Source organism: Aerolutibacter ruishenii (genome assembly GCF_007830115.1).
In the GTDB taxonomy this organism is placed as follows: Bacteria; Pseudomonadota; Gammaproteobacteria; order Xanthomonadales; family Xanthomonadaceae; genus Aerolutibacter; species Aerolutibacter ruishenii.
This window is the reverse complement of the sequence record NZ_VLKP01000003.1, coordinates 112,862-228,204: the sequence shown is the minus strand read 5'-3', so window position 1 is coordinate 228,204 and position 115,343 is coordinate 112,862. Positions and strand designations below refer to the sequence as shown.

Genomic DNA, 115,343 nt, shown 5'->3' with positions numbered 1-115,343 from the left:
CCATGCCGCCGTGTATCTGCAGCGCCTGGTGGGTGATCCACATCGCGGCCTCGGAAGCGGTCAGCTTGGCGATGGCCGCCTCGTTGCTGAAACGGGCGCCACCCTTCTCGAACTCGCCCTTCTGCCACGCCGCGCGAAGCGTCAGCAGCATGGCCGCATCGAGCTTGCACTTCATGTCGGCGATCTTGGCCTGGGTCATCTGGAACGTACCGATCGGCGCACCGAAGGCCTTGCGCTCCTTCACGTAAGCCAGGGTAGCTTCATAGGCGGCGCGGGCAATGCCCAGCGCCTGCGACGCGATACCGATGCGGCCGGCATCCAGCACGCTCATGGCAATCTTGAAACCCTCACCCTCGGCGCCCAGCACCTCGTTCGGCTGCACCACGTAATCGGTGAACTCGATCTCGCAGGTGGCCGAAGCGCGGATGCCCAGCTTGGGCTCGGTCTTGCCGCGGTGGAAGCCGGCGCGGTCGGTGTCGATCATGAACGCGGTGATGCCACGCGCGCCCTTGTCGGGATCGGTCATGGCGAACAGCACGATGTACTTGGCCACCGGGCCGGAGGTGATCCAGCTCTTCTTGCCGTTGACGATGAAGGTGCCGTCGGCCTGCCGGGTGGCCTTGCAGCGCATGGCCGTGGCGTCTGAGCCCGACTGCGGCTCGGTCAGCGCGAACGCGCCGATTTCACGACCCTCGGCAATCGCTCGCACGTAGAGCTGCTTCTGCTCCTCGGTGCCGAACTTCAGGATGCCGTTGCAGAACAGCGAATTGTTGACCGACACGATGGTCGAATGCGCCGCATCGGCGTGCGCGATCTCGATCATGGCCAGCACGTAGCTGATCGGATCCATGCCCGAACCGCCATACTCGGCCGGCACCTCGATGCCCATCAGGCCGTTCTCGCCCAGGGTACGGATATTGTCCAGCGGGAACTCGCCGGTCTGGTCGTGGTGCTCGGCACTCGGAGCAATCTTTTCCTGGGCGATACGGCGCGCCACGTCCTGGATCATCAACTGCTCTTCGGTAAAGCGGAAATCCACGAAAGCACCTCGACTGGCTGTGGGCGGCACGCGCCCGCGAATGGTTACAAGTGCAATTGTAGCTGGCACTGCCGTGGAACCCCAATGACCGAGATCATGCCGCTTGACCCCCGCCATCGCCCGGCCCACAATTATCGCTATATCGCGATAGATTGATTAAAGGTGCACGATGGATCTGGAAGGCTGGTCGTCCCGACTGAAGGTGTTCGCCGACGCCACCCGGGTGCGGCTGCTCGCACTGCTGGAACGCGAGGAACTGACCGTGGCGGAACTGTCCGCCATCACCCGGCTGGCCCAGCCACGTGTTTCCACCCACCTGGCCAAGCTCAAGGAAGCCGGGCTGGTGCGTGACCGGCGCGCCGGCGTTTCGGCGTATTACCGCTTTGATGACACCGCTCTTGATGCGGCGCAACGCGCGTTGTGGCAAACCCTGCGCGAAGGCAGCGACGACCCGCTGTTGCGCCAGGACGCCGATCGCGTGACCGAGGTGCTGGCCAGCCGCGCCGCGGACCAGAACTGGGCCGACTCGGTGGCCGGCGACATGGAGCGCCACTACTCGCCAGGGCGCACCTGGGAAGCGATGGCCCGCTCAGCCCTGCCACTGCTGGAACCGGGCGACGTGCTCGACATCGCCTCGGGCGACGGTGTGCTGGCCGAACTTCTTGCCCCCCACTCGCACCGCTACGTGTGCCTGGATTCCAGCACCAAGGTGGTGCTGGCCGCCTCCGAGCGCCTGCGCAAGCTGAAGAACGTGGAAGTGCGCGAGGGCAACATGCATGCCCTGCCCTTCGCCGACGAGCAGTTCGACCTGGTCGTGCTGATGCATGCGCTGACCTATGCCGAACATCCGGCGCAGGCCGTGCTGGAGGCCGCACGCGTGCTGCGGCCCGGCGGTCGCCTGCTGCTGACCAGCCTGGCCAAGCACGAACACCGCAACGCGGTGGAAGGGTTTGGCCATGTGAACCTGGGTTTCAGCGAGAAGGAGCTGAGCCGTTTCGCCAGTCGTGCCGGGTTCGACATCGTCTCGTGCGACACCGTCACGCGGGAACGTCGTCCGCCGCACTTCGAAGTCATCGCGCTCATCGCGCGCAAGCCGCTCGTTGCCCGCTGAGTGCCGCAGCCCATGAACACCCTCCCCTGGCTCAATCCCATCCGTGCCGAAACGCTGCAACAGCGCCTGCGTGAGCGCATCCTCGTCATCGACGGGGCGATGGGCACGATGATCCAGCAGCACCAGCTGCAGGAAGCCGATTACCGCGGCGAGCGTTTCGCGGAAGGCTATGACCGGTTGTGGTCGCCCAACGCGGGCCACGCCCATGGTGACGGTTGTGGCTGCGGCCACGACCAGCGTGGCAACAACGACCTGCTCAGCCTTACCCGCCCGGACATCGTCACCGGCATCCATCGCCAGTACCTCGACGCCGGCGCGGACCTGGTCGAGACCAATACGTTCAATTCCACCACCATCTCGCTGGCCGACTACGGCCTGCAACACCTGGCCCGCGAATTGAACGTGGAAGGCGCGCGCCTGGCCCGCGCCGCCTGCGACGAGGCCGAGGCCCGCGACCCGTCGCAGCCCCGCTTCGTGATCGGCGTGCTGGGGCCCACCAGCCGCACCGCCTCGCTGAGCCCGGACGTCAACCGCCCGGGATTCCGCGCCATCGGTTTCGATGAGCTGCGCGTGGCCTACCGCGAGGCCGCCGACGGTCTGATCGATGGCGGCGCCGACATCCTGATGGTGGAAACGGTGTTCGACACCCTCAATGCCAAGGCCGCGCTGTTCGCGATCGAAGAAGCCTTCGACGCCCGCGGCGCACGGCTGCCGGTGATGGTCTCCGGCACCATCACCGATGCGTCGGGACGCACGCTCTCCGGGCAGACGGCGGAAGCATTCTGGTACTCGCTGCGCCACGCGCAACCGCTTGCCATTGGCCTGAACTGCGCGCTCGGCGCCAAGGACCTGCGCGTGCACATCGACGTGCTGGCACGGGTCGCGGATGCGTACGTGAGCTGTCACCCCAATGCCGGCCTGCCCAATGCGTTTGGCGGCTATGACGAGACGCCCGACGACATGGCGGCCGTGCTGCGCAGCTTTGCCGAAGCGGGGCTGTTGAACCTGGTGGGCGGCTGTTGCGGCACCACCCCCGGGCACATCGCCGCGATTGCCGCTGCAGTCGCCGGCGTGACGCGCCGTGAGCTGCCCACCCTGGAGACGGCCGCGTGAGCCGGTGGGACGCCCCATCGACCGACACGCGCCACTGCCATCCAGCGGCCGCGCGCCGCTGCGCCATTGACCGGCGCGACGCTCCGCCCGCCACAGACGCAGGTCCCTGAGTCCATGCACACCCCCCCCCGCCAGACGCGCCTCAGTGGCCTGGAACCGCTGCAGATCACCCCGCAGAGCAACTTCGTCAATGTCGGCGAGCGCACCAACGTGACCGGCAGCGCTCAGTTCAAGAAGCTGATCCTGGACGGCCGTTTCGACGAAGCGGTGGTGGTTGCCCGGCAGCAGGTCGAGAATGGCGCGCAGGTCATCGACGTCAACATGGACGAAGGCCTGCTCGATTCCGAAAAGGCGATGGTGACCTACCTCAACCTGATCGCCGCCGAACCCGACATCGCGCGCGTGCCGGTGATGGTGGACAGCTCCAAATGGACCGTGATCGAGGCCGGGCTGAAGTGCCTGCAGGGCAAAGGCATCGTCAACTCCATCTCGATGAAGGAAGGCGAAGCGGAATTCCTGAGGCAGGCGCGGCTGGTACGCCGTTACGGCGCCGCGGTGGTGGTGATGGCCTTTGACGAAACCGGCCAGGCCGACACCGTGCAGCGCAAGGTCGAGATCTGCTCACGCGCCTACAAGCTGCTGACCGAGGAGATCGGCTTCCCGCCCGAAGACATCATCTTCGATCCCAACGTGTTCGCGATCGCCACCGGCATCGAGGAGCACAACAATTACGCGGTTGCCTTCATCGAGGCCTGCCGTGAGCTCAAGCGCCGGCACCCCTTCAGCCACATCTCCGGCGGTGTCTCCAACGTCTCGTTCTCGTTCCGCGGCAACGAGCCGGTGCGACAGGCGATCCACGTGGTGTTCCTGTACCACGCCATCAAGGCGGGCATGGACATGGGCATCGTCAACGCCGGCGCGCTGCCGCTGTACGACGACCTGGATCCGCTGCTGCGCGAACGCGTGGAAGACGTGGTGCTCAACCGGCGCGACGATGCCACCGAACGCCTGCTGGAGATTGCCGACCGCTACAAGGGCAGGAAGGGCGAGAAGAAGGTCGAGGACCTGGCCTGGCGCGAAAAGCCGGTGCGCGACCGCCTGAGCCACGCGCTGGTGCACGGCATCGACCAGTACATCGAAGGCGATACCGAAGAAGCCCGCGCACAGGCCAAGCGTCCGCTGGACGTGATCGAAGGCCCGTTGATGGACGGCATGAACGTGGTCGGCGACCTGTTCGGTGCCGGCAAGATGTTCCTGCCGCAGGTGGTGAAGTCAGCGCGGGTGATGAAGAAGGCGGTGGCCTACCTGCTGCCCTTCATCGAGGCCGAGAAGCTGCGTACCGGCGACGCCGGCAAGTCCAACGGCAAGATCGTGATGGCCACGGTCAAGGGCGACGTGCACGACATCGGCAAGAACATCGTCGGCGTGGTGCTGGCCTGCAACAACTTCGAGGTCATCGACCTGGGCGTCATGGTGCCTGCGCAGACCATCCTCGACACCGCGGTGAAAGAGAGCGCCGACCTGGTGGGCCTGTCCGGCCTGATCACGCCGTCCCTCGAGGAGATGAGCCACGTTGCCCGCGAAATGCAACGCCAGGGCCTGACCATGCCGCTGATGATCGGCGGCGCCACCACATCGCGCGCGCACACCGCATTGAAGATCGATCCGCACTACCAGTCCCCCACCGTGTGGGTGAAGGACGCTTCGCGTGCGGTGGGCGTGGCGCAATCGCTGATCAGCGTGGACCTGCGCGACTCATTCGTGGCGGCCAATGCCGCCGACTATGCCGACATCCGCCAACGGCACCGCAACCGCGGCGACGGCAAGCGGCTGGTCCCACTGGAGAAGGCGCGCGGACAGCGATTCCAAGGTGGCTGGGCCGACTACGAACCACCCGCACCCCGACAACCCGGCCTGCACGTGGTCGAGGACTGGCCGCTGGACGACCTGGTCGAACTGATCGACTGGACACCGTTCTTCCAGGCCTGGGAGCTGGCGGGTCGCTATCCCGCCATCCTCGATGACGAGATCGTTGGCGAGCAGGCGCGCGAACTGTTCCGCGACGCACGCGCCATGCTGGAGCGGATCGTCAGGGAGAAATGGCTGACCGCGAAAGCGGTGTTCGCGCTGTGGCCGGCGCAGTCGACGGGCGATGACGTCGTCGTCGATGTCGACGGCCGCCGGGAGATCCTCCACTTCCTGCGACAGCAGGCCGACAAGCCGGTCGAACGCCCCGACTTCTGCCTGGCCGATTTCATCGCGCCGCAGGACAGCGGCCGCCAGGACTGGATCGGCGCCTTCGCGGTGACCGCTGGCGTTGGCATCGAGCCGCACATCGCGCGCTTCGAGGCCGACCATGACGACTACAACGCCATCCTGCTCAAGGCGCTCGCCGATCGCCTGGCCGAAACCCTGGCCGAGCGCCTGCACCAGCGCGTGCGTACCGAATTCTGGGGCTATGCGCCGAAGGAGGCGCTGGATGCCGAAGCGCTGATCCACGAGCAGTACCGGGGCATCCGTCCTGCGCCCGGCTATCCGGCCTGTCCCGAGCACAGCGAGAAGGCCACGCTGTTCCGGCTGCTCGGCGCCGAGGACCGCATTGGCCTGCACCTGACCGAGAGCTTCGCCATGTACCCGGCCGCGGCGGTGTCGGGCTATTACTTCAGCCACCCGGGCAGCCAGTACTTCGTGGTCGGCCGGGTGTCGAAGGAACAGGCGGAGGACTACGCCAGGCGCAAGGGCGTGACGCTGGCACAGGCCGAACGGTGGCTTGCGTCGAACCTGGACTACGACCCGGAATGAGGTTCGCCTAGTCGGCCTCGGCCGCCGCCTCGCGGCCCTGCTGCCGGATCAACGCTTCCTCACGCGCGTTGTTGATGGCGTGACGCACGCCATCGACGTCCGCCACCCTGTCGTCAGCCACGAACTCGCCGGTCAGCTCGCTGTCCGGATGCAGCGCTCCGGCTTCGAACAGCGCCCACATTTCCTCGGCGTACCAGGTGTCCAGCAGTTCGGGCGCCCAGCGCCCCAGGCTGGCGGTGATGTTGTTGACGTCGCGCAACAGCATCGCCCGCGCGGCGTTGTTGCCCGCGGCGCTCACTACCTGCGGAAAGTCGATGATGACCGGGCCATCCGGTGCGACCAGCACGTTGTATTCGGACAGATCGCCGTGGATCAGCCCGACGCACAGCATCTTCACCACGTGGCGGACCAGGAACCGGTGGAAGCCGCGTGCCTGCTCGGGTGCCAGTTCCACTTCGCCCAGCCGCGGCGCCGAGTGGCCGTCCGCGTCGGTCACCAGTTCCATCACCAGTACGCCGTGGTAGTAGCCATACGGCTCGGGTACGCGCACGCCGGCGTCCCGCAGCTGGTAGAGCGCGTCGACTTCGGTGTTCTTCCAGGCGGTTTCCTGCTGCCTGCGCCCGTACTTGCTGGCCTTGCCGATCGCGCGGGCTTCGCGGCTGCCGCGCACCTTGCGGCCTTCCTGGTACTGGACCCGTTGCTGGAAGCTGCGCTGCGCCATGTCCTTGTAGACCTTGGCACATCGCACGTCGTCACCGGCACGCACCACGTACACGGCGGCCTCCTTGCCACTCTTGAGCGGGCGCATCACCTCGTCGATCACGCCGTCGTCAATCAAAGCCTGCAGGCCTGGGGGTGTCTTCATGGGTTCCTGAACGTGGAGCGGCGCCGATGCCGGTTTTGCGGATCGACAGGGCGCCTATCATTACACTTGCGGCCCAACACCACGAATCCCGTCATGTCACCCTCCACCCGCCTCGACAAACGCATCGCCGAACTGGTCCCGTGTTCCCGGGCGGAGGCCCAGCAGTACATCGAGGGCGGTTGGGTGCTGGTCGACGGCAAAGTCGTCGAGGAGCCACAGGCCCAGGTGGCGACGCAGAAGGTGGAATTGGCCGCGGGCGCCCACCTCGGGAAGATCGAGCCCGCCACGATGCTGCTGCACAAGCCCGCCGGGGTTGAGAGTGCGGACGCGGCGTCGCTGGTGACACCCGCGACGCACACCGGGGGCGATGATCCGGACATCCGCATGCTCAAGCGGCACTTCCACCGCCTGGTTCCGCTGATGCCGCTCGACGCCGAAGCCAGTGGCCTGCTGGTCCTCACCCAGGACGGCAGGGTCCGCCGCCGGCTGACCGAGGACCAGGCGCTCATCGAGCAGGAGTTCGTGGTGGAAGTTGCCGGCGACATCGCGCCGTACGGCATGGCCCGTCTCGCCAGCGGCCTCCACTACCTTGGCCGCGCCCTGCCGCCATGCAAGGTCAGCTGGCAGAACGAGACCCGGTTGCGATTCGCCATCAAGGCCGTGCAGCCCGGTCAATTGCGCCACATGTGCCGCGAAGTGGGACTCGATGCGGTGTCCATCCGGCGCCTGCGCATCGGTCGTATCCCGCTGGGCAGGATGCCCGTGGGCGAGTGGCGCTATCTACCGGTCGGCGAGCGGTTCTAGGGAACCACCTACAAGCCGCTCACCAGACCAGGTCGTCAGGCACCTGGAACTGCGGATCGCCATAAGGATCATCGGCAGCCGGCGCATCCGGGTCTACCTTCAGTGCCACGGCGGGCGCGAAGATCGCCTCGGCCTGCGCCAGCACCTCGGCCGTCACCAGCACGTAACGCCCTTCCAACTGCACCACGCCCAACTCGCCGGCATTGAGCGCCTTCAACTGCTCGGGCGTGACGTAGATGCGCTTGATCTTGCCGCCGTAAGGAAAGTGCCGGGCAATCTCCGCATCCGCTACGTTCAGGTCCTTGTCCTTGACGAATTCGGCAAGCTTGGCGCGCGCCTCCCGCTTGATGCGCGCTTCTTCCTGCTTGGCCTTCTCTGCGGCAATGCGCTCGTCCTTCTCGCGCTGGGCGCGGATGGCGTAGGCCTTGGCCAGGTCGATGTCCTCCCGGCTACGCGGCCGGCCCGGATTCTGGCCGCCCGGCTTCTGCGCACCGGGTTTGCGCGCGTCGCGCCGCGGTTCACCTTGCGGCCGCGCGCCGCTCCCCGTTTGGCTGGCGCGTCCGTGGCCGCCCTTGCCCTCGGCAACGCGGTGGTTTCCCGGACCGCCCGGCCGCCGGTTGCCCGCGGGGCCGCCGCCCCCGGGCTTGCCGGCACCCGGCTTGTCACTGCGCTCAGGCTTGGTCGGCGCCGGGAACCCCAGGCCGAGCAGTTGGTCGCGAAGGCTGTTGCTCATGCGTTCTCTCTTGCGTGCTGCATCCGGACGCCGCCCCAGCGCCGACCGGACAACCATCAATAATGCGGCGGAGGCGGCTCGCTGGCCGGGTCGCCCGTGAGCGGCGCATTGGACATCGCCAATCGTAGCTGCTTCAGCTCCTCCAGCATGCGATGCATCAGCAGCCCATTGCGTGCTTCCTCATCGCGGGCGGCTGCCAACGCATCGCTGAGTTCGTTCAGCGCGTGCTCCTGGAACGCCAACCGCGACTCAAGGTCCACCAGGCGCTGTTCCACGTCGGCGTTCATGCATCCACCTTGATCGAACGCCCACGCCCGATGCCGTAGTAGGCCAGGCCCATCGCCTCCAGCTCATCCGGGTGGTACAGATTGCGGCCGTCGAACACCACCTTGTCCCGCAGCGCGTCGCGCACGCGACCAAAATCCGGGCTGCGGAACTGCTTCCATTCGGTCACCACCACCAGCGCGTCCACGTCCACCAGCGCCTGGTAGGCCGAGTCGCACAGCAACAGGTCATCGCGATCGCCGAAGATGCGCTGTGCCTCGTCGTGCGCCTCCGGGTCGTAGGCGCGCACCTTGGCGCCCGCCTGCCACAGTTGTGGCAGCAGCGTGCGACTGGAGGCTTCGCGCATGTCGTCGGTATTGGGCTTGAACGCCAGGCCCCACACCGCCACCGTCTTGCCGCGCAGCGCGTCGGCGCTGCCGTAATGGCGCACCATCAATTCGAACAGGTGACCCTTCTGCCGGTCGTTGACCGCTTCCACCGACTCCAGCAATTCGGCGCTGTAGCCGTGCTGCTGTGCCGTGCGGGCCAGCGCCTGCACGTCCTTGGGGAAACAGGAACCGCCGTAGCCGGCGCCCGGGTAGATGAAATGCCAGCCGATGCGCGGGTCCGAACCGATGCCCTGGCGCACCATCTCCACATCCGCGCCCACGCGCTCGGCGATGTTGGCGATTTCGTTCATGAAGCTGATCTTGGTCGCCAGCATGGCGTTGGCCGCGTACTTGGTCAGTTCGGCCGAGCGCACGTCCATCACCACGATGCGTTCGTGGCTGCGGTTGAACGGCGCGTACAGGCGCTTGAGCTTCTCCACCGCGCCGGCGTCATCGGCGCCGATCACGATGCGGTCCGGACGCATGCAGTCATTGACCGCATCGCCCTCCTTCAGGAATTCCGGGTTCGAGACCACGTGGAACTCGAAGGACTCGCCGCGCGTGGCCAGTTCCGCCTTGATCGTGGCGCGCACCTTGTCGGCGGTGCCCACCGGGACCGTGGACTTGTCCACCACCACTACCGTCCTCTTCAGGTGCTGGCCAATGGTGCGGGCCACGGCCAGCACGTACTTCAGGTCCGCACTGCCGTCCTCGTCCGGCGGTGTGCCCACCGCGATGAACACCACGTCGCCATGGCCGATCGCCGCGCCCGCGTCGGTGGTGAAGCGCAGGCGCCCCGCCGCGTGGTTGCTCTTCACCATCGGCTCCAGCCCCGGCTCGAAGATCGGGACGATGCCGTTGTTCAGACCGTCGACCTTGGCCGCGTCAATATCCACGCAGACCACGTCGTGGCCCACATCGGCCAGACAGGTACCGGTGACCAGGCCCACATAACCGGTACCGAAAATGGTGACTCGCATTCCCTGGAATCCTTCAACACGGTGACGCTACTGCCTGTACGTCATCCGGCGACCGCTGCCCCGCAACGGTCGCCGGCGCGGCTTACTTCTTGTTCGGCGGCACCACGTCCTGCAGCTCGACCTCGAACACCAGCGTCGCATTCGGACCGATCGGGCCGCCCGGAGTACCGGTCTCGCCATAACCCAGCTTGGACGGGATCCAGAACTTGTACTTGCTGCCCACGGTCATGAGCTGCAGGCCCTCCTGCCAGCCGGGGACCACGCCCTGCAGCGGGAACACCACCGGCTCGCCGCGGTCGTAGGAGCTGTCGAAGGTCTTGCCGTCCAGCAGGGTGCCCTTGTAATGCACCTTAACCACGTCCGTGGCCTTCGGCTTGGCGCCGGTGCCCTCGGTGATGACCTGGTACTGCAGGCCCGACGCGGTGGTCTTCACGCCTTCCTTCTTGCCATTCTCGGCCAGGAACCTGGCGCCGGCTTCAGCGTTTTCCTTGGCCTTGGCCATCATCTCGGCGATGCGCTTGGCCTGGATCTTCTGGCCGAACGCTTCGCGGATGGTCTGCGCCTGCTTGTCGTCGACCAGTGCCTTGTCACCTGCCACGCCGGCCTTCAGGCCCTTGATCATGGCATCCAGGTCGTACTCACCCTTGGCCGGCTCCAGCGACTTGGCGATGTCAAGGCCGATCACGTAGCCCGACTGGGCCTTTTCGCCCTCCAGGCCAGGAATTCTGGTGCCTTCGGCGGCGGCCTCGGTGGACTTGTCCGCAGCGGCGGTATCTTCGGCCTTCTCGGCGGGCTTGTTGCAGGCAGCCAGGACCAGCGAGGCGACGGCCAGGACGGCGAAATGACGCACGGATTGCTTCATGGAACAGGACTCCATCGATAGGCGGCGACCACCGCGCCGACGGGGGCCGGTGCGGCGGGGGCACGAAACGTGCCGGTGGAATGTGTCGGGATGGGACTGAACGTGCCGTTACGGCACGATCGCCATCAGCTCGACGTCGAATTGCAACGTGGCATTGGGACCGATCGGGCCACCCGGAGTTCCACGTGCACCGTAGCCGAGCTCGGCCGGGACCCAGAACCGGAACTTGCTCCCCACCGGCATCATCGCGACACCCTCGGTCCAGCCCGCGATCACCTGGTTCAGCCCGAACTCGGCTTCCTGGCCACGATCGTACGAACTGTCGAAGACGGTACCGTCCAGCAGGGTGCCGTGGTAGTTCACGCGAACCTTGTCGGTAGCCTTCGGGCGGGCGCCCGAGCCCTGTCGCAGCACCATGTACTGCAGGCCCGACGGCGTCGTGAACACGCCCTTCTCAGCCTTGTTCCTGGCGAGGAACGCGGCACCTTCGGCCTTGTTCTTGTCGGCCTGCTCGCTGGCGCGCGCCTGCATCTTGGCCTGCATGCGCTGCGAGAACGCGTCGCGGATGGCATTGGCTTCGGCTTCCGGGAGCAGCGACGGGCCATTGGCCAACGCCGTGCGCACCGACTGCATCAGCACCGGGAGTTCGATCTCCTCCTTGATGCCGGCGAGCGAACGCCCCACGTCGGCACCTACCAGGTAACCCACCTTGTCCTTGGCCACGTCGGGAGCCTTGGTGCCCTCCGGCGCCTTGCCCATGCGCACGCCGATACGCTGCATCAGTGCGCCACCCACGACCTGCGCTTCCTTCTCGTCAAGCAGCGGCTTGCCGCCGTCGAAGGCGTTCCTGACCGCGCGCTCGAAAGCAGCGACATCAAGGTCCGGGCCGACGGGCGCGATCGAGGTCGCGACATCCCGGCCGATCATGTAGCTGACCTTTTCGCGGTCGTTGTTAAGCACGGTCTTGTCCTGGGCGATGGCCACGGCGCCGGTCAGCGTCGCAGCGGTGGTGATCAACACGGCCAGGCCGCGCGCGAAAGCATTCATTCCGAGACTGCTCCTGTCGGATACGCCGCAGGTGCGGCGCGAAGTTCCCATTGTCGCGGCCTGCGGCCCGGACGGCAATCACGGGGCCATGCACGCATTCATTCCGCCATTGCCTGGCACCTGGCACTCCATATCCCGTGCGGCCGACCACGGGTTGCACGGCCGCCCGATTCAGGGTGTGGCGGGACGCGGTGCCTTCATCGCCTGCTCGATGGCGTCGACGATGGCCTTGTCGTCAGGCTTCGTGCGACTGCCCCAACTGGCCACCAGGCGACCGTCACGGCCGATCAGGTACTTGTGGAAGTTCCATTTGGGGGCCTCGCCTGAAGCCGCGGCCAGTGCCTTGTAGAAAGGCGTGGCGCTTTCGCCGACCACGTGCACTTTCTCGAACATGGGGAACTTCACGCCGTAGGTCAGCGTACAGAACTGCTGGATTTCCTTCTCATCGGTGAACTCCTGCTCGCGGAAGTCACCCGACGGAAAACCCAGCACCGCAAAACCCTTGCCCTTGTACTTCGCGTGAAGCGCTTCCAGCGCCTCGAACTGGGGGGTGAAGCCGCACTTGCTGGCGGTATTGACCACCAGCAGCACCTGGCCACCGTAGGCCTGCTCCAGATTGACCGGGGTCTTGCCCGCCAACGGGCGGAAACTGTGGGCCAACAGGCCGGAGGCCGCCAGCGCTGCGCCAGCGACCAGCAGGGACGCGGCCGCCAAGGCCGCCAGAAGAGGGGTTCGGGACATGGGAGGGCAACCGGAGGGGCTGGGACCCAAGTATGACTTCAGTTGGGTTGGGGATGCTTGACGTGATGTATTTTGGTGTTATAGTTGCCTACAACACCGGTCTACTAACGAGCAGGACGTTCGCCATGAACAACGCGCTCCGCCACACCGCACTGACCCTCGCCACCGCCAGCACCCTGCTGGTGCTGGTCGCCTTGCCCGCCGCACCGACCCCCGCCCAGACGGCCCCGTCCCTCCGGGCTGCGTCGTCCGCCGCGGCCGGCACCCTCCCCCCCACGGCCTCCTTGGGCCTGTCCGCTGCGGACAGCGCTTCAGAGGCTCCGACACGCGTGATCAGGAAGAGTGCGCGCCACCGCCGGCAGACGTTGGTCATGCCCTTTTTCTCATTCGCAAAGCGGGGTTGACCATGACCGCAATCCAATGGAGCGATGGCGCTCCCATCTACCGCCAGTTGAAGGAGCGTGTCATCGCCATGATGCTCGATGGCATCCTCAAGCCCGGCGACGCCCTGCCCTCCGTCCGGCAGGTCGCCGCCGAGTACCAACTGAATCCCATCACCGTCTCGCGCGCCTACCAGGAACTGGCGGACGAGGCTCTCGTAGAAAAGCGCAGGGGACTGGGCATGTACGTCACAGAAGAAGCTGCAAGGAAGTTGCTGGTGAATGAACGTGAACGCTTCCTCCGCGAGGAGTGGCCGCTGGTGCTGGAACGCATCCAGCGCCTGGGCCTGTCCATGGAGGAACTGATGGGGCCGAAGGCCATCGGAGGCACGGCATGAACACCATGGCCAATGTCGCCACCGGCCCCGTGGTCACCGCCCGCAACCTGCGCAAGGCCTACAAGAACAAGGTGGCGCTGGACAACACCTCGTTCTCCATCCCCGCCGGGCGCATCATCGGCTTGATCGGCCCCAACGGCGCCGGCAAGACCACCGCGCTGAAGGCCATCCTCGGCCTGATCCCGTTCGAGGGCGAGCTGAGCGTGCTGGGCCGCGACCCGCGCACCCAGCGCGACGACCTGATGCGCGACGTGTGCTTCATCGCCGACGTGGCGGTGCTGCCGCGCTGGATCCGGGTCAAGGAGGCCATCGAGTTCGTGGCCGGCGTGCACCCGCGCTTTGACCGCGCCAGGTGCGAGCGCTTCCTCGAGCACACCCAGCTCAAGCCCAACCTGCGCGTGCGCGAGATGTCCAAGGGCATGATCGTGCAGCTGCACCTGGCGCTGGTGATGGCCATCGACGCCAAGCTGCTGGTGCTGGACGAGCCGACCCTGGGCCTGGACATCCTCTACCGCAAGCAGTTCTACCAGCGCCTGCTGGAGGACTACTTCGACGAGGAGAAGACGATCATCGTCACCACGCACCAGGTGGAGGAGATCGAACACATCCTCACCGACGTGATGTTCATCCGCGACGGCAGGATGGTCCTGGACACGGACATGGAATCGCTGGGCGACCGCTTCATCGAAGTACTGGTGGACACCGCCCACCTCGACGCCGCCCGCGCGCTCAAGCCGATCGACGAGCGCTCGCTGCCGTTCGGCAAGACCGTGATGCTGTTCGACGGCGTGCCCGCCGCGCAGCTGGAACCGTTCGGTGAAACCCGCACGCCGGGCCTGGCCGACCTGTTCGTCGCCACCATGAAGGGGACCTACGCATGAACACCGTTGCCGAGACCCATGTGCGCGCCCCCGTGGCCGCGCCGCACGCCACCCACAAGCTGAAACTGCTGCTCAAGCGCGAGTTCTGGGAGCACAAGGGCGGTTTTCTCTGGGCGCCGCTGGTGGCCGGTGGCATCTTCCTGCTGCTGAGCCTGATGGGCGCCGGCGTGGGCGAGGCCTTCCTGCGCAAGGCACCCGACCATGCCCGCGTCAACGTCGAAGGTGGCAGCTTCCGCATCAATGGCCTGGACCTGTCGCAGCTGACCGACAAGCTGGGACCGGAGGAACTGCGCGAGGTAGGCGGCGTCATCGACGCCAGCCTGTACATGGCCGCCAGCTGGCCGCTGATCGTGCTCGCGTTCGTGGTGTTCTTCTACTGCCTGAGCTGCCTGTACGACGATCGCAAGGACCGCAGCGTGCTGTTCTGGAAGTCGCTGCCAGTGTCGGACCGCGACACCGTGCTGTCGAAGGTGGTCAGCGCCGTGGTCATGGCGCCTGCACTCGCCATCCTGGCCGGCATCGTCACCATGCTCGGCTCGCTGGTGCTGTACAGCGGCCTGGTGCTGCTGCACGGTGGCAACCCGCTGACCCTGCTGTGGGGCCCCGCCAGCCCGTTGAAGGTCGCCGGCAACATGATCGCCTCGCTGCCGGTGTACGCCCTGTGGGCCATGCCGACCGTCGGCTGGTTGATGCTCTGCTCGGCCTGGGCGCGCAGCAAGGCGTTCCTGTGGGCGGTGATGATCCCGGTGTTCGCGGGCATCTTCGTCACCTGGTTCGACATGATGAAGTTCTTCAACCTCGAGGCGACCTGGTTCTGGAAGAACATCGTGGCCCGCATGCTGCTCATGCGTGGCCCCGGGCACCTGGTTTGATGCCGCCCGCATCGGCCCCATCGAAGGTCCGCAGGCGGTGCATACGCTGGTGAGCTTGCAGACGACCTACTCCACCCTGGCCTCTCCCTCGCTGTGGATTGGCGTGGTAGCCGGCGCCCTGATGCTGGTCGGCGCGATCCGGCTGCGCCGGTGGCGTGACGAGGGCTGAGCCCTCGTCACCACTCCTCCTTCGCACAAGGATTTACTCCATGAACTCCATGCGCACTGCGACCCTCGTCCTGCTGGCCTGCATGCCTTTGCTGGGTGCCTGCGACAGGACGCCCGCCCCGTCCTCGACGCCGGCCGCCGGCACCGACGCTCCCGCGACAGCCTTGGGCAAGCTCGTCGATGAGGCCACGCAGGAAGCGCGGGCCAAACTGGCCAACGAGCCCATCAGCCTGTCCGACAACAACAAATCGCTGCCGAAGGCCGAAATCGCCCCCAACGGCGACCTGCTGATCGAAGGCAAGGCCGTGCCCGTCAACGACGTACAGCGTGCATTGTTGCTGGATCATCGGAAGAACGTCGTCGCCATTGCCGAAGCGGGCATGGCCGTCGGCGTACGCGGGGCGGACCTGGGCATGAAGGCGGCCGGCGAAGCGCTGAAGGGCATCTTCAACGGCAATGCCGACGAGATCGAACAGCGCATCGAAGCCGAAGCGGAGAAGATCAAGGCCGACGCCGTGGTGATCTGCGACCGCTTGCCGGCGATGCTGGATTCGCAGGAGAAGCTCGCAGCCGCCCTGCCCGAGTTCAAGCCCTACGCCACGATGACCCGTGAGGACATCGACGAGTGCCGCAACGAGACGGCGGGTACCTCTGCGACTCCACCGACACCGCCGGCGCCGCCCGCTCCACCGGCTCCACCTGAAGGCTGAGCCTTCCGCAAACGACGCCCAGGCGCGTCACGCGACCGCATCCGGGCGGCGTCGTCAGACTGGCGACGCCGTTTTCGTTCAACCGCCCGAAACCCCCTCGCGGATGCCGCCCCTGGTCAGTGCCACCGGGTCCAGCAACCCCCTCAGCTCGGCTTCGGACAACCCCGAGGATTCGACCGCGACGGCCAGCACCGGACGCCCTTCCTTGTAGGCCTGCTTGGCAATGGCGGCCGCCTTCTCGTAGCCGATGATCGGGTTGAGCGCGGTGACCAGGATCGGATTGCGATCCAACGCCTCGCGCACGCGGCCCTCGCGAACCCGCAAACCGGCAATGCTGCGGTCGGCGAGCAAGCGCATGGCATTGGCCAGCAGGTGGATGGCCTCCAGCAGGTTGGCGCCGATCAGCGGCAGCATCACGTTCAACTGGAAGTTGCCGCTTTGGCCGGCCACGGTGATGGCAGTGTGGTGGCCCATCACCTGCGCGCAGACCATGGCCAGCGCCTCAGGCACCACCGGATTGACCTTGCCCGGCATGATCGAACTGCCTGGTTGCAATGCGGGCAACTCGAGCTCGCCCAGTCCGGCCAAAGGACCGGAATTCATCCAGCGCAGGTCGTTGGCGACCTTCATCAGCGCCACCGCCAGTGCATTGAGCTGGCCGGAAAGCTCCACCAGGTCATCCTGCGCGGCGATGCCCTCGAAGCGATTGGCTGCCGACTCGAAGCGGGTGCCGGTCAGCGCGGTCAGCGCCTTCGCCATGGCGTTGCCAAAGCGCGGGTGGGCGTTGATCCCCGTGCCGATGGCGGTGCCACCAATCGGCAGGCGCCGCACGCGCTTGAGCGTGTCATCCAGCCGGGCCTGTGCCGACTCCAGTTGCGCGACCCAGGTGCCGAACTCCTGGCCAAAGGTGAGCGGCATGGCGTCCATCAGGTGGGTGCGGCCGGTCTTGGTCACCTTGGACAGGCTCCGTGCACGCCCGGCAATGGTGCGCCGAAGATGCTTCAGCGCCGGCAGCAGGGCCTCGCCCGCCGCCAACCGCGCGGAGACCCGGATCGCCGTAGGCACCACGTCATTGGAGCTCTGTCCGAGGTTCACGTGATCGTTGGGGTGTACCTTCGCCTTGCCCAGCTGGGACGCCAGCGTGGCAATGACCTCGTTGGCATTCATGTTGCTGGACGTGCCGGAACCCGTCTGGAACACATCCACCGGGAAGTGCGCGTCGTACGCACCGCCGGCAACCTCCAGCGCTGCCTTGCGTATCGACGCCGCCATGCCCTTGCGCAGCAGCCCCAAACCGCCGTTGACGTCCGCGGCAGCAGCCTTGACCAGCCCCAGGGCGCGGATGAAGTCCCGTGGCATTGGCCGCCCCGAGATCGGAAAATTCTCGACCGCCCGCTGCGTCTGCGCGCCCCAGAGCGCGCCGTCGGGCACCTTCAACTCACCCATGCTGTCGTGCTCGATGCGGAATTTCGCCTGCTTGGGCATGGCAATGCTCCTGGCCGGTTCATCGGATGACCCGAGGATACCGCTGGTGCCGGCTCGGATTCGTGTAGCCGCGGGACGACCCACCAGGCGGCTCTACGCCAAACCGCCCCCTTCCCGGCCCCACCCGGCGCGCCCCGACCAGGGAGGAGCCCCGCATCGCCGCGCAACCCTGCGGCCTACCCGCGTCCGCGGCCGGGCGCCGACCGGGCGCCAGACCTGTAGAATTACGGCCCCGCTTCGCCAACCCGCCCTCATGACCGCCGCCAACGTCGTCGAAACCCAGTTGCTCGCCCTGTCCCCGCTCGATGGCCGCTACGCTGGCAAGGTCGACGCGCTGCGCCCGATCTTCTCCGAATACGGCCTGATCCAGGCCCGCGTGAAGGTCGAGGTCGAGTGGCTGCTGGCGCTGGCCAACGAGCCGGGCATCGTGGAGCTCAAGCCGTTCTCGGCTGCCGCCGTCGCCCGCCTGCGCGCCCTGGCCGACGAGCTGTCGGTCCGCGACGCCGCCCGGGTCAAGGAAATCGAGCGCACCACCAACCACGACGTCAAGGCCGTCGAGTACCTGATCAAGGAAAAGCTCAAGGACGACGCCGAGCTTGCCCCGGCGCTGGAGTTCGTGCACTTCGCCTGCACCTCCGAGGACATCAACAATCTCAGCTACTCGCTGATGCTCCACGCCGCCCGCCAGCAGGTCATGCTGCCTGCGCTGGACGGCGTGATCTTCAAGTTGCGCACCATGGCCCACGAGTACGCCGGCCTGCCGATGCTCTCGCGCACCCACGGCCAGACCGCCTCGCCGACCACCGTGGGCAAGGAACTGGCCAACGTCATTGCCCGCCTGCAGCGCCAGCGCGAGGTGCTGGGCGCCCTGCCGATGCCGGGCAAGATCAACGGCGCGGTGGGCAACTACAACGCGCACTCGGTCTCGTACCCGGACGTGGACTGGGCGAAGTTCTCGCAGGCGTTCGTGACCTCGCTGGGCCTGACCTGGCAGCCGTACACCACCCAGATCGAGCCGCACGACGGCATCGCCGAGCTGTGCGACGCGCAGAAGCGCATCGACACCATCCTGCTCGACCTGTGCCGCGACATGTGGGGCTACATCTCGGTCGGCTACTTCAAGCAGGCCGTGAAGGCCGGCGAAGTGGGCAGCTCCGCGATGCCGCACAAGGTCAACCCGATCGACTTCGAGAATGCGGAGGGCAACTTCGGCATCGCCAACGCGCTGCTGGAGCACTTCGCCGCCAAGCTGCCGATCAGCCGCTGGCAGCGCGACCTGACCGACTCCACCGTGCTGCGCGCGCTGGGTACCGCCTTCGGCCACGCGCTGATCGGTTTCGAAGCGCTGGGCCGCGGCCTGGGCAAGGTGTCGGCCAACCCGGAGCGCCTGGCCGCCGATCTCGACGCCTCGTGGGAAGTGCTGGCCGAGGCCGTGCAGACCGTGATGCGCCGCCACGGGCTGCCACAACCGTATGAGCAACTGAAGGCCCTGACCCGCGGCCACGGCATCGACAAGCAGGCCATGCGCGAGTTCATCGCCGGCCTCGAGCTGCCGGCCGAGGCCAGGCAGCGCCTGCTCGACATGACGCCAGGCAGCTACATCGGCATCGCCGAACGCATGGCCAGGGACATCTGATCGCCCAAGCCGGAGATCCCCATGGCCAACCGCAAGACCGCAGACAAGACCAGGCGCAAGGCTCCTGCCGACGCCCTGCCCTTCGAGGTCGAAGCATCCGGCAACGGCCCGCTGGGCATGCCCCCCGAGGCCTTCCTGCGCGACTACTGGCAAAAGCGTCCGTTGCTGGTCCGCAACGCCTTCCCCGGCTTCATCTCGCCCATCCAGCCTGAAGACCTGGCCGGCCTGGCCTGCGAGGAAATGGCCCTGTCGCGCATCGTCATGCACGACCGCGCGCACGACCGCTGGAGCGTGCGCACCGGCCCGTTCGACGAAGCCATGTTCCCCGACATGCCGCATCAGGACTGGACCCTGCTGGTGCAGGACATGGACAAGTGGGACGTGGACATCCGCGAACTGCTGGAGGATTTCCGCTTCCTGCCGCGCTGGCGCATCGACGACATCATGGTGTCCTTCGCCGCACCCGGTGGTTCAGTCGGCGCGCACGTGGACCAGTACGACGTGTTCCTGCTGCAGGCCCACGGCCACCGCCGCTGGCAGATCGACGCCTCGGTGGCGATGGGCCGCGCCGCGCCCTCCCTGGCGTTCCGTCCCGATGTCGAGTTGAAGCTGCTGCAGCGCTTCCACGCCACCCACGACTGGGTGCTCGGTCCCGGCGACATGCTGTACCTGCCGCCCAACGTGCCGCACAACGGCGTGGCCGAAGACGCCTGCCTCACCTTCTCGGTGGGCATGCGCGCCCCCGCCGCCGCCGAGCTGCTGGGCGACTTCGTCGACACCCTGGCCGCGGATGCCGACGAATCGCTGCGCTACCACGACCCCGACCTGAAACCGGCCAAGGATCCGTATGAGATCGATACGGACGCGATGGCGCGTGCGGTCGAAGCCCTCAACATGCTGCGCATGAACGACCCCGAGCGGCTGGGCGACTGGTTCGGCCGCTTCATGACCATCTACCGCGCCGCCGGCGAGGTCATGCCGAACGGCGAAGACCGTTCGCGCATCGAGATCGAGTGGGACCTGCAGCAGGGCGCAAGGCTGCTGCGTCATCCGTGGACCCGCGTGGCATGGCGCAAGGCAGCCCGGGGCGCGACCCTGTTCGTCAGCGGCCAGGACTACCCGCTGCCGCTGGCCGACGCCCGAGTGCTGGCCAACAATGCCATCATCGACGGGCACGACTACCAGGCACTGTCCGAACACGGCCGCGACCTGCTGTTCGCACTGCTCTTGGCCGGCCACTACCAGATCCAGATCGCCGAAGACGAGGACTGACATGACCCAAGCCGAGTTCCAGGTTGCCCCCATCACGTACGACACCGGCCTGGCCGAGCTGCGCGCGGTGCGCGAACCGGTCTTCGTCACCGAGCAGGGCGTGCCGCTGGAACTGGAATGGGACGAGCTGGACCCGACCTGCCACCACGTCATTGCCCGCGACACCGACGGCCACCCCATCGGCACCGGCCGCCTGACGCCCGAGCGACGGATCGGCCGCATGGCGGTACTGCCGGCATGGCGCGGCAAAGGCGTCGGCGACGCGCTGCTGGCGGCGTTGCTGGATGAGGCACGCAAGCTGGGCTGGCGCGAGATCACACTGCACGCCCAGGTATCGGCGATCAACTTCTACGCCCGCCACGGATTCCTGCCATACGGTCCGCGCTACGACGAAGCCGGCATCGAACACCAGTCCATGCGCCTGCTGCTGGACCATGCCAACCCGGTGGAAACCCGAGACCAGGCCTTGGCCGCCATGTTGGGCGTGGTCAGCGGCACGCGTCGGCAACTGGTGATCTACAGCCGGGACCTCGACCCCGGCCTGCTGGATCATCCCGACCTGGTTGACACCCTGAAGCAGTTGGCCACCCGGCGCGGCGAGATCCGGATCCTGCTGCAGGACCCGACCGCCCCCCAGCGCGCCCATGCCCCTCTGCTGGCGCTGGCGCAACGTTTGCCCAGCGCCTTCCAGTTCCGCGCCATCGATGAACCCTGCGACCAGTCCTACGCCGCCGCGTATGCCGCCAATGACGCCGGCGGCTGGTACTTCCGTACGCTTGGCCACCGGTTCGACGGCGAGACCCGTTTGAATGACCGGGCCCGGGCCAGGCAGCTGGAGGCCATGTTCGAGCCCGTATGGGAGCGTGCGCGCCCGTGCAGCGAGTTCCGCGCGCTTGGCATCTGAATGGTTTGACCTAAGTGTTAGCCGCGTGGCCTGCCGCAAGGGCTATAATTCGCGGATTGTTACCTGAATAGCGCCCGCGGGCCCCGCGGGACTCCCTGCCTCCCCCCAAAGAGATTCGCGATCACCATCGTGGACAGCCTCCTGAAGCAGTTCTCCCAGTCGTCCCAGCTCGGCGCGAACGCCGCCTACATCGAAGACCTGTACGAGCAGTACCTGGTCGATCCCGACAGCGTCGGGCCCAAGTGGAAAACCTATTTCGACGGCTTCAAGGGCCGCGAGGCGGGCGACATGCCCCACTCGGCCGCGATCGAAAGCATTGTCGAGGCCGGCAAGCGCGCCGCCAAGGGCCAGGTCACGGTCGCCGCGGGCGCCGGTGACGAGCGCGAGCGCCAGGTCGGCCGCCTGATCACCGCCTACCGTTCGCGCGGCCACCTGGGCGCCGACATCGACCCGCTGGGCCTGATGCAGAAGCCCGATGCCCCGGACCTGGGCCTGGCCTTCCACCGCCTGTCCGAGAGCGACCTCAAGGCCGAGTTCAGCACCGGCGGCGTGGGCGGCAACGACCGCATGAAGCTGGGCGACCTGCTCGCCCTGCTCAAGGCCACCTATACCGGCCCGATCGGCGCGGAGTTCATGCATATCGCCGACGCCGAGCAGCGTCGCTGGATCTACGAGCGCCTGGAGAAGGCCGGCGGCAAGTACGGCCGCACCGCCGACGACAAGAAACGCATCCTCGAGCGCCTCACCGCCGCCGATGGCCTGGAACGCTATCTGGGCACCAAGTACGTCGGCCAGAAGCGTTTCTCGCTGGAAGGCGGCGATGCGCTGGTGCCGCTGATGGACACCACCATCCGCCGCGCAGGCGCGCAGGGCGCCAAGGATGTGGTCATCGGCATGGCCCACCGCGGCCGCCTGAACCTGCTGGTCAACACGCTCGGCAAGCCGCCGCGCCACCTGTTCGACGAGTTCGAAGGCAAGTTCGAGCACGTGCACAGCGACCTCGCCCACCAGGGCGACGTGAAATACCACATGGGCTTCTCCGCCGACGTCGCCACCCCGGGCGGCCCGGTGCACCTGGCGCTGGCCTTCAATCCGTCGCACCTCGAGATCGTCGACCCGGTGGTCGTCGGTTCGGTGCGCTCCCGCCAGACCCGCCGCGGCGACAAGGGCCGCGAACAGGTGATCCCGGTGCTGATCCACGGCGACGCCGCGTTCGCCGGCCAGGGCGTGGTGATGGAGCTGTTCCAGATGTCGCAGGCCCGCGGTTTCGCGGTCGGCGGCACGCTGCACATCGTCATCAACAACCAGGTGGGCTTCACCACCAGTGCCGTGCAGGACGCCCGCTCCACCCTGTACTGCACCGACGTGGCCAAGATGGTCGGCGCCCCGGTGCTGCACGTGAACGGCGACGATCCGGAAGCGGTGGTGTTCTGCGCCGAGCTGGCGCTGGACTACCGCAGCCGCTTCGGCCGCGACGTGGTCATCGACCTGGTCTGCTACCGCCGCCACGGCCACAACGAGGCCGACGAGCCGGCGGCGACCCAGCCGGTGATGTACCAGGTCATCCGCAAGCACAAGACACCGCGCGAGCTGTACGCCGCCAAGCTGGTCGAGGAAGGCACGCTGACCGCCGACGCCGCGCAGGCGCTGGTCGACGGCTACCGCCAGAAGCTGGACGACGGCGTGGTCACCACCGAGGTGGTGGAGGTCAAGCCGGACGAGTTCACCATCGACTGGTCAACGTACCTGACCGGCAAGCTGTCCGACCCGGTGGACACCACCTTTGACGGCAAGAAGCTGGTCAAGCTGGCCACCGAGATCAACGCCGTGCCGGACAGCGTCAAGCTGCACCCGCGCGTGGCCAAGATCTACGAGGACCGCCGCAAGATGACCGCCGGCGAGCTGCCGGGCGACTGGGGCTTCGCCGAGAACCTGGCGTACGCCACGCTGGTGGACGAAGGCTACAAGCTGCGCCTGGTCGGCCAGGACTGCGGCCGCGGCACGTTCTTCCACCGCCACGCCATCCAGCACGAGCAGACCAGCGACGAATACATCCTGCCGCTGCGCCGCCTGGTCAAGAACCCCGTCGACGTCACCATCATCGACTCGCTGCTGAGCGAGGAAGCGGTGATGGCGTTCGAGTACGGCTACTCCACCGCCGATCCGATGACCCTGGACATCTGGGAAGCGCAGTTCGGCGACTTCGCCAACGGCGCGCAGGTGGTCGTGGACCAGTTCCTGTCGTCGGGCGAGGCCAAGTGGGGCCGCCTGAGCGGCTTGGCGCTGTTCCTGCCGCACGGTTACGAAGGCCAGGGCCCGGAGCACAGCTCCGCGCGCCTGGAGCGTTACCTGCAGCTGTGCGCGCTCGACAACATGATCGTGTGCACGCCCACCACCCCGGCGCAGGCGTACCACATGATCCGCCGGCAGATGCGCATGACCACCCGCAAGCCGCTGGTGGTGATGACGCCCAAGTCGCTGCTGCGCCACAAGCTGGCCGTGTCCTCGCTGGACGAGCTGGCCAAGGGCGAGTTCCAGCAGCTGATCCCGGACACCGCGGCCAACGCCAAGAAGGTCAAGCGCGTGGTGGTCTGCGGCGGCAAGGTGTACTACGACCTGCTGGAAGAGCAGCAGGAGCAGGGCCTGGACAACGTGGCACTGGTCCGCGTGGAGCAGTTGTACCCGTTCCCGCGCAAGCAGCTGGCCGCCGAGCTCAAGCGCTTCCCTGCCGCCACCGACGTGGTCTGGTGCCAGGAAGAGCCGCAGAACCAGGGCGCGTGGTACCAGGTCCGCCACCACCTCAACGCCTGCCTGGCGCCGAAGCAGTCGCTGCATTACGCCGGCCGTGCCCGCTCGCCGTCGCCGGCGGCCGGCCACTTCGCCGACCACGTGCGCGAGCAGACGCAACTGGTCAACGACGCACTGGTCAACTCGTTGCACGGCGAAGCCGGCGACGAATGATCGTCAACGAATCCACCCTTTTCACTTTTTAGCAAGCCAGGATGCCCGCCCCATGAGCACCGAGATCAAAGTTCCGGTCCTGCCCGAGTCCGTCTCCGACGCCACCATCGCCACGTGGCACAAGAAGGTGGGCGATGCCGTCAAGCGTGACGAGAACATCGTCGACCTCGAGACCGACAAGGTCGTGCTGGAAGTGCCGTCGCCGGTCGACGGCGTGATCAAGGAAATCAAGTTCGAAGAAGGCGCCACCGTGCTCAGCCAGCAGCTGATCGCGATCGTCGAGGAAGGCGCTGCCGCTGCTGCGGCTCCGGCCGCACAGCCGGCTGCCGGCGCGCAGGAAGTGCAGCCGAAGGCCGAGGCCGCCAAGATTGCGGCCGCCGCGCCGGCGTCGACCACGCCGGCCCCGGTCAGCTCCGGCGCCGCCCTGCCCCCGGGCGCGCGCTTCGAGGCCATCACCAGCGGCGTTGACGCGTCGCAGGTGCCGGGCACCGGTCGCCGCGGCATGGTGACCAAGGAAGATATCGTCAACTACGCCAAATCCGGCGGCGTTGGCGCGGCCGGCGGCGCGCGTCCTGAAGAGCGCGTGCCGATGACCCGCATGCGCGCGCGCATCGCCGAGCGCCTGATGCAGTCCAAGGAATCCATCGCCATGCTGACCTCGTTCAACGAGGTCAACCTGGCCAAGGTCATGGAGATGCGCAAGGAACTGCAGGACGACTTCGTCAAGGCCCACGGCATCAAGCTCGGCTTCATGAGCTTCTTCGCCAAGGCCGCCGCCAACGCGCTGCAGAAGTACCCGGTGGTCAACGCCTCGGTCGACGGCAACGACATCGTGTACCACGGCTACGCCGACATCTCGATCGCCGTGTCCACCGACAAGGGCCTGGTGACCCCGGTGCTGCGCAACGTCGAGCGCATGGGCTTCGCCGACGTCGAGAAGCAGATCGGCGAATACGCCAAGAAGGCGCGTGACGGCAAGATCGGCCTGGAAGACCTGCAGGGCGGCACCTTCACCATCACCAACGGCGGCACCTTCGGTTCGCTGATGTCCACGCCGATCGTCAATCCGCCGCAGTCGGCCATTCTCGGCATGCATGCCATCAAGGAGCGTCCGATCGCCGAGAACGGCCAGGTCGTGATCGCGCCGATGATGTACATCGCGCTGTCCTACGACCACCGCATCATCGACGGCAAGGACGCGGTGCTGTTCCTGGTGGACATCAAGAACCAGCTGGAAAACCCGCACCGCATGCTGCTCGGCATGTAATCGCACTGGGGCGGGAACCGGCGACGGTTCCCGCCCGTGTTTTGGACACAGGGCCACGCCCTGCCCCCGCCAACAGCTTCAAGGACGCGCCCCGGCGCGCACGGCTGAACACCAGAGATCCCCATGAGCGAACAACAGAATTTCGACGTCGTCGTCATTGGCGGCGGTCCCGCCGGCTATCACGCCGCTATCCGCGCCGCCCAGCTGGGCCTGAAGACCGCATGTATTGATGCGGCGCTCGGCAAGGACGGCAAGCCTGCCCTTGGTGGCACGTGCCTGCGCGTGGGCTGCATTCCGTCGAAGGCGCTGCTCGACAGCTCGCGCCAGTTCTGGAACATGGGCCACCTGTTCGACCAGCACGGCATCAGCTTCGAGAAACCGGCGATCGACGTGAAGAAGATGGTCGCCCGCAAGGACGGCATCGTGAAGCAGTTCACCGGCGGCATCGCGGCGCTGTTCAAGGCCAACAAGGTGTCGGCGTTCTACGGCTTCGGCCAGCTGCAGCCGGGCAATGTGGTCAAGGTCAAGCAGCACGACGGTTCCGAGGTCGAGCTCAAGGGCACCAACGTCGTCATCGCTGCGGGTTCCGACTCCATCGAACTGCCGTTCGCCAAGTTCGACGGCGAGTGCATCGTCGACAACGTGGGTGGCCTGGACTTCGAAGCCGTGCCGGAGCGCCTGGGCGTGATCGGCGCCGGCGTGATCGGCCTGGAGCTGGGCAGCGTGTGGAACCGCCTGGGCGCCAAGGTCACGATTCTCGAGGCGCTGCCGGGCTTCCTGTCCGCCGCCGATGCCGAGGTCGCCAAGGTGTCCGCCCGCGAGTTCAAGAAGCAGGGCCTGGACATCAAGCTCGGCGCCAAGGTGTCCAAGGCCGAGATCGTGTCCGCGAAGAGCGGGGGCAAGGGCAAGAAGAAGGAAGTCGAGCTCACCTACACCGACGCCTCGGGCGAGCAGACCATCACCGTCGACAAGCTGCTGGTGGCCGTCGGCCGCCGCGCCGCGACCAAGGGCCTGCTGGCCGAAGGCACCGGCGTGCGCATCAACGAGCGCGGCCAGATCGAGGTGGACGAGCACTGCCACACCGGCGTCGATGGCGTGTGGGCGGTCGGTGACTGCGTGCGCGGCCCGATGCTGGCGCACAAGGGCTTCGAGGAAGGCATCGCGGTGGCCGAGCTGATCGCCGGCCTGCCGGGCCACGTCAACTTCGACACCATCCCGTGGGTGATCTACACCGAGCCGGAAATCGCCTGGGTCGGCAAGACCGAGGAGCAGCTGAAGGCCGAAGGCGTGCCGTACAAGGCCGGCAGCTTCCCGTTCGCCGCCGTGGGCCGCGCCGTGGCCATGGCCGAGCCGGCGGGCTTCGTCAAGGTCATCGCGCACGCCGAGACCGACCGCGTGCTGGGCATGCATCTGGTGGGCGCCAACGTGTCCGAGCTGGTGCACGAGGGCGTGCTGACCATGGAGTTCAGCGGGTCGGCTGACGATCTGGCGCGTATCTGCCATGCGCATCCGTCGCTGTCTGAGGCGGTGCATGATGCGGCGATGGCGGTGCACAAGCGGGCCATCCACAAGGCCAACTGATTGCTTTGGGCGTGACGGGGCTTGCGGCGGGCCATGGGGCTCGCTCTTCGGGCCTCGGTGCTTCCTGCACCGAAGCCCGCGCGCGCCATCCATGGCGCGCTTGACGCGAGCCCCATGGCCCACCGCAAGCCTTCAGGCCGACGCGGTTGGTTGAGTTTCAAAGCAATGTCACGGACGGCGCGCCCTTGGGTGCGCCGTTCTGTTTTCGGCAATGAGGTCACGACACGATGAAATCCGTAGCGGTGTATTGCGGCTCCAATGCCGGCGCGCGACCGATCTATACCGAGCGCGCGATCGCACTTGGACAGCAGTTGGCGCGTGACCAGATCACGCTGGTTTTTGGCGGCGGCAACGTGGGCCTGATGGGCACCGTGGCCGATGCGGCGCTCGAGGCCGGTGGCGAGGTGATCGGCGTCATCCCTGAGCAGCTGATGGGCTGGGAAGTCGCGCACAAGGGGCTCACCCGGCTGGAAGTCGTGGCCAACATGCATGAGCGCAAGATGCGCATGTTCGACCTCTCCGATGGCTTCATCGCGCTGCCCGGTGGCTTCGGCACGATGGACGAGATGTTCGAGATGCTGACGTGGCGCCAGCTCGGCATCGGCGACAAGCCGTGCGCGTTTCTCGACGTGGATGGCTTCTATGCGCCTATCGTCGCGATGATGGATCGCATGGTCGAGGAGCGTTTCCTGCACGCCGACCAGCGCCGCGATCTCTGGCACGGCGAGGACATCGCGGCCATGCTGGACTGGATGCGCAACTACCAGCCCGCACGGGCCGACAAATGGCTGGACGAGAAGCGTCGCAAGGACCTGCGCTGAACACGCATCCAGCCGACGTCTGTCACGCCAGTTGACTGGCGCTGTCACGCGCTGGCGAACCACACACCTTGGTCGGATGCGTGATCGCCCCCGCGGGGTCACAATAGCCACCGGGCCCGCACATTCACGGACGCACGCATGACCCTCCCCAGCCGCTTCGCCGCCTTCCGCATCCACAACGACGACGCGGGCTACCGCAGCGGCGTCGAACAGATTGCACTCGACGACCTCGCGCCGGGCGAAGTGGTCATCAAGACGGCCCACTCGTCCATCAACTTCAAGGATGCGCTCGCCGGCACGGGCCAGGGCAAGATCCTGCGCCGTTTTCCCCTGGTGGGCGGTATCGACGTCGCGGGCCACGTGGTGGCCTCGAGCGACCCGGCTTTCAAGGAAGGCGATGCAGTGCTCACCACCGGCTGCGGCCTGAGCGAAACCCGCGATGGCGGCTACGGCGAATATGCGCGACTGGAAGCGCGCTGGGCCGTGCACCTGCCGCAAGGGCTCAGCCTGCGTGAGAGCATGATCCTGGGCACCGCCGGTTTCACCGCCGCACTGGCGTTGCTGCGCATGGTGGAAAACCGCCAGAAGCCGGATCTCGGCCCATTGGCCGTCACGGGCGCCACCGGCGGTGTCGGCTCGCTGGCAGTGGACATCTTCAGCCGCGCCGGCTTCGAGGTGCATGCCATCAGTGGCAAGTCGGCGCATGCTGACTACCTCAAAGCCATCGGCGCCAGCCAGGTCCTGGGCCGCGACGCGCTCGCCACCACGCGACCGATGGAGTCGGCGCGCTTCGGCGGCGGCCTGGACAACGTGGGCGGGCCGATGCTCGCCAGCCTGCTCGCGCAGACCGCACCCTACGGCAACGTCGCCAGCGCCGGCCTGGCCGCCACCGCCGACCTGCCCACCACGGTGATGCCCTTCATCATCCGCGGCGTCTCGCTGCTCGGCGTGGCATCGGCAGGCACGGCGCGCGACCTCCGGGACGCGGTGTGGCAACATCTGGCCTCCGACTGGAAGCCACGTCACCTGGAACGCATCTGCACGCGCGAAGTGGCCATGCAGGACCTCCCCAGCGTATTCCCGACGATGCTGGCCGGGGGCTCCTTCGGCCGTACCTTGGTCACGTTCTGACATACGCCTGTTCAGCAAGGCTTGCGGTGATTTCGCGCGCGGCTACAATCGGCGCAACAAGGGGGAGCTGATGGCGCGTATCCTGATCGTCGATGATTCACCGGTGCAGCTGATGGGGATCCGCCGCATCGTGGAAAAACTCGGACACGAACCCATCACCGCCGAAGACGGCGCAGCGGGCGTGGAAGTCGCCAAACGCGAGTTGCCCGACCTGATCCTGATGGACGTGGTGATGCCCAACCTCAATGGGTTCCAAGCCACACGCTCCATCTGCCGCGACGAGACTACCCGGCATATCCCGGTGGTGCTGGTCACCACCAAGGACCAGGACACCGACCGCGTGTGGGGCATGCGCCAAGGGGCCAAGGCCTACATCACCAAGCCCTTCAGCGAAAATGACCTGTCCTCTCTGATCGCCGAACTGCTGCCGCAGTAATGCGGAAGGGGGCGCATCGCGCCCAGCCGGTACGGCGGTCCTCAGTCCCGCCGCCAATCGTCCCCGAATGCATCGCGAAGGGTGGCATAGGCCGCCTGTTGCGCGTCGGTATGCGCCTTCGGCGCCAGCACCTCCAGTTCCACGATCTGGTCGCCGGCAGGATGCCGGCCTGCGGCATCGCCGGGCAGCCCGCGGCCACGCAAGCGGAGCTTGCGCCCTGCTTCGGATCCGGCAGGGATCTTCAGGTCGACGTAGCCACCCAGCGTGGGCACGCTCAACGTGGCGCCCAGCGCCGCCTCCCATGGTGCGATCGGCAGGATGTGGATGACATTGCGACCGTCCACCTCGAACTGCGGATGGGCGGCGTATTCGATCTCCAGCAGCAGGTCTCCATGGACCCCTTGCCCCCCAAGGCGGATTACCTGTCCGGGCCGGACACCCTTCGGCACCCGGACATCCAGCGTCTTGCCATTCACCGAGATACGCACGCTGCTGCCCAGGTACACGGCCTCCAGCGAGACCGCCAGCTTGGCCCGGGTGTCGCCACGCGGCGGCGCTCCGCGCGCAGCGCCCGGCCCTTGGCCGAAGCCGCCCGCGCGCCCCCGCCCGAACAGGCTTTCGAAGAAATCACTGAAGCCGCCACCCGCGCCACCACCGGCGAAGATCTCATCGAAGTCCGGGCCTCCCGAGCCGCCACCAAACCCACCGGGCGGCGGCTGGATATCATCCCCCGGGCGATACCCGCGTGCACGCAACTGGTCGTAGGCCTGCCGCTTCTGCGGATCACGCAGGGCCTCGTACGCCTCGTTGACCGCCTTGAACCTGTCCTCGGCGTCGGGTTCCTTGCTCACGTCCGGGTGGTACTTCCGCGCCAGGCGACGGTAGGCGGTCTTGATCTCCGCCTCGCCCGCGCTGGGTTCCACGCCCAGGGTCTGGTAGTAGTCCTTGAACTGCATTAAGTGCTCCGCTTCTGCTGATGCCGGCCACCCACCGTCCAACGGCCGGAGTGTCCTGCACTCTTGGCGGCTGGCGCGTCAAATTCAAGTGATCGACCTCGCGCCCAGAGCAGAGGATACTCCCACCGTCGAACCCCCACCCACAGGAGCATTCCATGACCATCCAGGTCGGTGACCACTTGCCGGAAATCCCCTTGCAACGAATCAACGAAGGCGTCGAGATCGCCGACACCGCGACCCTGTTCAACGGTCGGCGCGTGGTGCTCTTCGCGGTGCCGGGGGCGTTCACGCCCACCTGCTCGGAACGGCACCTGCCGGGTTTCGTCGAGAACTTCGACGCCTTCCGCCGCCGCGGCATTGAAGTCTATTGCATGGCGGTCAACGACGCCTTCGTGATGCAGGCGTGGGGCAAGAGCCAGAACGTGCCCGATGGCCTGACCCTGCTGGCCGACGGCAACGGCGAGTTTACCCGTGCACTGGGCCTGCAACTGGACGCCACGGGCTATGGCATGGGCATCCGCTCCAAGCGATTCGCCCTGTACGCCGACGACGGCGTGGTGCGCCAGCTGCACGTGGAGGCGCCGGGTGAGTTCCGCGTCTCCTCGGCCGAGTACGTACTGGAACACCTGCCCGCCTGACATGCCCCCGCGCCGCCCTGCGCGGCGACCATGGAATGCAGAAGCCCCGGCTTTTACCGGGGCTTCTGCATTTCACCGCAGTCGTGCGCGGACCGGCGCGCCCGGTCCATGCTTCATGTGGCCGGGGGCGCTTCGTCGCCTCCGATCGCGCCTTCATTGGCGCCAGCAGCATCGTCAACATCGCCGCCATCGTCATCATCCAGCGAGGCATCCAGGCGTTCGATCGCCTGCAGCGTCTCGCCCGCGGCCAGCCGCATCAGGGTCACGCCCTGGGTGTTGCGGCCCACCTGCGAAATCTCGGCTGCACGGGTGCGTACCAGGGTGCCGCCGTCTGAAATGAGCAGTACGTCGTGCTGCTCGCTGAGCTGTATCGCACCGACCAGCGCGCCATTGCGCTCGGTGGTCTTCAGCGCGATCACGCCCTGGATGCCACGGCCCTTGCGCGGATACTCCTGCAGCGGCGTGCGCTTGCCGTAACCGTGCTCGGACGCGGTGAGGATGTCGCCCTCGCCATTGACCACGATCAGGCTGACCACCCTGGCACCGGCCGTGGCGTCGTCACCCTCGCCTTCGCCTTCGGCCAGGCGCATGCCGCGCACGCCGGTAGCGGTACGGCCCATGGCGCGCACCTCGTCCTCGTTGAAGCGCACGGCCTTGCCGTTGCTGGCAAACAGCATGACGTCGCGGTTGCCATCGGTCAGTTCGGCGTTGACCAGCGCATCGCCCTCGTCGAGGTTGATGGCGATCTTGCCGCGCGCCAGCCTGAACGCGAACTCGGTCAAGGGCGTCTTCTTCACCGTGCCGTTGCGGGTGGCGAAGAAGACGTACTTGCCTTCCTCGTACTCGCGCACGGGCACCACGGCCTGCACCTTCTCGCCTTCCTCCAGCGCGATCCAGTTGATGATCGGGCGGCCACGGGCATTCGGCCCCGCGTCGGGCAACTGGTGCACCGGCAGCCAGAACACGCGGCCAGCGCTGGTGAAGGTCAGCAGCGTGTCGTGCGTGTTGACCAGCCACAGCTGGTCGATGAAATCCTCGTCCTTGGTCGCCGCGGCGTTGCGGCCCCGGCCGCCGCGCTTCTGCGCGCGGTAGGCGGTCACCGGCTGGCGCTTGGCGTAGCCGGCATGCGACAGCGTCACGACCACGTCTTCCGGCGCGATCAGGTCGAGGATGTCGAGGTCTTCCTCGCTCTGGCGGATCTCGCTGCGGCGCGCGTCGCCAAATTCTTCCTTGACGTTGCGCAGCTCGGTGCGGATCACCTCGAGCAGCACGTTCGGATCCTCGAGGATCTCGATCAGGCCACGGATGGTCTCCAGCAGCTGCCTGTACTCGTCGGTGAGCTTGTCCTGTTCCAGCCCGGTCAGGCGGTGCAGGCGCATTTCCAGGATCTGCTGCGCCTGCGTTTCGGTCAGCTGGTAACGGCCATCGACCAGCCCCACGCCCTGCGGCAGGTCCTCGGGGCGGGATGCCTCAGCGCCCGTGGCGGCCAGCAGCGCGCCCACCAGGCCAGGCTCCCACGTGCGCGCCAGCATACGTTCGCGCGCCTCGTTGGGGTTGGCCGAGGTCTTGATCAACTCGATCATCTCGTCGATGTTGGCGAGCGCGACCGTCAGGCCTTCCAGGATGTGCGCACGCTGGCGGGCCTTGCGCAGTTCGAAGATGGTGCGGCGGGTCACCACCTCGCGGCGGTGGCGCACGAAGATCTCGAGGAATTCCTTGAGGTTCAGCAGCTTCGGGCGGCCATCGACGATGGCCACCATGTTGATGCCGAACACCGACTCCATCTGGGTCTGCTGGTAGAGGTTGTTGAGCACGACCTCCGCGGACTCGCCGCGCTTGACCTCGATGTAGATGCGCATGCCGTCCTTGTCGGACTCGTCGCGCAGCTCGCTGATGCCTTCGAGCTTCTTTTCCTTGACCAGCTCGGCGATCTTCTCGATCAGCCGGGCCTTGTTGACCTGGTACGGAATCTCGGTGACGACGATGGCTTCGCGGCCGTTGTCGGCCACCTCGATCTCGGCCTTGGCGCGCATGCGCACGCGGCCGCGACCGGTGCGGTACCCCGCGATGATGCCCGCGGTGCCGTTGATGATGCCCGCGGTCGGGAAGTCCGGACCCGGGATGTATTCCATCAGCCCGTCGACGTCGATCAGCGGGTTGTCGATCAGCGCGATGGTCGCGTCGATCACTTCCGACAGGTTGTGCGGCGGGATGTTGGTGGCCATGCCCACCGCGATGCCGGCCGAACCGTTGACCAGCAGGTTCGGGATCCGGGTCGGCATGACCGTCGGCTCCAGTTCCTTCTCGTCGTAGTTGGGCTGGAAATCGACCGTTTCCTTGTCGATGTCGGCCATCAGCTCGTGGCTGAGGCGCGACATGCGCGCTTCGGTGTAACGCATGGCCGCGGCGGAGTCGCCGTCGATCGAGCCGAAGTTACCCTGGCCGTCCACCAGCATGTAGCGCAGCGAGAACGGCTGCGCCATGCGCACCAGCGTGTCGTACACCGCGGTGTCGCCGTGCGGGTGGTACTTGCCGATGACGTCACCGACGATACGCGCCGACTTGTAGTAGGGCTTGTTGCTGTGCGCGCCGAGCTCGTTCATCGCGTACAGCACGCGACGGTGCACCGGCTTGAGGCCGTCCCGGGCGTCGGGGAGTGCGCGTCCCACGATCACGCTCATGGCGTAATCGAGGTAGCTGCGGCGCATCTCGTCTTCGAGGTTGACCGGGATGATTTCCTTGGCGAGTTCGGCCATCAGGGTTCCGTGTTCTGCGGTGATCGGAGCCGCTGTCTACGCCGCCGCGCGGGCGCGTCCGGCAGGCCGGATCGCGTCGCTCCGGCAGCCGTTCCAGGGCATGCGAAAAGGACATTCAATCCTATCACATCACGCCCTCTGATTGACGCTGTTTTTCCACGCAGAAACAGCGACTTACGGCTCATCCGGAGCGAATCATCCCCACTCCGGCGCAAAGCCGGCGGATCAACCGCCGAACGTGGCCTTCATCGACGCCACGGAGGGCCGCTCGACCACACCCTTTTCAGTCACGATGGCGTCGATGAGTTCCGCGGGCGTGACATCGAACACCGGGTTCCACGCGGTGATGCCCGGGGCAGCGGTGCGCACCCCGCCGATGGCGAACATTTCGCCCGGATCCCGCTCCTCGATGTGGATGGCATCGCCGGATGCAGTGGCCATGTCGACCGTGGACGAGGGCGCGACCACCATGAACTTGACCCCGTGGTGGCGTGCGGCGATGGCCAGCGAATACGTGCCGATCTTGTTGGCGGTATCGCCATTGGCGCAGATCCGGTCGGCGCCGACGATCACCCAGTCCACCGCCCCGGTTTTCATCAGGTGCGCGGCCGCGGCATCTGCAACCAGCGTGGGCGCGATGCCGTCCTGCTGCAGTTCCCAAGCGGTCAGGCGCGCGCCCTGCAGCCACGGGCGCGTTTCGCCCGCGTACACCTTGGCGATGCGGCCCTGCGCCACGCCGGCACGGATCACGCCCAGTGCAGTGCCGAAGCCCGCGGTGGCCAGCGAGCCGGTGTTGCAATGGGTCATGACGTCGCTGCCCGGCGCGATCAACCCTGCGCCCAGTTCGCCCATGCGGCGGTTGGCCGCGAGGTCCTCGTCGGCGATGGCCTGTGCTTCGCGCGCGAGCACTTCACGCCAGTCCGCGCCTGCGTTGGCCAACGACCTGCGCATGCGCGCCAATGCCCACGCCAGGTTCACCGCCGTGGGGCGTGCCGCATTGAGCTGCTGGATCGCGGGCTCCAGTTTCGCGACGGCCTCGGCGCCGTTGGCCGCTTCGACATCACGGGCCGCCAGCACGACGCCCCACCCGGCCGCAATGCCGATGGCAGGCGCGCCACGCACGGTCAGGGAGTGGATGGCCTCGGCGACCGCCGCACTGTCGGTGCAGGTTACGTATTCGACCACGAACGGCAGCTTGCGCTGGTCCAGCAGCTCAAGCGCGGAGCCGGTCCAGCGGATCGGGCGAATGCGGTCGTAACGGTCGTAGTCGAGGCGGGTGTCGTTCATCCGCCAATTCTAACGCGGCCGCCGCGGCACGGCGCCGGAGGGCCTCAATCGCTGCGGCCCAACTCCGAGTCCTGGGCACTGCGGCGACCGATTTCAAAATCGGCGCGGCACCCTTCCTCCACCCAGATGCCGTTTCGATCGAAGCGCCAGTTGTGGCCTTCAACGCAATTGGTCCGCGAGAGTTGCCGGGCCATGCGCACGCCACCCCGCGTGCTGATCGGGCAGTGTTCCCGACGCCCGTCGATGGACTCGCAACGCACCAGCTTGGTGTCGTCACGCCGGGGCGCTTCTTCCGCGGTGACAAGCCGGAAATCGGCACGGCACCCGCCGCTTACCCAGACGCCGCGCGCGTCAACACCCCAGGTCTGGTTGCGCAGGCAATGACCGCGCGAGAGTTGGCGGACGAACTCGATGTGGGCGCCTTCGGCGGAGGTGGAGCAATGCTTCCAGCGCCCATTCTTGGATTCGCAGCGCAGCGTGCGATCGCGGCTACCCGGCGCCGCGCCGCCATCGTCGCCGGCTCCGTAGCCGTATGCGAACGCCGCGCGGCACCCGTCCGAGACCCACACGCCGTCGCGGCTGACTCCCCAGCTACGACCACGTTCGCAATCGGCGCGCGACAGTTGCTTCACCAGGCGCACCCCGCCACTCACGTCGACGGGGCATTCACGGAGTCGCCCATCGCGCGATTCGCACCGGACGGTACCCGTATCCGGGGCACCGCCGTATTGCGCTGCGGCGCCGGGCACGACGGCCAGCGCGAACAGTCCCAGCAGGACACCGGCGACGTTGCTGCAGTGCATCAGCGAACCCCCTGCGATTGCGTCTGTACCACTCCACTCTACCGCGACTACGTGAATGCAGGCATGCGGCATTCTCTTTCCGCGACAGCCATCATCCCGCGTTCATGTGGAGGCTTGGCATCAGGCGCGGAAGAAGTCGAAGGCCAGCACGTCGGCGATGCGCGGCGTCTGCTGCAGGGCCATCATCAGCCGGTCCACGCCAAGCGCTACGCCCGCGCAATCAGGCAAGGCGTGGAGCGATGCCAGCAGGCGCTCGTCACGCGGCGGCACGGCCTGGCCACGGGCCTGGCGCACGGCGGCGTCCCGCTGGAAACGGGCGGCCTGCTCCACCGGGTCGGCGAGTTCGTGGTAGCCGTTGGCCAGTTCCAGCGGGCCCAGGTACAGCTCGAAACGCTCGGCCACGGGGTGATTGCCGGTGGCGGGGTTGCCGGGTCGAATCCGCGCCAGGGCACATTGGCTGGCCGGGTAGTCGACGACCGCCAGCATCGTGTCAGGCGCGAAGGCCGGTTGCAGGCAGTGGGTCATCAGCAGGTCGAGCCAGTCGTCGCGGGTCAGGCCGGTCGGGTCGATGGCCACGTCGCCCAGCGCCGCCTGCAGTTCGGCGTCCGCGGCGGTCATCGGGTCCAGACCCAACCGCTCCAAGTAAAGGTCGCGATAGGTGGTCTGGACGAGATTGGCCCGGCGACCGACCAGGGCCAGCGCCGCGTTCACGAGGTCGGCCACTTCTTCGACCAGCCGGAGGTGATCCCAGCCCACCCGGTACCACTCCAGCATGGTGAACTCGGGGTTGTGGCGACCACCCGCTTCGCCATCGCGGAATACCCGGCCCAATTCGTAGCAGTCACCGAAACCCGCCGCCAGCAGCCGCTTGAGCGGATACTCCGGCGACGTGCGCAACCAGCGGGTGCGCGGACCGCCCTCGGTCCGGCCACTGAACTGCAGCGGGAAGGAGGCGATGTTCGGCTCGGTGTTGCCGGCCATCGACATCACCGGCGTCTCCACCTCGACCACCCCGCGTTCGGCCAGGAAGTCGCGCAGGGCGGCGTTCACCGCCGCTCGAAGCCGCAGGGCCTCGAAACCGGCTGAAGGTTGCCAGTCACTCACGGTGCGAGGCCATGCTCGGCGAGGAACTGCAGCAGGCGGGCTTCGTCCCAGACTTCCACGCCCAGTTCCTGCGCCTTGTCCAGCTTGGAGCCGGCGGCCTCGCCGGCCACCACGAACGAGGTCTTCTTCGACACGCTGCCGGCCACCTTGGCGCCCAGCGCCTCCAGCCGGGCCTTGGCGTCGTCGCGGGTCAGCGCGGCCAGGGTGCCGGTCAGCACCGCGGTCTGCCCTTCCAGCACGCTTGCACCACCGGCGACGGCCTCGGGCGTGATGGCGCGCAGCTCCTGCCTCGCCGCATCGGCGGCGGACAGCAGCGCGGCGTGGCGGTCATCGGCGAGCCAGTCGGCCAGCGCCTTGGCGGTATCCGCCGGCAGCCCGGCGCTGACGAAGTGGTGCTGGGGTGCGTCCAGCAGTGCCGCCGCGTCGGTGAACGCCGAGGCCAGCTGCTCCGCACGAACCTTGGTGATCTTCGGAATCTCCAGATCCACCAGCAGCGTGGCGAATTCGAGTCCGCCATGCAGCTTGGGCGATGGCGCATGCTGGTCGCGCAGTGTCACGCCGCCGGCCAGCAGTTCGTCGATCACGCGCTGGTTGCCGGGCTGGTCGAGGAAGTGGCCGATGGCGCGTGCCACCTCGCCGCCGATATCCGGCACGCGCTTGAAGAGCGGCCACGGCAGGCGGCGGATCAGCGCCAGGTCACCGAACCACTGCGCCAGCGCCTTGGCGGTGCTCTCGCCCACGTGCTCGATGCCCAGCGCGAACAGGAAGCGCTCCAGGGTGGTATCGCGGCTGTGGTCGATGGCGGCAATGAGGTTTTCGGCCCACTTGCTGGCGACCTTGCCGGCCTTGACCGTTTCCGGTGTGGTGCCGTCGCGTTCGTCCCCCAAGGGGACTTGCTTCGCGGCGTCGGCGCGATGCTTCATTTCCAGCAGGTCGTCCAGCGTCAGCCGGTAGAGATCGGCGACGGAGGTGACGTAGCCGAGGTCGCCGAGATCCTCGATGAAGCGCTCGCCCAGGCCTTCGATGTCCATGGCACGGCGCGAGGCAAAGTGGCGGATGGCCTCGTTGCGCTGCGCCGGGCACGACAGTTCACCGGAGCAGCGCCAGACCGCCTCGCCTTCTTCGCGCACGATCTCCGAGCCGCACACCGGGCACTGCGTGGGCATCTGCCACACCGGTGCGTCGGCGGCGCGGTCTTCTGGCACCACGCGCACGATTTCCGGGATCACATCGCCAGCCCGGCGCACGATGACGGTATCGCCCACACGCACGTCCAGGCGTGCGATCTGGTCGGCGTTGTGCAGGGTCGCGTTGGTGACCACCACGCCAGCCACCTGCACCGGCTCCAGGCGCGCGACCGGCGTCGCGGCGCCCGTTCGGCCGATCTGGATATCGATGCCGACCAGTCGGGTCTGCTGCTCCTGCGCGGGGAACTTGTGCGCGATGGCCCAGCGTGGCGCGCGGGAGACAAAGCCCATTTCGCGCTGGCCTTCGTAGTCGTCCAGCTTGTAGACCACGCCGTCGATCTCGAACGGCAGGCCGTCGCGCTTGCCGCCCATCGCGCGGTAATAGCCCAGCAGGCCCTCGGCACCGGTCACCACGCCGCTTTCGGCGCTGACCGGAAATCCCCACGACTTGAGCTGCGCCAGTGTTTGCGAGTGGGTTGACGGGAGGTCCGCGCCTTCCACGCCACCCACGCCGTAGGCATAGAACGCCAGCGGGCGCTGCGCGGTGATGCGCGGGTCCAACTGGCGCAGCGAACCCGCCGCACCGTTGCGTGGATTGGCGAGCACCTTGCCGCCGCCCTTGAGCGCGCGCTCGTTGTACGCGCGGAACGCGGCCAATGGCATGTAGACCTCGCCGCGCACCTCGAGCACATCGGGCCAGCCCTCGCCACGCAGGTGCAGCGGGATGGCCTTGACCGTGCGCAGGTTGGCGGTCACGTCCTCGCCGGTGGCACCGTCGCCGCGGGTGGCGCCCCGTACGAAGCGGCCGTGTTCGTAGCGCAGGCTGATGGCGAGGCCGTCGAGCTTGGGCTCCACCGAGAAGCGCGGCGCATGGCGGTCCAGGCGCTCCTCGATTCGGCTGACGAAGTCATGCACCTCCTCGTCGCTGAAAGCGTTGCCCAGCGAGAGCATAGGAATGGCGTGGCGCACCTCGGCGAATGCACCCGCCGGCGCGATGCCGACGCGCTGGGTAGGCGAATCCGGCGAGCTGAGCTCGGGATGGTCGGCTTCCAGCGACTCCAGCTCGCGCAACAGCCGATCGTACTCCGCGTCCGCGATGGACGGATCGTCGAGCACGTAATAGCGATAGTTGGCATCCTCGAGCCGCTTGCGAAGCTCGGCGATGCGGACAGCGATGTCGCTCATCGGGTTGGCGGACGGTGTGGGCTTACCAGCGCCCCGACCTGGTCAACGGCGGCGCTTCGCGCTGGCGGTCATACGCGCGCAACTCGTCGCGCACATGGGCAATACGCTGCCGACCCAAGGCGTTGCGCTGGTCGTCCAGCACCACGCCGTCCAGCAGTTCGGCCATGCGCTGCACGGTCGGCAGCATGGTTTCCCAGGCCTCCAGCGCGGGAACGGGTGCCGGGAGGGTCAGGAAGAACGCCACGGCCGGCGTTTCGAGCGACTGGATCGCACTCATGTCAAAGCTGCCGGGGGGCTTGATGTTGGCCATGCTGAAAACGGGCCCCTGCTCGGGACGGCGCTCCACCAGGCGGTGGAACACGCCCATGTAACCGTAGACCAGGCCTGCCTTCTCGGCGGCGACGACGATGTCCGGCCCATTCAGGGTCTGCCCCGACCGCGCCGCCAGATAGACCGTGACGATCTTTTCGTAAGCTTCGCTGGCACGCTTGCCCAGCTCCGTGGTTGGTACGCCGCCGCTCTCCAGCGTGCGATCGAAGAGGTCGAGCTCGACCTGGGTGGCCACCTCGCCGCCGCGCGTTTCGCCTTCGGCCAGACCGGCTTCGATCTGCTCGCCCAGCGTTGGCTCCAGGCGCCCGCCTTCGGCCTCGGTCGACGCGGCATTGCGCGGCACGCGCTTGCCCTGCCCCGGCTTGCGCGGGCGACCAAACCAGAAGATGGCGGCGATCAGGATCAGGCCTGCAACCAGGATGCCCATCCGCAGCAAGGTCATGTCCGACATCAGCAACTCCGTTTTCTTTCAGGCGGAATAGTACGGCAACGTCAGGAACTCAGGCCACGCCTGCCAGGCGCGTGGCCTCGGCCAGGTCGACCGACACCAGGCGGCTCACGCCCGGCTCGCGCATGGTCACGCCAGAAAGCTGGTGCGCCGCTTCCATCGTCGCCTTGTTGTGGGTGACGAAGAGGAACTGCACCTGCTCGCTCATCTCGCTGACCATCTGCGCCAGGCGACCGACGTTGGCCTCGTCCAGCGGCGCGTCCACCTCGTCCAGCAGGCAGAACGGCGCCGGGTTGAGGCGGAAGATGGCGAACACCAGCGCCACCGCGGTCATCGCCTTCTCACCGCCGGACAGCAGGGAGATGTTGGACACGCGCTTGCCCGGTGGGCGCGCCATGATGGCCACGCCGGTGTCGAGCAGGTCCTCGCCGGTGAGCTCCAGATAGGCGTGGCCACCGCCGAACAGGCGCGGATACAGCTCCTGCACACCGCTGTTGACCCGGTCGAAGGTGTCCTTGAAGCGGCCGCGGGTTTCGCGGTCGATCTTGCGGATGGCCTCTTCCAGCGTCTCCAGCGCGGTGGTCAGGTCGGTGTGCTGCGAATCCAGGTAGTCCTTGCGCTGCGCGGCCTCGGCATGCTCCTGGATGGCGGCCAGGTTGACCGGTTCCAGGCGGCGCAGCTTGCCGTCCAGCTCGCCGACGCTGCGCCCCCAGGTCTCGGCGTCCATGTCGTCGGTCAGGGTGTTGACCAGGTCATCGAGGATGAAGCCGGCCTCGGTGATGGCGGCCACCAGCGTTTCGGCCTTGAGGATGAGCGCCTGCTGGTCGAGGCGGCGCTGGCCGATGGCCTCGCGCTGCTGCAGGGCCTGCTCGTCGCGCTGCTGGCGGGTCTGCTCGAAGCGGCGCAGGTCGTGGTCGACGCCATCGAGCGTGGTGCGGGCCTGGGTGAGCTCCTGCTCCGCCGACACGCGGCGCTCCAGCGCCACCTGGCGCTGCTCTTCCAGCTCCTGCACCGGCGAGTCGCCATCGGCCAACTGGGTGACGAGTTCCTCCAGGCGGCTGTCGAGCTGGCCGCGCTGGCCGCCCATGCGGTCCAGCGCCTGTGCCAGGCCGACGATCTGGGCACGCTGGGATTCCAGCGTCAGCGCCAGCGCATGAGCGGTATCGCGCGACTCGCGGGCCATCGCACGGGCCTGGTCGCGGGCTTCGGTAAAGTTGCGACGCTCGGCTTCCAGCGCCTGGCGGGCATCTTCCAGCTCGCCCATGCGCATGACCGCCTCTTCCTGGCGCATGCGGGCTTCGCGGGCCTGTTCGCGGCCGCTTTCCAGGGACTCCGCCAACTGCGCCAGTTCGGTTTCGATCTTGTCGATGCGGTTGCGGGCGGTGTCCAGTCGACCCTGCTGGCTCTGCAACTGCCCGGCCAGCTCGGACACGCTCCGGTGCGCCATGTACAGCGTGCGCTGCGCGTCCTCGCGCTGTTGCTCGGTGGCCAGCATGCGGTCGCGCAGCTGGGTCAGCGTGGCTTCGAGCGTGCGCTCACGCTCCTGCAGCGTCTCGATCTCGCTGCGCAGCGACTGGATCTCGCGCTCGCGCAGCAACGCGCCCTGCTTGGCCGCGCCGGAGCGCAGCACGCGCACCCAGCCCGCGCCCAGGCGCTCGCCGTTGCGGGTGATGACGGACTCGCCATCGCCCAAGCCGGGCAGCAGCGCACGCGCGGCATGCAGGTCCTCGGCCGCGTGCAATTTGGCGAGGATACGGCGGATGGCGATGGGGCCACGCACCTTGGAAGCCAGCGACGTCGGCGCGAAGTCCACGGCATCGTTATGCGGGTCGACCAGCGCGAGGCGGCCTTCGCCCAACTCGCCGATGGCGTCGACCAGCGTCTCGGGCGACTCGACCAGCACGCCTTCGATCAGCTGACCGAGAGCGCCTTCGACAGCGTTTTCCCAACCCGGCTCGACCTGCAGTTTCTCGCCCACACGCATGGCGGAATCGAGGCCACGCGCCTTCAACCAGGTCAGTGCGGCGCCTTGCTCCTGGCCCAATGCGGCGTGCTGCAGCGTCTCCAGCGAGGACAGGCGGCCACGCGCGGCCTGTGCGTTCTTGCGCACCTCGGCGAGCTCGGATTGCGTCGCGCGCTGCTGCTCCTGCATGTCGGAGACGGTGCGCTTGCGGGTCTCCAGTTCGTCGCTGAGGCTGTCCAGCGACGCCTTCTTGAGTTCGTGCTCCTCGGTGAGTCCTTCGAACGCCTCCATCAGCGCCGTGACATCCAGGCCGAGGCGCTCGCTGGCCAGCGATTCGCGGCGACGGTCTGCGTCCAGCACCTGGCGATCCAGGTGTTCGATGCGCGTGCGCTCGACATCGGCGGCGCGGGCCGCTTCGGACTGTGAACGAGTGTGCTGGTCCCAGCGCTGTTGCCAGTCGTGCAGGCGGGTCTCGGCCTCGCGCAGGGCTTCCTGGCGGGCCTCGTCCTCGGCCTGCAACTGCTCCAGCCGCGGCTCGTCCTGTTCGATGGCGTTGCGCAGCACGTCCAGGCGCGACTGGTCGCTGCCCATATGCGCGGCAATTTCGGACAGCTGGCTCTGCGCCTCGTCGCGGGCGCGCTGCAATCGCTGCGAAAGTTCGCGTTGGTGCTGGATCTGCTGTTCGATGCGCGCCAGCGCGCCGCTGACCTCGTAGCTGGCGGCCTGCGCCTTGTTCAGCTGCTCGGCGGCTTCCTCGCGCTTGACGCGTCCGGTTTCGATCTCGCGTTCGGCCTCGCGCTGTTCGGCGATCAACTGCTGCAGGCGGGTTTCCTGCTGGTTGAGCTTCTCGCGCGCGGCCTGCAGCTTCTGGTCCAGGCCGCGGTGTTCCAGCGCCTTCCACTCCGCATCCTTGACCTTGCGCTCGGCCTGGATGGCCTGGTACTGCTCGGCCTGCCGCGCCTGCCGCTTGAGGTGCTCGAGCTGCTTGCCAACCTCCTCGCGCAGGTCGTTGAGGCGATCGAGGTTCTCCCTGGTGTGGCGGATGCGGGTCTCGGTTTCCTTGCGGCGTTCCTTGTACTTGGAGATGCCCGCGGCCTCCTCCAGGTACACGCGCAGGTCCTCCGGCCGGGCCTCGATGATCTGGCTGATCATGCCCTGCTCGATGATCGAGTAGCTGCGCGGGCCTAGACCGGTGCCGAGGAACAGGTCGGTGATGTCGCGGCGGCGACACTTGGCGCCATTGAGATAGTAGCTGCTCTGCCCGTCGCGGCTGACCGTGCGCTTCACCGAGATCTCGTTGAACGCGGCGTACTCGCCGGTAATGGTGTGGTCGGTGTTGTCGAAGATCAGCTCGACCATCGCCTGCGACACCGGCTTGCGCGCCGAGGAGCCGGCGAAGATCACGTCGGTCAGCGAATCGCCACGCAGGCGGCTGGCCGAGCTTTCGCCCATCACCCAGCGCACGGCGTCGATGATGTTGGACTTGCCGCAGCCGTTGGGACCGACCACGCCGGTCATGTTTGTGGGCAGGTGCAGCGTCGTGGGATCGACGAAGGACTTGAAACCGGACAGCTTGATGGTGGAAAGACGCATGCGTCGAGGAGGCCTCTGGCGCAGCGCGGAGGCGCTGCCGTTGGTGTCGAAACTGGGGCAAGACCACTCTGCAAGTCATTGATTTACTTGCATTCGCATTTGCGAATCGCGCAGCCTCACAGGTGAGTATAGCGGCGCTTCGCAGCGGCGCACCAAGCCATGCGAGCGCCGCCCCAACTGCGCTGGGCAGTGCTATCCTCCCGCCCATGCCGCGGTGGACTGGTGCCGCGGGCAAGCACCACCAAACGGACTTTGGTTGATATCGCCATGGATTGGATCGATTCGGCGCACGACGCCGTTGCTGCCTTGGGCAAGCTGCTTTCGCAGGATGCCCGCCTGATTGAACTCGACTGCGCCCTCCCCGGCGTCTTCGTGCCCGAGCGGTTCGAAGGCCGCGAGGCCGTCTGCGAGGGGTTCCGCTTCGAGGTCGATTGCCTCTCACCGAGCGCCTTCGTGCCATTGCCCCCCCTGCTGGGCCAGCCCGCCGCCCTGCGCTTGCGCCGGGCGGACGGGGGACAGCGCGTGTGGCATGGCCTGTGCACGCATGCCGCAGAGCTGGGTAGCGATGGTGGATTGGCTCGCTATCGACTGACTCTGGAGCCCTGGACCGCGCTGTTGCGGCTGCGCACCAACGCGCTGATCTTCCAGGACAAGGATGTGCTGGGGGTGCTGACGCAGGTGTTCGCCCAATATCCGCAAGCCGCGTGGCGCTCGGAAGTCACCCAGCCGATGCAGCAGCGCGCCATCACCACCCAGTACCGGGAAAGTGACTGGGAATTTGTCACGCGGTTGTTGGCGGAGAATGGCCTGGCGTGGCGGTTTGACCATGATGAAGGTCTCGACGGCACGGCCACCGGCAGGAGTCACAGCGCGACTCCCGCAGGCCACACGCTGGTGGTGTTCGACCGGGACGCCGAGGCGCCCACCGCGCAACCGGGCACAGCGCGATTCCACCGGATCAACGCAACAGAGACGCTGGACGCCATTAGCCACTTTGGCGAGCAGCGCTCGCTCGCGCCCGACGCCGTGGCGATGGCGAGCTGGGATGCCGCGCAGGTGGAGGCTGTTTCCGCAACCGGTGAAGTCCGTGACAGCGCCGTCGGCACAGCAAGCCGCGAAGTCTACGTGGCCGACCGTGCGGGTCGATTCGCCGGGCGCGCGGAGGCCGAACAGGCGAGCACCTTGCAGCTCGATGGGCTCCGTTTGCCGCAATCGATGCAATTCGGCGCAGGCAGCGAGCGCGGACTGGCCCACGGGAAGGCTTTCACCCTGCTTCAGCATCCTGAGCACTCGGGACAACAATTCGTGCCCCTGGCCGTGGAACACAGCGGGGCCAACAATCTCGGCAGCGGCATCGTCGCACTGCTTGGCGTGTCAGCGCTGGAACGGGGCAGTTATCGCAACCGCTTCATTGCGGTTGCGAAGGGAATACCGATTGTCCCGGTGGCGAAAGCAAGACCGCTGGCAAGTGGGGCGCAAACGGCACGGGTCGTCGGCTTGCCGGATGCAGTGGTGACTTCGTCGCGCGACCATCAGGTGCGCATCCAGTTCCCGTGGCAGCGTGGCGCCCAGCCCCATCGGGGCGGCCTGACGGACACGGGCGACAACGGCGACGGTCATGCGCCCGGCGACCACACCGGCGGTACCTGGGTGCGCGTGGCCGAGTGGCTGGCTGGCCCCAACTGGGGCAGCCACGCCCTGCCCCGCATCGGCAGCGAGGTGCTGGTCGAGTTCCTGCATGCCGACATCGACCAGCCCGTGGTCACGGGTCAACTGTTCAATGGCGATGTCGCTCCGCCGTACGCGGCGGGCATTGATTCGTCAGCCAACCACATCGGCACACTGAGTGGCCTGCACACGCAATCGCTGGACGCAAGCGGCACCCAGCAGTGGTTGATGGATGACGCGCCCGGCCAGTTGCGCCAGCGACTGCATACCACGCTGGCCGATAGCCGGGTGGAGCTGGGCTACCTAGTCCAACATGGCAATGCGCACCGCGGTGGATTACGGGGCCAAGGGTTTGATGTGGCGACGCTGGGCTGGGGCAACCTGCGGGGTGGCCAAGGGGTACTGCTGTCGACCACGGCACGGGGTAACGCCGCTTCCACACAACTGGACACCGCAGAAGCGGTCAGCCAGCTGCGCGGAGCTGAGCAGACGGCACAGGCGCTGAGCGAGGCGTTGGGTCAACACAACGTGCCGGTATTGCAGGCCAATGAGCCGCAAAGTGCACTCATCGAAGTCGTGGACGCGCCGAACGCGGATTCTGCGTCCGGCGAGCAAGCCGACACTTCACCCAATCCGTTCAGTACCGCCGCACTTCTGACCGAAGGCCCTGACAGCCTGGCTTTCGCTACACCCAAGAGCGCACTGGCCTACGCCGGCAGCCACCTGCACCTGACCGCGCAGGACGACACGCACCTGGCAGCCGGCCATACCTTCGCCGGCGTCAGCGGCGGCCACGTCGCACTGTTTGCACAAAAAGGGCCCATTCGCACGATTGCGGCCAATGATCCGGTCAGCGTGCAGGCGCACGCTGGCACGCTGGAACTGCTGGCGGATCAAAGCGTCACGGTCACTGCCACCGACGAGCGCATCGACGTGTTGGCGAAGGAGAAGATCGTTCTGCAGGCGGGGCAGACCGCGATCACGCTGGAGGGTGGCGACATCACCTTCGCGTGCCCGGGGGATTTCACGGTCAAGGCCAGTGAGAATCCGTTTCTCGGGGGCGATAGCGTTGCCGCAGACCTGATTGGATTGCCGCGGAGTCGCAACAAAATGCAATCACACCTCACTTTGAAACGCAACTACTGCGACGGCGAACCCACTGAGAATGCTGAGTACCTGGTTGCATTTTCTGACGGTAGTAAGCGCCAAGGAAAATTAAACAAGAAGGGAATCGCTGAGCTTGACGATGTTCCTTCGGGCCCCGTCAACGTGCAGTTCGGTGAAGACGCCAGAGCGTACAAGCCACACCGCTCCGAAGACACAGAACAATTGGACAATCCCTTGAAGGGCCGGCGCATCGACGCCGAAACGGCGATCGCCCTGTTCGCAGCCGCACAGGCGATTGAGGAGTTGAACAAGTGATTGGTGGATCGCAACCAAGGAAGGAAAGCGATGAGTAACGAGGCATTGGACTGGTTCTTTGGCCTGATTGAAGGGGACTTCAACGACGATCCAAGTGTCGCTCAAATCATCATCGGCACAGTGATCGGCTGCATTCCCGTGATCGGCCAGATCATGGATGTGCGCGACATCTGCGCCAACTTGAAGAAGTTGCACAAGGATCCCGAGGACACGTTGCTATGGGTTGGCTTGGTAGTGACCCTGATTGGCCTTGTTCCAGGTGCCGGCGATCTGGTGAAGGGTGTTTTTCGGTTTGTTCTGAAGTTCCTGAGAAAGGGCGGAGACGAGGCGGTTGGCGCGATACGCAGCATCCTTGCCTTCCTCCGCGGCCGCGGCTACGGGGATCCGGTGAAGTACCTGAAGACCTTGCCCTGGCAGCGGTTCTCAAATGAATGTTCGTCATTATTCAGAAGAATCATGTTCGGCCTCCTTGAAGGAATTGAGCTGGTACGTACTGGCTGGCTGACCAGAAAACTCCTCGGTACGCACGTCAAGGATCTCGCGATCGTGCAGGCACAGATCCGCATGCTCCAGCGCATGGGCGAGGTCAAGATTCCCGAGGCCATGCAGCGCCTCAAGCAGGGCGTTGACGACCTCCTCAAGCGCGTCGAAAAGGAAAATATTGCAGGGCACAGCAACGACACTGTGCACCTTCCCCACAGCAGCAAGCCGCTACTACGCCAAGAGTATGAATTGGCGGTCAAACGTATTGACCAAGATGCTGCCAAAATGCGCAAGGCCGGAAAGAGCGAAGCCAAGATCGCCGAGATGGCAACCGCCCGCCGCCGCAAGATCGGCCTGGACTTCAAGGAGCGCACCGATCCCGACCTTAGGGAGGTGATTTACGGCCGAAATAAGGATAAATACGGCGATGAGCTCGGCCCCTACTATCAGCAAAGCTCGGACGGAAATGGTTGGTTCTACAGAAGAAAAAATCCAGTAACTAAGCAATACGAGCGCGTGCAAGTGGACGACGCAACGGCGATCCGCAACGCCACACAGGCCGGCGGCGATGACTTCCCGTGGGACAAGGTGCTCGAGTACAGCGAGGCAATAAAAGCAAAGAACTGGAAACGAAAAGAGGAGTTGCTGGAAGCCATAAAGCGTTTGATGAGCTTGCAAGGAAAACTAGCTCAAGCAAGGAAGGCAGGTGATGTACAGTTAACCCGTGCGATTGAAGCAGAAATCGCAAGAACCCGAAGGATATGAGGCGCAACATGTGGCTTGAAAATTGCCTCCGGGCTAAACCTGTAATTGACTTCAACCCTGATACCGGCGAGTACCGAATTGTTGGCAAAGACGAGCTGCCGGACGGAACCGCGCTTGTCGACATTTCCGAAAAACTATACGGGGACTATCTCGACGAATCAGACGAGATGCATCTCAAGTATGGGAAAGGAAGCAGTTGCGGCAACAAGCGATTTTTCGTGTATTGGTCGAGCGACCGCACTCGCTTCTACTTCCAGGACAGTGACGGCACCCGTATTGAGATCGACGGCAAGCGCTACGCAGAACTGAAAGATGCCGCTGACGTATCGGGACACGCCATTGCCGGCCGTATGCAGTTCAGCATCTACGAGGCAGATGGCCAATTGATCTACCGTCACATTTACGATCAAACGCCCTACCTGACCGCTTACATGATGGATTTCAGCTTTCCCGCCCCGGAACTCGCCGACTGGGACTTCTTCGTCGCCTTGAAGGGCAGTTTCGACTATATGCGCGAAAACGCCCACGAGCACCAGGAATCTTCGACTAAGGAGCGTGTTGAACGGGCAGCCGCCGGGCAGCCGGTCCCTCAATCCGGCTGGTGGTTCACCCCAGCCAAGCAAAGCAGTCGCTGTTACTTCAAACAGGGGGATACTCTCCCTGAAATCGAAGGCAGCAGCTACGGTGCGACGTTCTGGCAATGGTCACCGGACCAGTCAGATCCCCACCTCTAAGCCGTGTCGTTACGCCCAGTGCGAACTCGCCGAGCAGGCCGCCGGCGGCGCCTTCACCCACGCTGGTCGTGTTATACCGTGACGCCGAGGCCGCTGTCGCTCGGCCGGCGTGCGCTTCACATTACGTAACGCTTGGGTCCGCGACTAGTCTTTAGCCAAAGTTGCAGGCGGCACCTTGGCCACAATCGCCAATGCATGAATATCGGTGGCCATCAGGTCACCTACCGCCGCATACACCGCCCGGTGCCGCGCGATCGGGCCCATGCCCTGGAACGCGTCACTGACCACTTCCACCCGGAAGTGCCCTCGCCCATCACGGGCACCTTCGTGCCCCGCATGCAGATGGCTCTCGTCCTCCACCACCAGCGAGACAGGGTGCAACGCCGCCTCGATCGCTGCGCGGATCGCCGCCACCCGTTCCTCGCGTGGTAGCGGACCACGGTTCATGGCATCACCTTGCGGAACGGACGCACATCCACCCGGGTATAGACACCGGCAGCCACGTACGGGTCGGCGTCCGCCCAGGCACGGGCCGCGTCCAGCGATTCAAATTCAGCCACGATCAGGCTGCCGCTGAAACCGGCCGGGCCCGGATCTTCGGCGTCGATGGCCGGGCATGGGCCTGCCAGCAGCAGACGACCGGCGTCGCGCAATTCGGTCAAGCGGGCCACATGGTCCGGGCGGGCGGCCAGTCGCCGCGTCAGCACATCCTCGCCGTCATAACCTTCGATCACGTACCACATGCGGCCCAGCTCCTTATAAGTAACGACCTGCCATCACAGGCCCAGCCTGAATTGTAGTCAGTACGCGGCACAGCTCATGACTGGACAGTCCCACCCCCAACCCCGTACCCTTGGCATCAATCGCCTGAGGCCGTCAGGCGGCGATGCCCGCGGCTCCGGCGCCTGCCCCCGCGGTTTCCCGTGCCCCACCACGGTTCGCCCCGTTCCCGGCCCATGCCCAGCGCCTCCCTGACTGCTGCCCGCCAAGACCTGGCGCGCGAGCCAGGCCCGTTGGGGCCTATGGCAAAGACGTTCAGCTGTCCGTAGCACCTTTGAAGGTGGCCGACCGGTCGCCCGTTCCGACGCATTGGCAGTGCCGCAGGCCCGAGGGGGCCGGCTCTTGATGACCAACGAAAACGCGCCAGAAGCGACCGACGCCCCCGGGCAGGACGCTCAGACGCCCCCATCGGTGCCCGCCGCGGCATCCCAGGCGACCGCCCCCCAGCAGCAGGAAATGCCGCTGGCGGTGGTGCATGGGCAGCCGGTGCTGCAGATCCCGCAGGACCTGTACATCCCGCCGGACGCGCTGGAAGTCATCCTGGAGGCCTTCGAGGGTCCGCTGGACCTGCTGCTGTACCTGATCCGCCGGCAGAACCTGGACATCCTCGACATCCCGGTGGCGGACATCACCCGCCAGTACGTCGACTACATCCAGGCCATGCACGAGATGCGCTTCGAGCTGGCCGCCGACTATCTGGTCATGGCCGCCATGCTGGCCGAGATCAAGTCGCGGATGCTGCTGCCGCGCGCCACCACCGAGGAGGGCGAGGAGGATGATCCGCGCGCCGAGCTGGTCCGCCGCCTGCAGGAGTACGAGCGCTTCAAGAAGGCCGCCGAGGACATCGATGCCCTGCCCCGCCAGGACCGCGACACCACCCCGGCGCAGGCCTTCGTGCCGGACCGCGCGGCAGTCAAGCTGCCGCCGCCGGTGGACCTGAAGGAGATGTTGCTCGCCCTGCACGACGTGCTCAAGCGCGCCGAGCTGTTCACCCAGCACGCGATCAAGCGCGATGCGCTCAGTGTGCGGCAGCGCATGGCCGAGCTGCTGGAGCGGCTGGGCGATGGCGCCTTCCACCGCTTCGAGTCGCTGTTCACCGCCGAGGAAGGCAAGCTCGGGGTGGTAGTGACCTTCCTGGGCATGCTGACGCTGGCCAAGGAGCAGATGGTGGAGATCGTGCAGGAAGCCCCGCTGCAACCGATCTACGTGAAGTCGCTGGTGATCGGCCAGGACGCACCGGACGCGCTGGAACTGTCCAGCGAGTTCGATGACGAGCCCGCCGCCAACGATCCGGACAACTGAGTCGGGCACCCGCCCACCCCGCCCCATAGCAAACGAGCGAATGGACCAACACCTCATCACCCGCATCGTGGAAGCCGCCCTACTGGCCGGCAACCAGCCGCTGTCGCTGGCGCAGTTGCAGGCGCTGTTCCCCGAGGACCAGCCGCCGCCGAGTGGCGCCGTGGCGCAGGCAATCCAGACGCTGCAGGACGCCTGTGCCGAGCGCGGCGTGGAGCTGGTCGAGCTGGCGTCGGGTTTCCGCTACCAGGTCAAGGTCGACGTGCACCCATGGGTGGCGCGGCTGTGGACCGAGCGCAAGACCAAGTACACACGTGCCACGCTGGAGACATTGGCGCTGATCGCCTACCGCCAGCCGATCACCCGCGGCGAGATCGAGCAGATCCGCGGCGTGGCGGTCAGCAGCAACATCATCCAGGCGCTGGAAGAGCGTGAGTGGATCCGCGTGGTGGGCCACCGTGACGTGCCGGGCCGCCCGGCGCTGTTCGGCACCACCAGGGGCTTCCTCGACTATTTCGGGCTGAAGCGGCTGGACGAGCTGCCGCCATTGTCGGAAATCAAGGACATCGGCGAATTGGAGCCGCAGTTGGCACTGGGCGATGCGCCGCTGCCAGCGGGCGGTATCGGCAATGCGGACGATGCGCCGAATGACGAAGATGGCGGCGATAACAATACTGGCGTGCCGATCGATGACGTCGCTGCCAGCGCTAACCAAGAAAACACCGCCCCCATGGGCACCCCCGAAGCCGCGCCGGGCGAGCGCGCGGCGGACGAGAACGATCACGAGCAAGACAACGCCGTCGCGACGACGACCGTTCCCGAAGTAGAGGCCGCCTCCCACGAGGACGCGCCGGAGCAAGAGAACCATGACTGAAGAGAAGAGCCGCAAGCTCACGCTCAAGCGCGGCACCGAAACCGCCGCCGAAGCCACCGCACCCAAGCTGGAAGAGCGCCTGCACAAGGTGCTGGCGCAGGCCGGACTCGGTTCGCGCCGCGCCCTGGAACAGCGCATCGCCGACGGCCTGGTCAAGGTCAATGGCGAGACCGCGCAGGTAGGCCAGAGCATCACCAGCGGTGACAAGATCGAGATCGACGGGCGCCAGTTCGTCGCCAGCGCGCTGACCGACCCGTCGCGCGTGCTGATGTACAACAAGCCCGAAGGCGAAGTGACCACGCGTGAAGACCCCGAGGGTCGCCCCACCGTGTTCGAAGCCCTGCCCGCGCTGAAGGGCGCGCGCTGGATCGCCATCGGCCGCCTGGACATCAACACCACCGGCCTGCTGCTGCTCACCACCGACGGTGAGCTGGCCAACGCGCTGATGCACCCGTCGTTCGAAGTCGAACGCGAGTACGTCTGTCGCGTGCGTGCACCGGAAGGCCAGGACACCGTGCCGGAGAACATCGTCGACCGCCTGCGCCGCGGCGTTGCGCTGGACGACGGCCCGGCCAAGTTCGACGAGATCGAGGCCATCGGCGGCACCGATTCGCACGACTGGTTCCGCGTGGTCGTCAAGGAAGGCCGCAACCGCGAAGTGCGCCGCCTGTGGGAGTCGCAAGGCTGCCAGGTGAGCCGCCTCAAGCGCATCCGCTACGGCGAGGTAACCCTGCCGCAGCCGCTGCTGCGCGGCCAGTCGCAGGAGCTGCCAGCCGACCGCGTCGAGGCGCTGCGCACCAAGCTCGGCCTGGAAGACGGCACGCCTTCGGCGCTGACGCTGCAGCCGGTGATCGGCCAGCGCAAGGCGGCCAAGTCCACCATCCACCTGGGCGGCGAGCGCACGCACGGTTACGTGGGCGGCCACAACACCGCCGATGAAGGCCGCGAGCTGCGCCGTTTCGACCACGTGCGCGACGACCGTCGCGGCCGTGGCGGCAAGAAGCCGCACGGCGGCCTGACGGTCAGCGGCGAAATGGCGGCCAAGGCCTCGCAGAAGCCGTTCAAGCAGCGCAAGGAAAAGGGTCCCAAGTTGCCGGAAGGCAGCCCGGCCGCGTTCCGCACCTGGTACGTACCCGAGGGCGTGGACACCGGCCCGACCGGCCACCGCAACCCGGAGCAGCGCGGCCCGAAGAAGCCGTGGGGCGACAAGGGTGGCAAGCCCGGCGGGGCTCGTAGCGGTGGCCCGGGTGGCCGCAGCGGGGGTCCGGGCGGGCGTGCCGGCACGGGTGGCCGCGTCGGTGCTGGCGGCGGTTACGGTCGTGGCGAGAGCCAAGGCGACTTTGGTGGCGGTTTCGGCGGCGAGCGCCGCGGTCCGGGTGGCGGCCAAGGCAAGCCGCAGCGCGCGGCCAAGCCGTACGGCCATCCCGGCAACGCGCCGTCGTTCCCGTCCGACCACGCCAATCCGGGCGGCTTCAATCCGTACGGTGACCGCCCGCGCGGCAACCGTCCGGGCGGTGGCAAGCCCGGTGGCCGGCCGGCTGGCAATCGTCCCGGCGGCGGCCCTCGTCCGGGAGGCCCGCGCGGCGGCGGCCGTCCAGGTGGTGGTGGCCGTCCAGGTGGCGGTCGCACCGGCGGCGGTCACGGCCAGCGCGGATGATGCAAGCCACGAAGGGCGCCGCAAGGTGCCCTTCGTACTTTCCGGCAGTCAGTGCCGCGTCATCGACATGATGCGTGGATGCACCAGCCGCTCGAAGTCGTTCCAGCCCATCCGCACCAGTTCGTGGTGGTTGCCGGCGTTGAAGGCGATGTCCTGTCCGCGCGACAGGCTGTCGGCGGCGTAGACCTCCATGCCGTAGAGGTTGCCGAAGGGAGGCATGGCCCCGACTTCGCATTCGGGGAAGCGGTCGTTGAACTCGTTCTCGCCGGCCAGACTGGCGCTGCGTGCGCCGGTGGCCTGTCGCAAGGCTTCCAGGCTGACCCATTCGTTGGCCGGAATCACGGCCATCGCGAGGCGTCCATCGAGCTTCACCACCACCGTCTTGGCCATGTCACGGCCGGTCAGGTGCGCGCGTCGCGCCGTGTCCAGCGCGGTGATGGCGTGGTCGTGCGGCACGGTGTCGAAGTGAACGTCGTGTGATCGCAGGAATTGTTCCAGGCGTTGGGTGGTCATGGCGGGATCCTCCACACGGGGGAGCGGTGGCTGTGGCGGTGATTGCAGTCTAGTCCCGCGCGCGACGCCTGCCTGCGCCGTATGTCGGCCGACGCGGGTGGCCTGCAAGGGCCGCCATCGCGTTCACGCACCGCGAACATGTCCCACCACGGCAGCGGTGTAGGATCAGGCCATCCGGCGACGACGGGGCATGACCACCGGCGGATCGCGGACCAACGCAGCACCTCTCCCGGAGCGCACCGCCATGGGCGAACACGTGTACAAGTCGGTTGAACTGACCGGTTCCTCGCGCACCAGCAGCGACGAAGCCATCCGCAACGCCATCGAACGTGCGTCCAAGACCATCCGCGACATCCGCTGGTTCCACGTGACCGATGTCCGCGGCCATGTGGAAGACGGCAAGGTCGCCCATTGGCAGGTGACGTTGAAGGTAGGCTTCACGCTCGAGGAATGAGCCGGCGATTGTCGGTCCGGATCGTCGGCGTGGAATGACTCAGCGCAGTTCGAACGCATCCCCATCCAGCATGGCGGGGAAGCGCTCGCGGTGCGCCCGAAGTTCCGCAGCCTGCAGGGTGGTGGTCACGACCATCTCCTCGTCCGTGCATTCGCTGACCGGGTGGCCGAGGAAGTCGATCACCGCGCTGTCGCCGCTGTAGTGCAGGCCATTGCCGTCGGTACCGACGCGGTTGACGCCCACCACGTAGCACAGGTTCTCGATCGCGCGTGCGCGCAACAGCGTCTTCCACGGGTAATTGCGCGCCGACGGCCAGTTGGCCACGTACAGCGCCAGGTCGTAATCGAGCTGGCCGGGGCGCTCCACGTCATGGCGGTTGCGCGAGAACACCGGGAAACGCAGGTCGTAGCAGACCAGCGGACAGATGCGCCAGCCCTTCCAATCCAGTGTCAGCCGCTCGCGGCCGGCGGCGTAACGCTCGTGCTCCCGCGCATAACGGAACAGATGACGCTTGTCGTAAGTGTGCAACGCGCCCTCGGGCGTGGCGAACAGCATGCGGTTGAACACGCCCTCCTCGGCGCGCAGTTGCACGCTACCGGTCACCGCGGCGCCCAGTTTCCCCGCCTGTTCGCGGATCCATGCCACGGTCGGGCCGTCCATGCCCTCGGCGTTGCCGATGGCGTCGTTGCTGAAACCACTGGTGAAGGTCTCCGGCAGCACCACCAGGTCGGTCGTGCCGTGCAGCGGCGCGATCAGGTGGCCGTAGTACTCGCGGTTGGCCGCGGGATCGTGCCAGCGGGTATCGCCCTGGACGATGGAGACGCGCAGGTCCTGCATGGGAAAGTCCTCTGCAACAGGCGGCGCCCGGCGCCGGCGCGCCAGGCCATGGTGCGATTATCGCGGTTTGTCAGAGGGCCTGCAGGCGCGCGATGGCGGCATCCAGGGTGCCTTCGTTCTTGGCAAAACACAGCCTCACCAGGCGTTGTCCCTTCGGCGGCGCCGCATGGAACGGCGACAGCGGGATGGCGGCGACGCCCTTCTCCACGGTCAGCCAGCGACAGAATTCGACATCGTCCAGGTCGCTGACCGCTGAATAGTCCACCAGCTGGAAATACCCGCCCGGGACCGGCAGCGGCTTCAGCCTGGTGGTCAGCAGTTGCTCGCGGAAACGGTCACGCTTTTCCTGATAGAACGCCCCCAGCGTTTCGTAGTGCTCCGGTTCGGCCTCGATCATCTCGGCGAACGCGGCCTGCGCCGGGGTGAAGGTACAGAAGGTGTTGTACTGGTGCACCTTGCGCAACTCGGCGGACAACGCGGCCGGCGCAATGCAGTAGCCCACCTTCCAGCCAGTGCAGTGGTAGGTCTTGCCGAAACTGGACACGACGAACGCGCGCTCGCGCAGTTCTGGGTAACGCAGCACGGATTCGTGGCGCGCGCCATCGAACACGATGTGTTCGTACACCTCGTCCGAGAGCAGATAGATGCCGGTGTCGCGCAACAGCGCGGTCAACTGGACGATGTCGTCGGCGCTGAACATCGCACCGGACGGGTTGTGCGGACTGTTGATCATCAGCAGCCGGGTCTTCGGCGTGACCGCGGCGCGGATCGCCGCCCAGTCCGGGGCGAAGGTCACGGGATCCAGTGCCACGTGCACCGCGACGCCTCCCGCCAGGTCGATCGCCGGCTCGTAGCAGTCGTAGCACGGGTCCAGCACGATCACTTCGTCCCCGGCGCGCACCACCGCGGCGATGGCATCGAAGATCGCCTCGCTGGCGCCCGAGACCACGGTGACCTCCGCATCGACGTGCGGCCGGTAACCGTAACAACGCTCGGTCTTGTCGGCGATGGCCTGGCGCAGCACCGGCAGGCCGGTCATCGGCGCGTACTGGTTCTTGCCTTCGCGCATGGCCCGGGCCAGCGCTTCCACCAGGCGTGCCGGCACATCGAAGTCCGGGAATCCCTGCCCCAGGTTCACGGCACCGTGCTCCATCGCCAGCTGCGACATGACGGTGAAGATGGTGGTGCCCACCTTGGGCAGCTTGGTCTCGGGGGGGCGGGGGGCGGTCATCGCGCGGGCGGGGTCCAAGGATGCAAAGAGAAGAGCGAAGTGTACGGAAAGCCGACGCGTAAATTCCACCCATCAATCCGAATGAAGCGATAGATAACCTGTGCACGCTTCGTGCCGACCGTGGCGCCGGGTCCGCATCCAGCCCCCATGACCGACCGCTGCGCGGCCAGGAACGCCGACGAACGGCCCGCCCGACACCCCAGTTTCACGCCACACTCACATGATGCGCGAAGTCCAGATCGTCGACGCCGGCGAACTCGCGGCTGCCTACGCCCAGGCGGACTATGCCGTGCGCCTGGATGGCGACACCTTCCGGCTCAAGGTCGGCAGCGCTGCCGGCGACGTGGAAGCCTACTGGCCAGCGATGCACTATGCCTTCATCACCGCCTGGAACCCGGCCTCGCGTCCCACTTCCGATGCGGCCAACCAGCGAGCGGACTCGTCGCTGGTGGCGCAACTCAAGGCCATCGGCGCACCACATCAACCGGCGTGGGCCGAGGACACCAGCGGCGACTGGCGCGAATCCGGTTGGCTGGTGGCAGGGCTGGAACCCCACATGCTGGACGCCCTGGCCCACGAGTTCGGCCAGGCCGGCGTGCTGCACTGGGACCAGGGCCGGCCTGTGCGGCTCAAGATGTACCTGTCCCGCCCGCCCCACGTCCCCCCTGCCGCGCACATCGACTGGGTAGAATGACGGGATCGCGGCCCGACGGCCGCCCAATTCCCGCCAATGACGCCTCCCGACCGACCTGTCCCGCCGCTGCTCGAAGCCCGCGGCCTGCGCTTCGCGCGCAATGACGAGCCCGTATTCGGGCCCCTCGATTTTTCAGTCAACGCTGGCGAAGCGCTGCTGGTGCAGGGCGGCAATGGCGCCGGCAAAACCACCCTGTTGCGGGTGCTGGCGGGACTGCTGCGTGCGGACGAAGGCGAGATCGACATCGATGGTGAGCGTGCCAAGGCCTCGCGCCGCGCCCGCGCCATTGCCTACCTCAGCCACCTGCCGGGTCTGAAGGCCGACCTGAGCGCGATGGAGAACCTCGACTTCCTGGGTGGCCTGCAGGGCCGTCGCCGTACCCAGTCGCCAGAAAATGCGCTGGCCGTAGTCGGCCTGGCTGGCTACGAGGACGCCCTCGCACGCCAGTTGTCGGCCGGGCAGAAGAAGCGCCTGTCACTGGCCCGCATGTGGCTTTCGCCCGCGCCGCTGTGGCTGATGGACGAGCCCTACGCCAACCTCGACCTGCAGGGCATCGAACTGGTCAACCGCATGGTGCAGGCGCACCTGCGCGAAGGCGGCGCCGCGCTGGTCACCACCCACGGCGCTTATGCCGCGCCGCCGGTGCGCACCCGCCTGCTCACCCTGGAGCGCCAGCGCACGGAGGGCTACCGATGAGCCCCGTCCACCACGCCCCCGGCCTGGCCTCGTCGGCCAAGGCCCTGATGGCCCGCGACCTGCGCCTGCTGTGGCGCCGCCGTGGCGATGCGTTCCAGCCGGCGTTGTTCGCGCTGCTGGTGGTGGTGCTGTTCGCGCTTGGTCTGGGTGGCGAGCCGCAGGCCTTGTCGAAAGTCGCCGCCGCCGTACTGTGGCTGGCCGTGCTGCTGGCCGGCCTGCTGGCGCTGGACACCCTGTTCCGCGGTGATGCCGAGGACGGCTCGCTGGAGCAGTGGATGCTGGCCCCGGTCCCGCTGGCGTGGCTGGTGGGCGTGCGCACGTTCATGCACTGGGCCACGACCGCGCTGCCGCTGCTGGTCGCCGCCCCGTTCCTGGGTGAGCTGCTGCACCTGCCGCGCGAACAATTGGGCGTGCTGATGGCGTCGCTGGCGCTGGGCACGCCTTTGCTGAGCCTGCTCGGCGCCGTGGTGGCCGCACTGACGGTCGGCATGCGGCGCTCTGGTATCCTAGTCGCGCTGCTGGCGCTGCCGCTGTACGTGCCGATTCTGGTGTTCGGCGCGGGTGCGGTGGCAGCGTCGGCACAGGGTCTGGACCCCATCGGCGCGCTGTTGATGCTGGCCGCCGGCCTGGTCGTCACGGCCCTGCTGGCGCCCTTGGCCGCCGCCACGGCCATCCGGATCGCGCTCAATTGAGGTGCATCAACGCTCCGCCCGCTGACTGGGCGACAATGGCCCCACACAACCGGCGCACCGCGCCTGCGCGGAGCGCGACCTGAACGCATGAATCCGATCGTCCTCTGGTTCCACAAACTCGGTTCGCCCCCCTACTTCGACCGCTTTGCCGCGCGCTGGGCGCCGTGGGGTTATGGCCTCGGGTTGCTGGTCATGGCGGTGGGCATGTACGGCGCGCTGTTCCAGGTGCCCTCTGATTACCAGCAGGGCGACAGCTTCCGCATCCTGTACATCCACGTGCCCAGCGCGTGGATGAGCATGGCGGTGTTCGGCCTGATGGCGGTGTATGCGGTCATCGCGCTCGTCTGGCGTATCAAGCTGGCCGAAATCCTGGCCATGGCCTGCGCCCCCATCGGCGCGGCCTTCACCCTGATCACCCTGGCCACCGGCTCGATCTGGGGCAAGCCGATGTGGGGCACGTGGTGGGACTGGGACCCGCGCCTGACCACCGAGCTGATCCTGCTGTTCCTGTACCTGGGCGTGATCGGCCTGTACAACGCCATCGACGACCGCCGTGCCGCCGCACGCGCCGCCGGCTTCCTTGCCATCGTCGGCGTGGTGCTGCTGCCGATCATCCGCTACTCGGTGGTGTGGTGGAACTCGCTGCACCAGGGCCAGACCATCCGCGTGTTTGGTGAGTCGGCCATGGACCCGTCGATGATGCCGCCGCTGTGGTGGATGATCGTCGGCACCAATCTGTGGTTCATCGGCGCCCTGCTCGCCCGCGCCCGTGCCGACAACCTGCGCCGCGAGGCCGGCAAGTCATGGGTCGCGGACCTGGCCGGTGTCGGCCCCGACAGCCGGAAGCGCGCCCGATGAGCTACCAGAACTACGTCATCGCCTCCTTCGCGGTCTTCGTGGTCGTGCTCGGGTGGGACTATGTCGCCACCCGCATGCAGATCCGCCGCGAGATCAACAACGCCCGCCAGCGCGCCAAGCGCGAGGTGGCCCGCACGCCGTCCGATGAGTTGACCCGATGAACCCGATCCGTCGCCGACGCCTGCTGTGGATCCTTGCCCTGGTGGTGGCGGCCGGCCTGGCCGCGACCCTGGTGGCAATGGCCCTGCAGCGCAACGTCGCCTACCTCTACACCCCCAGCGAAGTGAAGGCCGGCGAGGCCGGCAAGCACGCACGATTCCGCCTCGGCGGCATGGTGGCCAAGGACTCGTTCAAGCGTGCCGAAGGCTCCATGGAAGCGCACTTCGACGTGACCGACGGCGACAACATCCTGCCCGTGGTCTACACCGGCATCCTCCCCGACCTGTTCCGCGAGAACCAGGCGGTGGTGGCTACCGGGCGCATGGACGGCAACCGCTTCGTCGCCGAGAACGTGCTGGCCAAGCACGACGAGAACTACATGCCCAAGGAAGTCGCCGACAAGATGGGCCAGGCACACAAGAAGCACAACGTGGCCGAACCGGCCGCCGATGCCGCGGCCAGCCCCGGAACCGCGAATTGAGACAGCCGCCTCCCCACATCGCGGGCCGCCCTCCACTGATGCGCCGCATGCGCCGGAGCACGAACGATGCTGCCTGAACTTGGCCAGATCACCCTGATCCTGGCGTTGCTGGTCTCGGTACTGCAGGCCACCCTGCCGCTGGTGGGTGCGCAACGCGGCATCGCGCCGTGGATGGCGGTGGCGCGACCGGCCGTCTACGCACAACTGCTGCTGGTGGGCCTGGCCTTTGCCGTGCTGACCTGGGCCTTCGTGGTGCAGGATTTCTCGGTGGCCTACGTGGCCAAGAACAGCAACTCACTGTTGCCGATGATGTACCGCTACTCGGCGGTGTGGGGTTCGCACGAGGGCTCGCTGCTGCTGTGGGCGCTGGTGCTTGCGTTGTGGACCGCTGCGGTGGCGTTCTGGTCCAAGCGCCTGCCCGATGACGTGATGGCCCGCGTGCTGGCGGTGATGGGCTGGGTCAGCGTGGGCTTTCTCGCCTTCCTGATCTTCACCAGCAACCCGTTCGAGCGCCTGCTTCCGGCCGCCGCCGAAGGTCGCGACCTCAATCCGCTGCTGCAGGACCCCGGCCTGATCATCCATCCGCCGATGCTGTATGCCGGTTACGTGGGCTTCTCGGTGCCGTTCGCGTTCGCCATCGCCGCGCTGCTGGACGGCCGCGTGGATGCACGCTGGCTGCGCTGGACACGGCCGTGGACCAACGTGGCGTGGGGTTTCCTGACCTTGGGCATCGCCCTGGGCAGCTGGTGGGCGTATTACGAACTGGGCTGGGGCGGCTGGTGGTTCTGGGACCCGGTGGAGAACGCCAGCTTCATGCCGTGGCTGGCGGGCGCCGCGCTGATCCACTCGCAGGCCGTCACCGAAAAACGTGGCAGCTTCCGCGGCTGGACCCTGCTGCTGGCCATCGCCACGTTCTCGCTGTCGCTGCTGGGCACGTTCCTGGTGCGCTCGGGCGTGCTGACCAGCGTGCACGCGTTCGCCGCCGATCCGTCGCGCGGTCTGTTCATCCTGATCTTCCTCGGCATCATCGTCGGTGGCTCGCTGCTGCTTTACGCCCTGCGCGCGCCAGGCGGCGACGATGAGGGCAAGCCGTTCGAAGCCTGCTCACGCGAGACGTTGCTGCTGGCCAACAACCTGCTGCTGACCACCGCCTGCGCCATGGTGCTGCTGGGCACGCTGTACCCACTGCTGGCCGACGCGCTGGAGATGGGCAAGATCTCGGTCGGTCCGCCGTACTTCGCGCTGATGTTCATGCTGCTGATGGCACCGCTGGTGTTGCTGCTGCCGTTTGGGCCCATCACCCGCTGGCAGCGCGACCAGCCTTCCAGGCCGCTGGCCATGCTGGCACCGTGGGCCGTCCTGGCAGTGGTCGCCGGCCTCGCCGCGTACTTCATGGCACCGCAAGGGGCCTGGAAAGTGGCGCTGGGCGTGACCGGCGCGATATGGGTGGCCGCCGGCACCGCACGCTTCGTGTGGACACGCCTGCAGTCCAATGGCAAGCGGTTCACCGCCGAGATGATGGGCATGATCCTGGCCCACACTGGTGTCGCGGTGTTCCTGGTCGGCGCATTGCTGGTGGAAGGCCTCAACCAGCAGCGCGAAGTGGCCGTAGCCCCGGGCAAATCGGTGGAAGTGGCCGGTTATGAGTTCCGCCTCGATGGCGTGGCGCACAGCCAAGGCCCCAACTACGAGGCCGACCGCGGCACCGTCACCGTGCTGCGCGACGACCGCGTGGTTACCGTGCTGCACCCGGAAAAGCGTGCCTACGCCAGCGGCGGCCAGGTCATGACCGAAGCGGCCATCCGCCCCGGCATCACCCAGGACCTGTACGTGGCCCTCGGCGAACCGCTCGGCGGTGGCGCGTGGGCTGTGCGGGTCCACATCAAGCCGTTCGTGCGCTGGATCTGGTTCGGTGCGCTGCTGATGATGCTGGGCGGTTTCGTCACTGCGGCCGACAAGCGGTTCCGCCGCGTCGGCACGGAACGTGTGCGGCCGCCGTTGCCGGCAACCGACACGCCGCCCATGCCCGCAGCCGCCATCGCGACCCAGGCTTCGGCCGCGCCTACTCCCGGCAATGCCACGCCTGCGCACACGTCTTCCGCTGCGGAGCCAGCACGATGAGTTCCTCGCCCTCCCCCAAGCGCGGCGCGATGCGCTGGCTGCCGCTGGCCTTCGTCGCGTTGTTGGGCGTGCTGCTCGGCGTGGGCGTGCTGCTCAGCCGAAACCCCAACCGTGAGGCACTGCCGTCTCCGCTGATCGGCAAGGCGGCGCCGGCGTTCTCGCTGCCGGTACTGCACGAACCCTCGCGCATGGTGACCTCGCAGGAGCTGCGCGGCGCGCCATACCTGCTCAACGTGTGGGGCAGCTGGTGCCCGGCGTGCCGTGACGAACACCCGGTGCTGACCCGCTTCGCCGAAACCAAGCGCGTGCGCGTGTTGGGCTACAACTGGAAGGACGAGCCCGCCGACGCGCTGCGCTGGCTGGACGAATTCGGCAACCCCTACTGGCTGGTGCTGGCCGACTACGAAGGCAAGGTCGCCATCGACTGGGGCATCTATGGCGCGCCGGAAACTTTCCTCGTGGACGCCAACGGCATGATCCGCTGGAAGTACGTGGGGCCGCTGACGGATGACGTGATCCAGAAGCAGCTGCTGCCGGTGCTGCAGGACGTGGAAACCACTCCCACCGGGGTGTCGCTATGACCACGGGGATCGTGTTCCGGCCATGCATGCCGGCATCGAAGGCTACGACTGCATCCGGCCGGTGCGCGCCGGACGTTGCTGCGAAGTCGCGGCGCAACGTGCTGCCCGTGCTCGCACTCGCTGCCCTGCTGCTTTCTGCCTTGCTCGCGCCGAATCCGGCGCGAGCGCAGGTCGCCGCCGACCCCGCGCCCATCCAGTTCAACGGCGAGGCCGAAGAAGCGCGTTTCCACGCGCTGGTGAGCGAACTGCGCTGCGTGATGTGCCAGAACCAGTCACTGGCCGACTCCAACGCACAGATCGCGGTGGACCTGCGCCACGAAGTGCTGTCGCTGATGCGCCGGGGCAAGTCCAACGCCGAGATCAAGGACTTCCTGGTCGCACGTTACGGTGAGTTCGTGCTGTACCGCCCGCAGGTGGAATCCAAGACCTGGCTGCTGTGGTTTGGCCCGGCGGTGGTGCTGCTGGCGGGTGGTCTGGTGGTGGCGGGCATCGTGCGCCGCCGTTCCACGCAGCAGCGCACCAAGGCACAACCCGGTGACCCGACCCGCAGTACCCCGGCCAATACCCCCGAAGACGATCAGGAGTGGTGATGAGCGCATTCGTGGTCGCCAGCCTGGCGCTGGTACTGATGGTGTTGGCGTACGTGCTGCGCCCGGTGTTTAAGGCACACCGGCTGACTGGCGTGGCGATGCTCGCCTCAGCCCTGGTAATGACGGGCGCGCTGTATTTCGCCGTCGGCACGCCGCGCGCATTGGACCAGGCTCAACGCCGCACCCCGCAGACGCTGGACGAGGCCATCACCCAGTTGGAGGCCAAGCTGGCCGACGACCCGAGCGAGATCGACGGCTGGCGCCTGCTGGCCCGCGCCTATACCGCACAAGGCCGCCATACCGACGCGCGCGACGCCCTCGCTCGCGCCGTGACCGTGGCGCCAGACGAAGCGGACCTGCTGACCGACGCCGCCGAAGCGCGTGCCAATGCCGACAAGGACCACCGCTTCGACGACAAGGCGGTGCAGATGCTGCGCCACGCCCTTGGGAAACAGCCCATGCACCAGCGCGCCCGCTGGTTCCTCGGCATCGCCCAGCGCCAAGCCGGCCGGGCCGCCGACGCGGCGAAGACGTGGGAACCGCTGTTGGCCATCGTGGAGCCAAACGTGGCCGCCACCCTGCGCCCACAGATCAACGCGGCCCGCGTCGAGGCCGGGCTACCTGAACTCGCCGCGCCGGCACCCGTCGCCGCCAGCGGCAAGGGCATCACGGTGAAAGTGGAACTGGCCGACGCCCTGCGCGCGAAGTTGCCCGCCGGCGCCACCCTGTTCGTCGTGGCCCGCGAGCCAGGCGGCCCGCCGATCCCGGTCGCCGCCGAGAAAGTGTCCGCGGCGCAACTGCCCCTGGAACTGCGCCTGGACGATGCCGACAGCCTGATGCCGACGAAAAAGCTGTCCGACCTGGCCAATGCCGAGATCAGTGCACGCCTGTCGATCACCGGCATTGCCACGCCACAGGCCGGCGACCTGGAAGCCGCCCCCGTGCAAACCACCACCGATGCCAAGGCGCCGGTGGTGCTGAAGATCGACCGCGTGCGTCCCTGATGCAAAGGGGCGCCTTGCCGTTGACCATTGCCCTTGATCCATAAGGTGGGAGCTGCCAGCGAGCGCGACGCTTCCCAGCTTCGTGGTGTTCTTTCGGCCGTAAGCGGCAGTGTCTGCGACAATCGCAGATCGCCCCCGCCCACCGAACCGCCCAGAGTTCACGGAATGACCGAATTCATCCCACCCGGGACCCGCTACATCGACCTGCCCTCGCCGTTCCCGATGCGCCGCGGTGGCGCGTTGCACGGGGCCAGGATGGCCTTTGAAACCTGGGGCACGCTCAACGCCGCGCGCGACAACGCCATCCTGATCGTCACCGGTCTGTCGCCCGACGCGCACGCCGCCGCCAATGAGGCCAATCCCGCGGCCGGCTGGTGGGAGGCCATGGTCGGCCCCGGCAAAGCCATCGACACTGACCGCTGGCACGTCATCTGCGTCAATTCGCTGGGCAGTTGCAAAGGTTCCACCGGCCCCGCGTCCGTCGATCCGGCCACCGGGCAGCCGTACCGCCTGGGTTTCCCCGAGCTGTCGGTGGAAGATGGCGCGAACGCTGCCGCGCACGTGGTCCGCGCGCTGGGCATCCACCGCCTGGCCTGCGTCATCGGCAACTCGATGGGCGGGATGACCGCGCTGGCGCTGCTGGCCATGCACCCGGGCATCGCCCGCAGCCATATCAACATCTCAGGCGCGGCGCGCGCGCTGCCGTTCTCCATTGCCATCCGCTCGTTGCAACGCGAGGCCATCCGGCTGGACCCCAACTGGAACGGAGGCGACTACACCGAAGAGCGCTACCCCGAGTCGGGCATGCGCATGGCGCGCAAGCTGGGGGTGATCACCTACCGTTCCGCGCTGGAGTGGGATGGGCGTTTTGGCCGGGTGCGCCTTGACTCCGACCGTGCCGACGATGAGCCGTTCGGCCTGGAATTCGAAGTGGAGAGCTACCTGGAGGGCCACGCCCGCCGCTTCGTGCGGCGCTTCGACCCCAACTCCTACCTGTACCTGAGCCGGTCGATGGACTGGTTCGACATGGGCGACTTCTGCCCAGGCGGCTGCGGTCGCGGGGAAGGCCCGTCCAGTGACGACGACGCCCGCGCCGCGCTGGCCTGCATAAAACTGGAAAAGGCGCTGGCCATCGGCGTGCACACCGACATCCTGTTCCCGCTGCAGCAGCAGGAGGAAATTGCCGAAGGCCTGCGCGCCGGCGGCACCGACGCACGCTTCCTGCCGCTACCGTCGCCGCAGGGGCATGACGCGTTCCTGGTTGATTTCGAGCGGTTCTCGCCGGCCGTGGGCGGGTTCCTGGCCGATATCTGAGCGGCGCGGCGCGGTGCGATGCGGCACTGCACATAACGGCCGGCAATGAGCAGGTTACACTTCGCCATATGCACGCGACCGCCAACGCCCTACCCAACCTGGACTTCCCCGGCCACGACAAGCTGGTCGCCATCCTGGACGCCGCTGTCATCACGGGCGATGAGCACGCGGTGACCGCCGCGTTGCGCAGCGCCCTGTGCAGCATGATCCGCGACCACGAGGTGCAACTGCCAGCGTGCGTGCACGAGCCCATTGACGACCACTACGCCCGCCGGGAGTTGTACCGCAGCCCCGTGCACGGCTACAGCGTGGTGGCCATGACCTGGGGCCCCGGCCAAGGCACTCCGGTGCACGACCACTGCGGGCTGTGGTGTGTGGAAGGCGTGTGGGACGGCGAGCTGGAAATCACCCAGTACGAGTTGCTGGAATCCGACGGCGATCGCTTCCGCTTCCGCGCCACCGGCGGAATGCAAGCCGGCCCAGGCAGCGCCGGCAGCCTGATCCCGCCGCACGAGTACCACACCATCCGCAATACCAGCGGTGACAACGTGGCCATCTCCCTGCACATCTACAAGGCGCCGATGGAAAGCTGCTCGATGTTCCTGCCACAGGGCGGCGAATGGTTCACTCGCGCCAGCAAGGCGCTCAAGACCGACGAAGTGCACTGACACCGCAGACGGAGGCCACGGCCTCCGCTATACTGCTCGCCCGCGCCGGAGTGGCGGAATCGGTAGACGCAGCGGACTCAAAATCCGCCGCCCTTAAAAGCGTGTGGGTTCGAGTCCCACCTCCGGCACCAGATTGAAGAAAAAGCCAGGCCTTTGGGCTTGGCTTTTTTGCTGGCGCATCAAGCCTCCTCTTTTTTCGACGACGGGTGCGGTGATGGATTGCGGTCGCTCATGCAACAGGCGGCCGTCGTAGCCGATACCTTCGTTTGCAACCCTGCCTACCAAGGACGCGGGCCCGGGCCATATGCGTGTAAAATCGTGCGTTTTCAGCAAGACCCGCCCGTGCACAACGCCCTTCGGGGCCCTGCGCCGGCACTCCACCGCCTGCTTGCCCGCCTGGGCGAGGTCGAGGCCGCCCCCGCCGCTCCCTCCTTGACCGCCCAGCTTAGCCAGTGGCTGGAGTGGACCCACGCGGTGGCGCTGTCCTCCGCGTTGGATGCCCGGCCAGCAGCGCCCACCGCCGATGCCACCGCAACCCTGTCCTTTGACGGCAGTGAATGCGCGCGCGTGCGCGCCGCGCTGGTGACGGTCATCGTGGGTGATCGCGCGTTTGCCAGCCCACAGGACGCTGCCGCGCCAAGCGCCGCCGGCAACACGGACACCCCATCGCCCGACGCCACCTTCTTTCGCCAGCGCCACGCCGCCCTGCAGCAGGTGATGGACGCCGACATCAGCCACCTGCGCGGCCGCCTGCGCGGCCTGCTGACCCAGCAGGCGCCGGAGCTGGCGCAACTGGCCGCCATGGACGCCGTCATGGAGCGCGCGCTGGGCCGCCAGGAGCGCGCCCTGCTGTCCACGCTGCCCGAATGGCTATGCCGGCACTTCGACCGTCTTCACCTGGCCGCGGCTGCCGCGCCAGACGCCATCTCTCCTTCGGCCCGCTGGCTCGACGTGTTCCGCCAGGACATGCAAAGCCTGCTGCTGGCCGAGCTGGACCTCCGACTGCAACCCAGCGAGGGCCTTGTTGCGGCCCTGCGCTCCACCGTGACTGCCTGACATGCCCAAGCACCTGCTCTACCCCGCCATTTTCCTCGTTGGTCTGGCCGTTGTCGGCTGGATCGGCGCGGGCTACCTCGGCACCAACCTGCTGGCGCTGGCGGTGGTCCTGCTGATTACCGCCTGTTACGTGACCGGTGCGCTGGAACTGCGTCGCTACCGGCAGGCGACCGGCACCCTGGCGCGCGCGGTGGAGATCGCCGCGCAGCCGGTCGCCGAGCTGGGCGCATGGCTGGGCCAGTTGCATCCGTCCCTGCGTGACGCCGTGCGCCAGCGCGTGGATGGCGGGCGCTCGCCGTTGCCGGCGCCGGCACTGACGCCGTACCTGGTCGGGCTGCTGGTACTGCTGGGCATGCTGGGCACGCTGCTGGGCATGATGACCACGCTGCGCGGCACCGGGCTGGCGCTGGAAAGCGCCTCGGACCTTGCAGCCCTGCGCGCGTCGATCGCCGCACCGGTAAAGGGCCTGGCGTTCGCCTTCGGCACCTCGATCGCGGGCGTGGCCGCGTCGGCCATGCTCGGGTTGCTGGCCGCGTTGTCCCGCCGTGAGCGGGTGGACGCGGCGCAGGCGCTGGATACGGCGATTGCGACCACGCTGCGGCCGTACTCGCAGCCACACCAGCGCGAAGAGATGTTCAAGCTGCTGCAGCGCCAGGCGGACACCCTGCCGACGCTGGTGGCGCAACTGCAGGCCACGCTGTCGGGGATGGAGCAGCAGTCCCTTGCGGCGAACGAACGCCAGCTGGCGCAGCAGGCCGCGTTCCACGAGCGCACCGAGGCCGTGCACACGCGATTGGCCGCCTCGGTGAAGCAATCACTGCTGGAGGGCGCATCCGAAAGCGCGCGCGCCACCGGCACGGCGTTGCAGCCGGTGATGGAAGCCACGATGAGCGCCATTGCGCGCAACGCCGCCACGCTGCATGAGAACGCGATGCAGGCGGTACAGCAGCAGGTCGCCGGGCTGGCGTCGGAGTTCCAGGCCACCACGGCCACCGTCGCGGGGTTGTGGACCGACTCGCTCGCCGAGCAGCGCCAGGCCAACGCGACACTTCTGCACGATCTGCGCGGCACGCTGGAGCACTTCAACGATAGCTTCGAGCAGCGATCGTCGGGCGTGGTGGACGCCGTGTCGGCGCGCTTCGATGCAGCCACCACCGCCGCAACGACGGCGTGGGACGAAGCGGCGGTGCGTCAAACCACCGCATGGACCGAAGCCGCGACGCGTAACGAAGCGGCGTGGTCCGAAGCGGCCACACGCCACGAGGCTGCATCGACCGAAGCAGCGGCACGCCAGGAGGCGGCGTGGGCGGATGCCGTGACCCGCCAGACCGCGGCCAGCACCGAAATGGCCACACGCAACCAGGCCGCACTGGAAGCTGCTGCCAGCACCTTCGAGGCACATGCCGCCGCACTGGTGCAGGCCGTGCAGCAGTCGCATATCGAACTGCACGCCGCCCTCGACGCCAACGCGCAGGCACGCATGGTCGCCTGGGCGGAGTCCTTCGATGCGATGACCCGACCGCTGGTCGCACGCTGGGAGTCTGCCGGCGAGCGCGCAGCCAGTCGCCAGCAGGACCTGTGCGACACGCTGGCCCGCACCGCCGATGCCATCACCGCGCAGACCCAGGCGCACGCCCGCGACACCATCGCCGAGATCTCGCGCCTGGTGCAGGCCGCCTCCGAGGCGCCCAAGGCCGCCGCCGAGGTCATCGCCGAGTTGCGCCAGAGGCTGTCCGACAGCATGGCCCGCGACACCGCCGTGCTGGAGGAGCGCGGCCGCCTGCTGGCCACGGTCGACACCCTGCTCAACGCGGTCAACCATGCCTCCACCGAGCAACGCGCCGCGGTCGATGCGCTGATCTCCACCAGCGCGGACCTGCTGGACCGCGTGGGCAACCGCTTCGCCGCGCACGTCGAAGCCGAAACCGGCAAGCTCGACGCCGCCGCTACCCGCATCGCCGCCGGCGCCATCGAAGTGGCCAGCCTGGGCGATGCGTTCGGCGCGGCGGTGCAGCGCTTCGGCGAGTCCAACGACCAACTGGTCACGCGCCTGCAGGCCATCGAGGCCGCGCTGGACCGGTCGCTGTCGCGCAGCGACGAGCAACTGGCGTACTACGTGGCGCAGGCGCGCGAGGTCATCGACCTGAGCATGCTGGCACAGAAGCAGATCATCGGCGAATTGCAGCACCTGTCCGAGCAGCGCGCCGGGGCGGAAACGGCATGAGCGTGGAGCACGACGGCGACGTCGAAGCCACCACCGCGGTCTGGGCTGCTTTCGGTGACCTGATGTCGGTGCTGCTGGGCGTGTTCGCGTTGATACTGGTCGGCGTGATCGCCGTGCAGATGCGTCTTTCGCACCAGCTGGACGAGGAGGTCCGCAAGCGCGAGCAGGCAGGCAGGCAGATGCGCACGCTGGAACAGATGTTGGCCGTGCCGCTGGCGCAGGGCCGGGTGACATTGGTGGATGGCCGCATCGGCATCCGCGGAAACGTACTGTTCGCGCTCAACTCCGACCGGTTGCAGCCGGAGGGCCACGAGTTGTTGAAGTCGCTGGCCGGCCCGTTGGCCGAGTACCTGCGCGCGCGCGACGAGATCCTGATGGTCAGCGGTTTCACCGACAACCGGCTGGTGAGCGACAGCAATCGCCAGTTCGCCGACAACTGGGAGCTGTCGGCGCAACGCGCGCTGACCGTGACCCGTACGCTGATAGACGCGGGCGTGCCGTCGTCGTCGGTGTTTGCCGCGGCGTTCGGCGCACAGCAACCGGTCAGCTCCAACGCCAGCGAGGAAGGCCGCGCGCGCAACCGGCGCGTGGAGATCGCGCCGGTGCCCAAGCCGGCGAAGCACGATGCGACAGGTCATGAGCGGTAGCAGCGCGAACATGCGCTCGAAGCTGGAGGCATGGCGGGCGCAAGGTGCCGACCGCCTTGCTCCACTGCGATTCCAGCACATCGAAGCGCTGGACCGGCGGGCTGCGGCACAAAGCGGCACCGTACGCGCCGTCCTCGACCAGCGCTTGGCCGAACTGGTCGCTGCGTATGCGCAGGACCTTGAGCGTGGGCCTGTGATGACGGAGGCAGCAACCGGTTTCGCTTTGGAGGATGTCGCACGGCGCGACCGGCGGGACTCATCTGGTCCACTTGTCGCACTGGTCAGCGCCCTGACCCGCGGCTCACCTGCGAACATTGCTGCCGGGCACTCGTCACTTGCGCCGGCTGGAGCCCCAGGCCTCTCCGTCATCGACGAAATCCGGCAGGCTTGTACCAAGGTCCGCAACCAGAGCCAGCTACGCCAGGCCCTGATTCCGTCGCCGGCCGACGCGGGTCCACTCAACTCCGCCAGTCTGGTCCACCGCGCGCTCACCCGGATGCAGGAGCTGTCGCCGGTGTACCTGGAACATTTCATCGCCCATGTGGACGCCCTGTCCGCACTGCAGTCATCCTGCGCCAGCGCTTTGCGACCCGTTGAAAATGCGGCACGCCCCACCGGCCCGGCCAAGCGCACACGCGCCAAGGCACGCAAGCGGACGCCTTGAGGCATCACCCGCCCCTGGGACTTCCCCCTGCACAGGATCAGGAAACCCTTCGTCGAACACACATGAAGAAGGCCCAGTCCGCGGAATCGAAGTTCCGGGTGGCTGAGCCTTCCAGTCGGAGCTGTTGCATCAAAAAGTGAATTTCAATGCTTGTTCTCCGGCAAAACCAACGCTACTCGCAACGCTGTTAGCCGGATGTAAATAAACAGGCACCGTTCGTCGGCCGCTGCGCTAGCATGCGCACATGTGCCTGATTGCCGTCGCCTGGCGTGTCCATCCCCGTTACCCGTTGGCGCTGATCGCCAACCGCGACGAAGCGCATGCGCGCCCCACTTCCGCGGCCGGAACCCATGCGGACCTGCCGGGCGTGTTCGGCGGCCGCGATCAGTTGCAGGGCGGTAGCTGGCTGATGGTCTCGTCCCAGGGCCGTCTGGCGGCCGTGACCAATGTGCGCCAGGGTCTCGCCGTCGAGACTGCACCGCGTTCGCGCGGCGGGCTGGTCACCGGTTTCCTGCAGGATGCCACCCCTGCCCCGGAATGGTGCGCCGCGCTGGCGGACGTTGCCCCGGAGTACGGCCGTTTCAATCTGTTGGCCTACGATGGGCCGACACTCGCCTTCGCCACCAACCATCCGGTTTTCGCAACGCAGGCCATCGCACCGGGCGTGCACGCCATGTCCAATGGCGCGCTCGATGCCACGTGGCCAAAGGGCAGCCACGCCACCGGCGCGCTGGCCGCATGGTTGACCGAGGATGCGGCCGCCACCCGGGACGTCGACGACGCGGCATCGCTGGAGCCTCTGTTCAGCGCGCTGGCCGACACCACGCCTGCTCCGGACGAGGCGCTGCCCGATACCGGCGTGGGTCTGGAACTCGAGCGGGCGTTGTCCCCACCCTTCATACGCAACTCGCGGTATGGCACACGTTGCAGCACCGTGGTGCTGGTGGAACGAGGCCGTCTGCTGTTCGTGGAACGCCGCTTCGGACCCGAGGGAAACCCGATTGGGCAAACGGTACAGGTCGTGCCCGTCCGCGGGCCGAACGATTGATCAATCGCGCGTCGGAACCCGGCGCCCGGTGCGGCCGCATTCGGCAAGCTGAATGATCGGACCGGCCTGCGATCCACATTGCCACGGCTTTCACACCGCCGGCGGCAAGGTGCACGCGACGCACCAACGCGTACCAGGAGAACGCTCGATGAACATGACCAAGACCTTGTTTGCGATGGCCTTCGTGCTGGTCCTGGGTGCCTGCAACCAGGACCAGGCCAACACCTCCGCCACGGAAGCCGCCGAATCCGCTTCGGAAGCGCAGGAGGCGGCCAACAATGCCGCCGCCACGGGCGACGCCGCTGCAACCGCGGCTGCGCAGGCCGCGGCTGACGCGGCAGCTGCCGCCGCCGACGCTTCGGCCACCACGGCCGAGGCGGTGTCGGGCGACGAATTGACCCGCCGTGACGACCTGGCCGACTCGGCCGAGAAGGTCGCCGACGCAGCCGAACAGGCCCAGGATGCCGCCGAAGAGGCCGCGGCCGCCGCCGACGCCAAGAACAACACCGACGGCAAATGATTCACGGGTAGTTTCAACCGCCGGCATGCGCTTCCGGACACTCCTCGTCCCGCTCCGGGAGTCGCATGGCCGGCGATCCTGCCTGATAAACAAACGCAGGCGGTCTCAGTCGGTCGCACTCCACGGCCACCACCCCCGGCCGCGATGCGCGTAGCGGTCCGCGGCGCGTTCAAACGGATTGCGCACGCTCACGCCGCCACACACCAGGTACACCGGCAGGAAAAGCGGCCCCAGCACCATGTACTGGTACACGTGCGCGCGCTCATGGTCAGCCAGCATGATGTGCGGTTCATCGCCATGACCCGCGCGGTGCGCGTACGTCACGCACGGCGAGTCCAGTGTATCGCCGGTGTGCAGGATCACATTGCCCAGGGTCAGCGCGCCGCCCGGACCCCACGGCCAGCGATGGAACACCACGGCCAGGTCCTGCGGGCGAAGGTGCACGTGCGCGCCGAAGGCCATGCCGATACCCCCGGCCACCAACCCCAGCACGGTGTTGGGTGACGCCCACGCCATGCCGAGTACCCGCCCGGCGCGCTGCAGCCAAGGGCTCAGGCGCCCTCCTCCGGCATCAGCAGCCACAGGATCAGGTACACCAGGATGCCGGGGAATGCCGCCGACGCGATCGAGATGATCACGAAAATGGCGCGCAGCAGCGTGCTGTTCCAGCCGAAGCGCTGGGCGATGCCGCCCATGACGCCGGCGATCATGCGGTCGTTGCGGGAGCGGGTGAACGGACGTGAAGGTGTGCTCATGGCGTCGTCCCTTGTGGCCCTGGCAGTGAGCATAGCGCGGGCACGCTGCGCCGGCATGTGACGGTCAGCGCGACCGCGCCGCCAGCCAGTCGTGGATCGCCTGGGGCACTTCCCGCTGCGCGCGGCTGGAGACGTAGATGCCGATGTGGCCGCCACGGAACGACAGCTCGCTGTAATCGTCGCTGCCCACCAGCCCGCCCAGCGCCTTCGACGCATCCGGCGGCACCAGGTGGTCCTGTTCCGCGAAGATATTCAGCACCGGCATGTCCACGTGGATCAGGTCCACCGGGTGGCCGCCGATGTCGATGCCGCCCTTGACGAAGCCATTGGCCTGGTAGAACTGCTTGATGAACTGGCGGAACGCTTCGCCGGCCTGGTCGGGCGAGTCGAATATCCACTTTTCCATGCGCAGGAAGTCTTCCAGTGCCTGCTTGTCGTCGAGGATGTCGACCAGGCCCACGTACTTCTGCACGAACAGCCGCCACGGCTTGAGCTGCAGGTAGGTGAAATTCATCATGTCCGCCGGCACGTTGCCCACCGTGTCCACGAACAGGTCCACGTCCAGGCTGCGCGTCCAGTTGGACAGCATGTTGTCCTCGGTGTGGAAATCCACCGGGGTGACCATGGTGATGAGGTTGCGCACCTTGCGCGGGTTGAGCGCGCTGTAACACAGCGAGAACGCGCCACCCTGGCAGATGCCGAGCAGGTTGATGGCGTCCTGGTGGTAGGCACTGCGCAGGTGGTCGACGGCACCGCCGATCCAGCGCTGGATGTAATCCTCCAACTCGAGGTAGCGGTCGGAGCGGTCGGGGTAGCCCCAGTCGAGGATGTATACGTCTTCGCCGCGCTCCAGCAGGCCGCGCACGATGGACTTGCCGACCTGCAGGTCGACCATGTACGGCCGATTCACCAGCGCATACACCATCAACAACGGCACCTTGGCGGTGGGCGCGCGTTCGCCGATGAAGCGGTACAGCACCACCTTGCCATCGCGCCACACTTCCTCGCGGCGGGTGGCGCCGTAGTCAACGTCGTCCACCTGGGTCAGCGTGCCCAGGCCCGCGCCGAGCTTGTGCTGCAGCTTGATGGCCTCCTCGGCCAATGCCTGCGGAGTGAAGCCGATCGGGCCGAAGCTGTCGAAGGCGTTCATCTCAGCGGGCTCCCTTGGTGGCCTTGCTCAGCGACTTGGTCGCGACGGCACGACTGACCGTCGGCTTGCCCGCACTGGCCTTCGCGGCGCGCGTGGCTTTGGCGGACTTCGCACTGCGGGCGGCGACCGCCCGACTGCGGCCGGTGGTGGCTGCGGCCTTCGCCGGTTTGGCAGTTTTTGCAGGCGTTACGCTCTTCGTTGCCCCTGCGCGCCGCGTCTTGGTTGTGCCCGCCCCGGCAGCAACCACCCGGCTCTTGGAAGCCTTGGTTGCGGCAGCCGGCCGCTTGCGAGTCGCGGACGCACTTTCCGTTGCCCTGTTCGCGGCTCGCGGCTCCACCTGCGCCGCGGCCCTGCGCCGCAGCGTGCCGATCGCGTCGGAGAACGCGCTACCCTGCACCGGTGTCGGCCGCGCGATCGGCGTTGCCGACATGGCCTGCACCAGGTCACGCAGGCGACGCACTTCACGCTCCAGTTGCACGATCTTGCGATGCGCGGCATCCACTTCGGTGCGGCCGGGCACGCCCAGCAACGCACTGGCGCGTTCGATCTCGTCCTGCACATGGCTGCGCACGCGCATCTGTGCGTTGGCCAGGTGTCCGTAGGCATCACGGAATCGCTGCGAGAGCGCCAACTCGGCGTACGCATCCTCGGCCGCATCGATCCACAGGTCGAACAGCGCGCGCGCCGAGGTCAACTGGCGCCCGGGCTCGCTGCGCTCGGCCAGCAATTGCTCGAAACGGTCGAATGCGGACTGGGACGACTCAGCCAGCAACGTGTTGAACACCTGGCTGGCAGCCTGGTACTCGTCCTGCGCCTTGGCCGCGTCCTGCCAGCGCTCCTGGTGCTCGCGGGCGAATCCGAAGGTGGGGGCATCCATCCAGCGGCCGCGATCGCGCTGCAGCATGTCCAGGTACGGGCGCACCTGCTCGATCCACGCCTCGAAATCGTGCTGGCCGGGACCACGCACGTGCTTGAACACATCGGCGAAGGGGTTGGAACCGTTGCCACCCAGCATCTGCTTCCATGCCCGGGCGATTTCACCGGCGTCTGCGTTCTGGCCCGCGAACTGCGCCGCCAACTGCTGCATCTGGCCGAACCAGCCTTGTGCCTGCGCATTGAAGCGACCAACCGCGTCGTTGGCCTGCGCCGGCCCGCCCTGGGCCAGCTGTGACCACCAGCGCACCGCCTCGTCCCAGCCGGGGACCGCGTTGGCAGGCTTGGCGCCGGCGCCACGCATCATGTCGCCCCACGCGCTCCAGTACTGCTTGGCGATGGCATCGAACTCGTCCGAACCAAAGCCGCCCATCGTGCCGAAACCCTGCTTGGCCATCGTGCCCTCCCGCGTTTGTCCTGATCATAGCAACGGAATTGTTGCGGTGCGCCAACGGCGCTATGTTCAGGGTTTGGGAATGCGCAGGGTCTTGCTGATCATCAACGAGCCGGACAGCGCGAACATCAGCACCAGCGGATGGAACTGCCACGGCCCGAGCCTGACCATCCCGAACCACAGGTCCTCGCCGATCGCCCCCTGCCATGCGGCCACGGCGAGCACGATGACCAGCACCAGGCTGGTCGGTATCGGTGTGCCTTCGAAATACTTGACCTTGCCCTCGTCGCCGGAAAGCTGCTCGGCGGTGACGTTGTAGCGCGCGAGGCGGCTCACGCCGCAACCGACGAAGTAACTCAGCACTACCCAGTCCCAGCCGCCCTGCAGGCCGCAGGCGTAACCCAGCGCGGCCGGCGCCACGCCGAACGAGATCACGTCCGCCAGCGAGTCCAGTTCGCGGCCCAGGGTGGAGGCGGACTTGCGCCAGCGCGCGATGCGGCCATCCAGCGCGTCGAAGACGAAAGCCAGCGGTATCAGCGCCATGCCGATCATCAGGTCGCGTACCACGCCCTCCTGCAGGAAGCGCATGGCGGCGAAGATGGCACCGGTGCCGCAGAAGGCATTGGCGAGGGTGAACCAGTCCGCGAGGTGGAACTCGCGGAGCATGGAGAAATGGCGGCGCGACATGGCGACTCCTGTCGTCGGCAGGTCAGGTGGTGACCCTCATCCCATCAGCGTGCCAAAGACAACGTGAACAGGGCAAGCACGGCGTTGCGGCGCAGGTCACTCCGCCGGCATGGCGAGGTGGCGCGCCTCCAGCGCATTCCCGGCGCCACGAGGCACGGTGGCGATCACCGCATCGGCGGGCAGCGGGCCGTTGCCGTCCAGGTGTGCCTGCACGCGATCCAGCGCGGCATACACGTATGGCAGCAGCGGCACGTAGCGGGCGGCATAGTCCGGCAGGCCGAGGAAGCCATCGAAGTGCTGGGCATTACGCACCTGCCAGAAGCGCACATCGCGCCCGGAGGCCTTCGCCCCCGCGACGTACGGCACGCTGGTGAACGCCATCGGGATCAACCCGTCGCTGGTGCCATGGACCACGACCACCGGCAGGCCGGCGCGCGGCATCCCCGCGCGGGTCTGGGCCACGCCCTGGCGCAGCTTGGCGGCCCGCGCGTCGTTCGCATCGGTCCACAGTGCTCGCAGGCACTGCAGGTCGGTCATCGGATTGGAGCCGGCCGGCGGGATGGCCTGCACGCCCGCTCCCGGAGGAATACCGCTGGCGTCGCTCCACCATGCGGCGCGCTCGACGGTGGTGGCGGCGCGAGGCTTGCCGGTGGCGTCCACGGCGGCGAAAGTGTAGCCGCACGGCGACGGCCCCAGCGCGGCACGCGTGTAGGCCGACGCGTACGTAGCCGCCACCGAGCGCCACAGGTCAAACCCGGCCGACAATGCACCTGCGCGCAGCGCCTCATCGGTCCAGCCTGCATCGTGCAGCCGCTGGTAGGCCGAAGCGGCCTGCGCGGTGGTGTCCGCACCCTCCACCAAGCCGGCCTTCTGCAACGTGGCGCACTGCGCGGCCCACAACGGGGCGACCTGCGCCGTCATCGGCGGCTGCGGCAACGGCGCCAGCGACGGGTGCAACAGCGCGCACGGCATCAGCAGCGCGGCCTCGGTGGTGTAGTCGTACAGGGCACGGCTGCCGTGGCCTTCCACCAGCACGTTAGGCTCGCCAGCGACTACGGCATCCAACCAGTCGCCCTCCAGTTCGGCCGCACGCAGCACTGCGCCGCCACCGTTGGAGATGCCCACCGCAATGACGCGGGTGTTGTCGAAGGTGAACGGTGCCGCCTGCGGGAACGCGGTGCCGAGCGACTGCAGCGCGAACTGCGCCGCCTGCTTCACGTGGCGGCCCCAGTCGGCCTCGGGGTTGTCGCCGGAGTGGGCGTGCTTGAACGCGACGCCGCGTGCGCCCGCGGGGGCTCCCGGCGCGAACGCCAGTCCATCGGCAACGGTACCGACCGTACCATCCAGGCGAACTCCCTGCCCGCTGTCCAGGTCGAAATAGTCGGTGCCCGCGCCCTTGTCGGTGTGCGCCACAGCGCACCCCTTGGGCAGGCCCCATGCACCCGCGACGGCAATAGCGCCGTACACCCCGCGTGAACCCGAGGCAGCGGTCACCACGACGCAGCGGCGCTCGAGGTCGAAGGCATCCGGCACCTGCACCAGCACGCGATGCGGCTGGTTCGCGCCCGGCACGGTGGCGAAAGTGCTGAATTCACGACCCGGTACCGCGACTGTGCTGCCGTACAGGTTGCCGTAGCCGCCGCCCGGTGCCATGTCGGCGATGCCACGCCAGTTGGCCCACAGTGCACGACGGCGCAGTTCGGCCGGGGTGGGTGCCGCGGCGTCGGCGAAGGCCGGCGGCGTCATTGCACGCAGGCCGTCAAGGCCGAGGCCGGCGGTCAGCAGGTCGTCATGGCCACGATGCTCGGTAATGCGCGTGGAACCAAACACGTCACGGTCTCCCGAAGTACGCGTGGAACCCGGGGTGCTGCAGCCGGCCATCGCCAGTGCGCCGCAGGCCAGGAGGAGGTGGAGCGTGCTGGCGCCCGTTCGGCGCAGGATCGGTGGCATGGTCATGCGCAGAGCGTAGCAACCGCCATCGTGCGCTTCATCGTACTTTGGTACCACCTCGCCGCAATGAAAAATTCGATGCGGGCTTGCTAGGCTAGTCAGGAAGCCTGAGCCTGCCATGCCCTCACTCCTCATCGCCGACGACCACCCGCTGTTCCGAGCCGCCCTGCGCCAGGCGGCCATCGATGCCGTGCCGGATACCAACGTAGCCGAGACTGACAGCCTGGATGGCGTACTGGCGGCGCTGGAGGCCGATCCGGGCATCGACCTGGTGCTGCTGGACCTGCACATGCCCGGCAACCACGGGCTGGCAGGGCTCGCCGCCGTGCGCGCGCAACACCCGGAGGTGGCGGTGGTGGTGGTGTCGGCCAACGACGATCCGCGCGTGGTAAGGCGTGCGCTGGACCACGGAGCGGCCGGCTACCTGCCCAAGAGTTCTGGACTTGAAGAACTGCGCGATGCAGTGCGCGCGGTACTGGCCTGCGAGCAATGGCTGCCCGCGTCGCTGCGCGCGGCCGTGGCGCGCACCCAGAGTTCCAGCAGCGACACCAACCTCGCCTCGCGGCTGGCCAGCCTCTCGCCGCAGCAGTTCCGCGTGCTGACTTACGTGGCTCAGGGACTGTTGAACAAGCAGATCGCCGACCGCCTGGACGTGCAGGAGCGGACGGTGAAGGCACACCTGTCCGCCATCTTCGAGCGCCTGGGGGTACGAAACCGTACCCAGGCCGGGGTGATCCTGCGCGAGCTGGAGCTCAGCGACCCGTCGCGGCAGGTCGCGGGCTGAGGCGCATCAGGCCGGCTGCAGTTCGCGCGAGGCCAGCAGGCGATCCAGCACGGACTTCAAGGCAAGCGGCTTGAGCGGCTTGCGCAGCAGGGTGAATCCAGCGTCCTGCACGTCGCGGCGCACCGCCTCGCTGGCATCGGCGCTCAGGATCACCGTTGGCCGCGCGCCGAAGCGTTGCGCCAACCGGTCCACCACCGCGGTACCGGTGTCGCCATCATCGAGGTGGTAGTCGAACAGCCATAGCGCCACAGGCCCACCCATCAATGCGGCGGCCGCCTGTTCGCCATCGCCGGCGGTAACGACATCGCAGCCCCATGTCCGCAGCAGGTGCGCGAGGGCGTCCAGTGCGACGGCATCGTTGTCGAGCACCAGCACGCGCGTGCCGGCCAAGCCGGTGCGTTGCACCTGTGCAGGTGCCACCACCCGCGGGCGGCTTTCCACGCGTGGAACCCGCACGGTGAAGGCGGTGCCGCGCCCCAGCCGGCTGCGCAGACCGATGGGAGACTCCAACAACTCGGCGATGCGGTCGGCAATGGCCAGGCCCAACCCGAGGCCCTGCCCCGGCGCGTCGTCACCGCGACGGAACTCCTCGAAGATGCGCCGTTGCTGTTCCACCGGAATGCCCGGGCCGGTATCGAGCACTTCGATGCGCAGCGCGTCGCCGCCCATGCGCACCCCCAGCAGCACCGAACCGGATACGGTATAGCGCACCGCGTTGGCGAGGAAGTTCTGCAGTACGCGGCGCAACAACTGCGGATCGGTGCGCACCCACGCGCGGCTGGGCACGTATCGGAAGCGCAATCCACGTGCCGCGGCGATCGCGCCGAACTCCGAAGCAAGCGGGTCCAGCACCTCGGCAATCGGCAACTCGCGCGGCTGCGCCTCCAGGCCACCCGCCTCCAGCCGCGACATGTCCAGCAGGCCGTTCAGCAGGTCGCTGGTGGAGTCCAGCGCGCCACCAATCTGTGCCACCGTCGCGCGCTGCGCGGGATTGCGCACCTGCTGCGACAGCGCATCGGTGAACAACTGCGCCGCATGCAACGGCTGCATCAGGTCATGGCCAATGGCCGCCAGGAAGCGGCTCTTGGCGTCGTTGGCGCGCTCGGCCTCGCGCTTGGCCGCTTCCAGGTCGACGGTCCGCTCGGCCACGCGCTGCTCCAGGGTTTCATTGGCCTGGATCAGGCCCGCCTCGGCATGGCGGAACGCGGTGACGTCGGTGAAAGTGGCCACGAAGCCGCCGCCAGGCATGGGGTTGCCGCGGATCTCGATGATAGTGCCGTCGGGCAGCACGCGTTCGGACAAGTGCGGCGTGCCCGCAAGCATGAAGGCAAGCCGCCGCTCCAGCGCCAGCTCGGTATCGGGGCCGTGCGGCACCTGCGCCAGCGCCCAGCGCGACAGGTCGGCGATGGGTCGCCCGATCTGCAGCAGTTCTTCGGGATAGCCGAAAAGCTCCACGTAGCGCCGGTTCCACGCCACCAGCCGCAGTTGGGCATCCACCACGCTGATGCCCTGCGACATGTTCTGCAACGCCGCCTCCAGTACTCGCTGGTTGAAGCGCAGGTCGGCCGAGGCCACGCCGACGATGGCGGCAACGGTGTCGAGGTCACGACCGGCTTCGCGCCGCGCTGCATCGAGCAACACGCGCGCCGACGCAGTGCCCAGCACGGCGGCCAGTTCGCGTTCCATGCGCGCTTCGAGTTCTGCCGGCGCGGCGCCCTCGCCCGCGGCATCCGTCAGCAGCTGGTCCACGCGGTCGCGCGAAAGAAAGCGCAGGCCGGCATCACGCAGCGCCCGTGCATCCAGGCCAAGCCTTGCCTTGCGAGGCGCCTCGCTGCCCCATGCCGCCGCGACGAGCGTGCCCATCGTTCCCACGAACAGGCTTGCGCCCACCGCGCGGCCCAGGCGGCTCCAGCCCGTGAGTCCAAACAACGCATCCGGAGCCAACCAGGCCTGGCCGAAGGGTCCCGCGGTCAGCCATGCCACCGGCTCGCCGCGCATCTCCACCGTCATCGGCACCAGCAACGCCCACGCCCATGCCACGAAGCCGAGCACGATGCCGACCTGGGCGGCGCGTGCCGGGGTTTTCGGGCGCCACACGGCAAAGCCCAGCGCGGGCACCAGCGTGGCCAGCGCGGAGAACGACACGGCGCCCACGTCGGCCAGTGCGTCACTGCCGGCGATGAGGCGGCTGTAGGCCCATGCCAGCAGCATGATGGCCACGATGCCAACGCGGCGCAGCAGCAGGACATGGCCGCGCAGGTCACCACCGTCCTGGCGCGACCAGGCACCGCGCAGCAAACCGGGAGCGAACCAGTGGTTGCCGATCATCAGGCTGAGTGTCAGGGTGCTGACCACGACCATGCCGGTCGCCGCACTGAGGCCGCCGAGGAACCCGAACAGCGCCAGGGCTTCGCGGCCTTGCGACAAGGGCAGCGCGAGCACATAGAGATCGGAGGGCACCTGCCCCGCCAGCAGCGCCTGGCCAGCCCTCGCCAGCGGCAGCACCGGCAGCGCGATCAGCACCAGGTACAGCGGAAACAACCAGCGCGCGGTCGCCACGTGGCGCTCGTCACGGCACTCCACCACCGCGATGTGGAACTGGTGCGGCAGGATGAACATGGCCATCGCGCCCAGCAGCACCAGCGGCATGAAGCCGCCCGAAGGCATCGCGTCGGCGGGCAGCGTGGCGGATACCGGCGGCGCCGGCAGGTCCAACCCGAACCAGACGAAACAGCCCAATGCGAGCATCGCGGCCAGCTTGAACACCGACTCGAACGCCATCGCCAGCACCAGCCCGCGGTTGTGCTCGGTCGCGGCCGCGCGCCGGGTCCCGAACAGCATGGCGAACAGCGCCATCGCCAGGGCCACGTACAGGGCGATGTCCTGCCAAGCCGGCTCGATGGCATCTGCGGCCGAGCGCGTGGTCAGCATCGCGAAACTCATCGCCACGGCCTTGAGCTGCAGCGCGATGTAGGGAATCAGGCCCAATGCGGCCACCAGCGTCACGGTCGCCGCCAGCCACGCGTCCTTGCCAAGCCGGGTGGCGATCAGGTCGGCCAGCGAAGTGGCATTGGTGTCCCGGGCCAGCCGCACCAGCCGCATCATGAAGGCGACGGCCAGCGCATACAGCAGGATCGCGCCAAGGAAAGTGGGCGGCAGCGGCCAGCCGTAGCGCGAGGCCTGCGTCACGGTGCCGTAGAACGTCCAGGAGGTGCAGTGCACCGCCAGCGACAGGGCATAGATGTGGCGCCAGTGACGTCCCAACACGCCCGGGTGGCGCTCGGCCCACAGCGCCGTGCCGAACATCAGTGCCAGCCATGCCAGGCTGGCCAGCGCGACCGCGGTGAAACTCAGCATTCGCGCCCCGGCTCCCCTTCAGACTGTGGCGACACGCCGTGCCGCCAGACTGCGTTCGAGCATAGCGAAAAAACAACGGCGGGTCCGGTTGCCGGGACCCGCCGCACGTCCTGAACGCTCCAGGGATCGATCAGAAATCGTAACGCGCCGTCAGGCTGTACTGGCGCGGGGAGCCATAGAAGCCGGTGTACACGCCCAACGCGCGGTTGAGGTTGTAACCGGTGGTCAAGTACTCCTCATCGGCGAGGTTGCTGCCGTTGAGCGAGAACGACCAGGCGTCATTCATGCGCCACGTCACGCCAGCGTTGACCAGACCGTAGCCGTCCTGCGTGATCGGCCCGCGACCAAACGGCGGCACTTCCGCGCGGATGATTTCGGTGGTGGCGATCACCTCAGACTGGTAGCTGTAGCCGATACGGGCGGAGAGGTTGCCGCCATTGGCCAGATCGGTACGGTACTCCACGTTGAACGCACCGGAGAACTCGGGGGCGTTGGTGAACTCCTGCTCGTCGGCGATGTTCAGGCCGGCATAACGGAACTCGTCGTACTTGCCGTCCAGCCATGCCAGGTTGCCTGTGATCGCCCAGTTGCGGGTCGGCAGCCACTGGTACTCGAACTCCACACCGTTGACCGTACCTTCGCCGGCGTTGGTGAAGTCACCAAAGAACGCGTCATCGGTGCCGTCGCCGTTGCTGTCGTAGGCTGTGAACACCGACAGCTGGATGTCCTTGTACTTGTTGTGGAACGCGGCCAGATTCAGGAACAAGGTCTGGTCGAGGAACGACATCTTGCTGCCGATCTCGTAGCTGTCCACCACCTCGTCGTCGAACGGCTCGGCCGAACGCGGCACGGCGGTTGCTTGGGCGCGGATGTTGTAGCCGCCCGACTTGAAGCCGCGGGTCGCCAGCGCGTACAGCATCACGTCATCGGTGACCTGGTAGTCCAGCGAGATCTTGGGCGAGGTGTTCTTGAAGTTGATGGTCTTGTCGAAGTTGGCCGCGACCGAGATCGGGCGACTGAAGGTTGCATCGCTGTAGCCCAGGTTGAGCACCTGCGCACGCTTGTCCTCGTCGGTGTAGCGCGCACCCACGTCCAGTTTCAGCCTCTCGGTCAGGTCGAAGGTCCAGTCCGCGTACAGGGCGATGCTCTCGGTGCGGATCTTGCCCTGGGTGTCGCCGAACAGCAGGTTGAAGAAGTTGTTGAGCACTTGGCCGCCGGCATCGCCGTTAAAGGCGTACAGGCCCATCACGCCACGGGCGCGGCCGCCAGCGTCGAAGTTGGCCTGCAGTTCGTGGCTGACCTGCTGATCGCTGTAGAACGCCTTGACGTCGGCGATCTTGGCTTGCGTGGTGTCGAAGTCGATGTTGGTCTCGGTGTCGGACTCACGCTTGGCGAGCACGTACTTGAGTGCCCAATCCTCATTCGGACGCCAGTTGACCGTCATCGACGCGCCCTTCAGCTCGGTGTCGTTGACATTGGGCATGCCGTTGCGCACGTCGTAGCGCGAATCCATCGGCGGTGCGCTGGGAACGAAACGGCTGCCTTCCAACATTTGCGCACCGCGCACGCCCGACTGGTCATCGACCCAGTCGAAGGCGAACTGCACGTCGAAATCATCGCCCGCATAGGCCCCCAATTGGCCGCGCAGGGCCAGGATTTCCTTATCGCTGACTTCCTGGTCGGTCACCACGTTCTTACCGAAGCCGTCGCGGTTGAGGCTGGCTACCGCGATACGACCGCGCAGGCCGCTGTCCGCGCCACCGATCGGGCCGCCCACGGCGGCCTTCACGTCCAACTGGTTGTAGTTGCCGATGGTGACGGAGGCATTGCCCTCGAAGTCGGTCGGCAGGCCACGCGAGATGTACTTGATCGCGCCGCCAATGGTGTTCTTGCCGTACAGGGTGCCCTGGGGACCGCGCAACACTTCCACGCGCTGGACGTCGAACACGTCGAGCAGAGCGCCCTGCGGACGGGCGATGTATACGTCGTCCAGGTAAATGCCCACGCCCGGATCGACGCCCCACAACGGGTCGGACTGGCCGATGCCGCGGATGTAGGCGGTCACCGTGCTACTGGAGCCGCGCGCCGCATAGACGGTCAGGTTGGGAACCAGCGCGTCCAGATCGCTCAGGTCCTCGACCGCCAGCTTGTCCAATGCCTCGGCGGTGAACGCAGTCACCGCGATCGGCACTTCCTGCAGCGTCTCCTCCCGCTTGCGCGAGGTAACAGTGATCTTGTCCAGCGTGGTCGCCTGCTGCGACTGCTGCCCCGTCGGCGCCGACTCCTGCGCCCATGCCGCCGGCGCCAGCAGCGCACTGGCGATGGCCAGGCTCAGATACTTGCGGCTGTTCTTGCTACGACCCATTACGGCACTCCTCCCCCGATTGCATGGTGGCCCGGCCCTATGGCCAGCGCCTGATGGGACGGTCCCACCATGGCCGCAAGACTAGGAGAGCCTCGGCATACCGGCATCTGTACCTTCGGACAATGCCGGCCGCCCCACCCGATCCGGAGACTTGCCATCCACCTGCAAGGCCTTGGAGCTGGGGATGGCGTTTCTGATCGTGCTGGCCGCGTTGTGCTTCCTGATGTTCGTGGCTTATCGCGGCTACAGCGTCATCCTGTTCGCGCCCGTCGCGGCGCTGGGTGCGGTGCTGCTGACCGACCCGTCGCTGGTCGCGCCGATGTTCACCGGCCTGTTCATGGACAAGATGGTCGGCTTCCTCAAGCTGTATTTCCCGGTGTTCCTGCTGGGCGCCATCTTCGGCAAGCTGATCGAAGTCTCGGGGTTCTCCAAGTCCATCGTCGCAGCGACCATCCGGGTGGTCGGCGCCAGCCGCGCGATGCTGTCCATCGTCATCGTCTGCGCGCTGCTCACCTACGGCGGCGTGTCGCTGTTCGTGGTGGTCTTCGCGGTCTACCCCTTCGCCGCGGAGCTGTTCCGCCAGAGCAACATCCCCAAGCGCCTGATCCCCGGCACCATTGCGTTGGGTGCGTTCACCTTCACCATGGATGCACTGCCGGGAACCCCGCAGATCCAGAACATCATTCCCGCATCGTTCTTCGGCACCAATACCTGGGCGGCACCGTGGCTGGGCACGCTGGGCGGCATCTTCATCCTCATCGTGGGCCTGACCTACCTGGACTGGCGGCGCCGTTCCGCGCTCAGGGCCGGCGAAGGCTATGCCGATGGTGGTGCCCTGGTGAACGAACCTGCCGCATTCACCGGCGGCAAGCTGGCCAACCCACTCGTGGCGCTACTGCCGCTGGTGCTGGTCGGTGTCAGCAACAAGCTGTTCACCGGGTGGATCCCCGGCTTCTATGGCGACAGCCATTCCTTCGATCCTGCGGTCATCGGCAGCACACCCCCGGTGGTGCAGGAGGTGTCCAAGATCGCAGCGATCTGGGCCGTGGAAGGCGCATTGCTCGTCGGCATCGCCTGCGTCATCGCGTTTGCGTGGAAGCCGGTGATGGCCAGCTTCGCGGAAGGCACCAAGTCGGCGATCGGCGGGGCGATGCTTGCCGCCATGAACACCGCGTCCGAGTATGGCTTCGGCGCGGTGATCGCCGCACTGCCAGGCTTCCTCGTGGTGGCCAACGCGCTGTCCGCCATTCCCGATCCACTGATCAACGAGGCCGTCACCGTCACGGCGCTGGCCGGCATCACCGGCTCGGCCTCCGGCGGCATGAGCATTGCCCTGGCGGCCATGGCCGAGACATTCATCGCCAACGCCAACGCGGCGGGCATCCCGATGGAAGTCCTGCATCGCGTCGCTGCGATGGCCTCGGGTGGCATGGACACGCTGCCGCACAACGGCGCGGTGATCACCCTGCTTGCGGTCACCGGCCTGACCCATCGCCAGGCCTACAAGGACGTCTTCGCCATCACCCTGGTCAAGACCGCGGCGGTGTTCGTGGTGATTGCCGCGTACTACGCAACGGGTATTGTCTGACGAAAGGCGTGGCGGCCCACAAGCCCGGTTGCTCGCGGCCCGTCGCTGCCGCAAGCCGCATGGCTAGACGGTCGTCGCACCACCTTCGATGGGCAACGACACCGCCATGATCGAGGGGTCGTCGGGGTTGGGCGCCACCTTGAACCCCAGCGCCTTGCACATTTCCAGCATCGTGCGGTTTTCCTGCAGTACCTCGCCCACCACCGAGCGCAGGCCCAGCCAGCGCGCGTACTCGATCATGATCTGCATCAGCCGCCAGCCAAGGCCATGCCCCTTCAGGTCGGAGCGCACCAGGATCGCGTACTCACCGTGGTCGTAATTGGCATCGGCCAGCAGGCGGACCGCGCCCAGCATCACGCCTGACGCCGGATCGATCGCCACCAGCGCGATCGACCGTGCGTAATCCAGTTGCGTCAACTGCGCGATGAACTCGTGGCTGAAATGGCGCATGGCCTGGAAGAAGCGCATGCGCAGGTCTTCATCCGTCACATGGGTGAAGAACTCGCGGAACAGCGCCTCATCCTCGGGTCGGACCGGACGCACGAAGACGCGACGCCCGTGTCCCAGCTCGACGTCGCGCTCCCACTCCTTCGGGTATGGCCTGATCGCGAACCGCGGATGGCCCGGCCCCTTGTGCAGTCGCGCCAACGCCGACACGCCAATGCGCGCGTCCACGGCGATGACGCCATCCTTGTCCGCCAGCAGCGGGTTGATGTCGATCTCCCGGATGTCGGGCACGTCGGCGGCCAGTTGCGCTAGCTTGACCAGCACCAGCGCCACCGCCCGCTCGTCGGCGGCCGGTACGTCCCGGTACGCCTTGAGGATGCGCGATACGCGGGTGCGCCCGATCATCTCGTGGGCCAGCCGCAGGTCCAGCGGCGGCAACTCCAATGTCTTGTCGTTGATCATCTCCACCGCGGTGCCACCGCGGCCAAACACCACCACGGGGCCAAAGGTGGCATCGTCCACCACACCGGCAATCAGTTCGCGGGCCTTGGGGCGCGCCACCATCGGATGCAGGGTGACGCCATCGATCCGCGCATCCGGGCGCACGACACGCGCGTGGGAAAGGATCGCCTCGGTGGCTTCGCGTACTGCCTCCACCGTGGCCAGGTTGAGGCGCACGCCATCGATATCGGACTTGTGGCTGATGTCAGGCGACAGGATCTTCACCGCCACCGCGCCGCCTTCGGCCAACAACGGCCCGGCCTGGCGCGCCGCCTCGTCCGCATCGCGTGCGCTCACCACGGGCGTGATCGGAATGCCGTAGGCGTCCAGCACGCGGGCCACTTCCATCGGATCCAGCCAGGCCCTTCCTTCGGCCAGCGCGCCCGCCACGACTCCGCGGGCGGCTTCCGTATCCACCACCAGGTCGTCGGGAAGGCTCGGTGGCGTCTCCATCAGCATCGTTTTTGCGTCACGGTGCCGCGCCATGTACATGAACCCACGCACGGCATCGGCCTCGGTGGCGTACGTGGGGATGCGTGCTTCGGTCAGCCGCGCGATGGCTTCGTCATTGGCGCCCAGCCACACCGCCAGCACCGGTTTGCGCGCCGCAGCACCCGGCAATGCCCGGCGCGCATCGGCCAATGCCTGTGCCCGAACCTCCGTCGGCACCAGCGCCGTGGGCACGTTCAACGCCAGGATGGCATCGTTGCCCGGGTCTTCGGCCAGTGCGGTGAAGCCTGCCGCGTAGGCCGTGTTGTCCACGCTCCCGTTGATGTCCACCGGGTTGGTGCCCAGCCACGACGCGGACGCGATCGCACCGAGGTGCCGCACGGTCTCCATGGACAACGCCGCCAATGTGCCGCCCATGTCGCGCAGGCGATCCGCGGCCAACATGCCGGTGCCTCGGCCATTGGCGAAAACCGCCAGGCGTGGCCCTTGGAAGGTATCGACCCGCCCCAGCGTTTCCGCGGCGGCAAACAACTCGTCCAACGCCAGCACCCTCAGCATGCCGGCACGCTGGAAGGCCGCTGCATACACCGCGTCGGGCGATGCCAGCGTGGCCGAATGCGTCTGCGGCCGTGATGCAGGCCGGGCATGGCGATCGGATTTCACCACCACCACGGGTTTGAGGCGCGCTGCGGCACGCGCAGCCGACATGAACTTGCGCGCGTCGTGGATCGACTCCACGTAAAGCACGATTGCACGTGTACGGTGATCGCGGGCGAAGAAGTCGAGCAGGTCGGCAAAATCCACGTCGAGCTCATCGCCCAGCGACGCCACGGCGGAGAAGCCGATCGATCGGCCCACCCCCCACTCCACCAGCGCTGCCGCGATGGCCGCGGACTGCGAGATCACCGCGATGTCGCCCGCCAACGGTTGGTGTGCGGAAAAGCTCGCGTTGAGCCACGCATGTGGCGCGATCACGCCCAGGCCATTCGGGCCCACCAGGCGCAGTCCATGGGTGCGCGCGACGGCAGCCAACTCGGCCGCCGTTGAATCGGGCCCGTGCCCCAGGTCGGTTCCCAGAACGATGGCCGCCGACGTACCCAGTTCCGCCGCCGTCCGCGCCAGCTTGACCACCCTACCGGGTGGTACCGCCAGCACGATCAGTTCCGGCACCCAGCCCAGGTCCTGCAGCCGCGGCACCGCGGCGACGCCTTCGATCCGCGGATACCGCGCGTTCACCAGCCCCAGCGGTCCGGCGAACCCCGCCGCGCGCAGGTTTCGGAGCACGGCAGCCCCCAGGGATCGCCCTCGCGGACTGCCGCCGATGACCGCGACCGAACGGGGCTTGAAGACCGATTCGAGCGAATACGTACTCATCTGCGAATGACGCCCATCCTCGCCGTTTCACCCATCGCGCGGCTTGATCGCGCTCAATCCAAGCACCACGCCGGTTTGCGCCACGAACCACCTGACGCGCCAGCTGAAGTCGTACCGCCCTGGCTCGCCCCGCGCCCATGGTGCCACGCGTTGCTTTCATTGCGATGGCGGAGGTGACTGGCTAGCGGCCGGCAAATGAAGTTAGTATTTTGACTAACACGCATTCCAGCCATCTCCGTGCAACTCCCTCTCCGCAAGATCCTCCACGTCGACATGGACGCGTTCTACGCGTCGGTCGAGCAGCGCGACGACCCAGGGCTGCGCGGTCGCCCGGTCGTGGTGGCATGGCGGGGAGCACGCTCGGTGGTGTGCGCGGCCAGCTACGAGGCGCGCAGGTTTGGTGTGCGCTCGGCGATGCCCGCGGTGCGCGCCGAACGGTTGTGCCCACACGCCGTGTTCGTTCCACCGGACTTCACCCGCTACAAGGCAGTGTCGCGGCAGATCCGCGAGATCTTCGCGCGCCACACGGAGCTGATCGAGCCGCTGTCGCTGGACGAAGCCTACCTGGACGTGACTGCGACCAGGACGGGCCTCCCCTCTGCCACCGAGACGGCGGAAGCCATCCGCGACGCCATTCGCGAGGAAACCCGACTTACCGCGTCCGCGGGCGTGGCCCCCAACAAGTTCCTGGCCAAGATCGCCTCGGACTGGAACAAACCCGACGGATTGTTCGTGGTTCGCCCGCAACACGCGGAGGCGTTTCTCACACCGCTACCGGTGGGTCGCCTGCCCGGCGTGGGCAAGGTGATGGAGCACAAACTGGCGGAACTGGGTATTGCCACGGTGGGCGAGTTGCGCGATTTCGGCACGGAGGCACTGGAGCAGCGATTTGGCCGCTGGGGTCGACGTCTGCACGAACTGTCGCTGGGCATCGACGACCACCCGGTGGTCACCGAGCGGCCCACGGTGCAGATCTCCAGCGAGGACACCTTCGAACGCGATCTGCTGCTGGACGAGTTGGAACCCCATATCCACGAGTTGGCGGAGAAGACCTGGGCCGGGTACCAGCGCGAAACCGGCCGCGTGGCACGCACCGTGGTGCTCAAGCTGAAGACCGCGGACTTCCGCACGCTGACGCGCAGTCTCACACAAGCCGCGCCGCCAACAAGCGCTGACGACCTGGCGCGGATCGCCTGCGACCTGCGCGCCCGCATCGACCTTCCAGCCCGGACGCGCTACCGCCTGGTCGGTGTGGGCCTCTCAGGCTTCATCGACACCGATCAATTCGAAGTCCAAAGCGACCTGTTCTCCGCCCACGACACATTGAACGAAGCCTCCAACCACGCCTGACAAGGGGTCTGCGTGCAGGGGTATTGCGGAAAAGCGGGCCAAGGGTGCGAGCGGGCTGCTTTCGCGGCACTGCCGCGTGGCCCGAGCGAACGCCCGGCGCGCTGCGCCGGGCCGGACTGGCCCGCGGCGCGACTCCGCGCAGGATGCGCGGACGGAGCGCTGCAGCAATGCCCCTGTGCGCAGACCCCGCCCCACCCCGCAAACGCAGAAGAGCGGGCTTTCGCCCGCTCCTCCTCGACTACGGCGATGAACCCGCCAGCGATTACTCGCCCGCCAGGCCCTCGCCCTCGGCCACGGCCTTGATCGACAGGCGGATGCGGCCCTGCTTGTCGACTTCCAGCACCTTGACCTTGACCACGTCGCCTTCCTTGAGCTTGTCCGAGACCTTCTCGACGCGCTCGCTGGAGATCTGCGACACGTGCACCAGACCGTCCTTGCCCGGAAGGATGGTGACGAACGCACCGAAGTCCATGATCTTGGCGACCTTGCCTTCGTAGATGCGACCCGGCTCCACGTCCGAGGTGATCTGCTCGATGCGGGCCTTGGCGGCCTGCGCAGCGGCGGCGTTGACCGACGCGATGACGATGGTGCCGTCGTCCTGGATGTCGATCTGGGTGCCGGTTTCCTTGGTGATGCCCTGGATGGTGGCGCCACCCTTGCCGATCACTTCGCGGATCTTGTCCGGGTGGATCTTGATGGTCAGCAGGCGCGGCGCGTACTCGCTCAGCTCACCGCGCGGCGCGGTGATGGCATTGGCCATCTCGCCGAGGATGTGCAGGCGGCCGGCCTTGGCCTGGGCCAGCGCGACCTTCATGATCTCTTCGGTGATGCCCTGGATCTTGATGTCCATCTGCAGCGCAGAGATGCCGTCGGCGGTACCGGCCACCTTGAAGTCCATGTCGCCGAGGTGATCCTCGTCGCCCAGGATGTCGGACAGCACGACGAAGTTGTCGTCTTCCTTCACCAGGCCCATGGCGATACCGGCCACCGGCGCCTTGATCGGCACGCCCGCGTCCATCAGCGCCAGCGACGAACCGCAGACCGAGGCCATCGACGAGGAGCCGTTCGACTCGGTGATCTCCGAGACCACGCGGATGGTGTACGGGAAGGCTTCCATGGTCGGCATGACGGCCAGCACGCCGCGCTTGGCGAGGCGGCCGTGGCCGATTTCGCGGCGCTTCGGGCCCATCATGCGGCCGGCTTCACCGACCGAGTACGGCGGGAAGTTGTAGTGGAACAGGAAGTGTTCCTTGTACTCGCCCGAGACGGCGTCGATGATCTGGCCGTCGCGCGCGGTGCCGAGGGTGGCAACCACGATCGCCTGGGTCTCGCCGCGGGTGAACAGCGACGAGCCGTGGGTGCGCGGCAGGACCGACACCTTCGAGCTGATCGGACGCACGGTGTCCAGCGCGCGGCCGTCGATGCGCACCTTGGTGCTCAGCACGGCATTGCGCATGGTCTGGTACTCGAGCTCGCCGAACTCCTTGGAGGCTTCGGCGGCGTTCCAGCCGTTGGCTTCGATCTGATCGGCCAGCGAGCCCAGCACGTCCTTCTTCAGCGCCGAGATGGCGTCGCGACGCTCCAGCTTGTTGCGGATCTGGAAGGCATCGGCCAGGCGGTTGCCGATGGCGGCCTTGAGCGCGCCGATCAGCGCGTCGTTCTTGGCCGGGGCCTGCCAGTCCCACTTCTGGGTGCCGGCTTCGGCGACCAGCTCGTTGATGGCGTTGATCGCGATCTGCATCTGCTGGTGACCGAACATCACCGCGCCCAGCATCACGTCTTCCGACAGCTCCTTGGCTTCGGACTCCACCATCAGCACGGCGCTCTGGGTGCCGGCCACGACCAGCTCCAGATCCGACTCCAGCAGCTCGCTGGTCGACGGGTTGAGGATGTACTCGCCGTTCCTGTAGCCGACCTTGGCGGCGCCGATCGGACCCTGGAACGGGGCGCCGGTCAGGGCGACGGCGGCGGAGGCACCCAGCAGGGCCGGGATGTCACCGTCCACTTCCGGGTTCAGCGACATCACCGTGGCGATGATCTGGACTTCGTTCTTGAACTCTTCCGGGAACAGCGGACGGATCGGGCGGTCGATCAGGCGCGAGGTCAGCGTTTCCTTCTCGGTCGCGCGGCCTTCGCGCTTGAAGAAGCCACCCGGGATGCGGCCACCGGCGTAGAACTTCTCCTGGTAGTCGACGGTCAGCGGGAAGAAGTCCTGGCCTTCGCGTGCGGTCTTGGCGGCGACGGCGGCCACCAGCACCACGGTGTCATCCATCTTGACGATGACGGCGCCGCCGGCCTGGCGGGCGACTTCACCGGTCTCCAGGGTGACCTGGTGCTTGCCGTACTGGAAGGTCTTGGTAATTTTTGCCACGTTGGTTTCCTTCGAATTTCGATGCGTTACGCGCGGGGCCCCTGCCCCTCGCGTTCGACGGCCCCGAGCCGCCTGTGTTGCCCGGGCGCCGCGTGCCCGGCGCCCCCCAAAAACGAACCGCGGCGCATCGCTGCGCCGCGGTGGGTATCTCGGTTAGCGACGCAGACCGAGCTTCTCGATCAGTGCCTTGTAGCGCTCCACGTCCTTGCGCTTCAGGTAGTCCAGCAGGCTGCGACGGTTGTTGACCATCATCAGCAGGCCGCGACGGCTGTGGTGGTCCTGCTTGTGCTGCTTGAAGTGCTCGGTGAGCTGCTCGATGCGGGCGGTCAGCAGGGCGACCTGGACTTCCGGCGAACCGGTGTCGTTGGCGCCGCGCTTGTTTTCTTCGATGATCTTGCTGGTATCAATGGACATTGCGATATCTCGTGACGCGAGGCCTGCAGAAGCGAATCGGAACGCGCATGGCGCCGATGCACCGCCTGGCCCGCCTTTGCCAAAGGAAAAAAGCACCCGAAGGGTGCCTGCTTGCTGTTGAAAGCCCACGAATTGTAGCCCGTGAGGCTTGCCGGAACAAGGTGTTACTTGAACAAGGACCGCACTGCACCGCGGGTGCCACGAACCGCTGGCGCTAGGCAACCGCCCAGATGAACAGGCGTTGGGCCCGCAGCACGTTGCCCTCGACCTGCCCCAGTCCAATGGCACGCCCCGTCTCATCCATTACGGCGACCATGCCCTCGACCGCTTCGTGAAGCAGTTGGACGACTTGGCCGCGCCCCAACCGTTGCGCGCCTGCACCGTCCAACGTCACGCGCGGGAACCCGGCCAGCCCGGCCTCGATCGGCAACAGTGCCTGCCGCAGTCGCTCCTCACCCTCAGCCGCAAGCGCCTCGAGCTCTTCCAGCGTCCACATCTTCGGATCTGTGAAGGGATCTACCCAAAGACGCCGCAGCACGGCCACGTGCGCGCCACAGCCCAGCGCCTCGCCCAGGTCGCGGACCAGACTGCGGATATACGTGCCGGAGCCACATTCCACGTGAAGGCGCAGCCGGTTGCCGTCGCGGCCCAGCAGACGGATGGAACGCACGTCCACCTCGCGGATCGGGGCTTCAATCGCTTCACCACGCCTGGCCTTGGCGTACAGCGGCTCGCCGCCCTGCTTCAGCGCGGAATAGATCGGCGCGCGCTGCTGGATTACCCCCGTCAGCGGACGCAATGCCGCCTCGATGGTCTCGTCATCCAATACCGGCACCGGACGTTCCTGCAATACCACACCGTCCGCATCATCGGTGTCGGTGGTGGCGCCCAGCACCGCCACGGTCTCATACGCCTTGTGCGCGCCCAGCAGCAGGCCGGCAATCTTGGTCGCCTCGCCCAGGCACAACGGCAACAGGCCGGTGGCGAGCGGATCCAGCGCACCGGTGTGCCCGCCCTTCTCCGCGCGGAACAGATGGCGCACGCGCTGCAGCGCCTGGTTGGAGCTCAGGCCCTGCGGCTTGTCCAGCAGCACGATGCCGTGCAAAGGACGGAACACGGTACGTGGTTTGCGGCTCATCCCAACCCCATCACGGAAAAGGCGGCCGGAGCCGCCTTCCTGAATCACTTCAGCCTGTCGGCATCGGGATCGTCGCTGCTGTCGTCGGAGCCGCCATCTTCGGCGTCCTCATCCTCGTCATCGCGCGCCTGCACCTCGGGCAGATCGCGCAGCAGCAGGTCGATACGTTCGCCCTTGTCCACCGAATCGTCATAGTGGAAGTGCAGTTCCGGCACGTGCCGGAGCTTCATCGCGCGGCCCAGCTGGTAGCGCATTTCCGGCGACAGCGCCTTCAACGCCTTGACCGCCTCGGTCGAACGCTCCTGTTGCAAGGCGGTCACGAATACCTTGGCGTGCGCCAGGTCGCGAGTGACCTCCACGTCGGACACGCTGACGGACGGCAGGCCATGCTCGCGCACGGCCATGTGCACGATCTGGCCCAGCTCACGACGGAGCTGGGCCGACACGCGATCACTGCGGTAGAACGACTTCTGTGCCATGGCTTACAGCGTGCGCGCCACTTCGATGCGCTCGAAGCACTCGATCTGGTCGCCCGGCTTGACGTCGTTGTACGCCTTCACGCCGATACCGCACTCGGTGCCGTTGCGCACTTCGTCCACGTTCTCCTTGAAGCGGCGCAGCGACTCCAGCTCGCCCTCGAAGACCACGGTGTTGTCGCGCAGCACGCGGATCGGCTTGTTCCGCTTGACCACGCCCTCCACCACCATGCAGCCCGCGACCGCGCCGAACTTGGAGCTGCGGAACACGTCGCGGACCTCGGCGATACCGATGATTTCCTCGCGGATTTCCACGCCGAGCAGACCGGAGGCCACCTGCTTCACCTGGTCGATCACGTCATAGATGATCGAGAAGTAGCGCAGGTCGACGCCGTTGGTCTCGATCACCTTGCGTGCCGACGCGTCGGCACGGACGTTGAAGCCGATGATCGTCGCCTTCGAGGTCGAGGCCAGGGTGGCGTCGGACTCGGTGATGCCGCCCACGCCCGAACCGATGACGTTGATGCGGATCGCGTCGGTCGACAGGCCGGTGAGCGCTTCGCGCAGGGCCTGCACCGAACCGTGCACGTCGGCCTTGACCACCAGGTTGAGAGTCTGCTGGCCTTCGCCCGAACCCATCTGGGCCAGGATGTCCTCCATGCGGTTGCCGGCCTGGGCGACCAGGCGCGACTCGCGGCGCTTGGCGTCACGCTGCTGCGCGACGTCCTTGGCCAGGCGCTCGTCGTCGACCACCACGAAGTCGTCGCCCGAATCCGGCACGCCCGACAGGCCGAGCACCTGCACCGGGATCGACGGGGTCGCTTCCGGTACCTGCTCGCCACGCTCGTCGAACAGCGCACGCACGCGGCCGTACTGCACGCCGCACACGAGGTAGTCGCCCTTCTTCAGGGTACCGGCCTGTACCAGCACGGTGGCGACCGGGCCACGGCCCTTGTCGAGCGAGGACTCGATGACCACGCCGTTGGCGCGACCGTCACGCACGGCGGTCAGTTCCAGCAGTTCGGCCTGGATGGAGATCGCGTCCAGCAGCGCGTCGATGCCCTGGCCGGTCTTGGCCGAGATCTCGACGAACTGGGTATCGCCGCCGAACTCCTCGGCCACGACTTCCTCGCCCAGCAGCTCGTTCTTGACCCGCAGCGGGTCCGCGTCGGACTTGTCGATCTTGTTGATGGCCACGATCAGCGGCACCTTGGCCGCCTTGGCGTGCTGCACCGCTTCCTTGGTCTGCGGCTTGACGCCGTCGTCGGCGGCCACGACCAGCACCACGATGTCGGTCAGCTTGGCGCCACGGGCACGCATCGCGGAGAACGCGGCGTGGCCCGGGGTATCCAGGAAGCTGATGACACCACGGTCGGTTTCGACGTGGTAGGCACCGATGTGCTGGGTGATGCCTCCGGCTTCGCCCGACACGACCTTGGTACGGCGGATGTAGTCCAGCAGCGAGGTCTTGCCGTGGTCGACGTGGCCCATGATGGTGACCACCGGCGGACGCACGACCTTCTCGCCCTGCGTCTCCTCCACGTGGGCCAGCAGCGCGTCCTCGACGTTGTCCGCATCGGCCTTCAGCGCGACATGGCCCAACTCCTCGGTGACCAGCACCGCGGTGTCGTGGTCGATGGACTGGGTGATGGTCGCCATGACGCCCATCTTGAACAGCGCCTTGACCACCTCGCCGCCCTTCATCGCCAACTTCTGCGCCAGGTCGGCAACGGTGATGGTTTCACCGATGGCCACCTCGCGCACCACTGGTGCGGTGGGACGCTCGAAGGCGTGCTTGCCGCCGCCGGTACGGGCCTGCTCGGTGCCACGGCGGGGACGATTGCCACCCGCCGGCTTGCCACGCGCGCCGGTGGAACGGCGGGCGCGGTCGGACGCGCTCAGGTGCATCTGGCCGGCGAAGCGGCTGGCACGGTCGTCGTCCTCGACGCCCGCGACCATCGCATGCGAACCACGCGGCTTGTGCGCGGGTGCGCGAGCCGTCTCCACCCGTGGCGCGGCCGGCTTGGCCTGGGAATGGGAATGGGACGTAGCGACCTTGCGGGCCGGTGCCTCGTCGCCATCGGGGACCACGCCTGCCGCCTCGAGCGACGCGCGGGCGTCGGCCTCCGCCTTCTGGCGCGCGGCTTCTTCCGCCTCGCGACGGATCCGTTCCTGCTCATCGGCACGCTGCTTGTCGGTCTCGGCCAGGCGGCGCTGCTCATCGAGGTTGCGCTGGCGGGATTCCTCCAGCTTGCGCAGGATCTCGGCGCGCTCATCGGTGACCGGAGCCGCCTTGTCGGCGGCGGCGTCACGCGGCGACAGGGTGATCTTCTTGCGCACGACCACGTCCACCGTGGTCTTGCCCGCGCCCTTGCCGCCGCCGACGGTGATTTCCTGCTTGCGGCTGCGGTTGAGCGTGATCTTCTTCGGCGCTTCGCCCGCGTCGTCGGCAGACTCGACCTTGCCATGCGAGCGTTTGAGGAAGCCAAGCAGCTTGACCTTCTCGATGCTGGTCACGACCTGGTCCGGGCCGCTGAAGGGCATGCCGGCCTCGGCGAGCTGTTCCAGCAGCTTCTCGACCGGCGTGTTCACCAGTGCGGCCAGCTTGCGGATAGTGGTTTGCTGCGACATTCGGTTTCCGTGTCCTCGTGGCGCGGGACGCATCCCGCGCGTGATGGAGCGATTCTAGCCCTGCGGTGGCGGCCCGGCCCTGTTCAGGATCGCGGACCGTCCGGAATTACTCAAACCAGTGCTTGCGGGCTTCCATGATCAGCGCCGCGGCGCGTTCCTGGTCGATGCCCTCGATATCGGTGAGTTCGTCGGTGGCCATGTCCGCCAGGTCGTCGCGGGTGACGATGCCGCGCGCGGCCAAGGCGTATGCGGTGGTCTCATCCATGCCGTCCAGCGACAACAGGTCGGCGGCCGGCTGGTGTTCCTCCAATTCCTCTTCCGCGGCCAAGGCGTCGTTGAGCAGCGCGTCGCGGGCACGCGAACGCAGCTCTTCCACGATGTCCTCGTCGAAGCCTTCGACCGCCAACAGCTCGCCGACCGGCACGTAGGCGATTTCCTCGACGGTGTTGAAGCCTTCCGACACCAGGATACCGGCGATTTCCTCGTCCACTTCCAGCTTGTCCATGAACAGCTGGCGGGCGGCATTCTGCTCGGCTTCCGACTTGGCGGTGACCTGGTCCTGGGTCATCACGTTGAGCTGCCAGCCGGTCAGGCGGCTGGCCAGGCGCACGTTCTGGCCGCCCTTGCCGATGGCCTGCGCCAGGCGCTCCTCGGCGACCGCGAGGTCCATCGAGTGCTTCTCCTCGTCGACGATGATCGACTGCACTTCGGCCGGCGCCATCGCGTTGATGACGAACTGCGCCGGGTTGTCCGACCACAGCACGATGTCCACGCGCTCGCCGTTGAGCTCGTTGCTCACCGCCTGCACGCGCGAACCGCGCATGCCGATGCACGCGCCGATCGGATCGGTGCGGTTGTCGTGGGCCAGCACGGCGATCTTGGCGCGGTCACCCGGGTCACGGGCGCAGGCCATGATGGACACCAGGCCTTGCCCGACTTCCGGCACTTCGAGCTTGAACAGCTCCATCATGAACTCCGGCGCCGCGCGGCTGATGAACAGCTGCGGGCCGCGGGGCTCGATACGCACATCGAACAGGTAGCCACGGATGCGGTCGCCGGTGCGGACCACGTCGCGCGGGATTCCCTTGTCCTTCGGGATGATGGCTTCGGCATTGCCGCCCAGGTCCACGTAGATGTTGCCGCGCTCCACGCGCTTGACCACGCCGGTGACCAGCTCGCCCACGCGGTCCTTCCACGCGTCCACCACCTGCTGGCGCTCGGCCTCCCGCACGCGCTGCACGATGACCTGCTTGGCGGCCTGCGCGGCAATGCGACCGAACTCCGGGTTCTCGATCTGCTCTTCGATGTAGTCGCCCACCTCGGCGCCCTCGACCTCGTCGACGGCGTCCATCAGGCGGATCTGGCGGTCCGGCGACTCCATGACCACATCGTCGGCCACGACCTCCATGCGGCGGAAGGTCTCGTAGCTGCCGTCCTTCTGGTCGATCTTGACGCGCACGAGCACGTCCTCGTCCGAGTAGCGCTTCTTCGCAGCCGACGCCAGTGCGGCCTCGATCGCCTCGAAGATCACTTCGCGCGGCACGCCCTTCTCATTGGCGACCGCATCAACGACCAGCAACAGTTCCTTGCTCATCTCTGGTTACTCCGCACGGGACGGCTTGTCGGCCGCCGGCTTCTTGGTGGATTTGTTGGTTCTAGCCTTGCCCGGACGCGCGTCACGGCCGGACTTGTCTTTTGCCGGCGCCATGCCCAGGGCCACCCAATCGGGTACCAGGCGCGCCTTGTCGATGTTGTCCGCCGACACGGTGAACGCCGTGCCGTCGATGTCGAAGGTGATCGCCCCGCCCTCGACCGCGTCGATCCGCCCCTGCAGCCGACGCCGGCCGTCCTGTGGCAAGCGCAGCGTCACCTTGGCCGACTCGCCCTGGAAGCGGGCGAACTGCTCGGCCGTGAACAGCGGACGGTCGATGCCGGGCGAGGAAACTTCCAGCGTGTAATTGCCGCTGATCGGGTCCTCGACGTCGAGTTGGGCCGACACCTCGCGGCTCACCGCCTCGCACTCGTCGATGCCGACCATGCGCGGCTCGCCATCCTCACCCGGTTCGGCGTCGGCAGGCATGTCGATGTACAGGCGCAGGACCGCGCCGCCCGGCGACGGCAGGTACTCCACGCCCAGCAGTTCGACACCCAGCGACGACACGGTCGGGGCCAGCAGGCTGGCAATTTCGGTCGCTTTGTCCGTCACGCGTGCATGCTCCTGCGGTGGTGACTTGCGGGTGGGTGCTGCAAATCGGCGGTTTACGAAAAAGCCTGATCCCCGAATGCGACAAGGGGCCCAGTGGGCCCCTTGTCCGGTACAGCTGGATGTCGGTGTGCCGCGCGAGCAGAGCGCGTCACCAAGCCCAAGCATTCAAGTCGTGAAGCCGCCCCTGGAGGCCCTGCTCCGGGCGCCGATCCAGCCGGCGCCGCGATTTGAATGTGGTAGCGGGGGCAGGATTTGAACCTGCGACCTTCGGGTTATGAGCCCGACGAGCTGCCAGACTGCTCCACCCCGCATCAGACGAACCATGTTACAGGGGGTTGTCAGTTGCCGCAACCCCCATTCATGGGTTTTGTTACACCGAGAACGCCGCCTGGCACCATGCCATGATCGGATTCCACGCAAAACCCAGCGCCAGCAAAGCGAGCGCATTGACGCCGAACGCGATCTGCAACGGACGGTTGTCGCGGATCTCCGGCGCATCGCCTTCGGGCTCGTCGAAGTACATCGCCTTGACGACGCGCAGGTAATAGAACGCGCCCACCACGGCGAACACCACGCCGACGATCGCCAGCCACAACATCCCGCCCTCGATGGCCGCGCGCAGCACCGCCATCTTGGCCCAGAAGCCGAGGAATGGCGGAACGCCGGCCAACGACGCCATCACGCACAGGATCAGGCCCGCAAGCCAGGGGTTACGCGCATTGAGGCCCTTGTAATCGTCGATCCGGTCGGCTTCGAAGCCCTCGCGCGACATCACCACGATCGCACCGAAAGCCGCGGCCGACATGATCGCGTAGCTGATGGCGTAGAACATCGCCGACGCATACCCCTGCGAGCCACCGCCGGCGAAGCCGACTAGCAGGAACCCCACGTGCGAGACGGTCGAATAGGCCAGCAGGCGCTTGAGGTTGGACTGCACCACCGCAGTCAGGTTGCCGATGGCCAACGACAGCACCGCCAGCGCCGCCAGCATCAGACGCCAATGGTTGTCCAGCGGACCCATGCCGGACTCCAGCAGGCGGTAGGCCATGCCGAAGGTCGCCAGCTTGGGGGCCGAGCCGATGAACAGCGTGATCGGGGTCGGCGCGCCGTGGTAGACATCGGGCAGCCACATGTGGAACGGCGCCGCGCCAAACTTGAACGCGATACCGGCGACCACGAACACCAGGCCCGTCACCAGCATCAGCGAAGCGCTGCCGTCGGCCACGGCGGCAATCGCATGCAGGTCGAGCGAACCGGTCGCGCCATAGATCAGCGACATGCCGTACAGCAGCAGGCCCGAAGCAAGCGCACCCAGCACGAAGTACTTGATGCCGGCTTCCGAGCCCAGCGGGCTGTCGCGGTCGGTCACCACCAGCGCATACGAACACAGCGCCAGCATTTCCAGGCCGACATACACCATCACCAGCGTCGCCGACGACACCATCAGCATCATGCCGAGCGTCGCGAACAGCATCAGCACCGTGACTTCGCCCTTGTACAGGCCGCGCTCACGCAGGAAGGGCCACGTGTAGACCATGGCCAGCGCGCTGACCAGGGCGATGCTGATCTTGAGGACGTCGGCGGCGGTATCGCGCACGAACATGCCGCTCAGGATGGTGCCCTGCCCGCCTACGCCGGTGGCGACCATGACCGCCACCGCAACCAGCAGCGCCACGCCCAGCAGGTGGGTGACGACACGGCGGCGCTCAGGCAGGAACAGGTCCAGCATCAGCAGGGCGAACGCACCACCCACCAGCACCAGCTCCGGCAAGAGCGGCGCCAGTTCGGCGGCGGAACGTACCGCCACCAGGGGCTGGTCGTTGGTTACAGTCACAGGCAGGGTCATCGTCAGCCCTTCTTAAAGCTTGGTTGTAGCGATCTGGCTGGCGAGCTGCGCGATCGCCGGCTCCATCAGATCGGTCAGCGGCTTGGGATACACGCCCAACAGCAGCACGCCGGCGGCGAACACGCCCAGCACGAAGGTTTCGCGGGCGTTGATGTCCTCCAGTTCGGCCACGTGCTTGTTGCCCACGTCGCCCCACAGGATGCGCTTGGTCAGCCACAGCGTGTATCCGGCGCCGATGATCAGCGTCAATGCGGCACCGAAGGCGATCAGCGGGTGCTTCTGGAAGCTGGCGATGACCACCATGAACTCGCCGACGAAGCCCGAGGTACCCGGCAGGCCGGAGTTGGCCATCGCAAACAGCACGTAGAACACCGCGAACCACGGCATCACGTTGGCGACACCGCCGTAGTCCTTGATCATGCGGCTGTGCATGCGGTCATACAGCACGCCCACGCTGGTGAACATCGCGCCGGAGATGAAGCCGTGGCTGATCATCTGCACCATCGCGCCCTGCATACCGAGGCGTGCAGCATCGGTATTGCCGAAGTCGCGCACCAGGCCGAAGGCGATGAAGATGCCCAAGGTCACGAAACCCATGTGCGAGACCGACGAATAGGCGATCAGCTTCTTCATGTCGTCCTGCACCAGGGCGACCAGGCCGACGTAGATCACCGCGATCAGGCTCAGTGCGATCACCAGCCAGGCCCATTCATGACCGGCATCGGGAAGGATCGGCAAGGTGAACCGGATGAAACCGTAGCCACCGATCTTGAGCATGATCGCGGCCAGGATCACCGAACCGGCGGTCGGCGCCTCCACGTGCGCGTCCGGCAACCACGTGTGCACCGGGAACATCGGCACCTTCACCGCGAAGGCGATCAGGAATCCGAAGAACAGCCACATCTGCTCGGTCGCGTTGAGCGGCAGGTTGACCATGTCGGCCATCTGCCAGCTGCCGCCCTTCAGGTACAGGTACACCAGCCCGATCAGCATGAAGACCGAACCAAGGAAGGTGTACAGGAAGAACTTCACCGACGCATACACGCGGCGCGGGCCGCCCCACACGCCGATGATGATGAACATCGGGATCAGCATGCCTTCGAAGAAGACATAGAACAGCATTGCGTCCAGCGCCGAGAACACGCCGACCATCAGGCCTTCCAGGATCAGGAACGCCGCGTAGTACTGGCTGACGCGCTTGTCGATCGAGGTCCACGCACTGATCAGCACCAGCAGCGTGGTCAGCGTGGTCAGCCCGATCAGCGCCACCGAGATGCCGTCGGCACCCAGCGCATACTGGATGTTGTACGCCGGGATCCACGAATGACACTCGACGAACTGCATCACCGGACCGGTCAGGTCCAGGCCGGTGAACAGCGGGATGCTCAACAGCACGGTCGCCGCCGCGACTGCCGTGGCGAACCACCGCGCGGCATTGGCGCGCTCGTTGCCGAAGAACAGGGTGGCGGCGCCGCCGATGATCGGCAGCCAGATCAGGAGGCTCAGCAAGGGGAAGGTGCTCTGCAAGGGCTCGGGGCTCACGTCTCGGTCCTTGTCGTCAGTGCCAGATGCGGATGAGGATGGCCAGCATTACGATCAGGCCGACAATCATCGCGAAGGCGTAGTGGTAGAGGTAACCGGACTGGGCACGACGGACCAGGCGGGCGGTGAAGTCGACCAGGCTGGCGCTGCCGTTGACCACGGCGCCATCGATGACGCGCATGTCGAAGAGTCGGGCCAGCTTGCCCAGCGCCACGCTGCCACCGGCGAAGCCGTTGATCCACAGCGCGTCCATGCCGTACTTGTTCTCCAGGATGCTGATCGGCCACCTCATCGCACGCGCCACCTTGCCCGGCAGTTCCGGCTTGAGCAGGTACATGAGGGTCGCCAGCGCGAAGCCTGCGAGGGCCAGCAGGAACGCCGGGGCCTTGAAGCCGTGCAGTGCGAACGCCACCGGGCCGTGCCACAGCTCGTGCTTGAGCGCGAGCACCGTGTCGCGGGCCGGCGACAGGTCGATGGCCCCCAGGAAGAACGGCAACTGCTCGTGGTGGCCGCTCCAGTCGGTGCCGAACAGCATCGGGCCAACGGTGAAGAAGCCAATGATGACCGACGGGATCGCCAGCAGGACCAGCGGCAGGGTCACCACCCACGGCGACTCGTGTGGCGTGTGGCCATGGCCATGACCGTGGTCGTCGTGGCCGTGTGCGTCATGGCCATTGCCGTTGCCATTGGCGTCGTGCTCGTGCGAGAACGCGGCCGCATGCGCGTCGCTGTCCGCTTCCGGCGCCACGTAATCCGCCGGCGGCGCGGCATGGAAGCGTTCCTTGCCGTGGAACGTCAGGTACAGCAGGCGGAAGCTGTAGAAAGAAGTCACGAACGCACCCAGCAGCACCGCCCAGTAGGCGTAGTGCCCCACCCAGCCACGGTGCTCGGACACGTGCTTGGCGGCCTCGATGATGGTGTCCTTCGAGTAGAAGCCGCTGAAGAACGGCGTGCCGACCAGCGCCAGGGTACCGATGACCATGGTGATGTAGGTGATCGGCATGTACTTGCGCAGGCCACCCATGCGGCGCATGTCCTGCTCGTGGTGCATGCCGATGATCACCGAGCCCGCGCCGAGGAACAGCAGCGCCTTGAAGAAGGCATGGGTCATCAGGTGGAACACGCCGGCGCTGTAGGCCGAGGCGCCCAGCGCCACGGTCATGTAGCCCAGCTGCGACAGGGTCGAGTACGCGATCACGCGCTTGATGTCGTTCTGCACGATGCCGATCAGGCCGGTCCAGAACGCCGTGGTGGCGCCAATGAACAGGATGAACTGCAATGCGGTATCGGACATCTCGAACAGCGGCGACATGCGCGCCACCATGAAGATGCCCGCGGTGACCATCGTCGCGGCATGGATCAGCGCCGAGATCGGGGTCGGGCCTTCCATCGAGTCCGGCAGCCACACGTGCAGCGGCACCTGGGCCGACTTGCCCATCGCACCGATGAACAGGCAGATGCAGATCAGGGTCGCAACCGACCACTCGTGGCCGTCGAAGATCGCGATGGTCGCGCCTTCAATGGTCGGAGCGTTGGCGAACACGGTGCCGTAGTCCAGCGAGCCGAACATCAGCACCACGCCGGCGATGCCCAGCAGGAAGCCGAAGTCGCCGACGCGGTTGACCAGGAACGCCTTCAGGTTGGCGAACACCGCGGTCGGCTTCTTGAACCAGAAACCGATCAGCAGGTACGACACCAGGCCCACCGCTTCCCAGCCGAAGAACAGCTGCAGGAAGTTGTTGCTCATGACCAGCATGAGCATCGAGAAGGTGAACAGCGAGATGTAGCTGAAGAAGCGCTGGTAGCCCGGATCCTCGTGCATGTAGCCGATGGTGTAGATGTGCACCAGCAGCGACACGAAGGTGACCACCACCATCATCATGGCGGTGAGCTTGTCGACCATGAAGCCGATGTGCGCCTCGAACCCGCCCACCTGGAACCAGGTGTAGAGGTTCTCGTTGAATGGCGCCGCGCCCTGCCCCACCAGCTGCCACAGCACGTAGCCTGACAACGCGCAGCTGGTCGCCACGCCGAGGATGGTGATGCTGTGCGCGCCGGCACGGCCCACCTGCCGCCCGAACAGGCCAGCGATGATCGAGCCCAGCAGCGGTGCCAGCACGATCGCCAGCAGCACCGACTTGGAAATTGCGAACTCCATGCCCGGCATCGGATCAGCCCTTCAACGAGTCGATTTCGGCGACGTTGATCGTGCGCCGGTTACGGAACAGCGTGACCACGATCGCCAGGCCGATGGCGGCCTCGGCGGCGGCCACGGTCAGGATGAAGAACACGAACACCTGCCCGGCCTCGTCGCCGAGCTGGCGCGCGAACGTCACGAAGTTGATGTTCACCGCCAGGAGCAACAGCTCCAGGCACATCAGCAGCACGATCACGTTCTTGCGATTGAGGAAGATGCCGGCGACGCTGATGCAGAACAGCACCGCGCCCAGCGTCAGGAAGTGACCCGGGGTCAGCCCGGTGGCTAGCAGGTTCACGACTTCACCTCCTCGGCGGCGGCGGGTTCACTGGCCTCAATCACGGCCGGCTTGGACGCCTCCATCTTCACCATGCGCAGGCGGTCGCCCGGACGCACGCGGGCCTGCTCGCCCGGGTTCTGGTGCTTGGCGCCCGGACGGCGGCGCAGGGTCAGCATCACCGCGGCGATCACCGCCACGGTCAGGATCACCGCAGCCACTTCGAACGGCAGCAGGAAGCGGGTGAACAGCGCGCGGGCCAGCCAGACCGTGTTGGGCACCCCGGCCAGTTCCGCCGCATCGGGCCCCAGCGGAATCGCCATCTGCGCCTTCACCCCGATCAGGATCAGGATCTCGACCAGCATCGCCGCGGCCACCAGCAGGCCAACCGGCAGGTAGCGGACGTAACCCTCGCGCAGTGGGATGGCGTCGATATCGAGCATCATCACCACGAACAGGAACAGCACCATCACCGCGCCGACGTACACCAGCACCAGCGCGACGCCGAGGAACTCGGCACCGGCAATCAGCCACACACAAGCCACGGAGAAGAAGGTCAGCACCAGCGACAGCGCCGCGTGCACCGTGTTCTTGACGCTGATCACGGCCACGGCCGACGCCACGGCCATGACGGCGAACACGAAGAAGGCAATCGTTGTGAAATCCATGGCGGGCCCTCAGCGGAACGGCGCGTCGGAAGCGCGACGCTCGGCGATTTCCGCTTCGAGGCGGTCACCGATGGCCAGCAACTTCGGCTTGGTCAGGATGTTCTGGCCACGCTGCTCGAAGTGGTACTCGTGCACGTGGGTCTCGACGATCGAATCCACCGGGCACGACTCCTCGCAGAAGCCGCAGAAGATGCATTTGAACAGGTCGATCTCGTAACGCGTGGTGCGGCGGGTGCCGTCCTCGCGCTTCTCCGAGTCGATGGTGATAGCCAGCGCGGGGCAGACGGCCTCGCACAGCTTGCACGCAATGCAACGCTCTTCCCCGTTGGGGTAGCGGCGCAGCGCATGCACGCCGCGGAAGCGCGGCGACTGCGGCACCTTCTCCATCGGGTACATGAGCGTGTACTTCGGCTTGAACAGGTACTTGAGTGTCAGCCCAAGACCCTGGCCCAGCTCGATCAGCAGCAGGCTCTTGAAGTAGGAAACGATGCGATTCATGCCTGTGTCTGCCTCACTGCCCCGGCTCGAAGACGCCGTAGTACGCCATCAGCGCCACCACCACGATCCAGGCGATGGTGATCGGGATGAAAACCTTCCAGCCCAGCCGCATGATCTGGTCATAGCGGTAGCGCGGGAACGACGCGCGAAACCAGATGAAGCAGCTGGCGAAGAAGAACACCTTCGCAAGCAGCCACCACCAGCCGTCCACCGACAGGAAGGGAATGCCCCAACCCTGGAACGGGCTCAGCCAGCCGCCGAGGAAGAAGATCGCCGTCAGGAAGCTGATCAGGATCATGTTCGCGTATTCGGCCAGGAAGAACAGCGCGAACTGCGAACCCGAATACTCGACCATGTGGCCGGCCACGATCTCCGACTCGCCTTCCACCACGTCGAACGGCGCGCGGTTGGTTTCGGCCACGCCGGAGACGAAGTAGATGACGAACAGCGGCAGCAGCGGCAGCCAGAACCATTCCAGGAAGCCGGCATTGCCGGACTGCGCCATCACGATTTCGGACAGGTTCAGGCTGCCTGCAGCCACCATCACGCCGACCAGCGCGAAGCCCATGGCGATTTCGTAGGAGATCATCTGCGCCGAGGCGCGCATCGCACCAAGGAACGCGTACTTGGAGTTGGAAGCCCAACCCGCGAGGATCACGCCGTACACGCCCATCGAGGTCATCGCCAACAGGTACAGCAGGCCGGCGTTGGCGTTGGACAGGACCAGCTTCGCGTCGAACGGGATCACCGCCCACGCTGCCAATGCCGGCACCATGGCCAGCATCGGCGCGAGCACGTACAGGAACGGCGAGGCGTTGGTCGGTCGGATGACTTCCTTGAACAGCAGCTTGAAGACGTCGGCGAAGGCCTGGAAGACGCCCATGCCCACGTACATTGGTCCGTGGCGGACATGCATCCAGCCAATCAGCTTGCGTTCCCACACGACGTAGAACGCCACCGCGATGATCACCGGCATGGCGATCAGCAGGATCTTCAGCACGATCCACGCCGCGATGCCGACGGCACCGAACGATTCGAAGAACGTACGGATCGGGTCAATCATGGTCTCAAGCATGGATCAGGCCCTCCCCGCCTGCGCGCGGCCGGCGCCCATCGGCGCCGTTGCACCGTGGCCGCTTTCCACCCACACCGTGCCGCGGGCGACCTTGTCGCTCACCGCGATCGGCAATGCGGCCGTGCCCTGCCCGGCCTGGAACTTGGCCATGGCGCCATTGGCGAAACCGAGCGCAGCGGCGTCTTCCGGATGCAGCGTGGCGCGCGGTTCGGCATTGAGCGGATGCGACTGCAGCGCCGGAGCGCGACGCACCACGGCGTCGCTGCGGTAAATGGCGATGCTGGACGCGATCTCGAGACCCTCGCCCGCCACCACCGGCACCTTGCCGGCCGCGACGCTGACTTCATGGCGCTGCAGACCGGCGCGCAGGCCGGCCAGATCGGTGAATTCGAAGCCATCGGCAGCCAGCTCACCGCCGAGCGCACGCAGCACGCGCCAGCCGGCACGCGCGTCGCCCGGCAGCTTGCCGCCGGCCACGGCCACCTGGTCGCGGCCGTCGAGGTTGGTCAGGGTGGCGTCCACTTCCGGCAGCAGGCCGATCGGCAGGATCACGTCGGCGACGGCGCGGGTGGAGCGGCAGGCAAAGTGGCTGAACGCCACGACCTGCGCGCCGTTGAGCGCCTTCATCGCGGTCGCGGTGTCGGCGAAGTCCATGCCCGGCTCGATCCCGTAGATGACGTAGGCGGCGCGCCGGTCGGCCAGCATGCCCTGCGCGTCACGCGCGGTGGGCAGCACGCCGTAGTCAGCCAGGCCGACGGCGTTCGCGCCCTGCGGAATGCGGCAGACCGCGGTGTTGGTGGCGGCACCGAATGCAGCCACGGCCTTGCGGATGACGGCGGCATACGGGCCATTCTCGGCCAGCGCTCCGACGATCACCACGGCATGGTTGGCGGCCTTCGCGGCCTCGACCAGACCGGCGTCGGACAGTGCGTCCGCCAGCTTGGACGGCGCGACGATCTGCTTGCCGGCGATGTCGAAGGTAAAGTCGAAATCGACCGGATTGACCACGTGCACCTTGGCGCCCTTGCGCCAGGCCTTGCGCACGCGCTGGTGGACCAACGGCAGCTCGTGGCGCAGGTTGGAACCGACGATCACGACCAGGTCGGCCGATTCGATGTCGGCCACCGGCATGCCGAAGATGTCCGCGGTCGCGGCGTCGCTCAGGTCGTTCTGGCTGATGCGGTGGTCGAGGTTGCCGGTACCCAGCGCCTTGGCCAGGCGGGCCAGCAGCGCGCCTTCCTCGTTGGAGGTGGCCGGGTGCGTCAGGATGCCGAGGTTGTCGCCGCCGTTGTTGCGCAGGATGTGCGCGGCCTTGGCCAGCGCCTCGTCCCACGAGGCCTCGCGCCAGTCATCACCGTCCTTGACCAGCGGCTGCCTGGCGCGGTCGGCGGCGTACAGGCCCTGGTGCGAATAGCGGTCGCGGTCCGACAGCCAGCACTCGTTGACCGCCTCGTTGTCGCGCGGCACGGTGCGCAGCACTTCGCCGCGGCGCACGTGGTGGAACAGGTTGCTGCCCAGCGCGTCGTGGAAGCCCAGCGACTCACGCGCGGTCAGCTCCCACGGGCGGGCCTTGAACTGGAACACCTTGTTGGTCAGCGCACCCACCGGGCACACGTCGATGACGTTGCCCGACAGCTCGGTGGTGAGCGGCTTGCCGTCGTAGGTACCGATCTGCAGGTTTTCGCCACGGTACATGCCACCCAGCTCGTAGGTGCCGGCGACCTCCGCGGTGAAGCGCACGCAGCGCGTGCACTGGATGCAGCGGGTCATCTCGGTGGCGACCAGCGGCCCCATGTCCTCGTCGGGCACGGAACGCTTTCGCTCGGAGAAGCGGCTGACCGAGCGGCCATAGCCCATCGACAGGTCCTGCAGCTCGCACTCGCCGCCCTGGTCGCAGACCGGGCAATCCAGCGGGTGGTTGATCAGCAGGAACTCCATCACGTTGCGCTGCGACTTCAACGACTTCTCGCTGCGCGTGATGACCTTCATGCCTTCCATCACCGGCGTGGCGCAGGCCGGTGCGGCCTTCGGCATCTTCTCCACCTCGACCAGGCACATGCGGCAGTTGGCCGCCACGCTCAGCTTGTCGTGGTAACAGAAACGCGGAATCGGGATGCCGGCCTTGTCGGCAGCGTGGATGATCATCGAGCCCTTGGGCGCGGTCATCGCCACGCCGTCGATCTCGATGGCGACGTGCCCTTCCGGCACGACGGGCTTCACGTCAGTCTCGACAGCGCTCATGCGGCCACCTTTTCAACGACGGTGCCGGCGCGCTGGTCATCGACCAGGAAGCGCTTGTTCACGATCGCGTATTCGAACTCGTCCCAGAAGTGGTGCAGCATGCCCTGCACCGGCCACGCGGCGGCTTCGCCGAACGCGCAGATGGTGTGGCCCTCGATCTGGCCCGCGGCGGTCCGCAGCATCTGAAGGTCGTCCAGCGTCGCGGTCTTCTCCACGATGCGGGTCAGCATGCGGTACATCCAGCCGGTGCCTTCGCGGCACGGGGTGCACTGGCCGCAGCTTTCCTTGAAGTAGAAACGGGCAATGCGCTGGGTGACGCGCACCATGCAGGCGGTGTCGTCCATCACGATGACCGCGCCAGAACCCAGGCCCGAACCGGCCTTCTGGATCGAGTCGTAGTCCATGGTGCAGGCCATCATCGCGTCGGCCGGCAGCACCTTCATCGACGAGCCGCCGGGGATCACGGCCTTCAACTTGCGACCCGGGCGCAGGCCGCCGGCCAGCGCCAGCAGGTCGGCGAACGAGGTGCCGAGGCGAATTTCATAATTGCCCGGCTTGGCGACGTGGCCGCTGACCGAGAAGATCTTCGGGCCACCGTTGTTGGGCTTGCCCAGATTGAGGAACCACTCAGCGCCATTGCGGATGATCGCCGGCACCGAGGCGTAGGTCTCGGTGTTGTTGATCGTGGTCGGCTTGCCGTACAGGCCGAAGTTGGCCGGGAACGGCGGCTTGTAGCGCGGCTGGCCCTTCTTGCCTTCCAGCGACTCCATCAGCGCGGTCTCTTCGCCGCAGATGTAGGCACCGGCGCCGAGCGCGCCGTAGATGTCCACGTCCACGCCACTGCCGAGCACGTTCTTGCCCAGCCAGCCGTTTTCGTAGGCTTCCTTCAGCGCCTGCTCGAAGTGCTCGAACGGCTCGTGGTGGAACTCGCCGCGCAGGTAGTTGTAGGCAACCGTCGAACCCGTCGCGTAGCAGGCGATGGCCAGGCCTTCGACCACGGCATGCGGGTTGTAGCGCAGGATGTCGCGGTCCTTGGCCGTACCCGGCTCGGACTCGTCGGAGTTGCACAGGATGTACTTCTGGCCCGGGCCCTTGGGCATGAAGCTCCACTTCAGGCCGGTCGGGAAGCCCGCGCCGCCGCGGCCGCGCAGGCCGGACTGCTTGACCATCTCGACGACGGCGGCCGGATCCATCTTCTCGGTCAGGATCTTGCGCCAGGCGGCGTAGCCACCCGTCTTGAGGTAGTTCTCGTACGACCACGGGGTGTCGTAGTGCAGCGTCGTGTAGACGACACTGTGCTCCTGCGGGGCCGGGCCGACCGGGCCGTAGCCCTTGGAGTAGTCGTGGTGCGCGTGCGCCATCTGTCCCTGCCTCACTTCAGCCCGTCGAGCAGCTCGTCCACCTTCGCGGTGTCCAGCTTCTCGTGGTAATGACCGTTGATGACGACCACCGGCGCGCCGCAGCAGGCGGCCACGCACTCTTCCTCACGCTTGAGGTAGACGCGGCCGTCGGCGGTGGACTCGCCCAGCTTGCAGCCCAGCTTCTGCTCGGCGTGCTTGACCAGGTCCTCGGCGCCGTTGAGCCAGCAGCTGATGTTGGTGCAGAAGGCGACGTTGTTGCGGCCGACCTTGTTGGTCTCGAACATCGTGTAGAAGCTGGCGACCTCGTAGGCCCAAACCGGCGGCAGGTCCAGGTACTTGGCCACGGCGGCGATCAGCTCGTCGGTCAGCCAGCCATCGTTCTGCTCCTGCGCGGCATGCAGGCCCTGCAGCACCGCCGAACGCTTGCGGTCCGGCGGGAACTTGGTCAGCCAGTGGTCGATGTGCGCACGGGTCTTGTCGGACAACGCGACCATCGGGTCGACGTTCTGACAGGCCTCGAAATTTCCAGTCGCCTTCATTGATTCAGATCCTCAACGGCCGCCGCGATCAGCGGTCGACCTCGCCGAACACGAGATCGTAGGTGCCGATCATCGCCACGACGTCGGCCAGCATGTGGCCCTTCACGATGGCGTCCATCGACGACAGGTGCGCGAAACCGGGCGCACGCAGCTTGACGCGGAACGGCTTGTTGGCGCCGTCGGACACCAGGTAGCAGCCGAACTCGCCCTTGGGCGCTTCGACCGCGGAGTAGGTTTCGCCAGCCGGTACGCAGTAGCCCTCGGAGAACAGCTTGAAGTGGTGGATCAGGGCTTCCATGTCGTCCTTCATGCCCTCGCGCGGCGGCGGAGCGACCTTGAAGTTGTCGACCATGACCGGGCCCGGGTTGGCCTTCAGCCACTTCACGCACTGCTGGATGATGCGGTTGGACTGGCGCATCTCCGCCACGCGGACCAGGTAGCGGTCGTAGCAATCGCCGTTGACGCCCACCGGGATGTCGAAATCCATCTCGGCGTACTTGGCGTACGGCTGTTTCTTGCGCAGGTCCCAGGCAATGCCCGAACCGCGGATCATCGCGCCGGTCATGCCCCAGGCCAGCGCCTGCTCGGGCGAGACCACGCCGATGCCGACGGTGCGTTGCTTCCAGATGCGGTTCTCGGTCAGCAGCGTCTCGTACTCGTCGACACGCGCCGGGAAGTCCTGGGTGAAACGCTCCAGGTAATCCAGCAGCGAACCTTCACGCCACTCGTTGAAGCGCTTGAGCTTCTGGCCCTTGCGCCACGGCGACTCCTTGTACTTCGGCATGCGGTCCGGGAGGTCGCGGTACACGCCACCCGGACGGTAGTACGCCGCGTGCATGCGCGCGCCGGAGACCGCCTCGTAGCAGTCCATCAGCTCTTCGCGCTCGCGGAAGGCGTACAGGAACACCGCCATCGCGCCCAGGTCGAGCGCGTTGGAGCCTATCCACATCAGGTGGTTCAGGATGCGGGTGATCTCGTCGTACATCGTGCGGATGTACTGGGCGCGCTCCGGCGCCTCGATCCCCATCAGCGTCTCGATGGCGCGCACGTAAGCGTGCTCGTTGCACATCATCGACACGTAGTCCAGGCGATCCATGTAGCCGATCGACTGGTTGAATGGCTTGGACTCGGCCAGCTTCTCGGTCGCGCGATGCAGTAACCCCACGTGCGGGTCGGCACGCTGCACGACCTCGCCGTCCATTTCCAGGATCAGGCGCAGCACACCATGCGCGGCCGGGTGCTGCGGGCCGAAGTTCATGGTGTAGTTGCGGATCTCGGCGGCCTTCAGGCCCGAGGTATTCACGCTGGACGCAGGAACGCTCACTTCTTCACCTCGGCGCGCTGGGCCGCCTCGCCCACCGCGGTCTGGTAGCGCGCATCGTCGCGGATCACGCGCGGCACGCCGACGCGCGGCTCGATGGAAACGGGTTCATAGACCACGCGCCTCTTGTCGGCGTCGTAGCGGACCTCGACGTTGCCGATCAGCGGGAAGTCCTTGCGGAACGGATGGCCGACGAAACCATAGTCCGTCAGGATGCGGCGCAGGTCCGGGTGGCCTTCGAAGATGATGCCGAACAGGTCGAACACCTCGCGCTCGAACCAGTTGGTGCCGGCCCACACGCCGGTCAGCGTGGACACGACCGGGAAGTCGTCGTTCTCGGCGAAGGTGCGCAGGCGCAAGCGGCGGTTGTGCTGCACCGACAGCAGGTGCGCCGCCGCGGCAAAGCGGCGCTCCGGCGAGGCGGCGGCGCCATTGGGCTGCTCGCCCCACTTGAAGCGGCCGGCGCTCTTGCCTTCCACGCCACGGGAGAAACCTTCGGAGGACACGTCGGTGTCCCACTCGTCAGAGCCGTAGCTCAGGTAGTCAACGCCGCTGACGTCCACGCACTGTTCGAATCCGAACTCATCGCGCAGCGCACGCGCCGTATCCAGCCAGGCGTCGGCAGCGACGTCGATCGTTACTTCGCCACGCGGCGTCGCCACGGTGACCCCTGCATCGACGAAGCGCGCCTGCAGGCGCTCGACGAAGGCCATCACGGTGTCGTTGGAAGCGGAAGCGCCGGCCATCTCAGCGCACGCCCTGCGGGTTGGCGCCGAAGTTGGTGCCGCGGCGGATCTTCTTCTGCAACTGCAGGATTCCGTACACCAGCGCCTCGGCGGTCGGCGGACAGCCCGGGACGTACACGTCCACCGGCACCACGCGATCGCAGCCACGGACCACCGAATAGGAATAGTGGTAGTAGCCGCCGCCGTTGGCGCAGCTCCCCATCGAGATCACCCACTTGGGTTCGGGCATCTGGTCGTAGACCTTGCGCAGCGCCGGGGCCATCTTGTTGACCAGGGTACCGGCCACGATCATCACGTCGGACTGGCGCGGCGACGGGCGGAACACCACGCCGTAGCGGTCAAGGTCCATGCGCGCGGCGCCGGCGTGCATCATCTCGACGGCGCAGCAGGCCAGGCCGAACGACATCGGCCACATCGAGCCGGTACGCGCCCAGTTCCACAACGCATCGAGGCTGGTGGTGACGAAGCCCTGCTGCATCACCGGGTTGTCGGCTTCCGGCAGCAGGATGTCATCCAGCCGCCCTTCCGGCAGCGGGTTGCTCATCAGCCCGGAAACGGTCTGGATCACTCCCATTCCAGGGCTCCCTTCTTCCACACGTAGATGAAGCCAAGCAGCAGCATGCTGGCGAAGATGCCCATCTCGACAAGGCCGACCACACCGAGTTCGCGGAACACGGTGGCCCAGGGCACGATGAAGATGATTTCCAGGTCAAAGATGATGAACTGGATGGCGATGAGGTAATAGCGCACGTCGAACTGCATGCGCGCGTCTTCGAAAGCCTCGAAGCCGCATTCGTATGGAGACAGTTTCTCCAACGAGGGGCGCTTGGGCCCCAGCACATTACCTACCACGATAAGGGCGACGCCAATGACACTGGCGACGACAATGAACAGCAGGGTCGGCAGGTATTCGGCCAGCACTCGATGTTCTCTCAGCTATGGCCGCAACCGCGGCCTTGGCTCGGCGATTCACCGCCGTTGATGCGGCCCGTCGCACGTGCCACACCGCGTTCTGTTGGTGCCCAAGGGGGGACTCGAACCCCCACGACCGAAGTCGCTACCACCTCAAGGTAG

98 protein-coding genes and 3 tRNA genes (2 of these 101 running past the window's edge) are annotated in these 115,343 nt (G+C 66.9%); 47 read left to right on the top strand and 54 right to left on the bottom strand.

Features of this window, described 5'->3' with window-relative positions; all coding sequences use genetic code 11:
* Positions 1–1,069, bottom strand: partial view of an acyl-CoA dehydrogenase family protein gene (locus tag IP93_RS05085; RefSeq protein WP_425480024.1) — the 5' portion only. Its footprint begins 122 nt before the window's first position; 1,069 of the gene's 1,191 nt are visible here — the first part of the coding sequence; the start codon lies at positions 1,067–1,069; the stop codon falls past the left edge of the window.
* A 139-nt stretch (positions 1,070–1,208) separates the two neighbouring features.
* Here IP93_RS05085 and IP93_RS05080 point away from each other — a divergent pair, with 139 nt between their 5' ends.
* The 3 genes from IP93_RS05080 to metH all read left to right on the top strand — a co-directional run bounded on the left by IP93_RS05080 (position 1,209) and on the right by metH (position 6,065).
* Positions 1,209–2,150 (top strand): ArsR/SmtB family transcription factor, encoded by a 942-nt coding sequence (locus tag IP93_RS05080; RefSeq protein ID WP_144812841.1) that lies wholly within the window; start codon positions 1,209–1,211, stop codon positions 2,148–2,150.
* 12 nt (positions 2,151–2,162) lie between these two features.
* Positions 2,163–3,263 (top strand): homocysteine S-methyltransferase family protein, encoded by a 1,101-nt coding sequence (locus IP93_RS05075; RefSeq protein ID WP_144812839.1) that lies wholly within the window; start codon positions 2,163–2,165, stop codon positions 3,261–3,263.
* A 114-nt stretch (positions 3,264–3,377) separates the two neighbouring features.
* Entirely contained in the window at positions 3,378–6,065 is a 2,688-nt protein-coding gene (gene metH / locus IP93_RS05070; protein WP_144812836.1) for a methionine synthase, read from the top strand.
* Between the two features lie 7 nt (positions 6,066–6,072).
* Here the strand turns inward: metH and IP93_RS05065 are convergent, their stop codons facing one another.
* Entirely contained in the window at positions 6,073–6,930 is an 858-nt protein-coding gene (locus IP93_RS05065; protein ID WP_144812833.1) for a PA4780 family RIO1-like protein kinase, read from the bottom strand.
* Positions 6,931–7,023: 93 nt separating this feature from the next.
* Here IP93_RS05065 and IP93_RS05060 point away from each other — a divergent pair, with 93 nt between their 5' ends.
* Positions 7,024–7,734, top strand: a complete 711-nt coding sequence (locus tag IP93_RS05060) for an rRNA pseudouridine synthase (protein ID WP_144812830.1) — start codon at positions 7,024–7,026, stop codon at positions 7,732–7,734.
* Between the two features lie 19 nt (positions 7,735–7,753).
* Here IP93_RS05060 and IP93_RS05055 read toward each other — a convergent pair whose 3' ends face one another.
* From IP93_RS05055 to IP93_RS05030, 6 genes are all read right to left on the bottom strand, one after another.
* The gene (locus tag IP93_RS05055; RefSeq protein ID WP_144812828.1) at positions 7,754–8,467 is read right to left on the bottom strand and encodes a DUF2058 domain-containing protein; all 714 of its coding nucleotides are present in this window, start codon (positions 8,465–8,467) and stop codon (positions 7,754–7,756) included.
* Between the two features lie 56 nt (positions 8,468–8,523).
* Positions 8,524–8,754 carry a SlyX family protein gene (locus IP93_RS05050; protein ID WP_144812826.1) on the bottom strand — a complete coding sequence of 77 codons (231 nt, stop codon included), beginning with the start codon at positions 8,752–8,754 and terminating at the stop codon, positions 8,524–8,526.
* Entirely contained in the window at positions 8,751–10,100 is a 1,350-nt protein-coding gene (locus IP93_RS05045; protein WP_144812823.1) for a UDP-glucose dehydrogenase family protein, read from the bottom strand. Before IP93_RS05045 ends, IP93_RS05050 begins: the two co-directional genes overlap by 4 nt.
* Positions 10,101–10,182: 82 nt before the next feature.
* Positions 10,183–10,962 carry a BamJ family beta-barrel-assembly machinery protein gene (gene bamJ, locus IP93_RS05040; protein ID WP_144812822.1) on the bottom strand — a complete coding sequence of 260 codons (780 nt, stop codon included), beginning with the start codon at positions 10,960–10,962 and terminating at the stop codon, positions 10,183–10,185.
* 108 nt (positions 10,963–11,070) lie between these two features.
* Complete coding sequence (locus IP93_RS05035) at positions 11,071–12,009, bottom strand: FKBP-type peptidyl-prolyl cis-trans isomerase (protein WP_144812819.1); 939 nt, start codon at positions 12,007–12,009, stop codon at positions 11,071–11,073.
* Between the two features lie 171 nt (positions 12,010–12,180).
* Positions 12,181–12,750 (bottom strand): glutathione peroxidase, encoded by a 570-nt coding sequence (locus IP93_RS05030; protein ID WP_144812817.1) that lies wholly within the window; start codon positions 12,748–12,750, stop codon positions 12,181–12,183.
* A gap of 406 nt (positions 12,751–13,156) precedes the next feature.
* Here IP93_RS05030 and IP93_RS05025 point away from each other — a divergent pair, with 406 nt between their 5' ends.
* The 4 genes from IP93_RS05025 (at position 13,157) to IP93_RS05010 (ending at position 16,159) form a co-directional block, all read left to right on the top strand.
* The gene (locus IP93_RS05025; protein WP_144812815.1) at positions 13,157–13,528 is read left to right on the top strand and encodes a GntR family transcriptional regulator; all 372 of its coding nucleotides are present in this window, start codon (positions 13,157–13,159) and stop codon (positions 13,526–13,528) included.
* Between the two features lie 5 nt (positions 13,529–13,533).
* Positions 13,534–14,409 (top strand): ABC transporter ATP-binding protein, encoded by an 876-nt coding sequence (locus IP93_RS05020; RefSeq protein WP_144813124.1) that lies wholly within the window; start codon positions 13,534–13,536, stop codon positions 14,407–14,409.
* On the top strand, positions 14,406–15,281 hold the full coding sequence (locus IP93_RS05015) for an ABC-2 transporter permease (protein ID WP_242006747.1): 876 nt from the start codon (positions 14,406–14,408) through the stop codon (positions 15,279–15,281). Before IP93_RS05020 ends, IP93_RS05015 begins: the two co-directional genes overlap by 4 nt.
* Before the next feature lie 209 nt (positions 15,282–15,490).
* On the top strand, positions 15,491–16,159 hold the full coding sequence (locus IP93_RS05010; RefSeq protein ID WP_242006746.1) for a YggN family protein: 669 nt from the start codon (positions 15,491–15,493) through the stop codon (positions 16,157–16,159).
* A 78-nt stretch (positions 16,160–16,237) separates the two neighbouring features.
* On the opposite strand, the gene IP93_RS05005 is transcribed toward IP93_RS05010, so the two are convergent.
* Positions 16,238–17,644 carry a class II fumarate hydratase gene (locus tag IP93_RS05005; protein ID WP_144812813.1) on the bottom strand — a complete coding sequence of 469 codons (1,407 nt, stop codon included), beginning with the start codon at positions 17,642–17,644 and terminating at the stop codon, positions 16,238–16,240.
* 253 nt (positions 17,645–17,897) lie between these two features.
* Between IP93_RS05005 and purB the strand changes: the two genes are divergently transcribed.
* The 9 genes from purB to pilH all read left to right on the top strand — a co-directional run bounded on the left by purB (position 17,898) and on the right by pilH (position 29,653).
* Entirely contained in the window at positions 17,898–19,280 is a 1,383-nt protein-coding gene (purB, locus tag IP93_RS05000; RefSeq protein ID WP_144812810.1) for an adenylosuccinate lyase, read from the top strand.
* A gap of 21 nt (positions 19,281–19,301) precedes the next feature.
* Positions 19,302–20,552 carry a ribosomal protein uL16 3-hydroxylase gene (locus tag IP93_RS04995; protein WP_144812808.1) on the top strand — a complete coding sequence of 417 codons (1,251 nt, stop codon included), beginning with the start codon at positions 19,302–19,304 and terminating at the stop codon, positions 20,550–20,552.
* 1 nt (position 20,553) lies between these two features.
* A complete protein-coding gene (locus IP93_RS04990; RefSeq protein ID WP_144812806.1) occupies positions 20,554–21,456 on the top strand; it encodes a GNAT family N-acetyltransferase in 903 nt (300 codons plus the stop codon).
* A 129-nt stretch (positions 21,457–21,585) separates the two neighbouring features.
* Complete coding sequence (locus IP93_RS04985) at positions 21,586–24,417, top strand: 2-oxoglutarate dehydrogenase E1 component (RefSeq protein WP_144812804.1); 2,832 nt, start codon at positions 21,586–21,588, stop codon at positions 24,415–24,417.
* A 52-nt stretch (positions 24,418–24,469) separates the two neighbouring features.
* Positions 24,470–25,684, top strand: coding sequence for a dihydrolipoyllysine-residue succinyltransferase (gene sucB, locus IP93_RS04980; RefSeq protein ID WP_144812802.1), 1,215 nt, complete (start codon positions 24,470–24,472; stop codon positions 25,682–25,684).
* Positions 25,685–25,807: 123 nt separating this feature from the next.
* Positions 25,808–27,265: a dihydrolipoyl dehydrogenase gene (gene lpdA, locus IP93_RS04975; protein WP_144812799.1), complete on the top strand. Its 1,458-nt coding sequence runs from the start codon at positions 25,808–25,810 to the stop codon at positions 27,263–27,265.
* Positions 27,266–27,492: 227 nt separating this feature from the next.
* Complete coding sequence (locus IP93_RS04970; RefSeq protein WP_144812797.1) at positions 27,493–28,086, top strand: LOG family protein; 594 nt, start codon at positions 27,493–27,495, stop codon at positions 28,084–28,086.
* Positions 28,087–28,224: 138 nt separating this feature from the next.
* Positions 28,225–29,217 (top strand): acrylyl-CoA reductase family protein, encoded by a 993-nt coding sequence (locus tag IP93_RS04965; RefSeq protein WP_144812795.1) that lies wholly within the window; start codon positions 28,225–28,227, stop codon positions 29,215–29,217.
* A gap of 70 nt (positions 29,218–29,287) precedes the next feature.
* On the top strand, positions 29,288–29,653 hold the full coding sequence (gene pilH / locus IP93_RS04960) for a twitching motility response regulator PilH (protein WP_144812792.1): 366 nt from the start codon (positions 29,288–29,290) through the stop codon (positions 29,651–29,653).
* 41 nt (positions 29,654–29,694) lie between these two features.
* On the opposite strand, the gene IP93_RS04955 is transcribed toward pilH, so the two are convergent.
* On the bottom strand, positions 29,695–30,609 hold the full coding sequence (locus IP93_RS04955) for a DnaJ C-terminal domain-containing protein (RefSeq protein ID WP_144812789.1): 915 nt from the start codon (positions 30,607–30,609) through the stop codon (positions 29,695–29,697).
* A gap of 155 nt (positions 30,610–30,764) precedes the next feature.
* Here IP93_RS04955 and IP93_RS04950 point away from each other — a divergent pair, with 155 nt between their 5' ends.
* Positions 30,765–31,247, top strand: a complete 483-nt coding sequence (locus IP93_RS04950; RefSeq protein WP_144812787.1) for a peroxiredoxin — start codon at positions 30,765–30,767, stop codon at positions 31,245–31,247.
* Between the two features lie 113 nt (positions 31,248–31,360).
* Here IP93_RS04950 and gyrA read toward each other — a convergent pair whose 3' ends face one another.
* The 7 genes from gyrA to smc form a co-directional block, all read right to left on the bottom strand.
* Positions 31,361–34,003 (bottom strand): DNA gyrase subunit A, encoded by a 2,643-nt coding sequence (gyrA, locus tag IP93_RS04945; RefSeq protein ID WP_144812784.1) that lies wholly within the window; start codon positions 34,001–34,003, stop codon positions 31,361–31,363.
* Positions 34,004–34,228: 225 nt separating this feature from the next.
* Positions 34,229–35,290, bottom strand: a complete 1,062-nt coding sequence (mtnA, locus tag IP93_RS04940; RefSeq protein WP_144812782.1) for an S-methyl-5-thioribose-1-phosphate isomerase — start codon at positions 35,288–35,290, stop codon at positions 34,229–34,231.
* A 44-nt stretch (positions 35,291–35,334) separates the two neighbouring features.
* A complete protein-coding gene (locus tag IP93_RS04935) occupies positions 35,335–36,165 on the bottom strand; it encodes a DUF3011 domain-containing protein (protein ID WP_144812779.1) in 831 nt (276 codons plus the stop codon).
* 48 nt (positions 36,166–36,213) lie between these two features.
* Positions 36,214–37,197, bottom strand: a complete 984-nt coding sequence (epmA, locus tag IP93_RS04930) for an EF-P lysine aminoacylase EpmA (RefSeq protein WP_144812776.1) — start codon at positions 37,195–37,197, stop codon at positions 36,214–36,216.
* Positions 37,194–39,569 carry an NAD-dependent DNA ligase LigA gene (gene ligA / locus IP93_RS04925; protein ID WP_144812773.1) on the bottom strand — a complete coding sequence of 792 codons (2,376 nt, stop codon included), beginning with the start codon at positions 39,567–39,569 and terminating at the stop codon, positions 37,194–37,196. The genes epmA and ligA overlap by 4 nt, the downstream gene beginning before the upstream one ends.
* Positions 39,570–39,591: 22 nt before the next feature.
* Complete coding sequence (zipA, locus tag IP93_RS04920; RefSeq protein ID WP_144812770.1) at positions 39,592–40,350, bottom strand: cell division protein ZipA; 759 nt, start codon at positions 40,348–40,350, stop codon at positions 39,592–39,594.
* A gap of 49 nt (positions 40,351–40,399) precedes the next feature.
* Positions 40,400–43,903 carry a chromosome segregation protein SMC gene (gene smc, locus IP93_RS04915; RefSeq protein ID WP_144812767.1) on the bottom strand — a complete coding sequence of 1,168 codons (3,504 nt, stop codon included), beginning with the start codon at positions 43,901–43,903 and terminating at the stop codon, positions 40,400–40,402.
* 267 nt (positions 43,904–44,170) lie between these two features.
* Here smc and IP93_RS04910 point away from each other — a divergent pair, with 267 nt between their 5' ends.
* From IP93_RS04910 to IP93_RS04900, 3 genes are read left to right on the top strand one after another with little or no spacing between them, the layout of a single operon-like run.
* Entirely contained in the window at positions 44,171–46,993 is a 2,823-nt protein-coding gene (locus IP93_RS04910; protein WP_144812764.1) for a type VI secretion system Vgr family protein, read from the top strand.
* Between the two features lie 30 nt (positions 46,994–47,023).
* A complete protein-coding gene (locus IP93_RS04905) occupies positions 47,024–48,241 on the top strand; it encodes a hypothetical protein (RefSeq protein WP_206751977.1) in 1,218 nt (405 codons plus the stop codon).
* An 8-nt stretch (positions 48,242–48,249) separates the two neighbouring features.
* The gene (locus IP93_RS04900; RefSeq protein WP_144812758.1) at positions 48,250–48,975 is read left to right on the top strand and encodes a hypothetical protein; all 726 of its coding nucleotides are present in this window, start codon (positions 48,250–48,252) and stop codon (positions 48,973–48,975) included.
* 144 nt (positions 48,976–49,119) lie between these two features.
* On the opposite strand, the gene IP93_RS04895 is transcribed toward IP93_RS04900, so the two are convergent.
* Both IP93_RS04895 and IP93_RS04890 read right to left on the bottom strand, forming a co-directional pair.
* Complete coding sequence (locus tag IP93_RS04895) at positions 49,120–49,422, bottom strand: BolA family protein (protein ID WP_144812756.1); 303 nt, start codon at positions 49,420–49,422, stop codon at positions 49,120–49,122.
* Positions 49,419–49,718: a YciI family protein gene (locus IP93_RS04890; RefSeq protein ID WP_144812753.1), complete on the bottom strand. Its 300-nt coding sequence runs from the start codon at positions 49,716–49,718 to the stop codon at positions 49,419–49,421. Before IP93_RS04890 ends, IP93_RS04895 begins: the two co-directional genes overlap by 4 nt.
* Positions 49,719–50,100: 382 nt before the next feature.
* Here IP93_RS04890 and IP93_RS04885 point away from each other — a divergent pair, with 382 nt between their 5' ends.
* Genes IP93_RS04885 through IP93_RS04875 form a run of 3 tightly spaced genes read left to right on the top strand, consistent with a single transcriptional unit; the run spans position 50,101 to position 53,585 of the window.
* Positions 50,101–51,057, top strand: a complete 957-nt coding sequence (locus IP93_RS04885) for a segregation and condensation protein A (RefSeq protein WP_144812750.1) — start codon at positions 50,101–50,103, stop codon at positions 51,055–51,057.
* Between the two features lie 40 nt (positions 51,058–51,097).
* Positions 51,098–51,928, top strand: a complete 831-nt coding sequence (gene scpB / locus IP93_RS04880) for an SMC-Scp complex subunit ScpB (protein ID WP_144812748.1) — start codon at positions 51,098–51,100, stop codon at positions 51,926–51,928.
* Positions 51,921–53,585, top strand: a complete 1,665-nt coding sequence (locus tag IP93_RS04875) for a pseudouridine synthase (RefSeq protein ID WP_144812745.1) — start codon at positions 51,921–51,923, stop codon at positions 53,583–53,585. The genes scpB and IP93_RS04875 overlap by 8 nt, the downstream gene beginning before the upstream one ends.
* Before the next feature lie 48 nt (positions 53,586–53,633).
* Here the strand turns inward: IP93_RS04875 and IP93_RS04870 are convergent, their stop codons facing one another.
* Complete coding sequence (locus IP93_RS04870; RefSeq protein ID WP_144812742.1) at positions 53,634–54,098, bottom strand: aminoacyl-tRNA deacylase; 465 nt, start codon at positions 54,096–54,098, stop codon at positions 53,634–53,636.
* A 244-nt stretch (positions 54,099–54,342) separates the two neighbouring features.
* Between IP93_RS04870 and IP93_RS04865 the strand changes: the two genes are divergently transcribed.
* A complete protein-coding gene (locus IP93_RS04865; RefSeq protein WP_144812740.1) occupies positions 54,343–54,552 on the top strand; it encodes a dodecin in 210 nt (69 codons plus the stop codon).
* Positions 54,553–54,591: 39 nt separating this feature from the next.
* On the opposite strand, the gene IP93_RS04860 is transcribed toward IP93_RS04865, so the two are convergent.
* Entirely contained in the window at positions 54,592–55,389 is a 798-nt protein-coding gene (locus IP93_RS04860) for an amidohydrolase (RefSeq protein ID WP_144812737.1), read from the bottom strand.
* A gap of 70 nt (positions 55,390–55,459) precedes the next feature.
* The gene (locus tag IP93_RS04855) at positions 55,460–56,620 is read right to left on the bottom strand and encodes a pyridoxal phosphate-dependent aminotransferase (RefSeq protein WP_144812735.1); all 1,161 of its coding nucleotides are present in this window, start codon (positions 56,618–56,620) and stop codon (positions 55,460–55,462) included.
* A gap of 223 nt (positions 56,621–56,843) precedes the next feature.
* Here IP93_RS04855 and IP93_RS04850 point away from each other — a divergent pair, with 223 nt between their 5' ends.
* The 19 genes from IP93_RS04850 (at position 56,844) to IP93_RS04760 (ending at position 72,637) form a co-directional block, all read left to right on the top strand.
* Positions 56,844–57,314 (top strand): DUF3293 domain-containing protein, encoded by a 471-nt coding sequence (locus IP93_RS04850; protein WP_199747095.1) that lies wholly within the window; start codon positions 56,844–56,846, stop codon positions 57,312–57,314.
* A gap of 36 nt (positions 57,315–57,350) precedes the next feature.
* Complete coding sequence (ccmA, locus tag IP93_RS04845; RefSeq protein ID WP_144812729.1) at positions 57,351–58,010, top strand: heme ABC exporter ATP-binding protein CcmA; 660 nt, start codon at positions 57,351–57,353, stop codon at positions 58,008–58,010.
* A complete protein-coding gene (gene ccmB, locus IP93_RS04840) occupies positions 58,007–58,702 on the top strand; it encodes a heme exporter protein CcmB (protein ID WP_144812728.1) in 696 nt (231 codons plus the stop codon). The genes ccmA and ccmB overlap by 4 nt, the downstream gene beginning before the upstream one ends.
* An 87-nt stretch (positions 58,703–58,789) precedes the next feature.
* Positions 58,790–59,560, top strand: coding sequence for a heme ABC transporter permease (locus IP93_RS04835; protein WP_144812725.1), 771 nt, complete (start codon positions 58,790–58,792; stop codon positions 59,558–59,560).
* Positions 59,557–59,721, top strand: coding sequence for a heme exporter protein CcmD (locus IP93_RS04830; protein ID WP_144812722.1), 165 nt, complete (start codon positions 59,557–59,559; stop codon positions 59,719–59,721). Before IP93_RS04835 ends, IP93_RS04830 begins: the two co-directional genes overlap by 4 nt.
* Complete coding sequence (gene ccmE, locus IP93_RS04825) at positions 59,718–60,200, top strand: cytochrome c maturation protein CcmE (RefSeq protein ID WP_144812720.1); 483 nt, start codon at positions 59,718–59,720, stop codon at positions 60,198–60,200. Before IP93_RS04830 ends, ccmE begins: the two co-directional genes overlap by 4 nt.
* Before the next feature lie 66 nt (positions 60,201–60,266).
* Positions 60,267–62,321: a heme lyase CcmF/NrfE family subunit gene (locus IP93_RS04820; RefSeq protein ID WP_144812717.1), complete on the top strand. Its 2,055-nt coding sequence runs from the start codon at positions 60,267–60,269 to the stop codon at positions 62,319–62,321.
* Positions 62,318–62,902, top strand: a complete 585-nt coding sequence (locus IP93_RS04815; protein ID WP_144812715.1) for a DsbE family thiol:disulfide interchange protein — start codon at positions 62,318–62,320, stop codon at positions 62,900–62,902. Before IP93_RS04820 ends, IP93_RS04815 begins: the two co-directional genes overlap by 4 nt.
* Before the next feature lie 107 nt (positions 62,903–63,009).
* On the top strand, positions 63,010–63,492 hold the full coding sequence (locus tag IP93_RS04810) for a cytochrome c-type biogenesis protein (protein ID WP_242006745.1): 483 nt from the start codon (positions 63,010–63,012) through the stop codon (positions 63,490–63,492).
* Complete coding sequence (locus IP93_RS04805; protein ID WP_144812712.1) at positions 63,492–64,496, top strand: tetratricopeptide repeat protein; 1,005 nt, start codon at positions 63,492–63,494, stop codon at positions 64,494–64,496. Before IP93_RS04810 ends, IP93_RS04805 begins: the two co-directional genes overlap by 1 nt.
* 165 nt (positions 64,497–64,661) lie before the next feature.
* Positions 64,662–65,810 carry a homoserine O-acetyltransferase MetX gene (gene metX / locus IP93_RS04800; RefSeq protein WP_144812709.1) on the top strand — a complete coding sequence of 383 codons (1,149 nt, stop codon included), beginning with the start codon at positions 64,662–64,664 and terminating at the stop codon, positions 65,808–65,810.
* Positions 65,811–65,878: 68 nt separating this feature from the next.
* A complete protein-coding gene (locus IP93_RS04795) occupies positions 65,879–66,478 on the top strand; it encodes a cysteine dioxygenase family protein (RefSeq protein ID WP_144812707.1) in 600 nt (199 codons plus the stop codon).
* Between the two features lie 44 nt (positions 66,479–66,522).
* Positions 66,523–66,609 (top strand) — tRNA-Leu (locus IP93_RS04790).
* 100 nt (positions 66,610–66,709) lie between these two features.
* Positions 66,710–67,534 (top strand): DUF3348 family protein, encoded by an 825-nt coding sequence (locus IP93_RS04785; RefSeq protein WP_144812704.1) that lies wholly within the window; start codon positions 66,710–66,712, stop codon positions 67,532–67,534.
* A 1-nt stretch (position 67,535) separates the two neighbouring features.
* Positions 67,536–69,758, top strand: a complete 2,223-nt coding sequence (locus IP93_RS04780) for a DUF802 domain-containing protein (protein ID WP_144812701.1) — start codon at positions 67,536–67,538, stop codon at positions 69,756–69,758.
* Complete coding sequence (locus tag IP93_RS04775) at positions 69,755–70,405, top strand: OmpA family protein (protein WP_144812698.1); 651 nt, start codon at positions 69,755–69,757, stop codon at positions 70,403–70,405. The genes IP93_RS04780 and IP93_RS04775 overlap by 4 nt, the downstream gene beginning before the upstream one ends.
* The gene (locus tag IP93_RS04770; RefSeq protein ID WP_158636271.1) at positions 70,395–71,069 is read left to right on the top strand and encodes a DUF2894 domain-containing protein; all 675 of its coding nucleotides are present in this window, start codon (positions 70,395–70,397) and stop codon (positions 71,067–71,069) included. The genes IP93_RS04775 and IP93_RS04770 overlap by 11 nt, the downstream gene beginning before the upstream one ends.
* Before the next feature lie 244 nt (positions 71,070–71,313).
* Positions 71,314–72,117: an NRDE family protein gene (locus tag IP93_RS04765; RefSeq protein WP_144812693.1), complete on the top strand. Its 804-nt coding sequence runs from the start codon at positions 71,314–71,316 to the stop codon at positions 72,115–72,117.
* Between the two features lie 148 nt (positions 72,118–72,265).
* A complete protein-coding gene (locus IP93_RS04760; protein WP_144812691.1) occupies positions 72,266–72,637 on the top strand; it encodes a hypothetical protein in 372 nt (123 codons plus the stop codon).
* A 105-nt stretch (positions 72,638–72,742) separates the two neighbouring features.
* Here the strand turns inward: IP93_RS04760 and IP93_RS04755 are convergent, their stop codons facing one another.
* The 6 genes from IP93_RS04755 to IP93_RS04730 all read right to left on the bottom strand — a co-directional run bounded on the left by IP93_RS04755 (position 72,743) and on the right by IP93_RS04730 (position 78,512).
* Entirely contained in the window at positions 72,743–73,153 is a 411-nt protein-coding gene (locus IP93_RS04755) for a hypothetical protein (RefSeq protein WP_144812688.1), read from the bottom strand.
* A gap of 35 nt (positions 73,154–73,188) precedes the next feature.
* Positions 73,189–73,392, bottom strand: coding sequence for a PspC domain-containing protein (locus IP93_RS04750; protein ID WP_144812686.1), 204 nt, complete (start codon positions 73,390–73,392; stop codon positions 73,189–73,191).
* Between the two features lie 64 nt (positions 73,393–73,456).
* A complete protein-coding gene (locus IP93_RS04745; protein WP_144812683.1) occupies positions 73,457–74,542 on the bottom strand; it encodes a class III poly(R)-hydroxyalkanoic acid synthase subunit PhaC in 1,086 nt (361 codons plus the stop codon).
* Position 74,543: 1 nt separating this feature from the next.
* On the bottom strand, positions 74,544–75,872 hold the full coding sequence (gene phaE, locus IP93_RS04740; protein WP_144812681.1) for a class III poly(R)-hydroxyalkanoic acid synthase subunit PhaE: 1,329 nt from the start codon (positions 75,870–75,872) through the stop codon (positions 74,544–74,546).
* 66 nt (positions 75,873–75,938) lie between these two features.
* Positions 75,939–76,556, bottom strand: a complete 618-nt coding sequence (locus tag IP93_RS04735) for a CDP-alcohol phosphatidyltransferase family protein (protein WP_144812678.1) — start codon at positions 76,554–76,556, stop codon at positions 75,939–75,941.
* A 96-nt stretch (positions 76,557–76,652) separates the two neighbouring features.
* The gene (locus IP93_RS04730; protein ID WP_242006743.1) at positions 76,653–78,512 is read right to left on the bottom strand and encodes a D-(-)-3-hydroxybutyrate oligomer hydrolase; all 1,860 of its coding nucleotides are present in this window, start codon (positions 78,510–78,512) and stop codon (positions 76,653–76,655) included.
* A 112-nt stretch (positions 78,513–78,624) separates the two neighbouring features.
* Here IP93_RS04730 and IP93_RS04725 point away from each other — a divergent pair, with 112 nt between their 5' ends.
* Complete coding sequence (locus IP93_RS04725) at positions 78,625–79,290, top strand: response regulator transcription factor (protein WP_144812675.1); 666 nt, start codon at positions 78,625–78,627, stop codon at positions 79,288–79,290.
* Positions 79,291–79,296: 6 nt separating this feature from the next.
* Here IP93_RS04725 and IP93_RS04720 read toward each other — a convergent pair whose 3' ends face one another.
* Together IP93_RS04720 and IP93_RS04715 are read right to left on the bottom strand one after the other, a co-directional pair.
* Positions 79,297–82,647: a hybrid sensor histidine kinase/response regulator gene (locus IP93_RS04720; protein WP_144812672.1), complete on the bottom strand. Its 3,351-nt coding sequence runs from the start codon at positions 82,645–82,647 to the stop codon at positions 79,297–79,299.
* A 130-nt stretch (positions 82,648–82,777) separates the two neighbouring features.
* Entirely contained in the window at positions 82,778–85,012 is a 2,235-nt protein-coding gene (locus IP93_RS04715; RefSeq protein ID WP_144812669.1) for a TonB-dependent receptor, read from the bottom strand.
* A gap of 184 nt (positions 85,013–85,196) precedes the next feature.
* Here IP93_RS04715 and IP93_RS04710 point away from each other — a divergent pair, with 184 nt between their 5' ends.
* On the top strand, positions 85,197–86,600 hold the full coding sequence (locus tag IP93_RS04710) for a GntP family permease (RefSeq protein ID WP_144812667.1): 1,404 nt from the start codon (positions 85,197–85,199) through the stop codon (positions 86,598–86,600).
* A gap of 63 nt (positions 86,601–86,663) precedes the next feature.
* On the opposite strand, the gene IP93_RS04705 is transcribed toward IP93_RS04710, so the two are convergent.
* On the bottom strand, positions 86,664–89,372 hold the full coding sequence (locus IP93_RS04705; RefSeq protein ID WP_144812664.1) for a bifunctional acetate--CoA ligase family protein/GNAT family N-acetyltransferase: 2,709 nt from the start codon (positions 89,370–89,372) through the stop codon (positions 86,664–86,666).
* Positions 89,373–89,609: 237 nt separating this feature from the next.
* On the opposite strand from IP93_RS04705, the gene dinB reads away from it, so the two are divergent.
* Complete coding sequence (gene dinB, locus IP93_RS04700) at positions 89,610–90,722, top strand: DNA polymerase IV (protein ID WP_144812662.1); 1,113 nt, start codon at positions 89,610–89,612, stop codon at positions 90,720–90,722.
* Positions 90,723–90,984: 262 nt separating this feature from the next.
* Here the strand turns inward: dinB and pnp are convergent, their stop codons facing one another.
* The 23 genes from pnp to IP93_RS04585 form a co-directional block, all read right to left on the bottom strand.
* The gene (gene pnp, locus IP93_RS04695) at positions 90,985–93,093 is read right to left on the bottom strand and encodes a polyribonucleotide nucleotidyltransferase (RefSeq protein ID WP_144812659.1); all 2,109 of its coding nucleotides are present in this window, start codon (positions 93,091–93,093) and stop codon (positions 90,985–90,987) included.
* A 153-nt stretch (positions 93,094–93,246) separates the two neighbouring features.
* Positions 93,247–93,507, bottom strand: coding sequence for a 30S ribosomal protein S15 (gene rpsO, locus IP93_RS04690; RefSeq protein WP_144812657.1), 261 nt, complete (start codon positions 93,505–93,507; stop codon positions 93,247–93,249).
* Between the two features lie 214 nt (positions 93,508–93,721).
* A complete protein-coding gene (truB, locus tag IP93_RS04685) occupies positions 93,722–94,645 on the bottom strand; it encodes a tRNA pseudouridine(55) synthase TruB (protein WP_144812654.1) in 924 nt (307 codons plus the stop codon).
* Between the two features lie 44 nt (positions 94,646–94,689).
* Complete coding sequence (rbfA, locus tag IP93_RS04680; protein WP_144812652.1) at positions 94,690–95,124, bottom strand: 30S ribosome-binding factor RbfA; 435 nt, start codon at positions 95,122–95,124, stop codon at positions 94,690–94,692.
* Between the two features lie 3 nt (positions 95,125–95,127).
* Positions 95,128–97,752 (bottom strand): translation initiation factor IF-2, encoded by a 2,625-nt coding sequence (gene infB, locus IP93_RS04675; protein WP_144812649.1) that lies wholly within the window; start codon positions 97,750–97,752, stop codon positions 95,128–95,130.
* A 106-nt stretch (positions 97,753–97,858) separates the two neighbouring features.
* Complete coding sequence (gene nusA, locus IP93_RS04670; RefSeq protein WP_144812648.1) at positions 97,859–99,346, bottom strand: transcription termination factor NusA; 1,488 nt, start codon at positions 99,344–99,346, stop codon at positions 97,859–97,861.
* Between the two features lie 6 nt (positions 99,347–99,352).
* Positions 99,353–99,958, bottom strand: a complete 606-nt coding sequence (gene rimP / locus IP93_RS04665; protein WP_144812645.1) for a ribosome maturation factor RimP — start codon at positions 99,956–99,958, stop codon at positions 99,353–99,355.
* Between the two features lie 234 nt (positions 99,959–100,192).
* A tRNA-Met gene (locus tag IP93_RS04660) sits at positions 100,193–100,269 on the bottom strand.
* Positions 100,270–100,328: 59 nt separating this feature from the next.
* A complete protein-coding gene (gene nuoN, locus IP93_RS04655) occupies positions 100,329–101,804 on the bottom strand; it encodes an NADH-quinone oxidoreductase subunit NuoN (RefSeq protein ID WP_144812643.1) in 1,476 nt (491 codons plus the stop codon).
* Positions 101,805–101,816: 12 nt separating this feature from the next.
* Positions 101,817–103,331 (bottom strand): NADH-quinone oxidoreductase subunit M, encoded by a 1,515-nt coding sequence (locus IP93_RS04650; protein WP_144813117.1) that lies wholly within the window; start codon positions 103,329–103,331, stop codon positions 101,817–101,819.
* Between the two features lie 31 nt (positions 103,332–103,362).
* Entirely contained in the window at positions 103,363–105,504 is a 2,142-nt protein-coding gene (nuoL, locus tag IP93_RS04645; protein ID WP_144812641.1) for an NADH-quinone oxidoreductase subunit L, read from the bottom strand.
* Between the two features lie 13 nt (positions 105,505–105,517).
* Complete coding sequence (gene nuoK, locus IP93_RS04640) at positions 105,518–105,820, bottom strand: NADH-quinone oxidoreductase subunit NuoK (RefSeq protein ID WP_144813114.1); 303 nt, start codon at positions 105,818–105,820, stop codon at positions 105,518–105,520.
* A gap of 17 nt (positions 105,821–105,837) precedes the next feature.
* On the bottom strand, positions 105,838–106,488 hold the full coding sequence (locus IP93_RS04635; protein WP_144812638.1) for an NADH-quinone oxidoreductase subunit J: 651 nt from the start codon (positions 106,486–106,488) through the stop codon (positions 105,838–105,840).
* A 9-nt stretch (positions 106,489–106,497) separates the two neighbouring features.
* Positions 106,498–106,986, bottom strand: a complete 489-nt coding sequence (gene nuoI / locus IP93_RS04630) for an NADH-quinone oxidoreductase subunit NuoI (RefSeq protein ID WP_144812635.1) — start codon at positions 106,984–106,986, stop codon at positions 106,498–106,500.
* Positions 106,987–106,999: 13 nt separating this feature from the next.
* The gene (nuoH, locus tag IP93_RS04625) at positions 107,000–108,049 is read right to left on the bottom strand and encodes an NADH-quinone oxidoreductase subunit NuoH (protein ID WP_242006742.1); all 1,050 of its coding nucleotides are present in this window, start codon (positions 108,047–108,049) and stop codon (positions 107,000–107,002) included.
* A 15-nt stretch (positions 108,050–108,064) separates the two neighbouring features.
* Positions 108,065–110,302 carry an NADH-quinone oxidoreductase subunit NuoG gene (nuoG, locus tag IP93_RS04620; RefSeq protein WP_144812630.1) on the bottom strand — a complete coding sequence of 746 codons (2,238 nt, stop codon included), beginning with the start codon at positions 110,300–110,302 and terminating at the stop codon, positions 108,065–108,067.
* The gene (nuoF, locus tag IP93_RS04615) at positions 110,299–111,663 is read right to left on the bottom strand and encodes an NADH-quinone oxidoreductase subunit NuoF (RefSeq protein ID WP_144812627.1); all 1,365 of its coding nucleotides are present in this window, start codon (positions 111,661–111,663) and stop codon (positions 110,299–110,301) included. Before nuoF ends, nuoG begins: the two co-directional genes overlap by 4 nt.
* 11 nt (positions 111,664–111,674) lie before the next feature.
* The gene (nuoE, locus tag IP93_RS04610) at positions 111,675–112,202 is read right to left on the bottom strand and encodes an NADH-quinone oxidoreductase subunit NuoE (protein WP_144812624.1); all 528 of its coding nucleotides are present in this window, start codon (positions 112,200–112,202) and stop codon (positions 111,675–111,677) included.
* A 28-nt stretch (positions 112,203–112,230) separates the two neighbouring features.
* On the bottom strand, positions 112,231–113,460 hold the full coding sequence (locus tag IP93_RS04605) for an NADH-quinone oxidoreductase subunit D (RefSeq protein ID WP_242006756.1): 1,230 nt from the start codon (positions 113,458–113,460) through the stop codon (positions 112,231–112,233).
* Positions 113,461–113,522: 62 nt separating this feature from the next.
* Positions 113,523–114,236 (bottom strand): NADH-quinone oxidoreductase subunit C, encoded by a 714-nt coding sequence (locus IP93_RS04600; protein ID WP_144813113.1) that lies wholly within the window; start codon positions 114,234–114,236, stop codon positions 113,523–113,525.
* Positions 114,237–114,270: 34 nt separating this feature from the next.
* The gene (locus IP93_RS04595) at positions 114,271–114,843 is read right to left on the bottom strand and encodes a NuoB/complex I 20 kDa subunit family protein (RefSeq protein ID WP_144812618.1); all 573 of its coding nucleotides are present in this window, start codon (positions 114,841–114,843) and stop codon (positions 114,271–114,273) included.
* Entirely contained in the window at positions 114,834–115,190 is a 357-nt protein-coding gene (locus tag IP93_RS04590) for an NADH-quinone oxidoreductase subunit A (RefSeq protein ID WP_144812615.1), read from the bottom strand. The genes IP93_RS04595 and IP93_RS04590 overlap by 10 nt, the downstream gene beginning before the upstream one ends.
* A 95-nt stretch (positions 115,191–115,285) precedes the next feature.
* Positions 115,286–115,343: transfer RNA gene (locus IP93_RS04585), tRNA-Leu, on the bottom strand (it continues 27 nt past the right edge of the window).

Coding starts and splice junctions, on each gene's coding strand:
- nuoI (WP_144812635.1), bottom strand. CDS start 106,986: ATGAATCGCATCGTTTCCTACTTCAAGAGCCTGCTGCTGATCGAGCTG.
- IP93_RS04715 (WP_144812669.1), bottom strand. CDS start 85,012: ATGGGTCGTAGCAAGAACAGCCGCAAGTATCTGAGCCTGGCCATCGCC.
- rpsO (WP_144812657.1), bottom strand. CDS start 93,507: ATGTCCATTGATACCAGCAAGATCATCGAAGAAAACAAGCGCGGCGCC.
- IP93_RS04950 (WP_144812787.1), top strand. CDS start 30,765: ATGACCATCCAGGTCGGTGACCACTTGCCGGAAATCCCCTTGCAACGA.
- IP93_RS05075 (WP_144812839.1), top strand. CDS start 2,163: ATGAACACCCTCCCCTGGCTCAATCCCATCCGTGCCGAAACGCTGCAA.
- sucB (WP_144812802.1), top strand. CDS start 24,470: ATGAGCACCGAGATCAAAGTTCCGGTCCTGCCCGAGTCCGTCTCCGAC.
- IP93_RS04905 (WP_206751977.1), top strand. CDS start 47,024: ATGAGTAACGAGGCATTGGACTGGTTCTTTGGCCTGATTGAAGGGGAC.
- IP93_RS04600 (WP_144813113.1), bottom strand. CDS start 114,236: ATGGCCTTCGTCGAGCGCCTGCAGGCGCGCTTCGTCGATGCAGGGGTC.
- IP93_RS04710 (WP_144812667.1), top strand. CDS start 85,197: ATGGCGTTTCTGATCGTGCTGGCCGCGTTGTGCTTCCTGATGTTCGTG.
- IP93_RS04855 (WP_144812735.1), bottom strand. CDS start 56,620: ATGACCGCCCCCCGCCCCCCCGAGACCAAGCTGCCCAAGGTGGGCACC.
- IP93_RS05025 (WP_144812815.1), top strand. CDS start 13,157: ATGACCGCAATCCAATGGAGCGATGGCGCTCCCATCTACCGCCAGTTG.
- zipA (WP_144812770.1), bottom strand. CDS start 40,350: ATGTCGGACATGACCTTGCTGCGGATGGGCATCCTGGTTGCAGGCCTG.
- nusA (WP_144812648.1), bottom strand. CDS start 99,346: ATGAGCAAGGAACTGTTGCTGGTCGTTGATGCGGTCGCCAATGAGAAG.
- IP93_RS04900 (WP_144812758.1), top strand. CDS start 48,250: ATGTGGCTTGAAAATTGCCTCCGGGCTAAACCTGTAATTGACTTCAAC.
- IP93_RS04755 (WP_144812688.1), bottom strand. CDS start 73,153: ATGGCGTGGGCGTCACCCAACACCGTGCTGGGGTTGGTGGCCGGGGGT.
- IP93_RS04820 (WP_144812717.1), top strand. CDS start 60,267: ATGCTGCCTGAACTTGGCCAGATCACCCTGATCCTGGCGTTGCTGGTC.
- nuoF (WP_144812627.1), bottom strand. CDS start 111,663: ATGGCGCACGCGCACCACGACTACTCCAAGGGCTACGGCCCGGTCGGC.
- mtnA (WP_144812782.1), bottom strand. CDS start 35,290: ATGAACGACACCCGCCTCGACTACGACCGTTACGACCGCATTCGCCCG.
- IP93_RS05015 (WP_242006747.1), top strand. CDS start 14,406: ATGAACACCGTTGCCGAGACCCATGTGCGCGCCCCCGTGGCCGCGCCG.
- IP93_RS04995 (WP_144812808.1), top strand. CDS start 19,302: ATGGCCAACCGCAAGACCGCAGACAAGACCAGGCGCAAGGCTCCTGCC.
- ligA (WP_144812773.1), bottom strand. CDS start 39,569: ATGAGCGACATCGCTGTCCGCATCGCCGAGCTTCGCAAGCGGCTCGAG.
- IP93_RS04635 (WP_144812638.1), bottom strand. CDS start 106,488: ATGGATTTCACAACGATTGCCTTCTTCGTGTTCGCCGTCATGGCCGTG.
- IP93_RS04805 (WP_144812712.1), top strand. CDS start 63,492: ATGAGCGCATTCGTGGTCGCCAGCCTGGCGCTGGTACTGATGGTGTTG.
- scpB (WP_144812748.1), top strand. CDS start 51,098: ATGGACCAACACCTCATCACCCGCATCGTGGAAGCCGCCCTACTGGCC.
- truB (WP_144812654.1), bottom strand. CDS start 94,645: ATGAGCCGCAAACCACGTACCGTGTTCCGTCCTTTGCACGGCATCGTG.
- ccmA (WP_144812729.1), top strand. CDS start 57,351: ATGACGCCTCCCGACCGACCTGTCCCGCCGCTGCTCGAAGCCCGCGGC.
- IP93_RS05010 (WP_242006746.1), top strand. CDS start 15,491: ATGAACTCCATGCGCACTGCGACCCTCGTCCTGCTGGCCTGCATGCCT.
- IP93_RS04605 (WP_242006756.1), bottom strand. CDS start 113,460: ATGAACTTCGGCCCGCAGCACCCGGCCGCGCATGGTGTGCTGCGCCTG.
- IP93_RS04860 (WP_144812737.1), bottom strand. CDS start 55,389: ATGCAGGACCTGCGCGTCTCCATCGTCCAGGGCGATACCCGCTGGCAC.
- IP93_RS04730 (WP_242006743.1), bottom strand. CDS start 78,512: ATGACCATGCCACCGATCCTGCGCCGAACGGGCGCCAGCACGCTCCAC.
- IP93_RS04770 (WP_158636271.1), top strand. CDS start 70,395: ATGAGCGGTAGCAGCGCGAACATGCGCTCGAAGCTGGAGGCATGGCGG.
- IP93_RS04780 (WP_144812701.1), top strand. CDS start 67,536: ATGCCCAAGCACCTGCTCTACCCCGCCATTTTCCTCGTTGGTCTGGCC.
- IP93_RS05080 (WP_144812841.1), top strand. CDS start 1,209: ATGGATCTGGAAGGCTGGTCGTCCCGACTGAAGGTGTTCGCCGACGCC.
- IP93_RS04965 (WP_144812795.1), top strand. CDS start 28,225: ATGACCCTCCCCAGCCGCTTCGCCGCCTTCCGCATCCACAACGACGAC.
- metH (WP_144812836.1), top strand. CDS start 3,378: ATGCACACCCCCCCCCGCCAGACGCGCCTCAGTGGCCTGGAACCGCTG.
- bamJ (WP_144812822.1), bottom strand. CDS start 10,962: ATGAAGCAATCCGTGCGTCATTTCGCCGTCCTGGCCGTCGCCTCGCTG.
- nuoN (WP_144812643.1), bottom strand. CDS start 101,804: ATGACCCTGCCTGTGACTGTAACCAACGACCAGCCCCTGGTGGCGGTA.
- IP93_RS05065 (WP_144812833.1), bottom strand. CDS start 6,930: ATGAAGACACCCCCAGGCCTGCAGGCTTTGATTGACGACGGCGTGATC.
- nuoL (WP_144812641.1), bottom strand. CDS start 105,504: ATGGAGTTCGCAATTTCCAAGTCGGTGCTGCTGGCGATCGTGCTGGCA.
- smc (WP_144812767.1), bottom strand. CDS start 43,903: ATGCGTCTTTCCACCATCAAGCTGTCCGGTTTCAAGTCCTTCGTCGAT.
- IP93_RS04850 (WP_199747095.1), top strand. CDS start 56,844: ATGCGCGAAGTCCAGATCGTCGACGCCGGCGAACTCGCGGCTGCCTAC.
- lpdA (WP_144812799.1), top strand. CDS start 25,808: ATGAGCGAACAACAGAATTTCGACGTCGTCGTCATTGGCGGCGGTCCC.
- rbfA (WP_144812652.1), bottom strand. CDS start 95,124: ATGGCACAGAAGTCGTTCTACCGCAGTGATCGCGTGTCGGCCCAGCTC.
- IP93_RS05020 (WP_144813124.1), top strand. CDS start 13,534: ATGGCCAATGTCGCCACCGGCCCCGTGGTCACCGCCCGCAACCTGCGC.
- IP93_RS04990 (WP_144812806.1), top strand. CDS start 20,554: ATGACCCAAGCCGAGTTCCAGGTTGCCCCCATCACGTACGACACCGGC.
- IP93_RS05005 (WP_144812813.1), bottom strand. CDS start 17,644: ATGCCCAAGCAGGCGAAATTCCGCATCGAGCACGACAGCATGGGTGAG.
- IP93_RS04970 (WP_144812797.1), top strand. CDS start 27,493: ATGAAATCCGTAGCGGTGTATTGCGGCTCCAATGCCGGCGCGCGACCG.
- IP93_RS04910 (WP_144812764.1), top strand. CDS start 44,171: ATGGATTGGATCGATTCGGCGCACGACGCCGTTGCTGCCTTGGGCAAG.
- IP93_RS04705 (WP_144812664.1), bottom strand. CDS start 89,372: ATGAGTACGTATTCGCTCGAATCGGTCTTCAAGCCCCGTTCGGTCGCG.
- gyrA (WP_144812784.1), bottom strand. CDS start 34,003: ATGGCCGAACTCGCCAAGGAAATCATCCCGGTCAACCTCGAAGACGAG.
- IP93_RS04955 (WP_144812789.1), bottom strand. CDS start 30,609: ATGCAGTTCAAGGACTACTACCAGACCCTGGGCGTGGAACCCAGCGCG.
- IP93_RS04865 (WP_144812740.1), top strand. CDS start 54,343: ATGGGCGAACACGTGTACAAGTCGGTTGAACTGACCGGTTCCTCGCGC.
- IP93_RS04720 (WP_144812672.1), bottom strand. CDS start 82,647: ATGCTGAGTTTCACCGCGGTCGCGCTGGCCAGCCTGGCATGGCTGGCA.
- IP93_RS04765 (WP_144812693.1), top strand. CDS start 71,314: ATGTGCCTGATTGCCGTCGCCTGGCGTGTCCATCCCCGTTACCCGTTG.
- IP93_RS04815 (WP_144812715.1), top strand. CDS start 62,318: ATGAGTTCCTCGCCCTCCCCCAAGCGCGGCGCGATGCGCTGGCTGCCG.
- IP93_RS04890 (WP_144812753.1), bottom strand. CDS start 49,718: ATGTGGTACGTGATCGAAGGTTATGACGGCGAGGATGTGCTGACGCGG.
- purB (WP_144812810.1), top strand. CDS start 17,898: ATGACCGCCGCCAACGTCGTCGAAACCCAGTTGCTCGCCCTGTCCCCG.
- IP93_RS05045 (WP_144812823.1), bottom strand. CDS start 10,100: ATGCGAGTCACCATTTTCGGTACCGGTTATGTGGGCCTGGTCACCGGT.
- IP93_RS04795 (WP_144812707.1), top strand. CDS start 65,879: ATGCACGCGACCGCCAACGCCCTACCCAACCTGGACTTCCCCGGCCAC.
- IP93_RS04735 (WP_144812678.1), bottom strand. CDS start 76,556: ATGTCGCGCCGCCATTTCTCCATGCTCCGCGAGTTCCACCTCGCGGAC.
- IP93_RS04835 (WP_144812725.1), top strand. CDS start 58,790: ATGAATCCGATCGTCCTCTGGTTCCACAAACTCGGTTCGCCCCCCTAC.
- ccmE (WP_144812720.1), top strand. CDS start 59,718: ATGAACCCGATCCGTCGCCGACGCCTGCTGTGGATCCTTGCCCTGGTG.
- IP93_RS04760 (WP_144812691.1), top strand. CDS start 72,266: ATGAACATGACCAAGACCTTGTTTGCGATGGCCTTCGTGCTGGTCCTG.
- ccmB (WP_144812728.1), top strand. CDS start 58,007: ATGAGCCCCGTCCACCACGCCCCCGGCCTGGCCTCGTCGGCCAAGGCC.
- nuoH (WP_242006742.1), bottom strand. CDS start 108,049: ATGATTGACCCGATCCGTACGTTCTTCGAATCGTTCGGTGCCGTCGGC.
- IP93_RS04745 (WP_144812683.1), bottom strand. CDS start 74,542: ATGAACGCCTTCGACAGCTTCGGCCCGATCGGCTTCACTCCGCAGGCA.
- IP93_RS05035 (WP_144812819.1), bottom strand. CDS start 12,009: ATGAATGCTTTCGCGCGCGGCCTGGCCGTGTTGATCACCACCGCTGCG.
- IP93_RS05030 (WP_144812817.1), bottom strand. CDS start 12,750: ATGTCCCGAACCCCTCTTCTGGCGGCCTTGGCGGCCGCGTCCCTGCTG.
- phaE (WP_144812681.1), bottom strand. CDS start 75,872: ATGGCCAAGCAGGGTTTCGGCACGATGGGCGGCTTTGGTTCGGACGAG.
- metX (WP_144812709.1), top strand. CDS start 64,662: ATGACCGAATTCATCCCACCCGGGACCCGCTACATCGACCTGCCCTCG.
- IP93_RS04775 (WP_144812698.1), top strand. CDS start 69,755: ATGAGCGTGGAGCACGACGGCGACGTCGAAGCCACCACCGCGGTCTGG.
- infB (WP_144812649.1), bottom strand. CDS start 97,752: ATGTCGCAGCAAACCACTATCCGCAAGCTGGCCGCACTGGTGAACACG.
- nuoE (WP_144812624.1), bottom strand. CDS start 112,202: ATGAAGGCGACTGGAAATTTCGAGGCCTGTCAGAACGTCGACCCGATG.
- IP93_RS04595 (WP_144812618.1), bottom strand. CDS start 114,843: ATGGGAGTGATCCAGACCGTTTCCGGGCTGATGAGCAACCCGCTGCCG.
- IP93_RS04885 (WP_144812750.1), top strand. CDS start 50,101: ATGACCAACGAAAACGCGCCAGAAGCGACCGACGCCCCCGGGCAGGAC.
- IP93_RS04875 (WP_144812745.1), top strand. CDS start 51,921: ATGACTGAAGAGAAGAGCCGCAAGCTCACGCTCAAGCGCGGCACCGAA.
- nuoG (WP_144812630.1), bottom strand. CDS start 110,302: ATGAGCGCTGTCGAGACTGACGTGAAGCCCGTCGTGCCGGAAGGGCAC.
- IP93_RS04725 (WP_144812675.1), top strand. CDS start 78,625: ATGCCCTCACTCCTCATCGCCGACGACCACCCGCTGTTCCGAGCCGCC.
- IP93_RS05060 (WP_144812830.1), top strand. CDS start 7,024: ATGTCACCCTCCACCCGCCTCGACAAACGCATCGCCGAACTGGTCCCG.
- IP93_RS04895 (WP_144812756.1), bottom strand. CDS start 49,422: ATGAACCGTGGTCCGCTACCACGCGAGGAACGGGTGGCGGCGATCCGC.
- IP93_RS05050 (WP_144812826.1), bottom strand. CDS start 8,754: ATGAACGCCGACGTGGAACAGCGCCTGGTGGACCTTGAGTCGCGGTTG.
- IP93_RS04830 (WP_144812722.1), top strand. CDS start 59,557: ATGAGCTACCAGAACTACGTCATCGCCTCCTTCGCGGTCTTCGTGGTC.
- IP93_RS04750 (WP_144812686.1), bottom strand. CDS start 73,392: ATGAGCACACCTTCACGTCCGTTCACCCGCTCCCGCAACGACCGCATG.
- IP93_RS04935 (WP_144812779.1), bottom strand. CDS start 36,165: ATGCCGCATGCCTGCATTCACGTAGTCGCGGTAGAGTGGAGTGGTACA.
- IP93_RS05055 (WP_144812828.1), bottom strand. CDS start 8,467: ATGAGCAACAGCCTTCGCGACCAACTGCTCGGCCTGGGGTTCCCGGCG.
- IP93_RS04785 (WP_144812704.1), top strand. CDS start 66,710: ATGCAACAGGCGGCCGTCGTAGCCGATACCTTCGTTTGCAACCCTGCC.
- IP93_RS04870 (WP_144812742.1), bottom strand. CDS start 54,098: ATGACCACCCAACGCCTGGAACAATTCCTGCGATCACACGACGTTCAC.
- pilH (WP_144812792.1), top strand. CDS start 29,288: ATGGCGCGTATCCTGATCGTCGATGATTCACCGGTGCAGCTGATGGGG.